The 114177-nt window shown below is 75.8% G+C and carries 108 protein-coding genes and 4 tRNA genes (1 of these 112 only partly in view); 54 read left to right on the forward strand and 58 right to left on the reverse strand.

The genetic code is table 11. The annotated features are described in order from the left end of the window. From BLS67_RS20240 to BLS67_RS20250, 3 genes are all read left to right on the forward strand, one after another. On the forward strand, window positions 1-633 hold a 633-nt coding region (locus BLS67_RS20240; protein ID WP_131801803.1), incomplete at its 5' end, for a DUF222 domain-containing protein. Window positions 634-653: 20 nt separating this feature from the next. Then, window positions 654-1676, forward strand: a complete 1023-nt coding sequence (locus tag BLS67_RS20245) for an HNH endonuclease signature motif containing protein (protein WP_131801804.1) — start codon at window positions 654-656, stop codon at window positions 1674-1676. 80 nt (window positions 1677-1756) lie between these two features. Then, window positions 1757-2233 carry a nucleoside deaminase gene (locus BLS67_RS20250; RefSeq protein ID WP_242654232.1) on the forward strand — a complete coding sequence of 159 codons (477 nt, stop codon included), beginning with the start codon at window positions 1757-1759 and terminating at the stop codon, window positions 2231-2233. Between the two features lie 17 nt (window positions 2234-2250). Here BLS67_RS20250 and hrpA read toward each other — a convergent pair whose 3' ends face one another. Beyond that, window positions 2251-6198 carry an ATP-dependent RNA helicase HrpA gene (gene hrpA / locus BLS67_RS20255; RefSeq protein ID WP_091249101.1) on the reverse strand — a complete coding sequence of 1316 codons (3948 nt, stop codon included), beginning with the start codon at window positions 6196-6198 and terminating at the stop codon, window positions 2251-2253. A gap of 170 nt (window positions 6199-6368) precedes the next feature. Between hrpA and BLS67_RS20260 the strand changes: the two genes are divergently transcribed. From BLS67_RS20260 to BLS67_RS20275, 4 genes are all read left to right on the forward strand, one after another. Further along, a complete protein-coding gene (locus BLS67_RS20260) occupies window positions 6369-6947 on the forward strand; it encodes a MarR family winged helix-turn-helix transcriptional regulator (protein ID WP_091249104.1) in 579 nt (192 codons plus the stop codon). Next, window positions 6944-8896: an MDR family MFS transporter gene (locus BLS67_RS20265; RefSeq protein ID WP_091249106.1), complete on the forward strand. Its 1953-nt coding sequence runs from the start codon at window positions 6944-6946 to the stop codon at window positions 8894-8896. Before BLS67_RS20260 ends, BLS67_RS20265 begins: the two co-directional genes overlap by 4 nt. Window positions 8897-9001: 105 nt before the next feature. Next, window positions 9002-9913 (forward strand): alpha/beta fold hydrolase, encoded by a 912-nt coding sequence (locus BLS67_RS20270; RefSeq protein WP_091249112.1) that lies wholly within the window; start codon window positions 9002-9004, stop codon window positions 9911-9913. Window positions 9914-10001: 88 nt separating this feature from the next. After that, window positions 10002-11792 carry an acyl-CoA dehydrogenase gene (locus tag BLS67_RS20275; RefSeq protein WP_091249115.1) on the forward strand — a complete coding sequence of 597 codons (1791 nt, stop codon included), beginning with the start codon at window positions 10002-10004 and terminating at the stop codon, window positions 11790-11792. Between the two features lies 1 nt (window position 11793). On the opposite strand, the gene BLS67_RS23930 is transcribed toward BLS67_RS20275, so the two are convergent. Beyond that, window positions 11794-11961: a hypothetical protein gene (locus BLS67_RS23930; RefSeq protein ID WP_207500761.1), complete on the reverse strand. Its 168-nt coding sequence runs from the start codon at window positions 11959-11961 to the stop codon at window positions 11794-11796. Window positions 11962-12158: 197 nt separating this feature from the next. Here BLS67_RS23930 and BLS67_RS20285 point away from each other — a divergent pair, with 197 nt between their 5' ends. Next, on the forward strand, window positions 12159-13628 hold the full coding sequence (locus BLS67_RS20285; RefSeq protein ID WP_242654233.1) for an MFS transporter: 1470 nt from the start codon (window positions 12159-12161) through the stop codon (window positions 13626-13628). Window positions 13629-13634: 6 nt separating this feature from the next. Here the strand turns inward: BLS67_RS20285 and BLS67_RS20290 are convergent, their stop codons facing one another. Continuing rightward, window positions 13635-13985: a winged helix-turn-helix transcriptional regulator gene (locus BLS67_RS20290; RefSeq protein ID WP_091249126.1), complete on the reverse strand. Its 351-nt coding sequence runs from the start codon at window positions 13983-13985 to the stop codon at window positions 13635-13637. A 79-nt stretch (window positions 13986-14064) separates the two neighbouring features. On the opposite strand from BLS67_RS20290, the gene BLS67_RS20295 reads away from it, so the two are divergent. Beyond that, window positions 14065-14718 carry an FMN-dependent NADH-azoreductase gene (locus BLS67_RS20295; RefSeq protein WP_091249129.1) on the forward strand — a complete coding sequence of 218 codons (654 nt, stop codon included), beginning with the start codon at window positions 14065-14067 and terminating at the stop codon, window positions 14716-14718. A gap of 2 nt (window positions 14719-14720) precedes the next feature. On the opposite strand, the gene BLS67_RS20300 is transcribed toward BLS67_RS20295, so the two are convergent. Next, window positions 14721-15464 carry an enoyl-CoA hydratase/isomerase family protein gene (locus tag BLS67_RS20300; protein WP_091249131.1) on the reverse strand — a complete coding sequence of 248 codons (744 nt, stop codon included), beginning with the start codon at window positions 15462-15464 and terminating at the stop codon, window positions 14721-14723. 103 nt (window positions 15465-15567) lie between these two features. On the opposite strand from BLS67_RS20300, the gene BLS67_RS20305 reads away from it, so the two are divergent. Both BLS67_RS20305 and BLS67_RS20310 read left to right on the forward strand, forming a co-directional pair. Next, window positions 15568-16257: an IclR family transcriptional regulator gene (locus BLS67_RS20305; protein WP_091249133.1), complete on the forward strand. Its 690-nt coding sequence runs from the start codon at window positions 15568-15570 to the stop codon at window positions 16255-16257. Between the two features lie 13 nt (window positions 16258-16270). Continuing rightward, a complete protein-coding gene (locus tag BLS67_RS20310; protein ID WP_091249137.1) occupies window positions 16271-16495 on the forward strand; it encodes a hypothetical protein in 225 nt (74 codons plus the stop codon). Here the strand turns inward: BLS67_RS20310 and BLS67_RS20315 are convergent. From BLS67_RS20315 to BLS67_RS20335, 5 genes are read right to left on the reverse strand one after another with little or no spacing between them, the layout of a single operon-like run. After that, window positions 16428-17609, reverse strand: coding sequence for an FAD-dependent oxidoreductase (locus tag BLS67_RS20315; protein ID WP_091249142.1), 1182 nt, complete (start codon window positions 17607-17609; stop codon window positions 16428-16430). The two genes, BLS67_RS20310 and BLS67_RS20315, sit on opposite strands and share 68 nt — an antisense overlap. Next, a complete protein-coding gene (locus BLS67_RS20320) occupies window positions 17606-17830 on the reverse strand; it encodes a helix-turn-helix domain-containing protein (RefSeq protein WP_091249145.1) in 225 nt (74 codons plus the stop codon). The genes BLS67_RS20315 and BLS67_RS20320 overlap by 4 nt, the downstream gene beginning before the upstream one ends. Continuing rightward, a complete protein-coding gene (locus BLS67_RS20325) occupies window positions 17830-18309 on the reverse strand; it encodes a DUF2975 domain-containing protein (RefSeq protein ID WP_091249149.1) in 480 nt (159 codons plus the stop codon). The genes BLS67_RS20320 and BLS67_RS20325 overlap by 1 nt, the downstream gene beginning before the upstream one ends. Window positions 18310-18359: 50 nt before the next feature. Further along, window positions 18360-19037: a response regulator gene (locus tag BLS67_RS20330; protein ID WP_341350151.1), complete on the reverse strand. Its 678-nt coding sequence runs from the start codon at window positions 19035-19037 to the stop codon at window positions 18360-18362. 14 nt (window positions 19038-19051) lie between these two features. Next, on the reverse strand, window positions 19052-20266 hold the full coding sequence (locus BLS67_RS20335) for a sensor histidine kinase (protein WP_109504771.1): 1215 nt from the start codon (window positions 20264-20266) through the stop codon (window positions 19052-19054). 129 nt (window positions 20267-20395) lie between these two features. Here BLS67_RS20335 and BLS67_RS20340 point away from each other — a divergent pair, with 129 nt between their 5' ends. Further along, window positions 20396-20959: a M15 family metallopeptidase gene (locus tag BLS67_RS20340; protein WP_091249156.1), complete on the forward strand. Its 564-nt coding sequence runs from the start codon at window positions 20396-20398 to the stop codon at window positions 20957-20959. Here BLS67_RS20340 and BLS67_RS20345 read toward each other — a convergent pair whose 3' ends face one another. Continuing rightward, a complete protein-coding gene (locus tag BLS67_RS20345; protein WP_091249159.1) occupies window positions 20960-21736 on the reverse strand; it encodes a GGDEF domain-containing protein in 777 nt (258 codons plus the stop codon). Between the two features lie 61 nt (window positions 21737-21797). Beyond that, window positions 21798-21870 (reverse strand) — tRNA-Lys (locus BLS67_RS20350). 181 nt (window positions 21871-22051) lie between these two features. Here BLS67_RS20350 and BLS67_RS20355 point away from each other — a divergent pair. From BLS67_RS20355 to BLS67_RS20370, 4 genes are all read left to right on the forward strand, one after another. Beyond that, entirely contained in the window at window positions 22052-23209 is a 1158-nt protein-coding gene (locus tag BLS67_RS20355; RefSeq protein WP_091249162.1) for a glycosyltransferase family 2 protein, read from the forward strand. Between the two features lie 141 nt (window positions 23210-23350). Beyond that, entirely contained in the window at window positions 23351-23878 is a 528-nt protein-coding gene (locus BLS67_RS20360; protein ID WP_109504772.1) for a GtrA family protein, read from the forward strand. Between the two features lie 22 nt (window positions 23879-23900). Continuing rightward, window positions 23901-25427, forward strand: coding sequence for a metallophosphoesterase family protein (locus BLS67_RS20365; RefSeq protein ID WP_242654234.1), 1527 nt, complete (start codon window positions 23901-23903; stop codon window positions 25425-25427). Window positions 25428-25445: 18 nt separating this feature from the next. Continuing rightward, window positions 25446-25763 (forward strand): hypothetical protein, encoded by a 318-nt coding sequence (locus BLS67_RS20370; RefSeq protein ID WP_091249166.1) that lies wholly within the window; start codon window positions 25446-25448, stop codon window positions 25761-25763. A 35-nt stretch (window positions 25764-25798) separates the two neighbouring features. Here the strand turns inward: BLS67_RS20370 and BLS67_RS23540 are convergent, their stop codons facing one another. Together BLS67_RS23540 and BLS67_RS20380 are read right to left on the reverse strand one after the other, a co-directional pair. Beyond that, window positions 25799-26404, reverse strand: a complete 606-nt coding sequence (locus BLS67_RS23540) for an AMIN-like domain-containing (lipo)protein (RefSeq protein WP_091249169.1) — start codon at window positions 26402-26404, stop codon at window positions 25799-25801. A gap of 85 nt (window positions 26405-26489) precedes the next feature. Continuing rightward, a complete protein-coding gene (locus BLS67_RS20380; protein ID WP_131801805.1) occupies window positions 26490-27143 on the reverse strand; it encodes an AMIN-like domain-containing (lipo)protein in 654 nt (217 codons plus the stop codon). A gap of 145 nt (window positions 27144-27288) precedes the next feature. Between BLS67_RS20380 and BLS67_RS20385 the strand changes: the two genes are divergently transcribed. The 12 genes from BLS67_RS20385 to BLS67_RS20440 all read left to right on the forward strand — a co-directional run bounded on the left by BLS67_RS20385 (window position 27289) and on the right by BLS67_RS20440 (window position 34385). Next, entirely contained in the window at window positions 27289-27873 is a 585-nt protein-coding gene (locus tag BLS67_RS20385) for a hemerythrin domain-containing protein (RefSeq protein WP_091249176.1), read from the forward strand. 83 nt (window positions 27874-27956) lie between these two features. Next, window positions 27957-28029, forward strand: a tRNA-Glu gene (locus tag BLS67_RS20390). A 30-nt stretch (window positions 28030-28059) separates the two neighbouring features. Beyond that, window positions 28060-28133: transfer RNA gene (locus BLS67_RS20395), tRNA-Asp, on the forward strand. A 42-nt stretch (window positions 28134-28175) separates the two neighbouring features. Further along, a tRNA-Phe gene (locus BLS67_RS20400) sits at window positions 28176-28249 on the forward strand. 100 nt (window positions 28250-28349) lie between these two features. Further along, window positions 28350-28616, forward strand: coding sequence for a hypothetical protein (locus BLS67_RS20405; RefSeq protein ID WP_091249179.1), 267 nt, complete (start codon window positions 28350-28352; stop codon window positions 28614-28616). Beyond that, on the forward strand, window positions 28613-29533 hold the full coding sequence (locus BLS67_RS20410; RefSeq protein ID WP_091249182.1) for an FAD:protein FMN transferase: 921 nt from the start codon (window positions 28613-28615) through the stop codon (window positions 29531-29533). The genes BLS67_RS20405 and BLS67_RS20410 overlap by 4 nt, the downstream gene beginning before the upstream one ends. Beyond that, window positions 29530-30162, forward strand: a complete 633-nt coding sequence (locus BLS67_RS20415) for a ferric reductase-like transmembrane domain-containing protein (protein ID WP_207500763.1) — start codon at window positions 29530-29532, stop codon at window positions 30160-30162. The genes BLS67_RS20410 and BLS67_RS20415 overlap by 4 nt, the downstream gene beginning before the upstream one ends. 5 nt (window positions 30163-30167) lie before the next feature. Continuing rightward, window positions 30168-31367 (forward strand): NADH-ubiquinone oxidoreductase-F iron-sulfur binding region domain-containing protein, encoded by a 1200-nt coding sequence (locus tag BLS67_RS20420; protein WP_091249188.1) that lies wholly within the window; start codon window positions 30168-30170, stop codon window positions 31365-31367. A 14-nt stretch (window positions 31368-31381) separates the two neighbouring features. Further along, a complete protein-coding gene (locus BLS67_RS25015; protein WP_423221515.1) occupies window positions 31382-31645 on the forward strand; it encodes a ferredoxin in 264 nt (87 codons plus the stop codon). 5 nt (window positions 31646-31650) lie between these two features. Next, window positions 31651-32400: a response regulator transcription factor gene (locus BLS67_RS20430; protein WP_091249435.1), complete on the forward strand. Its 750-nt coding sequence runs from the start codon at window positions 31651-31653 to the stop codon at window positions 32398-32400. Window positions 32401-32408: 8 nt separating this feature from the next. Continuing rightward, entirely contained in the window at window positions 32409-33962 is a 1554-nt protein-coding gene (locus BLS67_RS20435; RefSeq protein WP_091249192.1) for a sensor histidine kinase, read from the forward strand. 42 nt (window positions 33963-34004) lie between these two features. Then, entirely contained in the window at window positions 34005-34385 is a 381-nt protein-coding gene (locus BLS67_RS20440; protein ID WP_242654235.1) for an STAS domain-containing protein, read from the forward strand. Window positions 34386-34398: 13 nt separating this feature from the next. Here the strand turns inward: BLS67_RS20440 and BLS67_RS20445 are convergent, their stop codons facing one another. Further along, window positions 34399-35112: a GGDEF domain-containing protein gene (locus BLS67_RS20445; RefSeq protein WP_091249195.1), complete on the reverse strand. Its 714-nt coding sequence runs from the start codon at window positions 35110-35112 to the stop codon at window positions 34399-34401. Then, the gene (locus BLS67_RS20450) at window positions 35109-36266 is read right to left on the reverse strand and encodes an FIST signal transduction protein (protein WP_091249441.1); all 1158 of its coding nucleotides are present in this window, start codon (window positions 36264-36266) and stop codon (window positions 35109-35111) included. Before BLS67_RS20450 ends, BLS67_RS20445 begins: the two co-directional genes overlap by 4 nt. A gap of 142 nt (window positions 36267-36408) precedes the next feature. Between BLS67_RS20450 and BLS67_RS24830 the strand changes: the two genes are divergently transcribed. Continuing rightward, window positions 36409-38385: a mannosyltransferase YkcB-related protein gene (locus BLS67_RS24830; RefSeq protein WP_091249198.1), complete on the forward strand. Its 1977-nt coding sequence runs from the start codon at window positions 36409-36411 to the stop codon at window positions 38383-38385. Here the strand turns inward: BLS67_RS24830 and BLS67_RS20460 are convergent. Continuing rightward, window positions 38358-39539 carry an epoxide hydrolase family protein gene (locus tag BLS67_RS20460; RefSeq protein ID WP_091249200.1) on the reverse strand — a complete coding sequence of 394 codons (1182 nt, stop codon included), beginning with the start codon at window positions 39537-39539 and terminating at the stop codon, window positions 38358-38360. The genes BLS67_RS24830 and BLS67_RS20460 overlap by 28 nt on opposite strands. A gap of 78 nt (window positions 39540-39617) precedes the next feature. Here BLS67_RS20460 and BLS67_RS20465 point away from each other — a divergent pair, with 78 nt between their 5' ends. The 3 genes from BLS67_RS20465 (at window position 39618) to BLS67_RS20475 (ending at window position 42982) form a co-directional block, all read left to right on the forward strand. Beyond that, window positions 39618-40190, forward strand: a complete 573-nt coding sequence (locus BLS67_RS20465; protein ID WP_207500765.1) for a TetR/AcrR family transcriptional regulator — start codon at window positions 39618-39620, stop codon at window positions 40188-40190. Window positions 40191-40299: 109 nt separating this feature from the next. After that, window positions 40300-41799: an HNH endonuclease signature motif containing protein gene (locus tag BLS67_RS20470; protein ID WP_091249206.1), complete on the forward strand. Its 1500-nt coding sequence runs from the start codon at window positions 40300-40302 to the stop codon at window positions 41797-41799. A gap of 214 nt (window positions 41800-42013) precedes the next feature. After that, window positions 42014-42982: a GNAT family N-acetyltransferase gene (locus BLS67_RS20475; RefSeq protein WP_165617675.1), complete on the forward strand. Its 969-nt coding sequence runs from the start codon at window positions 42014-42016 to the stop codon at window positions 42980-42982. Between the two features lie 62 nt (window positions 42983-43044). Here BLS67_RS20475 and BLS67_RS20480 read toward each other — a convergent pair whose 3' ends face one another. Genes BLS67_RS20480 through BLS67_RS20505 form a run of 6 tightly spaced genes read right to left on the reverse strand, consistent with a single transcriptional unit; the run spans window position 43045 to window position 49233 of the window. Next, on the reverse strand, window positions 43045-44379 hold the full coding sequence (locus tag BLS67_RS20480) for a glycosyltransferase (protein WP_091249212.1): 1335 nt from the start codon (window positions 44377-44379) through the stop codon (window positions 43045-43047). After that, window positions 44379-45287 carry a glycosyltransferase family protein gene (locus BLS67_RS20485; RefSeq protein WP_091249215.1) on the reverse strand — a complete coding sequence of 303 codons (909 nt, stop codon included), beginning with the start codon at window positions 45285-45287 and terminating at the stop codon, window positions 44379-44381. Before BLS67_RS20485 ends, BLS67_RS20480 begins: the two co-directional genes overlap by 1 nt. Beyond that, window positions 45284-46300 carry a glycosyltransferase family 4 protein gene (locus BLS67_RS20490; protein WP_242654236.1) on the reverse strand — a complete coding sequence of 339 codons (1017 nt, stop codon included), beginning with the start codon at window positions 46298-46300 and terminating at the stop codon, window positions 45284-45286. The genes BLS67_RS20485 and BLS67_RS20490 overlap by 4 nt, the downstream gene beginning before the upstream one ends. Next, a complete protein-coding gene (locus tag BLS67_RS20495; RefSeq protein ID WP_091249220.1) occupies window positions 46297-47088 on the reverse strand; it encodes a glycosyltransferase family 2 protein in 792 nt (263 codons plus the stop codon). Before BLS67_RS20495 ends, BLS67_RS20490 begins: the two co-directional genes overlap by 4 nt. Next, entirely contained in the window at window positions 47085-48056 is a 972-nt protein-coding gene (locus BLS67_RS20500; protein WP_091249224.1) for a glycosyltransferase, read from the reverse strand. Before BLS67_RS20500 ends, BLS67_RS20495 begins: the two co-directional genes overlap by 4 nt. A 10-nt stretch (window positions 48057-48066) precedes the next feature. Then, complete coding sequence (locus BLS67_RS20505) at window positions 48067-49233, reverse strand: glycosyltransferase family 4 protein (RefSeq protein WP_207500766.1); 1167 nt, start codon at window positions 49231-49233, stop codon at window positions 48067-48069. A 409-nt stretch (window positions 49234-49642) separates the two neighbouring features. Between BLS67_RS20505 and BLS67_RS20515 the strand changes: the two genes are divergently transcribed. Further along, on the forward strand, window positions 49643-51328 hold the full coding sequence (locus BLS67_RS20515; protein ID WP_165617676.1) for a hypothetical protein: 1686 nt from the start codon (window positions 49643-49645) through the stop codon (window positions 51326-51328). On the opposite strand, the gene pcaC is transcribed toward BLS67_RS20515, so the two are convergent. From pcaC to pcaH, 5 genes are read right to left on the reverse strand one after another with little or no spacing between them, the layout of a single operon-like run. Further along, window positions 51325-51723: a 4-carboxymuconolactone decarboxylase gene (pcaC, locus tag BLS67_RS20520; protein WP_091249237.1), complete on the reverse strand. Its 399-nt coding sequence runs from the start codon at window positions 51721-51723 to the stop codon at window positions 51325-51327. The genes BLS67_RS20515 and pcaC overlap by 4 nt on opposite strands. Continuing rightward, window positions 51720-52493 (reverse strand): 3-oxoadipate enol-lactonase, encoded by a 774-nt coding sequence (gene pcaD / locus BLS67_RS20525; protein WP_091249240.1) that lies wholly within the window; start codon window positions 52491-52493, stop codon window positions 51720-51722. The genes pcaC and pcaD overlap by 4 nt, the downstream gene beginning before the upstream one ends. An 8-nt stretch (window positions 52494-52501) precedes the next feature. Continuing rightward, window positions 52502-53845, reverse strand: coding sequence for a 3-carboxy-cis,cis-muconate cycloisomerase (gene pcaB / locus BLS67_RS20530; protein ID WP_091249243.1), 1344 nt, complete (start codon window positions 53843-53845; stop codon window positions 52502-52504). A 25-nt stretch (window positions 53846-53870) separates the two neighbouring features. Beyond that, window positions 53871-54527, reverse strand: coding sequence for a protocatechuate 3,4-dioxygenase subunit alpha (pcaG, locus tag BLS67_RS20535; protein ID WP_242654237.1), 657 nt, complete (start codon window positions 54525-54527; stop codon window positions 53871-53873). After that, window positions 54524-55264 carry a protocatechuate 3,4-dioxygenase subunit beta gene (pcaH, locus tag BLS67_RS20540; RefSeq protein WP_091249245.1) on the reverse strand — a complete coding sequence of 247 codons (741 nt, stop codon included), beginning with the start codon at window positions 55262-55264 and terminating at the stop codon, window positions 54524-54526. The genes pcaG and pcaH overlap by 4 nt, the downstream gene beginning before the upstream one ends. An 84-nt stretch (window positions 55265-55348) precedes the next feature. On the opposite strand from pcaH, the gene BLS67_RS20545 reads away from it, so the two are divergent. Both BLS67_RS20545 and BLS67_RS20550 read left to right on the forward strand, forming a co-directional pair. After that, a complete protein-coding gene (locus BLS67_RS20545) occupies window positions 55349-56134 on the forward strand; it encodes an IclR family transcriptional regulator (RefSeq protein WP_091249248.1) in 786 nt (261 codons plus the stop codon). Window positions 56135-56184: 50 nt separating this feature from the next. Beyond that, window positions 56185-57357, forward strand: a complete 1173-nt coding sequence (locus tag BLS67_RS20550; RefSeq protein ID WP_091249252.1) for a 4-hydroxybenzoate 3-monooxygenase — start codon at window positions 56185-56187, stop codon at window positions 57355-57357. A gap of 1 nt (window position 57358) precedes the next feature. On the opposite strand, the gene BLS67_RS20555 is transcribed toward BLS67_RS20550, so the two are convergent. Further along, window positions 57359-58414: an ABC-2 transporter permease gene (locus BLS67_RS20555; protein ID WP_091249255.1), complete on the reverse strand. Its 1056-nt coding sequence runs from the start codon at window positions 58412-58414 to the stop codon at window positions 57359-57361. A gap of 233 nt (window positions 58415-58647) precedes the next feature. On the opposite strand from BLS67_RS20555, the gene BLS67_RS20560 reads away from it, so the two are divergent. Beyond that, window positions 58648-58872, forward strand: a complete 225-nt coding sequence (locus tag BLS67_RS20560; RefSeq protein WP_091249258.1) for a hypothetical protein — start codon at window positions 58648-58650, stop codon at window positions 58870-58872. Between the two features lie 12 nt (window positions 58873-58884). On the opposite strand, the gene BLS67_RS20565 is transcribed toward BLS67_RS20560, so the two are convergent. Beyond that, window positions 58885-59961 carry a hypothetical protein gene (locus tag BLS67_RS20565; RefSeq protein WP_091249261.1) on the reverse strand — a complete coding sequence of 359 codons (1077 nt, stop codon included), beginning with the start codon at window positions 59959-59961 and terminating at the stop codon, window positions 58885-58887. 58 nt (window positions 59962-60019) lie between these two features. On the opposite strand from BLS67_RS20565, the gene BLS67_RS20570 reads away from it, so the two are divergent. The 4 genes from BLS67_RS20570 to BLS67_RS20585 are packed head-to-tail and all read left to right on the forward strand — an operon-like array spanning window position 60020 to window position 62512. After that, on the forward strand, window positions 60020-60655 hold the full coding sequence (locus BLS67_RS20570; RefSeq protein WP_091249264.1) for a hypothetical protein: 636 nt from the start codon (window positions 60020-60022) through the stop codon (window positions 60653-60655). Further along, window positions 60652-61224, forward strand: a complete 573-nt coding sequence (locus tag BLS67_RS20575) for a hypothetical protein (protein WP_091249272.1) — start codon at window positions 60652-60654, stop codon at window positions 61222-61224. The genes BLS67_RS20570 and BLS67_RS20575 overlap by 4 nt, the downstream gene beginning before the upstream one ends. Then, entirely contained in the window at window positions 61221-61877 is a 657-nt protein-coding gene (locus tag BLS67_RS20580; RefSeq protein ID WP_091249275.1) for a hypothetical protein, read from the forward strand. Before BLS67_RS20575 ends, BLS67_RS20580 begins: the two co-directional genes overlap by 4 nt. Next, entirely contained in the window at window positions 61874-62512 is a 639-nt protein-coding gene (locus BLS67_RS20585; protein ID WP_091249280.1) for a hypothetical protein, read from the forward strand. The genes BLS67_RS20580 and BLS67_RS20585 overlap by 4 nt, the downstream gene beginning before the upstream one ends. A gap of 71 nt (window positions 62513-62583) precedes the next feature. Here the strand turns inward: BLS67_RS20585 and BLS67_RS20590 are convergent, their stop codons facing one another. Genes BLS67_RS20590 through BLS67_RS20600 form a run of 3 tightly spaced genes read right to left on the reverse strand, consistent with a single transcriptional unit; the run spans window position 62584 to window position 72963 of the window. Then, entirely contained in the window at window positions 62584-72165 is a 9582-nt protein-coding gene (locus tag BLS67_RS20590; protein WP_091249284.1) for a WXG100-like domain-containing protein, read from the reverse strand. 56 nt (window positions 72166-72221) lie between these two features. Beyond that, window positions 72222-72557 (reverse strand): hypothetical protein, encoded by a 336-nt coding sequence (locus BLS67_RS20595; RefSeq protein WP_091249287.1) that lies wholly within the window; start codon window positions 72555-72557, stop codon window positions 72222-72224. A 1-nt stretch (window position 72558) separates the two neighbouring features. Next, window positions 72559-72963 (reverse strand): YbaB/EbfC family nucleoid-associated protein, encoded by a 405-nt coding sequence (locus BLS67_RS20600; protein ID WP_207500767.1) that lies wholly within the window; start codon window positions 72961-72963, stop codon window positions 72559-72561. 110 nt (window positions 72964-73073) lie between these two features. Between BLS67_RS20600 and BLS67_RS20605 the strand changes: the two genes are divergently transcribed. Further along, window positions 73074-74366, forward strand: coding sequence for a S8 family serine peptidase (locus tag BLS67_RS20605; RefSeq protein ID WP_131801806.1), 1293 nt, complete (start codon window positions 73074-73076; stop codon window positions 74364-74366). Window positions 74367-74432: 66 nt separating this feature from the next. On the opposite strand, the gene BLS67_RS20610 is transcribed toward BLS67_RS20605, so the two are convergent. The 5 genes from BLS67_RS20610 to BLS67_RS24225 form a co-directional block, all read right to left on the reverse strand. Next, on the reverse strand, window positions 74433-74732 hold the full coding sequence (locus tag BLS67_RS20610; RefSeq protein WP_091249295.1) for a WXG100 family type VII secretion target: 300 nt from the start codon (window positions 74730-74732) through the stop codon (window positions 74433-74435). Window positions 74733-74746: 14 nt separating this feature from the next. Beyond that, window positions 74747-75088, reverse strand: a complete 342-nt coding sequence (locus BLS67_RS20615) for a WXG100 family type VII secretion target (RefSeq protein WP_091249298.1) — start codon at window positions 75086-75088, stop codon at window positions 74747-74749. A gap of 141 nt (window positions 75089-75229) precedes the next feature. Further along, a complete protein-coding gene (eccB, locus tag BLS67_RS20620; RefSeq protein ID WP_091249302.1) occupies window positions 75230-76666 on the reverse strand; it encodes a type VII secretion protein EccB in 1437 nt (478 codons plus the stop codon). Between the two features lie 7 nt (window positions 76667-76673). Next, entirely contained in the window at window positions 76674-78068 is a 1395-nt protein-coding gene (eccD, locus tag BLS67_RS20625; protein WP_207500768.1) for a type VII secretion integral membrane protein EccD, read from the reverse strand. After that, window positions 78065-78523, reverse strand: coding sequence for a hypothetical protein (locus tag BLS67_RS24225; protein WP_207500770.1), 459 nt, complete (start codon window positions 78521-78523; stop codon window positions 78065-78067). Before BLS67_RS24225 ends, eccD begins: the two co-directional genes overlap by 4 nt. 23 nt (window positions 78524-78546) lie before the next feature. On the opposite strand from BLS67_RS24225, the gene eccCa reads away from it, so the two are divergent. The 5 genes from eccCa (at window position 78547) to BLS67_RS20645 (ending at window position 87779) form a co-directional block, all read left to right on the forward strand. Beyond that, window positions 78547-82599, forward strand: coding sequence for a type VII secretion protein EccCa (eccCa, locus tag BLS67_RS20630; RefSeq protein ID WP_242654238.1), 4053 nt, complete (start codon window positions 78547-78549; stop codon window positions 82597-82599). Window positions 82600-82695: 96 nt separating this feature from the next. Further along, the gene (locus BLS67_RS20635) at window positions 82696-83637 is read left to right on the forward strand and encodes a hypothetical protein (protein ID WP_091249307.1); all 942 of its coding nucleotides are present in this window, start codon (window positions 82696-82698) and stop codon (window positions 83635-83637) included. Window positions 83638-83668: 31 nt separating this feature from the next. Further along, entirely contained in the window at window positions 83669-85570 is a 1902-nt protein-coding gene (locus tag BLS67_RS24835) for a hypothetical protein (RefSeq protein WP_109504773.1), read from the forward strand. Beyond that, complete coding sequence (locus BLS67_RS20640) at window positions 85567-87075, forward strand: type VII secretion protein EccE (RefSeq protein WP_109504774.1); 1509 nt, start codon at window positions 85567-85569, stop codon at window positions 87073-87075. The genes BLS67_RS24835 and BLS67_RS20640 overlap by 4 nt, the downstream gene beginning before the upstream one ends. After that, window positions 87072-87779 (forward strand): hypothetical protein, encoded by a 708-nt coding sequence (locus BLS67_RS20645; protein ID WP_091249310.1) that lies wholly within the window; start codon window positions 87072-87074, stop codon window positions 87777-87779. Before BLS67_RS20640 ends, BLS67_RS20645 begins: the two co-directional genes overlap by 4 nt. A gap of 6 nt (window positions 87780-87785) precedes the next feature. Here the strand turns inward: BLS67_RS20645 and BLS67_RS20650 are convergent, their stop codons facing one another. Together BLS67_RS20650 and BLS67_RS20655 are read right to left on the reverse strand one after the other, a co-directional pair. Beyond that, window positions 87786-88169, reverse strand: coding sequence for a hypothetical protein (locus BLS67_RS20650; RefSeq protein WP_131801807.1), 384 nt, complete (start codon window positions 88167-88169; stop codon window positions 87786-87788). After that, a complete protein-coding gene (locus tag BLS67_RS20655) occupies window positions 88166-89008 on the reverse strand; it encodes an SseB family protein (protein WP_091249316.1) in 843 nt (280 codons plus the stop codon). Before BLS67_RS20655 ends, BLS67_RS20650 begins: the two co-directional genes overlap by 4 nt. A 39-nt stretch (window positions 89009-89047) precedes the next feature. Between BLS67_RS20655 and BLS67_RS20660 the strand changes: the two genes are divergently transcribed. Beyond that, window positions 89048-90760 (forward strand): right-handed parallel beta-helix repeat-containing protein, encoded by a 1713-nt coding sequence (locus BLS67_RS20660; RefSeq protein ID WP_091249321.1) that lies wholly within the window; start codon window positions 89048-89050, stop codon window positions 90758-90760. Here BLS67_RS20660 and BLS67_RS20665 read toward each other — a convergent pair. From BLS67_RS20665 to BLS67_RS20690, 6 genes are read right to left on the reverse strand one after another with little or no spacing between them, the layout of a single operon-like run. Next, window positions 90750-91694: a MinD/ParA family ATP-binding protein gene (locus tag BLS67_RS20665; RefSeq protein WP_131801808.1), complete on the reverse strand. Its 945-nt coding sequence runs from the start codon at window positions 91692-91694 to the stop codon at window positions 90750-90752. The genes BLS67_RS20660 and BLS67_RS20665 overlap by 11 nt on opposite strands. 55 nt (window positions 91695-91749) lie before the next feature. Beyond that, complete coding sequence (locus tag BLS67_RS20670; RefSeq protein ID WP_091249325.1) at window positions 91750-93351, reverse strand: GMC family oxidoreductase N-terminal domain-containing protein; 1602 nt, start codon at window positions 93349-93351, stop codon at window positions 91750-91752. After that, window positions 93348-93857: a hypothetical protein gene (locus BLS67_RS20675; protein WP_091249328.1), complete on the reverse strand. Its 510-nt coding sequence runs from the start codon at window positions 93855-93857 to the stop codon at window positions 93348-93350. The genes BLS67_RS20670 and BLS67_RS20675 overlap by 4 nt, the downstream gene beginning before the upstream one ends. After that, on the reverse strand, window positions 93854-95164 hold the full coding sequence (locus BLS67_RS20680; protein ID WP_091249331.1) for a class I adenylate-forming enzyme family protein: 1311 nt from the start codon (window positions 95162-95164) through the stop codon (window positions 93854-93856). Before BLS67_RS20680 ends, BLS67_RS20675 begins: the two co-directional genes overlap by 4 nt. Window positions 95165-95189: 25 nt before the next feature. Then, entirely contained in the window at window positions 95190-95408 is a 219-nt protein-coding gene (locus BLS67_RS20685; RefSeq protein ID WP_091249334.1) for a hypothetical protein, read from the reverse strand. Between the two features lie 33 nt (window positions 95409-95441). Continuing rightward, a complete protein-coding gene (locus BLS67_RS20690) occupies window positions 95442-96311 on the reverse strand; it encodes an MBL fold metallo-hydrolase (RefSeq protein WP_091249337.1) in 870 nt (289 codons plus the stop codon). A 106-nt stretch (window positions 96312-96417) separates the two neighbouring features. Between BLS67_RS20690 and BLS67_RS23935 the strand changes: the two genes are divergently transcribed. Then, entirely contained in the window at window positions 96418-96939 is a 522-nt protein-coding gene (locus BLS67_RS23935) for a hypothetical protein (RefSeq protein ID WP_165617677.1), read from the forward strand. A 34-nt stretch (window positions 96940-96973) separates the two neighbouring features. Next, the gene (locus BLS67_RS20695; RefSeq protein WP_131801809.1) at window positions 96974-97474 is read left to right on the forward strand and encodes a hypothetical protein; all 501 of its coding nucleotides are present in this window, start codon (window positions 96974-96976) and stop codon (window positions 97472-97474) included. Window positions 97475-97493: 19 nt separating this feature from the next. Here the strand turns inward: BLS67_RS20695 and BLS67_RS20700 are convergent, their stop codons facing one another. The 5 genes from BLS67_RS20700 to BLS67_RS20720 all read right to left on the reverse strand — a co-directional run bounded on the left by BLS67_RS20700 (window position 97494) and on the right by BLS67_RS20720 (window position 102546). Then, window positions 97494-98753, reverse strand: a complete 1260-nt coding sequence (locus tag BLS67_RS20700) for a M23 family metallopeptidase (RefSeq protein ID WP_091249343.1) — start codon at window positions 98751-98753, stop codon at window positions 97494-97496. A 168-nt stretch (window positions 98754-98921) separates the two neighbouring features. Next, a complete protein-coding gene (locus BLS67_RS20705; protein WP_091249346.1) occupies window positions 98922-99716 on the reverse strand; it encodes an ATP-binding cassette domain-containing protein in 795 nt (264 codons plus the stop codon). Then, entirely contained in the window at window positions 99713-100756 is a 1044-nt protein-coding gene (locus BLS67_RS20710; protein ID WP_091249349.1) for an ABC transporter permease, read from the reverse strand. The genes BLS67_RS20705 and BLS67_RS20710 overlap by 4 nt, the downstream gene beginning before the upstream one ends. Continuing rightward, entirely contained in the window at window positions 100753-101724 is a 972-nt protein-coding gene (locus tag BLS67_RS20715) for a substrate-binding domain-containing protein (RefSeq protein WP_091249352.1), read from the reverse strand. Before BLS67_RS20715 ends, BLS67_RS20710 begins: the two co-directional genes overlap by 4 nt. Before the next feature lie 63 nt (window positions 101725-101787). Continuing rightward, the gene (locus BLS67_RS20720; RefSeq protein WP_207500772.1) at window positions 101788-102546 is read right to left on the reverse strand and encodes a GntR family transcriptional regulator; all 759 of its coding nucleotides are present in this window, start codon (window positions 102544-102546) and stop codon (window positions 101788-101790) included. 64 nt (window positions 102547-102610) lie between these two features. On the opposite strand from BLS67_RS20720, the gene BLS67_RS20725 reads away from it, so the two are divergent. Continuing rightward, window positions 102611-103681, forward strand: coding sequence for a Glu/Leu/Phe/Val family dehydrogenase (locus tag BLS67_RS20725; protein ID WP_091249355.1), 1071 nt, complete (start codon window positions 102611-102613; stop codon window positions 103679-103681). Window positions 103682-103864: 183 nt separating this feature from the next. Beyond that, window positions 103865-104080 carry a DUF3073 domain-containing protein gene (locus BLS67_RS20730; RefSeq protein ID WP_091249358.1) on the forward strand — a complete coding sequence of 72 codons (216 nt, stop codon included), beginning with the start codon at window positions 103865-103867 and terminating at the stop codon, window positions 104078-104080. An 87-nt stretch (window positions 104081-104167) separates the two neighbouring features. Here the strand turns inward: BLS67_RS20730 and purM are convergent, their stop codons facing one another. From purM to BLS67_RS20750, 4 genes are read right to left on the reverse strand one after another with little or no spacing between them, the layout of a single operon-like run. Next, window positions 104168-105226 (reverse strand): phosphoribosylformylglycinamidine cyclo-ligase, encoded by a 1059-nt coding sequence (gene purM, locus BLS67_RS20735; RefSeq protein ID WP_091249361.1) that lies wholly within the window; start codon window positions 105224-105226, stop codon window positions 104168-104170. Continuing rightward, window positions 105223-106803: an amidophosphoribosyltransferase gene (gene purF, locus BLS67_RS20740; protein ID WP_091249460.1), complete on the reverse strand. Its 1581-nt coding sequence runs from the start codon at window positions 106801-106803 to the stop codon at window positions 105223-105225. Before purF ends, purM begins: the two co-directional genes overlap by 4 nt. Window positions 106804-106860: 57 nt before the next feature. After that, the gene (locus tag BLS67_RS20745) at window positions 106861-107469 is read right to left on the reverse strand and encodes an MBL fold metallo-hydrolase (protein WP_091249364.1); all 609 of its coding nucleotides are present in this window, start codon (window positions 107467-107469) and stop codon (window positions 106861-106863) included. Next, window positions 107469-108554 carry an S-(hydroxymethyl)mycothiol dehydrogenase gene (locus BLS67_RS20750; protein WP_091249368.1) on the reverse strand — a complete coding sequence of 362 codons (1086 nt, stop codon included), beginning with the start codon at window positions 108552-108554 and terminating at the stop codon, window positions 107469-107471. Before BLS67_RS20750 ends, BLS67_RS20745 begins: the two co-directional genes overlap by 1 nt. A 164-nt stretch (window positions 108555-108718) precedes the next feature. Here BLS67_RS20750 and BLS67_RS20755 point away from each other — a divergent pair, with 164 nt between their 5' ends. Together BLS67_RS20755 and BLS67_RS24840 are read left to right on the forward strand one after the other, a co-directional pair. Next, window positions 108719-110122 (forward strand): OFA family MFS transporter, encoded by a 1404-nt coding sequence (locus BLS67_RS20755; protein ID WP_091249371.1) that lies wholly within the window; start codon window positions 108719-108721, stop codon window positions 110120-110122. After that, the gene (locus tag BLS67_RS24840) at window positions 110119-110247 is read left to right on the forward strand and encodes an MFS transporter small subunit (protein ID WP_278247152.1); all 129 of its coding nucleotides are present in this window, start codon (window positions 110119-110121) and stop codon (window positions 110245-110247) included. The genes BLS67_RS20755 and BLS67_RS24840 overlap by 4 nt, the downstream gene beginning before the upstream one ends. A 57-nt stretch (window positions 110248-110304) precedes the next feature. Here BLS67_RS24840 and BLS67_RS20760 read toward each other — a convergent pair whose 3' ends face one another. From BLS67_RS20760 to purS, 4 genes are read right to left on the reverse strand one after another with little or no spacing between them, the layout of a single operon-like run. Next, window positions 110305-110703: a sterol carrier family protein gene (locus BLS67_RS20760; RefSeq protein WP_091249375.1), complete on the reverse strand. Its 399-nt coding sequence runs from the start codon at window positions 110701-110703 to the stop codon at window positions 110305-110307. Beyond that, window positions 110703-112973, reverse strand: a complete 2271-nt coding sequence (gene purL / locus BLS67_RS20765; RefSeq protein ID WP_091249380.1) for a phosphoribosylformylglycinamidine synthase subunit PurL — start codon at window positions 112971-112973, stop codon at window positions 110703-110705. Before purL ends, BLS67_RS20760 begins: the two co-directional genes overlap by 1 nt. Next, window positions 112970-113641, reverse strand: coding sequence for a phosphoribosylformylglycinamidine synthase subunit PurQ (gene purQ / locus BLS67_RS20770; RefSeq protein WP_242654242.1), 672 nt, complete (start codon window positions 113639-113641; stop codon window positions 112970-112972). The genes purL and purQ overlap by 4 nt, the downstream gene beginning before the upstream one ends. 2 nt (window positions 113642-113643) lie before the next feature. Next, window positions 113644-113883: a phosphoribosylformylglycinamidine synthase subunit PurS gene (purS, locus tag BLS67_RS20775; protein ID WP_091249466.1), complete on the reverse strand. Its 240-nt coding sequence runs from the start codon at window positions 113881-113883 to the stop codon at window positions 113644-113646. A 139-nt stretch (window positions 113884-114022) separates the two neighbouring features. Between purS and BLS67_RS20780 the strand changes: the two genes are divergently transcribed. Then, window positions 114023-114177, forward strand: the start of a protein-coding gene (locus BLS67_RS20780; RefSeq protein WP_091249384.1) for a PilZ domain-containing protein. Its footprint extends 514 nt past the window's final position; the window shows 155 of its 669 coding nt (coding positions 1-155); its start codon is at window positions 114023-114025; its stop codon lies off the right edge, out of view.

Here is a 114177-nt window from a genome sequence, read left to right on the forward strand (position 1 = left end):
CTGGAGGGCGTCGAGCTGGATGCCGAGCTCGCCTCGGTGCACCGGCAGATGTCCGCGCTGGCCGCGTACCGGGCGGGGTTGATCGAGCGCAAGGCCACCCTCGGTGCTCGACAGCCGTTGCCGTTCGCCCCCGGTGCCCGCACCGACACCCGCCCGGACGCCGATGTCGATGACCCGTCGCTGCAGGCGGCCGATGACTTCCTGCCCGACGAGGTGGCGGTCCTGCTGAACATGTCCGTGGCCTCCGCCCGCTACCTCGTGGACGACGACCTGGCGCTGGTGCGGCAGTTCCCGGTGGTGTGGCACGCGTTGGCCGACGGGCGCATCGACGAGGCCCGGGCGAAGGTGGTCGTGAAGGCCCTGCGCTACCAGGCCGCGACCTGGGGCGGGCCGGTCGACGACGCGGTGATCGATGCGATCGCCGCCCAGGCGGTGGGATGGGCAGCGGCCGGGTGCCCACCCACCACGCTGAAGGAGCGGATCGACGCCGCGCTGATCGCGGCCGATCCCGAGGCTGCGGATCGGCGGAAGGCGCTGCGCAAGCGGGAGGCCGGCGTCAGGGTGCAGGGCACCGGCGACGGCCTCGCCGACCTCCGGGCCACGAACCTGGAGGCCGCCGACGCCAGCTGGTGAAGGCCCAGCTGGGTGCGTTCGTGCGCAAGCTGAAGGCCGACGGGGACACCCGCCCGTCCGGGGAGATCGAGACCGAGCTGGTGGTCACGTTGCTGACCCGGCCGTGGGAGCAGCTGGACCCGGCGATCGCGCACCTGACCATCAACGCCGACCTGGCCGACCTGCTGGTGCCCGACCTCAGCGGCCTCATCGCCCACGCCGAGGCCCGCAGCGCATCCGCCGGGGCCGGGGACGACGACGGGACCAAGACCGAAGCCGATACCGACGACGAGGCTGAGGCCAGCGCCGATGCTCTGGCCGAGACCGCGGTCGAGGCTGCCGGGGATGTCGCAGCCGAGGGCGCGGTCGCCGCCGACACCTCCGAGCTCAGGCGCCCTGAGGCGTCAGCAGCGAGGACCGGTCCGCCCGATGGCGGGACCGGTCTGCCCGCCGGCGGGGTGGTGGCCGCCTGGGGTGCGCAGGTGGGGCACGTGGATGGGTTGCCGGTCACCCCGGCCGCTGTCAGGTCCCTGCTGACCTGGATCGACGCGCTGGGGCTCACCCACCCCGACGGCGGTGAGCTGGCGTTCACCATCACCGGCCAGCACGGCCGGCTGCTGGCCGTGGCCACCCCCGAGGAACTGGCCGCCGCTGCCAAGGCCGGGCGCGGGATCGGGCCACCACCGGCCACACCCGGCTACACCCCGACCGCCGCGCAGTACCGGTACCTGCGCGCCCGCGACCGGCACTGCCGGTTCCCCGGCTGCCGGCAGGTCGCCCGGGCCTGCGACGCCGACCACGTCGTTCCCTACGACCACCACAAGCCCAGCGCAGGCGGGCCCACCTGCGTCCGCAACCTGGCCATGCTCTGCCGCCGACACCACCGGCTCAAGACCCACTCCCCCGGTTGGTGGTTCGCCGTGGGCGCCGACGGCACCCTGCGCGTCACCACCCCGGGCGGCACCACCCGCACGACCAGGCCACCGGCCATGGGCGAGGTCCTCGACCTCGAGACCGAACCACCACCGTCCTCCGACCCCGCCGACGACCCACCACCGTTCTGAGCAGCCGGGCGGCGCCGGGCGGCACCGTCCGCCGACGTCCTGGGACCGGGAGCGACCGGCGCATGCCTAGGCTCGCGACCGTGATCGACTCCGACCACCTCCCGCTGCTCCGGCAGGCCGTCGCGCTCGCCGCCTCTGCCCGCGCGGCCGGCAACCACCCCTTCGGCGCCCTGCTGGCCGACGCGTCCGGGCAGGTGCTGCTGACCGCGGAGAACACCGTGGTCACCGACCGGGACGTCACCGGGCACGCCGAGACCAACCTGGTCCGACTGGCGTCCGCGCGGTACGGCGCCGTCGAGCTGGCCGACCTGGTGCTGGTCGCCAGCACCGAGCCGTGTCCCATGTGCGCCGGGGCGATCTTCTGGGCGGGCATCGGGACCGTCGTCTACGCGCTGTCCGAGGAGGGCCTGTACGGCATCACCGGCGACGAGCCCGGTGACGACGCGCTGCTGCTGCCGTGCCGCGAGGTGTTCGCCCGCGGCCGACGTCCTGTCACCGTGCACGGCCCCTACGACCTGCCCGAGGCCGTCGAGGTGCACGCCGGCTTCTGGAGCTGAGCACGCCGGCCCCGGGCTCAGCCCAGGGCGTCGACCGCCTTGTGGATGCGCTGCTCGCTGATCGAGCGGGGGGTGCCGACGGACGGCGCGAACAGGCTCACCCGCAGCTCCTCGACCATCCACCGGATCCGGGCCACCGGGTCGTCGGGGCCGCCCACCGAGGGCACCCGGGTGGCCAGCTGGCGGTGCTCCTCGGTGACCGCCTCCACCTGCTCCTGCCAGAGGGCGTCGCGTCCGGCGGCGGCCGGGAGCTTCTCCAGCCGCACCGCCATCGCCGCGAGGTACCGGACGGCGTCGCGCAACCGCCGGAACCCGAGGGTGGCCACGAAGCCGCGGTGCAGCAGGCCGGTCATCTGCGCCCGCAGGTCGGCCACCGCCGAGGCCGGCACCCCGCGCCCAGGCGCGGCACCGATCGCGATCGCGGTCTCGCGCGCCTGGGTGAGCACGGCCTCGACGCGGCGCACGGCCTCGGCGGTCAGCGTGTGCAGCTGGGTCCGCGAGGCCTCGACCAGCCCGGCGAAGGCCTCGGCCGTGCGCGGCGGCCCGCCGTGCAGCGCGATCAGCTCGTCGGCCGCGGCGTCGACGCAGTCGGCCACCAGCGCGGGGATCTCGCCGTCGGGGTTGAACTGCAGCGCCAACCGGGTGCGCGGCTGCAGCGACTTCACGACCTTCGCCGCGGGTGACCCGACGGCGAGCAGCAGCAGCCGGCGGGCACCCAGCCAGGTCAGCCGCGAGGCCTCGGCCGCGGTCGGCACCACCCGCACCCCGGCCGTCGGGCCCTCGTCCACCAGCGCCGGGTACGCCGTCACCAGGTGGCCCTGCCGGTCGACCTGCACGGTCTCGGGGAGCGTGCCGAGCGTCCAGGACGTGAGACCGGTCCGTGAGACGTCGGCCGACGCGCGCGCCAACGACCTCCGCGACTCCCCCGCCACCTGGGCCCGCAGTGCGTCCAGGTCCTTGCCGCTGGCCAGCGGCCGGTCCCGGTCGTCGAGCACCCGGAACGTGGCCCGCAGGTGGTCGGGCACCGACGACGGCACCCACGCGTCGTGCGGGATCAGCACGGCCACCGCCCGGCGGACCTCGCGCTCGAGGGCGGGCAGCAGCGGCTCGGTGGGGTCGATGTGCGGCAGCACCTCGCGCACCCGGTCGGGGATCGGCACCAGACCGCGGCGCACCTGCTTGGGCAACCCGCGCAGCAACGCCGTCACCAGCTCCTCGCGCTGCCCGGGCACGGTCCACGCCAACGAGGCACCCGAGGTCTGCGCGGCCACGGTGTCCAGCACGCCGAGGGGGACGTCGACGGTCACGCCGTCGTCCTCGGCACCGGGGTCGAAGGCGTACGAGAGCGGCAGCACCAGGCCCTGCGTCAGGTGCACCTCGTCGGGGAAGTCGCCGGCCGCGACCTGCTCGGCGACGCCCGCGTCGGTGACCATCGCCGGGGTGAAGTCGAGCAGGTGCGGGTGCTGGCGGCGGGCCTGCTTCCACCAGGTGTCGAAGTGCCGGGCGCTGACCACCTCGGCGCCGACCCGGGCGTCGTAGAGCTCGAAGACCGCCTCGTCGTCGACCCGCAGGTCGCGCCGGCGGGCACGCTCCTCGAGCTCGGCGACCTGGGCCAGCACCTGCTGGTTGTGCGCCCAGAACCGGTGGTTGGTCTGCCACTCCCCCTGCACCAGGGCGTGCCGGATGAACAGCTCGCGGCTGACCACCGGGTCGATCGAGCCGTACTGCACCCGGCGGCCGACGACCAGCGGGATGCCGTAGAGCGTGACCCGCTCGGTGGCGACCACCGAGCCGCGCTTGGCGTCCCACCGGGGCTCGGAGTACTGCCGCTTGACCAGGTGGTCGGCCAGCTTCTCGATCGTCTCGGGGTCGACGCGGGCGACCGTGCGGGCGAACAGCCGGCTGGTCTCGACCAGCTCGCCGGCGACCACCCAGCGCGGCGGCTTGCGGGTGAGCACCGAGCCGGGCGCGATGACGAACTTCGCGCCCCGGGCACCCAGGTACTCCCGCGAGCCGCGGCGCTTGTCCCCCGGAGAGGCGTCCTTGCCGAGGTCCTGCTGCAGCCCGACCTGGGAGAGCAGCCCGGCCAGCAGCGCGGCGTGCACCCCGCGCTCGTCGGGTTCGGCGGCCAGCTCGCCGCGCCCGTCCTGCAGGGTCATGCCGAGCCGGCGGGCGGTGCCGCGCAGCTGGCCGTGCAGGTCCTGCCACTCGCGGATGCGCAGCCAGTGCAGGTACTCGCGCTTGACGGTGCGCCGGAACTGGTTGCCCGACAGCTCGGCCTGCTTCTCGCCCAGATAGCGCCACAGGTTGAGCAGCGAGGTGAAGTCGGAGTCCTCGGCGGCGAACCGGGCGTGCAGCTGGTCGGCGGCGGCCTGCGCGTCGGCCGGCCGCTCGCGGACGTCCTGCACGGTGAGCCCGGCGGCGATGACCAGCACCTCCTCGAGCACCCCGCGCCGGTCGGCCTCCACGACCATGCGGGCCAGCCGGGGGTCCAGCGGCAGCGCGGCCAGCGCCCGGCCGGTCTCGGTGAGCCGGCCGTCGGCCAGCGCGCCCAGCTCGTCGAGCAGCGCGTACCCGTCGGCCACCGCGCGGCGGTCCGGCGGGTCGAGGAACGGGAAGTCCTCCACGGCGCCGAGCCCGAGGGAGGCCATCTGCAGCAGCACCGAGGCCAGCGACGTCCGCAGGATCTCGGGGTCGGTGAACTCCGGCCGGCCCGCGAAGTCCTCCTCCGAGTAGAGCCGGATGGCGATGCCGTCCGAGGTGCGCCCGCACCGGCCCGAGCGCTGCCGGGCCGAGGCCTGGCTGATCGCCTCGATCGGCAGCCGCTGCACCTTCGTGCGCGCCGAGTACCGGCTGATCCGCGCGGTGCCCGGGTCGACGACGTAGCGGATGCCCGGCACGGTCAACGACGTCTCGGCGACGTTGGTGGCCAGCACGATCCGGCGACCGGTGTGCGGCTGGAAGACCTTGTGCTGGTCGGCCGCCGACAGCCGCGAGAAGAGCGGCAGGATCTCGGTGCTGCCCAGCGCCGCCTCGCCGAGGGCGTCGGCGGTGTCGCGGATGTCGCGCTCGCCGGCCAGGAACACCAGGACGTCGCCGGGACCCTCGGCCACCAGCTCGCGGCAGGCGTCGACGATCGCCGTCGTCTGGTCGCGGTCGGGGTCGGCCTCGGCGTCGTCGGGGTCGACGACCGGCCGGTACCGCACCTCGACCGGGAACGTGCGCCCGCTGACCTCGACCACCGGCGCGTCGCCGAAGTGCTTCGCGATGCGCTCGACGTCGATGGTCGCCGAGGTGATCACGACCTTGAGGTCGGGACGCCGGGGCAGCAGCTGGGCCAGGTAGCCGAGCAGGAAGTCGATGTTCAGCGACCGCTCGTGCGCCTCGTCGACGACGATCGTGTCGTACTGGCGCAGCAGCCGGTCGCGCTGCACCTCGGCCAGCAGCACGCCGTCGGTCATGAGCTTGACCAGGCTGGTGTCGCTGACCTGGTCGGTGAACCGCACCTTGTAGCCGACCACCTCGCCGAGCGAGGAGCCGAGCTCCTCGGCGATGCGCTCGGCGACGGTGCGGGCGGCGATGCGGCGCGGCTGGGTGTGCCCGATGCGCCCGCGCACGCCGCGCCCGAGCTCGAGCAGGATCTTCGGCAGCTGGGTGGTCTTGCCCGACCCGGTCTCGCCGGCGACCACGACCACCTGGGCGTCGCGGATCGCCGCGGCGATGTCCTCGCGCCGGCCGCTGACCGGCAGCTGCTCGGGGTAGGTCACCACGGGGACGGCGGCCGCGCGAGCAGCGACGCGGGCCTCGGCCCGGACGACGTCGGCGGCGAGCTGCTCGTGCTTGCGGGCCCGGGCCGCCGGGTCGCGCACACCGCGCAGCTGGTCCAGCCGGCGGCGGAGGCGGTGCTCGTCCTCGAGGGTCAGCGCGGGCAGCCGGGACCGCAGTTCGTCGGTCTCGGTGCTCACACGTCCCAGTTTCCCACCCCACCGCCACCCGGTTGCCGGTGCAGCGCGCAACCAGTTGCGCACATCACAGGAACATGCACCCTGCAACTGATTGCATGTACCGCACAACGAGTTGTACCGTCCAACCGTTCCGCCGCCGCGGGGCCGTTCCACCCAGCTCCGGAGTCCGCATGACCGATTCCCTCCTCGCCCCGGGCGAGGTCGACCACCCGGCCACGAGCCGGCGCGGCGACGTCCACGACGTCTCCGACCAGGTGTCCCGCCTGATGCGGGTCGTGCACGCGCTGAAGAACGCGATCACCGCCGGCGGCGACCAGTCCCGCGAGCGGGCCGCCCACGTCCTGCTCTTCCCGCTGGTCCGGCTCGGCCCCCAGCGGCAGAGCGCACTGGCCGAGCTGGTGCACGCCGACCCGTCCACGATCAGCCGGCACGTCGCGGTGCTGGTCGAGGCCGGCCTCGTGCGGCGGGTCGCCGACGCCCACGACGGCCGGGCCAGCCAGCTGGTCGTCACCGCGGCCGGCGAGTCGGTCGTCGTGACCATGCACCGCGAGCGCGAAGCCCTGTTCGACTCCGTGACCGCCGACTGGTCCGACGACGAGCTGACCACGTTCGGCGCCCTGCTCAGCCGGTTCGTCGACGACCTCACCGAGGCCATCCCGGCCGTCGCCGACGCGGCCCGCCTCCCCCAGAACCCTGCTGCCGCCGCCGGCGACCAGTGGACCCGACCCACCCCCGAGAAGGACCGATGACCCAGACCACCGACCGCGCATCCGCGTCGGCCGACAAGCGGGACGCCCGCGCGGCAGCCGCCGCGCCGGACGCCTCCGGGGCCTTCACCCACCGGCAGATCATGACCATCCTGGTCGGCCTGCTGCTGGGCATGTTCCTGGCGGCGCTGGACCAGACCGTCGTCTCCACCGCCATCCGCACGATCGCCGACGACCTGCAGGGCTACGACCTGCAGGCCTGGGCGACCACCGCGTTCCTCATCACCTCGACGATCGCCACGCCGCTCTACGGCAAGCTCAGCGACATGTACGGCCGCCGGCCGTTCTTCCTCTTCGCGATCAGCGTCTTCGTCGTCGGGTCGTTCCTCTGCGGCATCTCGACCTCGATGTACGAGCTCGCCGCGTTCCGCGCCCTGCAGGGCATCGGCGCCGGTGGCCTGATGTCCCTGGCGCTGACGATCATCGCCGACATCGTGCCGCCGCGGCAGCGGGCCAAGTACCAGGGCTACTTCATGGCCGTCTTCGGCACCTCCTCGGTGCTGGGCCCGGTCATCGGCGGCTTCCTCGCCGGCCAGGACTCCATCCTGGGCCTGGACGGCTGGCGCTGGATCTTCTGGGTCAACGTGCCGCTGGGCGCCCTCGCGCTGGGCGTGGTCTTCAAGAACCTGCACCTGCCGCACCGCAGCAACAAGCACAAGATCGACTGGCCGGGCGCGCTGGGCCTGATCGTGTTCCTCGTGCCGCTGCTGATCGTCGCCGAGCAGGGCCGCACCTGGGGCTGGACCGACCCGAAGTCGCTCATCGCCTACGTCGTGGGCGCCCTGGGCTTCGTGTGGTTCTTCCTCGCCGAGCGCTCCTACGGCGACGACGCCCTGCTGCCCATCCGCATGTTCAAGAACCGCACGTTCACCATCAGCGCCCTGTCCAGCATCGTGCTCGGCGCCGGCATGTTCGGCGGCATCCTGCTGCTGCCCCAGTACCTGCAGATCGTGCACGGCTCCAGCCCGACCGTGGCCGGCCTGCAGATGATCCCGCTGGTCGGCGGCATCATGCTCGGGTCGATCTCCGCCGGCCAGATCATCGCCCGCACCGGCAAGTACCGGCTGTTCCCGATGGTCGGCGTCGTGCTCATGGTCATCGCGCTGGTCAGCCTGTCGTTCATCGTCGACGCCGACACCTCGGTGTGGTCGCTGGTGCCCTTCATGGTGCTGCTGGGCCTGGGCCTGGGCTGGAACTTCCAGCCGATCATCCTGGCCGTGCAGAACGCCGTCAGCCCCCGCGAGATCGGCGTGGCCACCTCCTCGGTGACCTTCTTCCGCCAGATGGGCGGCACCCTGGGCACCGCGGCGTTCCTGTCGGTGCTGTTCTCCGCCCTGGGCGACAAGGTGCCCGCCGCCTACGCCGCCGCCAGCGGTACCCAGGCGTTCCAGGCCGCGGCCGCCGCGAACCCCGACCAGGCCGCCCAGCTCCAGGGTGCCGGCACCAACCTGGCCGACACGTCGATCTTCCAGCGCATCGACGCGACGCTGGCGGCCCCGTTCAAGGACGGGTTCTCCAGCTCGATCGACCTGGTGTTCCTGATCGCCGCGGGCGTCGTCGCCCTGGGCTTCTTCGTCCTGGTCTTCCTGCCCCAGCTCGAGCTGCGCACCACCTCGGGCATGCAGGGCCAGCAGGAGGGCGCCGGCGAGGCCGCCACCCGGTCGGCGAACGCCGCCGGCGCCGCGGCACCGACCTCGGCCGCCGCCACGGCGGCTCCGTCCCAGGACGGCGCCCCCGCGGTCGACACCCCGGCGAGCAGCACCTCGACGACCGACACCGGTCGGCACGCCGTGGTGACCGACCAGCCCGTGGGCCGGCACGAGGACGTCGCGGCGCCCGAGCACGGCAAGCACGAGGGGGACGACGACACCCCGACCGGCCTGGCCAGCATCCCGGCCGACCACCTGCCGAGCGGCCGCCCGAAGGACTGAAGAAGGACCTCGTCCGAGGCCCCGACCGCATCCTGCGGCCGGGGCCTCGCCCGTTCCGGGAGGAGGCGGGTGGCGGCGCGGAGAGGGCGGTGGCAGCGTCGGGGGATGGGCGATCCGTTGTTCCCCTCCTTCGACGTCGTCGACCGGCACGTCGAGCACCCGCACGGGGGCACGCTCGTGCACGCCGTCACCGGGGGCGAGGGGCCACCGCTCCTGCTCCTGCACGGGTACCCGCAGACGCACGTGATGTGGTCGACGATCGCGCCCGAGCTGGCCCGCGACCACACGGTGGTGATCCCCGACCTGCGTGGCTACGGCGACTCCGGCAAGCCCGCGGACGGCGAGGGGCACGCCGGGCACTCCTTCCGCGCGATGGCCGCCGACGTCGCGGCCCTCATGCGGGAGCTGGGCCACGAGCGGTACGCCGTCGTCGGCCACGACCGGGGCGCCCGGGTCACCCACCGGCTGGCGCTGGACCACGCCGCCGCGGTCACCCGCGCCGCCGTCCTCGACGTCCTGCCGACGACCCACGTCTACGCGCACGTCGACCGGCGGCTGGCCACCGCCTACTACCACTGGTTCCTCTACCTGCAGCCCGAGCCGGTGCCCGAGAACCTCCTCGCCGGCGACCCGGTCGGCTACCTGCACAGCCTGCTCGGCGGGTGGGGCAGCGCGGCGCTGGACGCCTACTCCCCCGCGCAGCTGGCCGAGTACGAGCGCTGCTTCGCCGACCCGGCCACCCGGCACGCGATGCTCGAGGACTACCGCGCCGGTGCGTCGATCGACCTCGAGCACGACGAAGCCGACGCCGCGGCCGGCCGGCGGGTCACCTGCCCGCTGCTGGTGCTGTGGGGGGCGAAGGGGGTCGTCGGCACCGGGCCGGACGACGTCCTGGCGGTCTGGCGCGAGCGGGCCGACCGCGACGACCTGGTCACCGGCCAGGCCCTGGACACCGGCCACTTCCTGGTCGACGAGCGCCCGGGCGAGACCCTCGCCGCCCTCCGCGCCTTCCTCTGACACCCGGCGATCCCGGAAACCGCGGTTCCCGGGATCCGGTCGCACCCCACCCGATCCCGGGAACCGCGGTTTCTGGGATCGTGGTGAGGTGGCTGCCTCCCTGATCCTGTCCCGTCGCGACCTGGACTTCCTGCTGCACGAGTGGCTGCAGGTCGAGCAGCTGACGAAGCGGGAGCGGTTCGCCGGGCACGACCGGGAGACCTTCGACGCGGTGGTCGACCTGGCTGCCGAGATCGCGACCGAGCACTTCGCACCGCACAACCGCAAGGCCGACGAGAACGAGCCGCACGTCGTCGACGGCAAGGTCGTGCTCATCCCCGAGGTCGCCGCGGCGCTCAAGGTGTTCGGCGAGGCCGGGCTGGCCGCGGGCACGCTGCCCGAGGAGCTCGGCGGCATGCAGCTGCCCCAGGTGGTCAGCAAGGCCGCCACCGCCTGGTTCCAGGCCGCCAACGTGGGCAGCTCGGCCTACCCGTTCCTGACGATGGCCAACGCCCACCTGCTGCTCGCCCACGGCAGCCCGGAGCAGATCGAGACCTACGTGCGCCCGATGGCCGAGGGCCGCTGGTTCGGCACGATGGCGCTGAGCGAGCCGCAGGCCGGCTCCAGCCTCGCCGACATCACCACCAGGGCCGAGCACCAGGACGACGGCAGCTTCCGGCTGACCGGCACCAAGATGTGGATCTCGGGCGGCGACCACGAGCTCAGCGAGAACATCGTCCACCTCGTGCTGGCCAAGGTCCCGGGCGGTCCGGCCGGGGTGAAGGGCATCTCGCTGTTCGTCGTCCCGAAGTTCCTGCCCGAGGGCGACGGCGTCGGCGAGCGCAACGACGTCGTGCTGGCCGGGCTCAACCACAAGATGGGCTACCGCGGGACGACGAACACCCTGCTCAACTTCGGCGAGGGCGTGCACACCCCGGGTGGCGCGCCGGGCGCGGTGGGCTGGCTGGTGGGCGAGGAGAACCGCGGGCTGGCCGCGATGTTCCACATGATGAACGAGGCACGGGTGGGCGTCGGCCTGGGCGCGACCGCGCTGGGCTACACCGGCTACCTGCACGCGCTGGACTACGCGAGGACCCGCACGCAGGGACGACCCCCGGCCGGCAAGGACCCGTCGGCACCCCCGGTCCCGATCATCGAGCACAGCGACGTCCGGCGGATGCTGCTGGCCGCGAAGAGCTACGTCGAGGGCGGCCTGGCGCTCGGGCTGTACTGCGCGAAGCTGGTCGACGAGGAGGAGACCGCGGAGACGGAGGACGAGCGCGCCCGGGCGCACACGCTGCTCGAGGTGCTCACCCCGATCGCGAAGAGCTGGCCCTCGCAGTGGGGGCTGGTGGCCAACGACCTGGCGATCCAGGTGCACGGCGGCTACGGCTACACCCGCGACTTCCCGGTCGAGCAGTTCTACCGGGACAACCGGCTGAACCCGATCCACGAGGGCACGGTCGGCATCCAGGGCCTGGACCTGCTGGGCCGCAAGGTCGTGGCCGGGGGCGGCGAGGGCCTGCGGGTGCTCGCCGAGACGATCACGGCGACGACGGCCCGGGCCGCGGGCACCGAGTGGGCCGAGTTCGCCGCCGAGGTCGACGCGGCCGTGACCCGGGTGGGCGAGGTGACGGCGACGCTGTGGTCGGCCGGTGACCCCGACGTCACGCTGGCCAACGCGACGGTCTACCTGGAGGCGGTCGGCCACGTCGTCGTGGCCTGGCTCTGGCTGGAGCAGGTGCTGGCCGCGGGTGACGCGGCCGGGGACTTCTACGCCGGCAAGCGGGCGGCGGCCCGGTACTTCCAGCGGTACGAGCTGCCCCGCACAGGCCCGCAGCTGGACCTGCTGGCCAGCCTGGACCAGACCACGCTGGACGCGCAGCCGGGGTGGTTCTGAGCTAGGCGGAGACGGGCGCCGAGGCCGACTCGGCGGCGTGCCGGGCGCGCGGCGCGGTGGCCGTGCGCTTCTCGGCCTCGTAGCGGGAGGTCGAGTGGGTGCCCATGGCGATCACCACTCCGGTCAGCAGCAGGAACCCCACGAGGGTCACGAGCGGCCACAACACCATCAGGTCTGTCTCCCCATCCTCTCGGGCCACCGCCGGGGTCTCCGGCAGCACGTCCGCGATGACATCTGCCCGCATCTTCGGCAGCCCAACCCCCGTCCTGGGCAGAACCGAGGTGAACAATGGGTAACGCTGCTCACGATCCGGTCGATCGTGGTCTGATTCGGGGGTCCGCCCGCCGATCCACCCCTGGAGGACCCGTGCGCACCCGCACCCCCGCGGCCGGGCTGCTGGTGCTCACCCTGGCGCTCGCGGTCACCACGCTGTCGTTGCTGCAGTCCCTCGTCGTCCCCATGCTGCCGGTCATCGCCGAGCAGCTCGGCGTCGGCGCCGGTGCGGCCGGGTGGGTGCTGACGGCCAACCTGCTCGCCGCTGCCGTGCTCACCCCGGTCATCGGCCGGCTGGGCGACACCCTGGGCGAGCGCCGGGTGGTGCTCGGCGTCCTGGTGGTGATCAGCATCGGCACGCTGCTCGCGGTGCTGACCACCTCGCTGCCGCTGCTGCTGGTGGCCCGGGTGCTGCAGGGCGCCTCGTACGGGCTGTTCCCGCTGTCGATCTCGATCCTGCGGCGCGAGCTGCCCGCGGCGCGGCTGACCGTGGCGATGTCGATCGTGTCCAGCACGCTGGCCGTCGGCGGCGTGATCGGGCTGGTCGTCACCGGTCTGCTCACCTCGGACGGCGGCAACTACCACCGGCCGTTCTGGCTGGGCCTCGGCATCTCCCTGGTCGCGCTCGCGCTGGCCGCCTGGGCGCTGCCCGACCGGCCGGCCAGCGCCTCCGGCGGTGTCGACTGGTGGGGGGCCGTCGTCCTGGGCGTCGGCCTGGTGCTGCTCCTGCTGCCGCTCTCCCAGGGCCACACCTGGGGCTGGGGCTCCCCGGCCACGGTCGGCTGCCTGGTCGGCGCGGTCCTCGTGCTGGCCGGCTGGGTGGTGCTGCAGCGCCGGCGCACCCACCCGCTGGTCCGCCCGCAGCTGCTCACCGACCGCCGCATGCTGGTGCCCAACATCGCCGGGCTGATGACCGGGTTCGGGCTGTTCGCCTCGTTCCTGGCCGTCACCCAGTTCGTGCAGGTGCCCGCGGCCGCCGGCTACGGGTTCGGCGCCAGCACGCTCGAGGCCGCGGTGGTCTACCTGCTGCCCGGCGGCGTGGCGGGGATCGTGCTGGCCCCCTTCGCCGGCCAGGTGGTGGCCCGCATCGGCGGGCAGACCACGCTGCTGATCGGCGCGGCCTCCGGCCTGCTCGGGTTCACGCTGTTCGCGCTGGCCCGCAGCACCCCGTGGGTGGTCGTGCTGGTGGGTCTGCTCACCCAGCTGGCGGTCACCGTCGCGTTCGCGGCGCTGCCCGCCCTCGTCGTGCAGGCGGTGGAGCCCGCCGAGACCGGGGTCGCCAACGGGGTCAACTCGATCACCCGGTCGGTGGGCAGCGCCCTGGCCAGCGCGCTGATCATCACCGTGGTCGCCGGGTCGGCCGACGCCACCGGCCTGCCCAGCAGCGGGTCGTTCACCGTCGTGGCGGTGCTCGGCGGCGGCAGCGCGCTGGTCACCGCCGCCGCCGCGCTCTGGGGCCGCGCCGGCGAACGGCGCGCCGGGCGCCGGCCCGACGAGCTGGCCGACGTCGAGAAGGCGACCGCCTGCGCCGGGGAGTGGTCCCCGGTCTCCGGGATCCGCTGAGCCGGCTCAGCCCGCCGAGGGGCAGCGCGGAGCCAGGTTCTCCTGCGCCCACCCGGCCAGCTGGTCCAGCACCGGGGTCAGCGACGTGCCCGAGGCGGTGAGCGCGTAGGTCACGCCCACCGGGGGGCCGGCATCGACCGTGCGCAGCACCAGCCCGGCCGCCGCCAGCTCGGACAACCGGTCGGACAGCACCGAGTCGCTGATCCCCGCCACGGCCCGGCGCAGCTCGCTGAAGGTGGCCGGCCCGCCGCTGAGCACGCCCAGCACCATGCCGTTCCAGCGCTTGCCCAGGAACCCGAACGCCTGCGCCAGGGCGGCGTCGCACGCGCGGGGCTCGTGCCGGACGTCGTCGACCACGGCAGCAGCGTACCCGTGCTAGCTTCTCCGGCGTCGCTCTGTTTTTCCTAGCGACCCCTACGAACCTAGCGAGGTAGCCATGTCCCTGTTCCGCCTGGACGCCAGCATCCGCACCGAGGGCTCCGCCAGCCGCGCCGTCGCCGACATCGTCGAGGCGGAGTGGCGGGCCGGGAACGCCGACGCCCCGGTCACCCGTCGGCACGTGGGCACCGAGCCGCTGCCGGCCACCGCCTGGGCCGCCGCGGTGAACGGTTCCTACGTCGCCGCCGACCAGCGCACCCCCGAGCAGGCCGAGGCGGTCGCCCTGGCCGCCACCCTGACCGACGAGCTGGCCGACGCCGAGGCACTGCTGCTGGCCGTCCCGCTCTATAACTTCGGCGTCTCCCAGCACGTGAAGAACTGGGTCGACCTGGTCATCACCGACCCGCGCATGGCTCCCGGCCAGCCGCCGCTGCTGGCCGGCAAGCCCGCCGTCCTGGTCACCGTGCACGGCGGCAACTACAGCGCCGGGACCCCGCGCGAGGACTGGGACCACGCCACCGGCTGGCTGCGCCGCATCCTGGCCGACGTCTGGCAGCTCGACCTGACCGTGGTCACCCGCGAGTTCACCCTGGTCGGGGTCAACCCGGCGCTGGACGAGTTCACCGAGATGGCCGCGGACCTGAAGGCCTCGGCCGAGCAGGAGGCCGCCGAGCACGGCCGTCGGCTCAGCTCGGCGCGCCAGCCCGCCTGAGGTCAGTCCCGGTCGGCGGACCGGCGCATCGACCACATCTGCGCCGGCCGCTCGAACTGGGTGGCGATCTCCCAGCTGACGTGCGGCGGGCCGGTCTCCTTGCGGAAGTTGGCGACGGCGACGCGGGCCAGCTCAGGATCGGCCGCCACACGGGCGGCCAGCTCGCGGGCGCGGGGCTCGACGTCGTCGGTGGGCAGCGCCGCCCACGCCAACCCCAGCTCGGCGGCCCGGGCACCGCTGACCTCCTCGCCGAACAGCGCCATCGCCGCGGCGGCCTCGCGGCCGATCAGCCGGGACAGGATGACGAAGTGCCCGCCGCCGGGGTGCAGGCCGCGCTTGAGGAACCCGCAGATCAGCCGGGCGTCGTCGGCCACCACCCGCAGGTCGGCGGCCAGCAGCATGTTCATGCCGGCACCCACCGCCGAGCCGCGGACGGCGGCGACGGTGGGGACCGTGACCTGGCCCAGCCGGTAGAACGAGTCGTAGATGGCGCCCATGCCGTCCCAGGCGGCCGCCGCGGCGGGGTCCTGGCCGGCGTCGAGCAGGGTCTGCACGTCGCCGCCGGCGCAGAAGCTCCTGCCCACCGCGGTGAGCACCAGGGCGCCGACGTCCGACCGGCCGTCGACCTCCTCCAGCACGCCGATGAACTCCGCGGCCATGGCCGGGGTCAGCGCGTTGCGCCGGTCGGGGGCGTTCAGGGTGACGACGGCGACGCCGCCGTCCACCTCGAGCAGGACCTCGGGCATCGGGCTCCTCCGGGTAGGGCCGGCTCGTGGTCTGGTCACCGCCGGCTCGCCGATGAGACCACGCGAGGTCCCACGGGGCCCCACCAGGTGGTTCGATCCCCCCATGCCGGAGGGGAGCGACGGGGTACCGGCGTCCCAGACGCTGGACCGCGGCATCCGGGTGCTCGAGCACCTGGCCGCCACCCGCGAACCCCAGTCGATCGCGACGGTGGCCGCCGCGGTCGGCGTCCACCGGTCCATCGCCTACCGCCTGCTGCGCACGCTGGAGGCCCACCGGCTGGTCGAGCGCGACGCCGAGGGCAGCTACGGCGTGGGCCTGGGCGTGGTCGGGCTGTCCCGCTCGGTGCGGCGGACGCTGCAGGCCGCGGCCACCCCCGAGCTGGCCCGGCTCGTGCAGCAGCTGGGCATGACCGCGTTCCTCGTGGTGCGCGACGGCGACGAGGCCGTGACGGTGAACGCCGTGGAGCCCCGCGACTCCCCCGCCCACGTGGCCTTCCGCCCCGGCAACCGGCACCCGGTGCACCTGGGGGCCACGGGCCTGGCCCTGCTCATCCCGGAGGAGCCCGACGCGGCGGACCGGTCGGTGCTCGTGGACGCCCGCGCACGCGGATGGGTCTCCTCGCTCGGCGAGGTCATCCCGGGCATGCGGTCGGTGGCCGCCCCTGTCCGGCGGCCCGACGGCTCGACCGCCGGCGCCCTCGCGGTGATCTTCGTGGACCAGGCCGTCGACGACGCCGTGATCGGCCCGGTGCTCGTGGCCGCCGCCGACCGCGTGTCGGCGGCGCTGGGCTGACTACCGTGCAGCCATGACCGAGCCCGCCCCCGACCCGGCCCCCGACGAGACCCCCGAGCCGCAGAAGACCCCCGTCTGGTGGACGGCGGTCCCGGTGCTGGTCGGCGCCTACGCGGTGTACGGCCTGGCGCAGGGCGACACCGGCTCGATCTGGCCGTGGGGCGACCTGGTCATCCTGGCCGTCGCGCTGGTGCTGCTGGGGGTCGTGCTGGCCCCCCGGCTGCGCGGACGCCGCTGACCCGGTCGGGGAACGAGCGGTCGCCGAACAGCACCGCCCGGGCCGCGGCCCGGCCCGGTGGGGTGGCCAGCAGCGGGAACGCGGCGTCCACCAGCCGCGGCGACCGGACGGCGGCCAGCCCCCGGCGCAGCAGCAGCCGGCCGCGGAACCGCGCGCGCAGCTCGGCCCCGTCGTAGCCGGCCAGCGCGGCCGCCGACCCCGTGCGCAGCGCCGCGTCGAGCACCTGCGCGGCCAGCGCGGCCTGCCGCAGGCACGGGTCCAGGCCGCCGGCGGTCAGCGGTGAGACCGCACCGGAGGCGTCGCCGACCAGCAACCCCTCGGGGCTGCTGATCCGCCGCAGCAGCCCGCCGACCGGGATCGGCCCGCCCCGGTGCTCGGCGTCGGCCGGGACGGCGTGCGCGAGCCCCGGCGCGGTGGCGGTGAACCGGCGCAGCGCCGCCCGCAGGCCCTCGGGGTAGCGGTCGGGGTAGCCGGCGACGCCGACGTGCACGTGCCGGCCGTCGTCCACCACCCAGGCCAGGTAGCCGGGGGCGAGCACCGGGTCGAGCACGCAGTGGAAGGCCGGGGGCCGGTCGTGGGCGGGGACGGCGAACACCGCCTCGGCGCCCACCAGCAGCTCCCGGTTGCGGTCCAGGCCCAGCTCGGCGGCCACCCGTGAGCGGGCACCGTCGGCCCCGACGAGGAAGCGGGCCCGCACCCGCCGCTCGCCCTCCGGGCCGCTCTCCGGGCCGCTCAGCCGCCAGCCGCCGGCGTCCCGGCCGAGGAACCGGGTGCCCAGCGCGATGCGCACACCGGCCTCGACCGCGTCGGCGGCGGCCGCCAGGTAGAGCCCACCCATGTCGCCGACCCGGTACTCGTCGCGCGGGCTGTCGAGGGTCACCGACCGGCGGAGCCCCGGCGGGTGCAGGACCACCCGCCGGATCGGCGGCCCCAGGTGCTCCGGCGGGAGCGGGAAGTCCTCGAGGGTCTTCGCCACGAAGATGCCGGTGGTGCGCACCGCGCCGTCGAGCCGGCGGCGGCGGTCGACGAGGAGGACGTCGTGCCCGCGGCGGGCCAGGTCGGTGGCCAGGTGCAGGCCGGCCAGGCCGGCACCGACCACCAGGACGTCGGTCATCCCGGCACCTGTGCGTCCTCGTCGACCCACTGCAGGAGGTCGCCGGGCTGGCACTCGAGCACCCGGCAGATGGCCTCCAGGGTGCTGAACCGCACGGCCTTGGCCCGCCCGTTCTTGAGGACGGCGACGTTGGCCGGGGTGAGCCCGACCTTCTCCGCGAACTCCCCCACACCCATCCGCCGCTGCGCGAGCAGCACGTCGATGCGCACGACGATCGGCATCAGATGACCTGCTCGAGGTCGCTGCGCAGGGTGGTGGCCTGGCGCAGCAGCGAGCGCAGCACCAGCACGACCAGCTCGACGACGACGATGCCGACCAGGACCAGGAACAGCAGCAGCGGCAGTCCGGGGTCCTGCGCGGCGAGGCCCACCAGCCCGACCCCGACGGCGAACACGACGCCCCCGGCGGCCGTGGCCCGCACGACGAGGTCGACCCACGGCAGCGCGTCGGTGGTGAAGATCCGGTCGCGCTCGACCATGCCCAGCAGCTTCCAGGTGGCGACGAGGACCACCTCGAACCCCAGGAGGGTGAGGACGGCGACCCCGGTCAGCGGCCAGCGCAGCCAGGCCAGCTCGGCGTCCTCCCGGGCCATGGCCGCGAACTGCCCGGGGAAGGAGGAGGTCTGCAGCAGCAGCACCAGCGCGAACAGGACGACCAGGAAGACCCGGAGCAGCGGGACGACCCCGACACGGCGTGACATGCATCGATCATCGATAGCAATCTATCGATTGTCAATGGGCAGCGCCGGGGTCAGGCCAGTCCGTGCTGGTGGGCGAAGACGACGACCTGCACCCGGTCGCGCAGCCCGAGCTTGCGCAGCACCGCCCCGACGTGGGTCTTGACCGTCGACTCCGACAGGTAGGCCTGACCGGCGATCTCGGCGTTGGACAGCCCCCGGGCGACGGCGGCGAACACCTCGCGCTCCTTGTCGGTCAGCTCGCCGAAGGCCGCGGGCACCGGCTCGCGCGCCGGTGCCCGGCTGTCCAGCAGGGTGGCCAGGTCGCGCGGGGCCAGCACGGCGTTGCCGGCGTGCACGGTGCGGATCGCGTCGCGCAGCTGCACCGGGGTCGTGTCCTTGAGCAGGAACCCGCTGGCCCCGTGCCGGATCGCCGCCGCCGCCCGGTCGTCGAGGTCGAAGGTGGTCAGCACGACCACCCGGACCGGACGGGCGCGGGCGGCCACCGCCTCCGGCGCCAGGATCCGGCGGGTCGCCTCGACGCCGTCCAGGTCGGGCATCCGCAGGTCCATGAGCACGACGTCGGGCGCCAGCTCGTCGACCGCCCGCACCGCCTCGTGGCCGTCGCCGGCGACCCCGACGACGTGCATGCCCTCCTGCGCGTCGACGATCACCCGCACCCCGGCGCGGAACAGCTCCTGGTCGTCGACGAGCAGCACCCGGATGTCCTCGCTCGCCATGTCCTCGGTCACGGGAGGATCCTGCGTCACCGGCGGACCGGCAGCCGCGCGGTCACCGCGAACCGGTCGGCGCCGGGCTGCACGTCCAGCCGGCCGCCCACCGACGCCAACCGGTCCCGCATGCCGGCCAACCCGCGGCCGCCGGGGGTGGGCGCGGCACCGTCGCTGCCGTTGTCCACGCGGATGCGCAGCTCGTCGTCCCACGACCGCTGGACCAGCACCGGGGCGTCCCGCCGGCCGTGCCGCAGCGCGTTGGTGACCATCTCCTGCAGCACCCGGTAGGCCACCTGGGCCAGCTCGGGCGGCAACGGCTGCGGGCGGCCGGTCTGCTCGTCGACGACCTCCCGCCCGCTGCGCCGGATGCCCTCGACCAGGTCGTCGAGGTCGGCCAGGACGGCGACGGGGACGGCGGCGGGGGCGGTGTCGTCCGAGCGGGTGACCTGCAGCACCGCGCGGACGTCCTGCAGGGAGGTGCGCGCCGACGTCGCGATCACGGCGAGGGTCTGCTTCAGCCGCGCCGGGTCGTCGTCCGGGAGGTACTGGCCGGACTCCGCCTGCGCCAGGATCACCGCCAGCGAGTGCCCGACGACGTCGTGGACGTCCGCGGCCAGCCGGGCCTGGTCGCTGCGCAGCCGGGCCACCTCGGCGCTCTCCTGCTCGCGGGCCTCCGCGGCCAGCTGCTGCTCCTGCGACCTGCGGGCCCGGGCCAGGAACCGCACCGCGAGCCCGGCCAGCCACGGCAGCGCCAGCGTGCCCAGCCCCAGGAGGACGACGCCGACCTGGATCGTCGTGCTGCTGGAGGTGAGCGGGGCCAGCGCCTCGCGGAAGCTGCCCCCGCTGGCCGGGAACCAGCCGTCGCGCAGCAGCAGCAGGCCCACGAGCACCCCGAGCGGCAGCGAGACCCCGGCGACCACGACCGTCACCGGGCGCCCCCAGCGAGCCGCGCCGAAGGCGACCAGCGCGAGGGCGACCTGGGTGACCAGCGGCGGCACGTAGGTGACGACCTGCAGGGCGCAGGTCAGCCAGGCCAGCCCGATCCCCAGCGCCGGCAGCCGCCGCCAGGTCGCCACGGCCGCGGTCGTGCCCACCACCACCCACGCCAGCGCCGAGGTCCGGCCCTCGAGCAGCTGCGCCGTGCGGACGGCGTCCACCAGTCCGAACCCGGCGACGAGCAGCGCGGGCAGGACGTCGACGACCCACCCGCGCCGACCGGGGGGCGGGGTCTGCGGCGGCGGGTGCACCCCCGCAGCATCGCGCGCCGTCGTCCTCCTCGGCATCCCCCCGAGGTACCGGTCCCGCGGTACCGGCGGCCCGCTCCCGGCACCACGGGTGGAGGTGGAGCGGGTGCCCGACGGTCGAGCGTGCTCGCCATGACTCGCACCCGCGTCCCCGCCCTGCTGATCGGCTGCCTCGTGCTGGCCGCGTGCGCCACGACCGCCGTGGCTGCGCGGACGCCCTCACCGACCCTGACGACCACGGAGGGCACCGTGCTCGGCCCCGCCGACGGGTACCTGCCCGACGGCGAGGGGCTCTCGCCCTTCGACACCGCCGAGCCGGCCGTCGGCAACCTGGAGCGGGCCCTGCTCGACGCCCTGCAGGACGCCACGACCGCCGCCCGGGACGACGGGGTGACCGTGCAGGTGACCAGCGGGTGGCGCAGCGCCGCGCTGCAGCAGGCGCTGTTCGACCAGGCCGTAGCCGAGCACGGCAGCGTCGAGGAGGCCCGCCGCTTCGTGCTCACCCCCGAGCTCTCCCAGCACGTCACCGGCCGGGCGGTCGACGTCGCGCCCTACGACGCGATGGACTGGCTCAGCCGGTTCGGCTCGGACTACGGGCTCTGCCGCACGTACGCCAACGAGGCCTGGCACTTCGAGCTGGTGACCTCCCGCGGCGGCGAGTGCCCCGAGGAGCTCACCGATGCCACCGCCGGCTGATCAGACGGTGCGCACGGCTCGTTTGCGCTCGTACATCCCGCCGTCGACCACGGCCAGCGCCTGGTCCACCGTCTGGCCGGCGGTCAGCGTGGTGATGCCGACCGAGGCGGAGGTCTGCACGCTGTCCTCGTCGGGCAGCAGCACCTCCAGGTGGGCGAGCCGGTCGCGGAGCCGGCCGGCCACCGCCTCGCTGCCCGGCGGCAGGAGGACGACGAACTCGTCACCGCCCAGGCGACCCACCACGCCGCCGCCGAGCTCGACGCCGTCCTCGACGACCGACACCACCGCCTGCAGGACGACGTCGCCCGCGGCGTGCCCGAACGTGTCGTTGACGGCCTTGAAGTCGTCCAGGTCGAGCAGCACGAGGACGCAGCCGTCGGTCGCGGTGCCCTCGACCGCCTCGAAGAACCCGCGCCGGTTGGCGACCTCGGTTGGCGGGTCGACCCGGGCCTGCCGCTCCAGCTCGTCCTGCAGGTGGGTGCGCCGCCGGACCTCGTCGGCCAGGCGGGCGTTGGCCTCGGCCAGCCGGGTGTGCAGGCGCAGCCAGGGGATCGCGGTGATCGGGGCGAGGACCAGCGGCATCAGCACCGGTGCGCCGTGCGCGACCAGCCGCACCGGCAGCGCGTCGAAGGTCAGCCCGAACGCCCAGTAGACGAGGTGCGTGATCACCACCACGGAGCCCGCGGTCGCGGCCGCGGTGAACCGCACGACCGACTGGAGCGCGGACGGCGGCGGCACGTCGTCCGCACGGGTGGCGTCGGGGCCGGCCGTGGTCACGGGAAGATGATCGACTGCCCCCTGCCCGCGGTGCACACCGCCTGCGGCCGGCCACGCCCGGTGGGCCCCGTGGGGATCGAACCCACAACCCGCGGATTAAAAGTCCGCTGCTCTGCCAGTTGAGCTAGAGGCCCCGTGGCCCGTCGGCCACCGTCGGAGCCTACGGGCCCTCGCCGGTGGGGAGCGGCCCGTGACCGTCCGGGGACCCGGTCACCCGTTCAGGGCCGGGGCGGCACCGAACGAGGGATGCCGCGACCACGCAGCGTCACCTAGCGTCGAGCGCGTCCCGGTGCACCTGCAGGAAGCGAGCCCGCCATGACCGGCAAGGACCAGGTCGTCACGACCCGGCCGCTCGTCCGCGGCAGCGTCCTGCCCCGGCGTGCCGGCCGTCGTCCCCTGCGGATCCGGTTCGGCCGGCGTCCGCCGGCCCGGGTGACCCCGCAGCCGGGCTCGCGACTGCTGGTGCTGGTGCCGGCGCACGACGCCGAGGCCACCGTCGCGCGCACCCTGGCCTCGCTGCGGGCCCAGACCCGCCGACCCGACCGGGTGGTGCTGCTCGCCGACGACTGCACCGACGCCACCGAGGATCTGGCCCGGCGGTTCCCCGAGGTCACCGTCATGCGCACCGTCGAGAACACCGGCGGCCGTGCGGGCGCCCTCGGCCAGGGTTGGCGACGCTGGCGGGCCGGCCACGACCTGGTCGCCGTCGTCGACGCCGACACCGTGCTGGCCCCCGACTGCCTCGACCAGCTCACCGCCGACCTGGCCGCCGCGCCCTCCCCCGGCGTGGTCACGGTGCGCTTCGGGGTCGACCAGGGCCTGGGCTCCGACGCCGTCGCACGCCTGCTGGTGCGCCGGCACCGGGCCGAGACCACCGCCTGGACCACCAGCGCGCTGCAGGGCGACCGGTCCGCCTACGCGCTCGGCGGCCAGGTGGCCCTGCACCGCGCCGGCAGCCTCCGCGAGCTGGCGGGCGAGCACGGCACGCCCTGGACCGGCACCGACGACCAGCTGGTCCGGGCCCTCCGCCGCACCGGTCACCACACCGCGAGCTCACCGGGGGCGCGGGTCCACACCGGCCCGGTGCTCACCCTCCGCTCGCTCGCCGCCCGCCGCCTGGCCTCGGACGAGAACACCGCCCGGGCGCTGCGCACCCGTTTCCGGCGCGGCGCCGCGGCGGGGCTGCTCCGCCCCCAGCTCGCCCTGCTCGGCGGCCTCGCGGTCCGGCTCGTGGTGCTCGGCGCGCTGGCCGGCGTCGTCCCCCTCGCGCCGTGGTCCTGGGCCCTCCCGCTGCTGGCCGCCTCGGTGGTCGGCACCGTCCGGGCGCTGCGCACCCCGCACCGCACCGCGGCCGACGTGCTGGCCGGCCTGCTGGTGCTCCCCGCCGAGCTGGACTTCTGGATGCGCCTGGGGTGCGCGGCCACGGCCTGGGTGCGGGCGCTGCGCCGACCGGCCCGACGGTCCGGCCCCTGACCACCGCGGGACCAAACGTCCGTTGCCCGTGACAACCATCACGGACGGCGAGCAGGCCATCGGGAATGCACAGGGCGAACACTGGTGATCGAGTAGGAAGTTCCTCGAAGCAACCATCTGCGCGCACCGCCTGGAGACACCGTGACCTGCCCGAGCCTGCTCCGCCGCCACCCCGCGGTGGAGGTCGTCTCCGAGGCGGCCGAGGATCTCCGCGCGCAGTCCGAGCACCGCGCGGCCCACCTCCTGCAGCGGCTGCGCGACGGCGACCAGGGCGGGGCCCAGTTCGTCCGCTTCGCCTTCGTCGGGGCGATCTCCAGCGTGCTCTACGCCGTCCTGTTCGTGGCCTTCGACGGCATCGGCGACCAGCCGGCCAACATCGTCGGGGCGATCGCCTCCACCCTGCTGGCCAACGAGCTGCACCGCCGGCTCACCTTCCACGCCGGCGACCGCGTCGGGTGGTTCACCGCGCAGTGGGAGGGCGGCGGTCTCGCCGTCGTCGGCCTGGTGGCCACCTCGGTGGCCCTGGCCGGGCTCGACCAGGTCGTCGTCGACGCCTCGTGGCAGGTGCAGGTGCTGCTCATCGGTGCCGTGACCGGGGCGATCGGCGCCTGCCGGTTCGTCGCCCTGCGGGCCTGGGTCTTCACCTCCCGCGCGCTGCAGCGCAGCTGACGCCCCCACTACCGTTCTCCGGGTGACCGACCCGACGCCCGCGCCGGACGAGCTCCCCGAACCCGCCCGCACCGGTCTGCGCACCACCGTCCGCTGGCTGCAGCGGGTCGTCGTCGCCGTGGTCGGTGCCGCCCTCGGCGTCCTCCTGCTGGGCCGGGTCGACGCACCGATCGGGCCCTTCGACGCCACCGTCGCGTTCACCCCGGCCGTCGGCGGCGGGGCCGAGCTGGAGATCCCGCCGCTGGGCGCGCTGTCGGTCGACGCCTACGACGGCCCGCTGCGGCTGGACGTGCAGCTGCGCCGGGTCGACCAGCTGCGGGCCCAGGCCCTGGCCACCGACCCCGGCCAGCTCGACGGCGTCGTGGACCGGGTCAGCGCCGACCTGCGCGACGCCGTCACCGAGCTGGCCTGGCGCACCGCGGCCGCCGGGCTCGGCGGGGCGGCGCTGTTCTCCCTGGTCGCCCTCCGCCGCAGGCGGGAGCCGCTGATCGCCGTCGGGCTGTCGACCGCGCTGCTGGCCGGCACCGCCGGGCTGGGGGCGGCGACCTGGCGGCCCGAGGCGCTGAGCCAGCCCACCTACACCGGGCTGCTGGTCAACGCGAACAGCCTGATCGGCAGCGCGCAGGACATCGTCGCCCGCTACGACGCCTACCGGGCCTCGCTCGAGGACCTGGTGGCCAACGTCAGCACGCTCTACTCCGCGGTGTCGACGCTGCCCGACCCCACCGGGACCGGGGACGGCGTGACCCTGCTGCACGTCTCCGACATCCACCTCAACCCGGCCGGCGCCGACCTGATCGGCCAGGTGGTGACCCAGTTCGACGTCGACGGCGTGCTGGACACCGGCGACGTCGTCGACTGGGGCAGCCCGGTCGAGAACCAGACGTTCGGCTGGATCGGCGACCTCGGGGTCCCCTACGTCTACATCCGCGGCAACCACGACTCCGCCGTCACCGCGGCCGCCGTCGCCGCCCAGCCGAATGCCGTCGTACTCGACGACACCGCGACGACGATCGACGGCATCGAGGTCGTCGGCGCGCCCGATCCCCGCTTCACCCCCGACAAGGACGCCACCGGCGGCACCCAGTCCCTCGAGGAGACCGGTCAGGAACTGGTCGACCACATCGGCACCCTCGACGACCCGCCGGCGATCGCGATGGTGCACGACCCCAAGCAGGCCCCGCCGCTGGACGGCGTCGTCGACCTGGTGCTGGCCGGGCACACCCACGAGCGCGACGTCTCGGTGCTCGACGACGGCACCCGGCTGATGGTCGAGGGATCCACCGGCGGCGCCGGGCTGCGCGGGCTGCAGGGCGAGGACCCCACCCCGCTGTCGTGCACCGTGCTCTACCTGGACCCCGCGGGCGAGCTGACCGCCTACGACGAGATCACCCTGGGCGGGCTGGGTCAATCCGAGGTGATGATCCAGCGCACCTACGTCGACCCCCTGCCCACGGGGGACGACGGCGGGGACGGCGGCGGGGACGACGGCGGCGGGGACGACGGCGACCAGCGACCCACCGAGGGTCCCGCGCTGCCGACCGGCTGACCCCTACGCTCCCGGGCCATGACGACCCTCCGCGCCGCCCGGTTCGCCGTCCCCCTGCTGGCCGCCGTGGCCGTGGCCGGTTGCTCGTTCACGTCGAACAACGTGAGCTGCTCGGGCAACGAGTGCACGGCCACCCTGACCGGCGAGGGCAGCGAGGCCTCGATCCTGGGCAACTCGCTGGTGTTCGCCGGGACCCAGGACGGTCGGGCCACCCTCTCCGTGGGCGACGCCGAGGTGTCGTGCGCCGCGGGCGAGAGCGTGACCGCCGGCCCGCTGTCCCTGACCTGCACCACCGTCGAGGACGACTCCGTGGAGCTGACCGCCTCGCTCGGCTGAGACGGGACGCGCACCGCGCGCGGTCCCGGGGAGGATCAGTCCTGGACGTCGACCACGATGCGGGTCGGGTCCGTCAGCGAGAACACCCGGAACGGACGCTCCGCGGTCAGGCCGACGTAGGCCAGCGCCTGGCCCTCGTACACGGAGGCGTAGAAGAGGCCGACCACCGGCCCGGTCTCGGCGGGGATGCCTCCCGTCGCGGCCTCGGCCACCCCGGGGTCCATGTAGGGGTTCGCGACCGGCCGGATGCTGACCTGGAGGAATGCCGAACCCGGGACGTCGAAGAGGGCGCCGTTGGCGTCATCGACCGGCGCGTCCACGTAGGTCACGTACCAGCCCGGGACGGTGGTGCCCGAGATGTCGAACACCACCCGGGCGAAGCCGTCCTGCGTCCCGGCTCGGATGCCGGTGACCACCGTCGGTCCCTCACCCAGGACCGCGTCCGCGGTGTCCAGCGCCGTGTCTGCCGGGAAGGGCGGGGCGTCGGTGGTCTCCTCGCTCACCACGGTGCTCGAGGTCGCCGTCGTCGTGGCCGGAGTAGCCGCCTCGGTCTGCGCGGCCCGCTCGCCGCAGCCTGCGACCAGCACCAGGGCGCAGACCGGGACGACGGCCAGGACGTGGGCGGGCCGGGGACGGCGCATGCACCACCCTGGCACCCGGGACGCCCCGGCGGAAGTGCACGACCAGCCGGGTGCGCGCCGGGGTGGTGGGGGTTCGGTGACCCGGTCAGTCCTGGACGTCGACCACGACGCGGGTGGGGTTGCTCAGCGCGTAGACCCGGAACGGGTGCGGGGCGTCCAGCCCGACGTAGGCCAGCGCCTGGCCCTCGAACACCCCGTCGTAGTAGACGCCCAGCACCGAGCCGCTCTGCACCGCCTGGTTGCCCGACGCGAGCTCGGCCACGCCCGGGGCCTCGTAGGGGTTCGTGACGCCCGTGAGGGTGATCCGCAGGTAGGCCGAGCCGGGCACCTCCAACGTCGTCCCGCTGCCCTCCTGGGTGGGCGTGTCGGTGTACGCGACGTCCCACCCGGGGGTCGCCGTGCCGGAGATGTCGAGGACCAGCCGGGTGAAGCCGTCCTGCTCCGCGACCCGCGCGGCGGTGACCACCGTCGGGCCGTCGCCGGCCACAGCGGGCGCGGAGTCCGGGGAGGTGTCCGCGGGGAAGGTGGCCGCACCGGTCGGGCCGTCGGTGCCGGTGGCCGCTCCGGACGGCGGCGCGGCCGTCGTGCTGGGGGCCGTCGACGGTGCGCTGGTCGTGGACGACGCGGCGGTGCCGGTCGACGACGTCTCGTCGGTGTCCCCGCCCCCGCACCCGGCGAGCAGCACCAGGGCGGACAGCGGAACGGCGGTCATGCCACGGGCCAGGGCGGAGCGGCGCATGGGAGCACCCTGGCAGCCCACGAGCCCGGACCGGGAGAGCGGCACGCGGACACCTCGCCCGGACAGGTGAGGCTGCCCTGCCGTTTGCACCCGGTGGGCGGCGGGGAGATCTCCGCGGTCCCGCCCATCACCTGGAAGGTCCCCCGTGCTCGACGTCACCGACCTGGTCCTCGAGGACCACCACACCATGCGCCGCCAGTTCGCCCTGCTCGACGACGTCTGGGACGACCCGCGCGCGCTCGGCCTGATCTGGAAGGGCCTGGCCCGCCTGCTCGACGTGCACGCCGCGTGCGAGGAGGAGGTGTTCTACCCCTACCTGCTCAAGTACGGCGACTCCGGCGACGACGACGCCACCGAGGGCGACGTCGTGGACGAGACCGACGACGCGATCGGCGACCACAACGAGATCCGCGACGCCGTGGCTGCCGCGGGCAAGGAGGAGCCGGGCACCGAGGCCTGGTGGACCGCGGTGCGCAAGGCCCGCGAGGAGAACGACGACCACCTGGCCGAGGAGGAGCACGACGCGCTGCCGGACTTCCGCCGCAACGCCTCGGTCGAGCTGCGGGCCGAGCTGGCGCTGCGCTGGCTGGACTGGCGCTACGCGCACGACTCCGGCGAGGGGATCACCTACGACAAGGACCCCGAGGAGTACATCGAGCAGTACCGCGCGGAGCCCGTCGCCGACCCGGTCGAGCACCCGGTCGCGGCCACCTCGGTGACCCGGGACTGAGCCCTCCACGGCGCGCCCCGGCCCCCCTCGTCACGGGGGCCGGGGCGGCCATGTATGGTTCCTCCTGCCTCCAGCGAGCACGAGCCCTCATCGTCTAGTGGTCCAGGACGCCGCCCTTTCAAGGCGGTAGCACGGGTTCGAACCCCGTTGGGGGCACGCACCACAGCAGCACAGCACCACCAGCAAGGCCCTGTAGCGCAGTTGGTTAGCGCGCCGCCCTGTCACGGCGGAGGTCGCGGGTTCGAGTCCCGTCAGGGTCGCCGACCGATGTCCACGGACCACGTCCGCGGATGCCGGCAGCGGGCCAGGTAGCTCAGTCGGTACGAGCGCTCGCCTGAAAAGCGAGAGGTCGGCGGTTCGACCCCGCCCCTGGCCACACACACTGCAGCTGCCGGTCCACAGGATCGGCACATCCTCCCCACCGGGTCCTCCCTGGCTCGGCGCGCACCGTCCTCCTCGTCACCCGAGGAGGACCCGTGGACCCGAACGACCCCCGCCGCGCCGGTACCCGCCGGCTGCGCCTGGCCACCGCCGCCGTCGCCGGCGGCGCCCTGGTCGCCACCGGTGCGCTGACCGTCGTCGTCGCGGCCGAGCACCCCGCGGCCGCCGCCGAGACCGGTGGCACGGCGAGCACCACCGGGACGTCGGGCAGCACGAGCGAGCGGGACCAGCACCCCGCTCGCCCCGGCGGCTTCGGCGGCTCCTCCGGCGGCGGCTCCCACGCGTCGAGCGGTGGGTCGTGACCGCCGTCCGCGACCGCCCGGTCGGCACCGCCGACTGGACCGCCTGGACCTGCCGGGTCCGGTTGGCGGTCACCGACCCCGATGCCCTGCCGGCGGCACGGGCGCTCCTCACCGCCGAGCTGGCCGCGGTCGACCTGGCCTGCAGCCGGTTCCGCGCCGACAGCGAGCTGTCGGGCCTGGCCACCGGCCGGTGGACCACGGTCAGCCCGGTGCTGGCCGAGGCCCTCGCCGTGGCCCTGCGCGCGGCCCGGCTCACCGACGGCGACGTCGACCCCACCGTGGGCGGCGCGATGGTCGCGCTGGGCTACGACCGGGACCTCGACTCCGTCGACCCCGGCACCGTGCCCCCGGTCCTCGCACCGGTGGCCGGCTGGACGACCGTCGAGCTGGACGGCGACCGCGTCCGGGTGCCCTGGGGGGTGCGGTTGGACCTCGGCGCCACCGCGAAGGCGTGGACCGCCGACCGGGCGGCCGCCGCGATCACCGCCGCCACCGGCAGCGGCGTCCTGGTCTCCATCGGCGGGGACGTCGCGGTGGCCGGACCAGCCCCCGAGGGCGGCTGGCGGGTGCGGGTGGAGGACGTCACCGGCGACCCCGACGGCCCGGCACCGGCCGGGTCGACCGTGGTCGCGCTGACCGACGGCGGCCTGGCCACCTCGGGCACCCGTGCCCGGCGCTGGCAGCGCGGCGGCGTCGAGGTGCACCACGTGCTCGACCCGCGCACCGGGCTGCCCGCCTCCCCCGCCTGGCGGACGGTCAGCGTCGCCGCCGGCAGCTGCACCGACGCCAACACGGTCAGCACCGCCGCCGTGGTCCGCGCCCACGCCGCGGTGCCGTGGCTCGAGGGCCTGGGGCTGCCGGCCCGGCTGGTCACCGACGCCGGCGACGTCCTGACCGTGGGTGGGTGGCCGTCGTGAGCGTGCTCTCGGACGGCGCCTTCCTCTGGTACCTCAACCGGGCCACCGGCCTGGTCTCGCTGCTGCTCATGACCCTGACGATCGTGCTGGGCGTGGTCGTGCGGCGGCAGGGCCGCCTGCCCGGGTTCGCCCGGTTCGGCGTCGTCGGCCTGCACCGCAACGTGTCGCTCGTGTCGGCGGTGCTGCTGGTCGTGCACGTGGTCAGCGCGGTCGTCGACGGCTACGTCAGCATCGGCTGGCTGGACACCGTGGTGCCCTTCGTCTCGGGGTACGAGACCTTCTGGGTGGGCCTGGGCACGCTCGCGATCGACCTGACCGCGCTGGTCGTGGTCACCAGCCTGCTGCGCGGCCGGCTGCCCGTCCGGGTCTGGCGCGGGGTCCACCTGACCTCCTACGCCCTGTGGCCGCTGGCCTTCGTGCACGGCCTGGGCGCGGGCACCGACCTGGGCTCGGGCTGGGTGCTCGCGGGGGCGGTCGGCTGCGCCGTCGCCGTCCTCGTCGCCTCGGCCGTGGCGCTCTCCGGTCGGCTGCGCACCCGACCGGCCGAGGACCGGGCCGCCGACGCCCTGGCCCTGGCCCGCACCTCCCTCGCCACCGGCCGCCCCGCGGCCGCCTTCCGGAACAGGTGACCGCCATGAGCGCCCCTCCCCTGACCCGTGGCCTGCTCGGCACCGGGGACCCCTCCCTCGCCGCGCACCTGGCTGCGCACGGTCCGCTCACCGCGGTCCCCGACCTGGCCGGGGTCGCGGCCGACCTCACCGGCCGGGGTGGTGCCGGCTTCCCCGCCGCCCGCAAGCTGCGTGCCGTCGCCGAGGCGGCCCGCGCTGCCGGGACGACGGCCGTGGTGGTCGGCAACGGCGGCGAGGGCGAGCCCGCGGCCGCCAAGGACGCCACCCTGCTGTCCCGCTCCCCCCACCTGGTGCTCGACGGCCTGCAGCTGGCCGCGGGGTACCTGGGGGCGGGCACGGTGGTGCTCGCCGCGGGGTCCGCCGCCCTGCCCGGGCTGGACCGGGCGCTGGCCGAGCGCGGTGACCGCGGCCGCGTGCGGCTGGTCGCACTGCCCGACCGGTTCCTGGCCGGGGAGGAGTCGGCGCTGGTCGCCGCGGTCGACGGCGGCCCGGCCCTGCCCCGCACGAAGGTGCCCCCGGTGCGCGAGCGCGGGGTCGGCGGCCGGCCGACGCTGGTGCAGAACGTCGAGACCCTCGCCCGGCTGGCGCTGCTGGCCCGGGGCGACGCCGCGGCGGGGCACACCCTGGTCACCCGGCACACCGCCGGGCCGCACGGCCGCGTCGTCGACGTCGCGGAGGTGCCGCTGCACGCACGGCTGGGCGACGTCCTGCCCCTGCACGGCGGCACCCAGGCCGTGCTGGTCGGCGGCTACCACGGCAGCTGGCTGCCCACGGCGGTCGCCGCCGAGGTGGCCCTGGACCGGGCCGGCCTCGCCTCCGTCGGCGCGGCCCTCGGCGCCGGCGTGCTCGCCGCCCTGCCCGGCGACCGGTGCGGGGTGCGCGAGACGGCGTCGGTGGTCGGCTACCTGGCCGAGCAGTCGGCGGGGCAGTGCGGCCCGTGCCTGAACGGGCTGCCCCGCATCGCCGCCGCGCTGGAGCTGCTGGCCCGGCCCGGCCCCCCGCGCCGCGGCCTGCTCGAGGACGTGCAGCGCTGGTCGGGCCTGGTCGTGGGCCGCGGCGCCTGCTCGCACCCCGACGGCAGCGTCCGGTTCGTGGCCAGCGCCCTGCGGGTCTTCGCGCCCGAGCTCTCGGCGCACGCCGCCGGCTGGTGCACCGCCGCGCCGTCCTCCGCGCCGTTCCTGCCGGTGCCGGGCGGTACCCGGTGAGCGAGCGGCTGCGGGTGGACCCGATCGCGTGCACCGGGCACGGCGCCTGCGCCGACCTGCTCCCCGAGGTGGTCCGGCTCGACGAGTGGGGATACCCGCTGCTCACGGCCGGGGAGCTGCCGGCGGGGCTGCACCGGCCGGCCCGCCGTGCGGTCGCCGCCTGCCCCGCGCGGGCCCTGCTCCTGGAGCGGGCGTCCACGCCTGGGCCCCGCACCGCGGCGCGACAGGCACTTCCTGGACAGCTCACAGGAAGCACGCAGGATCGGGGCCCACAGTGATGTCCATGACCGCGATCGACGCCCGCCCCGTCTCGAGCTCCCGGGCCCAGCTCACCCGCCCCGACGGCAGCGCGCTGCGGGTCCTCGTCGTCGACGACGAGCGCTCCATCTGCGAGCTGCTCTCCCTGGCCCTCCGCTACGAGGGCTGGGACGTCAAGACCGCCGCCGACGGCACCGAGGCCGTCAAGGTGTCGCGGGACTTCCGCCCCGACGCCGTCGTGCTCGATGTCATGCTGCCCGACATGGACGGCCTGGAGGTGCTCCGCCGGCTGCGCGCGGACTCCCCGCTGGTGCCGGTGGTCTTCCTGACAGCCAAGGACGCCGTCGAGGACCGCATCGCCGGGCTCACCGCCGGCGGCGACGACTACGTCACCAAGCCCTTCTCCCTCGAGGAGGTGGCCGCCCGGCTGCGCGGCCTGCTGCGCCGCACCTCCCGCGTGGTGGCCGACGACGGCCTGCTGGTCGTCGGCGACCTCACCCTGGACGAGGAGTCGCACGAGGTCACCCGCGGCGGTGACGACATCCGGCTGACCGCCACCGAGTTCGAGCTGCTGCGCTACCTGATGCGCAACCCCAAGCGGGTGCTCTCCAAGGCCCAGATCCTGGACCGCGTGTGGCAGTACGACTTCGGCGGCCAGGGCAACATCGTCGAGCTGTACATCTCCTACCTGCGCCGCAAGATCGACGCCGGTCGCACCCCGATGATCCACACGCTGCGGGGCGCCGGCTACGTGATCAAGCCGGCCGCCGTCTGACAGGACCCATGACCGGCCCCTCCGCGCCCGCACCGAGCACCGCCCCCCGTCGGCGGCTCTCGCTGCGGGCGCGGTTGCTGGTGGCCTTCCTGGTGCCCACCGTCGTCGTCCTCGCCCTGGTGGCCTTCGTGTCGACGACGGTGCTGCGGCACGAGCTGATGCGCCAGGTCGACGACCGCCTCGAGGGCGCCGGGTCGCGGACCGAGCAGTACGCCGGCGACCTGGACGACCGGCCGACCGAACCCGGCGGCAGCGGCCCCTCCGACCGCGGGTACCCGCCCGGGCAGGGCGAGGGCACCCTGGTGGCGAGCTTCGAGGGCGGGGTGTGCACGTACTCCGCCGTCATCCAGCGCTCCGGTTCGGAGCTCGCCCTGACGTCGGCCCAGACCGCCGCGCTGGACGGGGTGGCCGGCGACTGGTCGGCGACCACCGTGGACGTCGGCGGCGGGCTCGGCGAGTACCGCGTGGTCGGCGCGACCACCCCCGACGGCGACCTGGTCGTGACCGGGTTGCCGCTGGACAGCGTCGACGAGGCGGTGCACTCGCTGATCCTGGTCGAGGCCCTCGCCGGGCTGCTGGCCCTGCTGGCCGCCGCCGGCGCCGCGACCGTGGTCATCCGGCGGCAGCTGCGGCCGCTCGACCGGGTCGCGGCCACCGCCACCCGGGTGTCGGAGCTGGAGCTGTCCACCGGTGAGGTGCAGCTGGCCGAGCGGGTGCCGCCGGCCGACACCGACACCAGCACCGAGGTCGGCCAGGTCGCCACGGCGCTCAACCGGCTGCTGGACCACGTCGAGACCTCGCTGTCGGCCCGCCAGGCGTCCGAGACCCAGGTGCGGCAGTTCGTCGCCGACGCCAGCCACGAGCTGCGCACCCCGCTGGCCTCCATCCGCGGCTACGCCGAGCTGGTGCGCCGGCAGCACACCGACGTCGAGCCCGAGGTCGGGCACGCGCTGCGCCGGGTCGAGTCCGAGGCGGTGCGCATGTCGGTGCTGGTCGAGGACCTCCTGCTGCTGGCGCGGCTGGACGCCGGGCGCGACCTGGTGACCGAGGACGTCGACCTGGCCGCGCTGGTGGTCGACACCGTCTCCGACGCGCACGTGGCCGGCCCCGACCACCGCTGGCGGGTCGACCTGCCCGACGTCGGCGTCGTCGTCCCCGGTGACGGCGCCCGGCTGCACCAGGTCCTGGCGAACCTGCTGGCCAACGCCCGCACGCACACCCCCGAGGGCACCACGGCCACGGTGCGGCTGCGCAGCGAGGACGGCTGGGCCGTCGTCCAGGTCGTCGACGACGGCCCGGGCATCCCGCCGGCCCTGCTGGCGCACGTGTTCGAGCGGTTCGCCCGCGGCGACTCCTCGCGGTCCCGGCAGGCCGGGTCCACCGGGCTCGGGCTGGCCATCGTCAGCGCCGTCGTCGAGGCGCACGAGGGCACCGTCGCCGTCGCGAGCGAGCCCGGCCGGACCGTCTTCACCGTGCGGTTGCCGCACGCCACCGAGGTCGCGGTCGACCCGGACAGCGACCTCGAGGTGGACGCCGACGGCATGCTGGTCGACGAGCGCTGACCCCGCACGCTTGATCGTCGCCGCTGCGGGTAGGGGCTGCTGGTGACGAATCCCACCGATCCGCCGCCGACCGCCACCGAGTCCCCCGTCCCCGAGGTGGCGGTCGAGCGGACCAGCCACGGCACGGTCCGCGTGACCGTCACCGGCGAGTTCACCGCCGAGGCCCGGCGTCCGGTGATCCGGGCCGTCACGGACCTCCTCCTCGGCGAGGACCCGCCGACCCACCTGCTCCTGGACATGAAGCCGGTGACGTTCCTGAACTCGGCCGGGCTGTCGACCGTGGTGCAGCTGCACCGCATGCTCGAGGGCCGGGGCTCCGAGCTCGAGCTGCTGGTGGGCAGCACCGTCGTCGCCCGCCCGTTGCAGCTCTCGGGCCTGTGGCACCGCTTCCACGTGCGCGACGAGCGGGCGCCCGGCAGCTGAGCCGGCGGCACCCTCAGCCCGGCAGCAGCTCCGCCGGGCCGCCCAGGGTCCACCGGCCGCCGCCGGCGGCCTTGGCGCGGTACATCGCCTCGTCGGCACGGTGCAGCACGCCGTCGGCGGTGTCCCGCCCGGTCCCCGTCACCGCCACGCCCACGCTCGCCGTCACCCGGACCGCACCCGACGTCAGCTCGAAGGGCACGGCAACGGCCTCGACGACCCGGGCGGCCAGCGACGTCGCACCCGCCCGGTCGCCGCCGTCGGCGCCGACCACCACGAACTCGTCCCCGCCCAGCCGGCCCAGCACGTCGTCGGCGCGCAGGCAGGCGCGCACGCGGTGCCCGACCCGCACGAGCAGCTCGTCGCCGGCCGCGTGCCCCCGCCGGTCGTTGACCGCCTTGAACCCGTCCAGGTCGAAGAACAGCACGCTCACGCCCGGCCCGCCGTCCCGGGCGCGGGCGAGGGCCCGCTCCAGCCGGCCGACCAGCGCCGCCCGGTTGGGCAGCCCGGTCAGCGGGTCCTGGTGGGCCTGCCGGCGCAGCTCGTCGTGCAGCCCGCGCATCTCGCGCGAGGAGATGTCGATGGACCGCTCCAGCAGGTAGCGCTCGTCGTCGACCTCGGCGTAGGTGCGGGCGACCACCTCGAGGACGGCGGCCCACTGCTCGCGGTCCGGGAGGTCCGCGATGCCCAGCCGACGAAGCTGACGGGCGAGCAGCCGGTGCGCGGTCATGCCGCCGACCGGGGGCGCTCGCCGAACACGGTCACGGTCATCGTCTGGTTCTCCAGGTGGCAGGCCCCGCTGGGCAGGGTGGTGAGCTCGCCGTAGGAGTAGAAGCCGACGGCCGGGGTGCGCGGGCCCAACGCCTCGACCACCACCTCCAGCTCCTCCTCGGTGCGCTGGCCCAGGTACTGCCGTCGTCCCACGCAGGAGACCAGCAGGGCCAGGGAGTCACCGGCGTCGGCGTCCCGGCGGACCTGCTGCCCGGCGTCCTCGGCGCCGTCGACGAGGCGGTCGGTGGTGCTGCGCATGAGCTGGGCGGTCGCGCCCTGCGGGATCTCGCCGGCGTAGGTGATCGACCGGGTGTCGTGGTCGACGCCCAGGATGGTGCGGACCACCTCGCGGCCGGAGCCGTCGAGCAGCCGCACCCCCAGCGGGAACAGCAGGCCGGTCGCGGGCAGCCCGTCGGCCAGGTCGCCGAGGTACTCGCGGTACAGGTCGAGCACGGGGCGGCCGTCGAGCTCGTGGAGCACGGTGCCGGCGGAGCGGGTGACGAGCCGCTCGGGGCCCAGCGGCGACCAGCCGCCGCGGGAGGCGTGGCCGACCTCGAGGTCGGCGCCGAAGAGGCCGACCGCGGCGACCGCACCCGCGCGGGGCACGCCGTCGACCAGGACCCAGGTGCGGGCGAAGCGCGGGCCGTCGCCGGCCAGGCCGCCGGCCACGAGCGCGCCGGCCGGCACGGTCTCCGACACGCCCCGCCCGAGAGCGGAGCCGTTGACCGCGAGGCCGTCGCTGAGCACCAGGGCCAGCGCGAGGTCGGCGCCGGACTCGGCCAGGCGCTTGCCCAGCAGCCGGCCGACGTCGTCGGACCCGCGGCCCTCGACCGGGGTGGTCTCGACGACGACCCGGGTGGTGGCGAAGCGGACGACGGCCACGGCCAGGGTGTCGTCGGACAGCTCGGCCCCGAGCACCTCGCCCGCGGTCGAGCAGCCGGCCAGCGATGCCACCGGGTACGTGCGGCGGAGATCGGCCAGTCCCGCGTGGTCGGGTTCGTCCACCAGCGCGGACGGCCCGAAGACGAGGACGAGGGTGCGGGCGGAGTCCCAGCCGGGCAACGCGGCCGACCACCCGGCACCGCGGACCCACCGGCCCGTGAACACGTCCATCACCCGTCCGTCCCCGGGGGCGCACACCGCCCCTCGCCCGTCCTTTCGGCACCGACCAGGTCCTCCTTGACCGGCCCACCCGCACGGGGGAGGCACAGCGCGCACCGGGCCCGGTTCCAGGGAGGCCCCCGATCGTGGGCCGGTGACCACCGCACTCCTGGACCAGCCGACCTCCGTCCCGGCCGCGCGCCCGCCGCGCCCGCGGTGGGTCCGCCCGTCGACGGCCGGCCTGCTCGCCGGCACGGCCGTGCTGTACCTGTGGGGCCTGTCGGCGAACGGGTACGGCAACGACTTCTACGCCGCCGCCGTGCAGGCCGGGTCGCAGAGCTGGAAGGCGTTCTTCTTCGGCTCGCTGGACGCCGGCAACGCCATCACCGTCGACAAGACCCCGGCCTCGCTGTGGGTCATGGAGCTGTCGGTCCGGCTGTTCGGGCTGAACCCGTGGGCGCTGCTGGTCCCGCAGGCGCTCATGGGGGTGGGCACCGTCGCGCTGGTGGTGGCCGCGGTCCGCCGCACGACGGGGCGTCCCGGGGCGGCGCTGGTGGGCGGTGCGGTCATGGCGCTCACGCCGGTCGCCGTCCTCATGTTCCGGTACGACAACCCCGACGCCCTGCTGGTGCTGCTGCTGACCGCGGCCGGGTACGCGTTGGTGCGGGCGCTGCAGAGCCCCCGGGCGCTGCGCTGGATGGTGCTGGCCGGCGCCCTGGTCGGGGTCGCGTTCCTGGCCAAGATGCTGCAGGCGTTCCTGGTGCTGCCCGGGTTCGCGCTGGTGTACCTCGTGCTCGCCGAGGGCGCCCTCCGCCGCCGGTTCGGCCACCTGCTGGCCGCCGGGGCGGCGATGCTGGTCGCCGGCGGCTGGTGGGTCGCGGTGGTGCAGCTGTGGCCCGCGGACTCCCGGCCCTACGTGGGCGGGTCGACCGACGACTCGGTGCTGGAGCTGGCCCTGGGCTACAACGGCATCAGCCGGCTGTCCGGCGGCGAGGGCGGGCCGCAGACCGGCACACCCGGCCTGCTGCGGCTGGTCGGCGCCGACCTCGGCGGCCAGGTGGCCTGGTTCCTGCCGGCCGCGCTGGTCGCGCTCGTGGCCGGTCTGGTCTGGACGGCGCGACGCCCGCGCACCGACCCGGTGCGGGCCGGGCTGCTGGTGTGGGGCGGCTGGCTGCTGGTGACGGGGCTGGTGTTCAGCCTGATGGCGGGCACCTTCCACGGCTACTACACGGTGGCGCTGGCGCCGGCGATCGCCGCGCTGGTCGGCATCGGGGTGGCCCTGGTCGGGGACCGACCGCGCACGGGCCCGCCGGTGCTGGCGGCGACGGTGGCGCTCACGGCGGTGTGGTCCTTCGTCCTGCTCGGCCGCAGCGCCGAGTTCCTGCCGTGGCTGCGGTGGGTCGTGCTGGTCGGCGGGCTGCTGGCCGCGGCGGGCCTGCTCGTCGGCCGGTTCGGCGCCGGCCTGCGGCGCGGGGCGGTGGTGGTGGCGCTGCTCGCCGCGCTGGCCGGGCCCGCGGCCTACTCGGTGCAGACGGTCGCGACGGCGCACACCGGGTCGATCCCCACGGCCGGGCCGACGGTCAGCGGGGGGACCTCCGGGTTCGGCGGCGGGCGCGGTGGGGGCGGCGCGCCGTCCGGCGGGTTCCCGGGACGCCCGGACGGGGCCGACGGGGCGACACCGGGCGGCGGCGCGACCGGCCTTCCCGGCGGGACGGACGGCGGGACGGACGGCGACGCGGCCGGCGCTCCCGGAGGGGCGGCCGGCGGTGGGCAGGGCGGGTTCGGCGGCGGCAGCGCCTCCGAGCAGGTCGTGGCGCTGCTGCAGCAGGATGCCGGGTCCTACCGCTGGGCGGCCGCGACGGTCGGCTCCCAGACGTCGGCGGTCTACCAGCTGGTCAGCGGTGACCCGGTCATGGCCATCGGCGGGTTCACCGGCAGCGACCCGAGCCCGACGCTGGCCCAGTTCCAGGCCTACGTGGCCGCCGGCGACGTGCACTGGTTCATCGGCGCCGGGCAGGGCCGGGGCGGCGACGGCTCGGCGTCGGAGATCACGCAGTGGGTGGCGGCCACCTGCACGGCGCAGACCGTCGACGGCGTCACCGTCTACGACCTGACCGCGCCGGCGTCCTGAGCCGCGCGCGGCCGGCGGAGGCCCCGCAGGCCGGTGCGGATCTCCTCGACCAGGAAGCCGGGCTGTTCGAGGGCGGCGAAGTGGCCCCCGCGCGGAGCCTGCCCGTGGTGGACGAGGCCGGGGTAGGTGGCCTCGATCCAGCTGCGCGGCGGGAGCGGGATGTCGCGCGGGAACACGGTCACCGCCACGGGCAGGTCGAGCCGGGGCCCGGCCAGTCCGCCCGTCCCGTTCTCCCGGTAGATCCGGGCCGAGGACGCCCCGGTGTTGGTGAACCAGAACAGCGAGACCAGGTCCAGGATCGTGTCGAGGTCGACGGCGTCCTCGGCACGGCCGGCGTTGTCGGTCTTGGACTGGAACTTCTCGTAGATCCAGGCCGCCTGGCCGGCCGGGGAGTCGGCCAGGGCGAACCCGACGGTCTGCGGCTTGGTGGCCTGCAGGTGGTTGGACCCGCCGAGCTCGCCCGTGTAGTGCGCGAGGGTGTCCAGCGACCGGCGCTCCTCGGGCGACAGGACGTCGGGGGCCACCGCGGGGTAGACGTACTGCGTGCTCAGGTGGACCCCGAGCAGGCCCGCCGGTCGCGCTGCCCCGAGGGCGGTGGTGACCGCGGCGCCCCAGTCACCGCCGTGGGCCGCCCACTCCTGGTAGCCCAGTCGCCGCATCAGGGTGGCCCAGGCCCGGGCCGTGCGTGCCAGGTCCCACCCGGTCCGGGTCGGCTTGCCGGAGAACCCGAACCCGGGCAGGGACGGGACGACGACGTCGAAGGAGTCGGCGGGGTCCCCGCCGTGGGCCGTCGGGTCGGTCAGCGGGCCGACGAGCTGGAGGAAGTCGGCGACCGATCCTGGCCAGCCGTGCGTGAGCAGCAGGGGCAGCGCTCCCGGGTGGGGCGAGCGGACGTGCAGGAAGTGGACGTCGATCCCGTCGATCTCGGTGCGGAACTGGGGGTGGGCGTTCAGGTCCGCCTCGAACCGGCGCCAGTCGTACCCGTGCTGCCAGCGGTCGACGAGGGCACGCAGGGCGTCGCTGCGGACGCCCTGCGACCAGTCGTCGACGGTTTCGGGGTCCGGCCAACGGGTCCGGGCGAGCCGGTGCTGCAGGTCGTCGAGGTCGGCGTCCGGGATCTGGACGGTGAACGGGCGGACGGGGGCTGCAGTCATGGTCTTGTCTCCTCGGAGTCAGTTGCACACTGGTGTGCAATCTAGGCTCATTGCACACTGGTGTGCAAACATGACCGGGTGCCTTCGCCCCGGACGACCCGGACCCGGATCCTCGACGTCGCCCTCGACGTCCTCGGGCAGGACCCCGACGCCTCGATGGCGGACGTCGCGACCGCCGCCGGCGTCGTGCGCCGAACGGTCTACGGCCACTTCCCCTCCCGCACGGACCTCGTGCTGGCCCTCGCGGAGCAGGCCGCGACCGAGCTGCAGGGCATCCTCGCCGAGGTCGCCGCGGTGGACCGGGCTGCCGATGCGACCTGGGCCGACTTCGTGGCGCACATCTGGCCCGTCGCGCGCCGCTACCGGGTGCTGCTGGCCCTGCGGCGCAGCGAGCACGGGGCCGGGATCCACGCACTGCTGGCACCGGTGGACCAGGCCCTGGCCGACCTGGTCCGGCGAGGCCAGGACGACGGGACCCTCGGCCGCCACCTGCCGGCGCTCGTGCTGGGCCAGCTGGCCTACGCCACCGTGTTCACGGTCGCGGAGACCGCGCTGACCGACGACACGGTCACCGTCGCGTCGGCGACCACCACCAGCCTGCTCGTCCTGGGAGTCCCCACCGCCCGTGCGGAGGAGCTCGCCCGCGCGTGATCGGCTCCGTGCGGAGCGGTTCGAGGTCGCGCAGTTCCCGTCATCCTTGGCCGTTTGAGCTGCACTTTCACCTTGTCGACGCACACCAGGTCGGGTAGGATTCGATCAGGTGTTCGACTGGACGGAGGTGATCGGGGTGGGTGAGTACACGGCGCCGGCCACCCAGTCCGACACCTTCCCGGACACCGGCATGCTCAGCGCTGCCGCGGCGGCCTGGGCGGCGCTGGATGCCGAGGTCGCCGCGACCCGTGCGGCCGAGGAGCAGGCTGCGCCGAGGCGAGCGGAGACGGACCGGGCGGCTCGCACCGCGGAGCGGGAGGCTGCTCGTCAGCTGTCGATGACCCTCCCCGCCGACGTCGCCGCGGTGCTCGACGCCGCCCGGGGACTGGTCGATGCGCAGGTGCCCCTCGGTGCGCCGGCCGTCGTGGCACCGGCGCTGCTGGCCCGGGTGCGCGGGCTGGCGCAGCTGGCCAACGTCGTCGACACCGCCCTGGCCCACGCCGTGCGGGCCGCGGAGTGCGCGCAGGCGGCGGAGTTCGACGGGCACAAGACCATGCGGGCCTGGCTGCCCGGCCACCTGAACATCAGCCCGGCGACCGCGGCCCGGGTCGTGCGCGCGGGGCGCACCCTGGAGCAGTTGCCGCGCTGGGACGCCGCCGCGCGTGAGGGCCGGGTGACCCCCGACCAGACCGCCACCGTCGCCCGCGTCGCCACCCCCGCCCGACTCGCCACCGCCACCGAGTTGGGTGTCGACGTGCACGGCGAGGACGGCCTGGACGCCACCCTGCTGGGCTGTGCCACCGGGCAGACCCCCGATGCGCTGCCGGCGATGGTCAAGCGGGCCCTGGACTGGATCGACCCCGACGGCCCCGAACCCGACCCCACCAAGCAGCGCGAGTTCCACCTCTCTCCCTCCCCGAACGGGGGCGGGACCTTCCACGGCCGGCTCGACGCCGTGGGGTTCGAGAAGGTCTCCACCGCCCTCACCGCACACCAGCAAGCCGGCCGGTGCGCCGCCGACGACCGCACCCACGCCCAGCAGATGGGCGACGCGTTCGTGCAGCTCGCCGACAACGCCCTCGCCGCAGCCACCACCCCGATGCTGCGCAAGAACCACGCCCACATCGCCGCCACCATCGCAGCCGAGGACCTCCTCGACACCGAGACCGTGGCCGGCGCCGCGCGCCTGGGCTCCGGGCAGCAGGTCTCCAACGACATCGCCCGCCAGATCACCTGCGACTCGATCATCACCCGCGTCCTCCTCGGCCCCGACGGCATGCCGCTGAACATCGGCCGCGCCCAACGCCTGGTCCCCGCCCACATCCGCCGCGCCGCCGAGGCCCGCGACGGCGGCTGCGTGTTCACCGGCTGCTCGGCACCGACCTGGTGGTGCGACGCCCACCACGTCGCCGAGTGGATCGCCGACCACGGCGACACATCGGTCGAGAACACCGCCCTGCTCTGCGAACGCCACCACACCCACGTCCACCACGGCTACTCGATCCGCTGGGACCCCGACGAACGACGATGGCGCACCCACCGCGAGAACGGCACCGAGATCATCACCGGCTACCCGCCTGACGGCTCCGACCGCAGCTCGACCACGTAGCAACCGCTCAGGACGTCGCGACTGTGCCCGACGGCCACTGCCCGGTGGGCTCGCACCCAGGGGCAGCAGCCGAGCCCCGGGCGGTCCAGGCCCACCGCGGCGAGGCTCCATCGCTGGCCCGAGGATCGACGTCCGACCCAGGACGCCGACAATGCGGTTGACGCGTCGCGCGGCGCTGGCGACCCTCGGGGACCGCCGACCCGAGGAGCCGATGGTGACCCCCCGCTGGAGCCGACTGACCGACGCCGACACCCCGGCGTGGGCCGAGCTGACCGAGGTGCTCGCCCGGCACGACGGCACCGACGAGGTCTACGGGGCCGACGACCTCCGCGAGGAACTGCGGGAACACGGCTTCGACCCCGCGCAGGACTCGTGGGCCGTCCACGACGGCGACGCACTCGTGGCCTACGGACAGCTGCGCACCAGCACCGCGCCGACCGCGGAGGGCTGGGGGCGGGCGACCTTGGGGGGTGGTGTCCACCCACGCTGGCGCGGCCGCGGTGTCGGCACCGAGCTGCTCCGCAGGATGGAGACCCGTGCCCGCACCCTGCTCGCCGCACGCCACCCCGGGCGCACCCTGCAGCTGCGGGCCGACGGCGGCCCGGCGGGCAGCGACACCTCCGCCCTGCTGTCCCGGCACGGGTACCGGCCGGCGCGGTGGTTCGTCGACATGCAGCTCGACCTGCGCACCCAGACGCCCCCGCCGGTCGACGACCGCACCGAGGTGTTCACCCCCCACCTGGCCGAGGCCACCCGGCTGGCCCACAACGACGCCTTCGCCACGCACTGGGGCTCCACCGCCCAGAGCCCCGAGCAGTGGCGGGACTTCGTCGCCGCCCGCTCCACCCGCGCCGACGACTCCTTCGTCGTCCGCGACCACGACGGCACCGTGCTCGCCTACGCGCTGACGGCCGAGTGGGTCGACCGCGAGCTCTACGTGAGCCTGGTCGGCACCCGGCAGGGCGCCAGGGGGCAGGGGCTGGCCCGCGCGGTGCTGACCTCCGTCGTGGGGGCCGCTGCGCGGTCGGGTCGCTACGACGTCGTCGACCTCGGCGTCGACTCGGAGAACCCCGGCGGGGCGCACCAGCTCTACACGTCCGTCGGTTTCGCGCCGGTCCGCACCACGGCCGTGTTCGCGAAGGTCGAGCCACCGCCGTCGCCGGTCAGCCCGCCCGACCGGTGAGCTGGTGCGGGCGGGCCGCCGCCCACGTCGGTCCGGGCGCAGGCGGACCGGACGACAGGACGTCAGAGGCGGGGCAACCAGTGCCCCAGGTCGGGGTGCTCGCCCAGCGGCTCGGCGGGGACCTCGACCGCCGCCTCCCCGAACACGGTCGACATGTCGACACCCCACCGCGCGCAGCGACGCAGGGCACGGGTCGCCGCCACCTCCACCGGCACCCCGCCGACGGACCCGGTCACCCGGCCGACGCCGCCGGGCCGCACCCGCTCGACCAGGCCCGCCAGGCCGCCGCGGGTCCACAGCACTGGTCCCGAGAGCGTCACCTGCGTGCGGCAGCGGGCCAGCACCGCCGCGGCCGGCTCGCCGACGTGCACGCGGGGGTCGCCGTCCAGCAGGTCCGGGTCGACGCCCCAGACCTGCAGGTCCACCCCGGCCGCGAGGAGCGACCGGACGCCGAGCACCGTCGCGTCGTCGTCGGCACCCGGGGCCATCCGGACGACGACGTCGGGGTACCGCCACCAGCCGCCGACGCCGCGGGCCGCCGGGTCGGGCAGCAGCCGGGCCAACGCGCGGGTCTCGGCGTTCTTCTCCCGCCGGGCGGCCACCGGGTGGTCGCCGCGCAGCCCCCAGTCCGGGCCGTCATGCCAGGCGACCGCCCGCTCGCGGTGGGCCAGCACCGCTCCGGCGGTGAACAACCGGTGCGCCAGCTCCCAGTCCTCGCCGCCGTAGCCGCCGAAGGTCTCGTCGAACCCGCCGACCTCGTCGAACAGCGCCCGCGTCGTCCCCATCACCGCGCTGATCACGAACCGGTACGAGCGGTCGTCGGCCTCGAGCAGCGAACCCGCGTCGCGCAGCCACGCCGGCTCGGTGAGCTCCTCGGGCGCCGGGCCACCGGCGAACCAGTCACGCAGCCGGTCCGGGGTCCAACCGGTCAGGTCGGCGTGCCGGCGGCGGCCGGTGACCAGCGCGTCGGGCAGCAGCGCGGGCAGCGCGGACAGCTCCTCGACGTAGGTGGGCTCGGGCACGGTGTCGCCGTCGACGAACAGCAGGACGTCGCCGTCCGCGGCCCGGGCACCCAGGTTGCGCGCCGCGGCGGCGCGGAACCCCCGGTCCTCCTGCCGGACGACGACCACCCCGGCCGGCACCCGCGGGGGCTCCGGCGACCCGTCGTCGGCCACCACCACCTGCAGCCGGGTGGCCGGGTGCGTCTGCAGCGCCAGGCCGGCCAGCACCAGGTCCAGCTGGGCCTGCGCGCGGTAGTACGGCACCACCACGCTGACCGTGGGCGGCACGGCGGGCCGGGCGTCGGCGAGGGCCGACCAGTCGTTGCCGCGGACGAACCGACGTCCGGGCTCGCCGAGTGGCGTCCCAGGGTTCTCCAGCGGCCCGTCGGGAACCATCAGGCGCCACTCGGCGGGGAGACGGCGCGCCAGACGGCGCGGTAGGCGGCCACCGTGTCCGGCATCGACGGGCCGACCGGTGTGCCCGGGGGCAGCCAGGTGAGCGACGGTTCGGCGACGGCCCGGGCCAACGCCTCGGCCAGGTCGTCGTAGAGCCAGAGCGCACCGGGGCAGCGTTCGGCGACCTCGCGGGTGTAGCCGACGTCGGGCACCAGCGGACGGCGACCGGCGGCCAGCCACGAGCCGATGGACCCCGACGCCGAGACGTGCCGGTGCGGCGCCAGCGGCACCGACGCCGCCCGCAGCCGCGCCGGCAGCTCGTCGTCGGGGACGTACCCGGTGACGGTCAACGGGCCGAGCTGCGCCAGCTCGGACACCAGGTCGTCGTGGCCGTCGGAGGGCGTGCCCAGCGCGGTCAGCCCGACCCCCGGGGGCAGCGCGCGCAACGCCTCGTCGTGGCCCTTGCCGGGGTAGAGGAAGCCCAGCACCACGACCTGCCCGTCCGGCGGCGGCACCGGGCCCGGGGGCAGCTCGTGCACCGGCAGCGGCACCACGGCCGGGACCACCGCGGAGAAGGCCTGCAACCGGGCCGCCTCGTGGTGGCTGTTCACCACGACCGCGGCCGCGGCGTCGACCACGGCCGCGTAGGCCGCGGCCCGGCGACGCTGCAGCACCGACCCGTCGTCGGGCGGGACGTCGTGCAGGGTCACCACGACCGGCCGGCCCAGCTCGGCGACCCGGGCGGTGAACGCCGCGGCCGACTCCTCGGCGGTGCGGCCGAACAGCCGGTCGGTGTAGTGCACCTGCACCAGCTGCCCGCCCGTGGACCCGTCGGCCTCGGCCAGCTCGCGGGCGTACCGGGCGACGCCGTGCTCGGGCGGTCCGACCAGCAGGTGCTCGACGCTCACGCGCCCGCGCGGTCGGCGGCGACCCGGCCGTAGACGTGGTCGTGCACGCGGCGCAGCTGCGTGCGCTGCTCGGCCCGCCAGGCCGGGTCGGCCTTCGCCGGCCACGGACGGGTGACCGCGACGAGGACCGCCGAGGTGAGCGAGCCGGTGTCCAGCCCGCGCACCTCGTCGTTGCCGTAGAGGACGACGTCGTCCCACTGGTCGGCGTAGTGCCCGCAGGTCGGCGCCACCACCCGGGTGCCGACGTCCCGGCAGACCTCCAGCCAGCCCGAGTGGGTGCCGAACCGGTGCGGGAGCACCGACACGGCCAGGGTCTGCAGGTAGGTGGTCAGCTCGTCGTCGGTGAACCGGGGGTGCACGACCAGCTCGTACTCCCCCGCGTCGGCGCCCTTCACCAGACCGGGCGCCCGGAGCTCGAGGTCGACGTCGTCGTGCACGTCCACCCGCAGCCGGCCGCCGGCCGAGACGGCACCCGACGCGGCCGCCCGGACGACGTCCAGCGGGTCGAGCAGGTTCGGGCGCAGCGACTTCAGGTGCACGCCGACCAGCCGCGGCTCGCGACCGACGTCGGGGAGGGGGGTCACCAGGCCGGGGTGGGCGGCCACGATGCAGGAGCGGGAGAACCGCTCGGCGATCTCGTCGGCGGCGCCCTCGGTCAGCGTGAGCACCACCTCGGCCGCGCCCAGCAGGGCCGCCAGGTGCCGGTCGTGCCGCTCGCGGGTGGAGTGGTGCGGGTTGCGCAGGTCGTGGACGGTGACCACCAGCGCGACGTGGCTGCGGCGGACGGCCTCGGTCCAGGCCAGCATCTCGTCGGGGGTGAGCCCGTCGAAGCCGAAGTGCACGTGGACGATGTCGACCTCGTCGGCGTGCGCGGTCAGGTAGGCGGGGTCCAGCCAGGGGCTGGGCGCCCACGGGTCGTCCTCGGGCGGCGGCGGACCGACCCGCACGACCGACCGCGGCAGGACGGCGTCCAGGTAGGGGTGGGCGTAGGGGACGGTGGCGACCCGGATCACGCGGCCACCCACCCGTCGGCCGTGCGCCGGACCAGGCCGCGCTCGGCGAAGGCGTCCAGCCAGCCCTGCATGGGCCACCAGCCCCAGCGGTCGGCGAAGACCCGCCCGTTGACCAGCACGTCGTCCAGGTGCTCGACCGGGGGGCGGGAGACCGGGTGGTGCTGGTGGAAGGCCGCGGCCCCGCCCACCCAGCGCAGCGGGACGCCGGCGGCGTGCGCGGTCTCGGCGAAGTCGGTGTCCTCGCCGCCGTAGCCGGCGTAGGCCTCGCAGAACCCGCCCAGCCGGGTCCAGGTGGCCGCGGTCAGCGCGAACGACAGCGACCAGAACAGCCGGTGGTCCTCGGCCACGAGGACCTCGCCGTCGGCGGGCACGGGGCGCGCGGGGTGCGGGTCGGCGAGGGTGTGCAGGGTCGCCAGGTCGTAGCCGTCGGCCTGCGGCAGGTAGCTCACGGGGCCCGAGTCCACCACGTCGTCCTGGGCGGTGCCTGCGTAGCGGGCCACCAGCTCCGGCCCGGGGATGCAGTCGACGTCCAGGAACACCAGCAGCTGCGCGCCGGCCGCCAGCGCGGCCGCCGCGCCGGCGTTGCGGGCCGCGGCCAGCGGCAGCCGGGGACCGCCGGGGACGTCGAGCACCCGGGCGCGGGCACCGACGACACCGCGCACGGCGGGGTCGCCCATCGCCACGACCACGTGGTCGTCGGGAGCCTGCGTCTGCCGGGCCAGACCGGCAAGCTGCCGGGTGAGGTGGTCGTGCCGGCCGTGCACGACGGTGACGACCGCCGTCCTCACGTGCGGGCCACCGCGGCGATCTCGCGGGCCGCCCGCACCGCGGCGTCGCCGGGCGACCAGCGCGACCAGCCCTCGCCGCCCAGGGCCCGGGCCTGCTCGAGCAGCCGCGGCCAGGCCGAGGCGTCGGGCCAGCGGGGCAGGCCGACCGCGATGCCCGAGCGGTGCAGGGCGTCGGTGCTGCGGTGCTGCTCGCGGAACGGGCGCTCCTGCGCCACCACCACGGCCGGACGGCGGGCGGCGGCCACCTCGGCCAGCGCGTTCTGCCCGGCGTGGGTGACCACGACGTCGGCGGCCGACAGCACGGGCCACGGGTCGTCGGACCACTCCCCCGGCCCGCCGAGCACCGTCCAGGTCAGCCCGGGGGTGACGGCGCGCAGCGCGGCGACGTCGGCCTCGGTCACGACGTTGCCGCCGCTGCCGGCCAGCAGCACGGCGGTGCCGGGTGCGGGCTCGGCCGGGGTGCGGCCGTCGAACCGGGACACCGCGCCGACGTGCACCACCCGGTCGCCCAGGCGGGCCAGCCAGGGCGGGTCCAGGACGTCCTGCGGCCAGAAGGCGAGCACGCGGTCGGCGACGGTGTAGCCGGTGGTGTGCGGGGCGTCGGTGCGGTCGCCGGGCATCGCGGTGACCACCACCGGCACGCCCATCAGCCGGAGGAAGACGCTGACCTCGACCGACACGTCGACCACGACCGCCGCGGGCCGGGCCTCGTCGACCCACGCGGCGAGCCTGGCCATGCGCTCGCGCATGCCGTCGTGCCCGCGGGGCGCCCAGTGCAGCGCGCCACCCGCGGTGACCTCCTCGACGGGGTGCCCCGCGTCGTCGGCCAGCGGCACCCAGCCGGCGAACGGTGCGCCGGGGTCGGGCAGCGAGGACAGGCCGGTGACCGGGACGTCGAGCTGCACCGCCACGGCCGCCGCGCGGTGCAGGTGCCCGCGACCCTGGTGGTGCACGTACCAGCCGATCACCGGGCCTCCCTCACGCAGTAGCCACAGCCGGCGCCGCGAGCGCGTCGTAGAGCTGCTCGTAGCGGTCGACCATCGTCTCCACCGAGCAGTGTGCCCTCGCCCGGTCGCGGGCCGCAGCGCGCGACAGCTGCTCGGCCTGCGGGATGGCCTCGGCCAGCGCGCCGACGTCGCCGGCGGGCACCAGCCGTCCGCAGGCGGGCGTCACGATCTCGGGGATGCCGCCGCGGGCGAAGGCCACCACCGGCGTGCCGCAGGCCAGCGCCTCGGCGACGACGAGGCCGTAGGGCTCGTCCCAGCAGGGGGTCACCAGGGCCACCGACGCCCGGCCGACGGCCCGCGCGAGGTCCGGGTGGTCGAGGTGGCCCAGGTGCGTGACGCCGCGGCCCAGGAACGGGGCGATGGTGCGGTCGAAGTAGCCCTGGTCGACGACCGGGCCGGCGATCTGCAGCTCGCGGCCGGCGGCCAGCGCCGCCTGCACGGCCAGGTGGGTGCCCTTCTCGGGCACGATCCGCCCCGACCAGATGAGCGGGCCGCCGCCGGGCCCGGCCACCCAGCGGTCCAGGTCGACGCCGTTGGGCACCACGCCGACCTGCCGCCGGACGCCGGCCGCCGTGCGCCAGGTGGCCGCCGTGTGCTCGCTGACCGCGACCAGGTGCGCGGGGGTGGGCCCGGCGGTCTGCAGCGCGGACTCCAGCCACGGGGTCGGCGGGCAGTGCAGCGTCGAGACCATCGGCACGCGCAGGGCGGGTGCCATGGCCAGCGGCAGGTAGTGCAGCGCGTGGTTGTGCACCAGGTCGAAGTCGTGGGCCCGGGGCCCGGTCAGCTCGACCATGAGCGACAGGTAGGCGTGGTGGTCCTCGAGGAACACCTCGGGCGCCATGCTCACGTCGGCCCGGGCAGCCGGGCTCATCTCGAGCCGGCGCACCGCGAGCGGTTCGACGGGGAGGCCGGGGTCGGAGCCGGGGCCGGCGAAGAGGGTGACCTCGTGGCCGCGGGCGACCAGCGAGCGGGTGAGCTGCCAGACGTGCGACTCGAGCCCCCCGGCGAAGGGCTCGGCGATCGGGTAGCGGCTGGACGCGATGAGGGCGATCCGCAGGCGTCGTCCGGCATCGAGCTCGGCCCGCTCGGGCGGGGCGGAGGGGACGGCGTGCAGCCGCCCGCGGCGGGGGGACGGCACACCGTGGGTACCCGGGGTGCGACTGGGCGTAAGGGTGTTCTCGGGCACGGGCGAGCGGCACCTCCTGAGCGCGGGGCACCCCGGGCCGTGGGGCCTGGCGGGGTGGGGACAGTGGCCCCCGCCCCGCTTCATGAGGCGACGCACCGGTCGCCACGGCCTCCAGCCGGCGCCCGGGCCGCGTCGGGCCGAACTGCTCACGATCTTCACAGACCCCCCGCCCCCCCGCACCTCGACCGGGCCCCCCGTGGGCGAGGTCACCCCCCGTCCGCCCCTGCGTAACCGCCGTTTCCACCCGGGAGGCTTCACCGGACCGGGTGATCGGGCGGGCCGGACACCGGGTGCGTTGGATACCGTCCCGAGGGGCACAGCTCGGGGCGGAACTGCCTCGTTCCGGCGACGAGGAGGACACGTGACCGAGCGCGGCGACGGCGGGGCTCCCGCGGGCGGTCCGGGCGGCTGGCAGTCCTGGGGCGGCGCACCGGGCGGTGGGTGGCCCGGGCAGGCACAGCCGGGGCAGGCACAGCCGGCGCAGCCGCAGCAGCCACCCGGTCAGCCGGGCTGGCAGCAGCCGGGCCCCCAGCAGCAGAACCCGCAGCAGCCGTGGCCCCAGCAGCAGGGCCCCCAGCAGCAGAACCCCCAGCGGCCGTGGCCCGCGGCACCGGGCCAGCAGCCCCAGCAGCCGGCCCCGGCCGGGGCCTGGAACCCGGCGAGCGGTCCGGCGCCGTGGGCGGTCCAGCCCTCCCGCCGCAGCCGGCGGACGCCGCTGCTGGTCGGCGCCGCGGTGCTGGTGCTGCTGCTCGTGGCCGGTGGCCTGTTCTTCCTCCTCCGCGGTGACGACCTCACCTACGCCGGCCGCACCGTCGCCGACCCGCAGGGGGTGCTCGACGACGCCGGGTCGAAGCTGGCCGCCTACGCCGACGGCCGCGGCGGGGCCACCTCCGACGACACCGGCTGCTGGTTCGAGTACCGCAGCAAGGACACCTCCGACGTCGAGGACGCCGTGGTCTGCGGCCCGGTGCTCTTCGTCGACGGCGACCCGTCGGCGGCCTACGTCGACCTGCCGCTGACCCCGTCGACCGGCTCGGGCGACGTCACCTTCGAGGTGGGGTCCGAGCCCGAGGACCCCGAGCCGCACGCGCTGGACGACGTCGACCTGCTGGTCCGCCCCGACGGCCGGACGCCGCCCGCGGACGCCGGCGACCTCCAGGTGCCCGAACCGCCGCAGGCCGCCGCCGACTACTCCGCCGAGGGGCCCTTCGACGACGTCGACCTGACCACCCCCGACGGCCTCGCGACGCTGTCCGGTGCCGCTGCCCGGGTGACCGTCACCGGTGTCGGCCAGGCCGACCGGGTGGGCTCGGGCGACGACGCCGTGCGCCCGGCCGACGGCGAGGTGTTCCGGGTGTTCCGGTACTCCATCGGGTCCGGCGAGGGCTACGCCAACAGCGCGCCCACGCTGTCCTACGTCGTCGACGGCGGCGACCCGGTCGCGGTGGACCCGACCCTGGTCGTCCCGGGTGCCACGGTCGAGGGCTTGCTCTCGGCGCCGGCCGACGCCGACGTCCAGCTGGTCGTCCTCGACGACGGCGTGACCCAGACCCTCTCGCTGGTCGACGGGAGCCCGGGCGCGGACAACCTGCAGGTCACCACCCGCGAGAACCGGGACTCCGCCGCCCCGGGGAGCCAGTCGCTGCCCGGGTCGATCAGCCGGGACGGCGCCAGCGCGGACGCCACCTACACGCTGGACGTCAGCGCGGTCCGGATCGGCTGGTACACCGGCACCGACATCACGGCCACACCGCCTGCGCCCGACCGGGCGTTCCTGGTCATCCAGGACAACCTGGTGGCCGACAACGCCAGCTTCATCGCCGGCAAGCCGCCGTCGGCCCTCTACACGCTCACGCTGCCCGACGGCACCGTCGTCCCCGGGCAGAACCTGTCCCCGGACCCCGCCTTCGTCGCGACCGCGTTCGACGTCCCCGCCGACTTCACCACCGGCACCATCACCTTCGGCGGCACCGCCTCCCTCGCCGACGGCTCGGTGCTCACCTTCGGCGAGACCCGGACCTTCCCGGTCAGCATCCCGGCCGGCTAGCCCGCCCGGAGCTCGGCGAGGATCGGCCGGGCGACGGCGAGGGCGTGGTTGGCGGCGGGCACCCCGGCGTAGACGGCGGTGTGCAGGCACACCTCGGCGATCTCCTCGTCGGTGAGGCCGTTGTGCACCGCGGCCTTCACGTGCAGGGCGAACTCGTCCCAGTGCCGCAGCGACGCGGTGATCGCCAGGGTGAGCATCGAGCGGGTGCGCCGGTCCAGGCCGGGGCGCTGCCAGAGGTCGCCCCACGCCACCCGGGTGATGAAGTCCTGGAAGTCGGCGGTCAGCGGGGTCACCGCGGCGACCGCGCGGTCGACGTGGGCGTCGCCCAGCACCTCCCGCCGGGTGCGCATGCCCGCCGTGCGCCGCTCGTCGTCGGTGCTCGGGTGCTCGCTCATCGGTGTCCTCCCAGGTGGGCCAGAAGCGCGTCGGTCACGTGCCGGGGCTGCTCCAGGTTGGCGATGTGCGCGGCGGGGGCGACGGTCAGCAGCGCGGCGCCCCGGATGCCGGCGGCGATGGCCTCCTGGTGCTCCGGGGGCAGCGCCGGGTCGTCGGCCCCGCTGATCACCAGCGTGGGGGCGGTGATCGCGTCGAGCTGGTCGCGCAGGTCGAGCGCGCCCACGGCGGCGCAGCAGCTGGCGTAGCCCTCGTCGTCGCAGGCGGCGATCGTCCCGCGCATGCGGGTCACCAGCTCGGGGTTCGCCTCGGCGAAGGCCGGGGTGAACCAGCGGCCGACCACCGCCTCGGCCAGCGCGCCGGTGCCCTGCGTGCGCGCGGTGGCAGCGCGGTCGCGCCAGGCGTCGGGGTTGCCCGGGTGGGCCGAGCTGCACAGCACGGCCAGCCGGTCGACCCGCTCGGGGTTGCGCGCGGCCAGCCGGAGCCCGGTCATGCCCCCGATGGACAGCCCCACGACGTGCGCCCGGCCGATCCGCAGCCGGTCCAGCAGCGCCAGCACGTCGTCGGCCAGGTCGTCGACCGTCGAGTCGCCCTGCGGCGCCGGCGAGCAGCCGTGCCCGCGGGTGTCGTAGCGGACCACCCGGAACCGCTCGGTCAGCGCCGGCACCTGCGGCTCCCACATCTCGAGCGTCGCGCCCAGCGAGTTGGACAGCAGGACGACGGGGGCGCCCTCGGGGCCCTCCACCACGGCGTGCACGTCGATCGGGGGCACGGGTCTCCTCAGCTCGGGTCGCGCGGCCGGCGGGACTGCTCGGCCACGGTGTGCTCGGCGAGGGCGGCGTCCACCTGGGCACCGGCCTCGCCGACGTCGGGGGTGCTGGCGGCGACCAGCCGGCCGGCGTCCACGTCGGTGCGCTCGGCGACGACGTCGGCCAGCGCGCGGCCCTCGCGGGCAGCCTGCCGCACGGCGTCCGCGGCGGCGTCGTGGGCGGGCCCGCGCCCCAGGGAGCCGGTGAGCGCGTCGGCGAGGGCCCCGGCCAGCTGGGCGCCCCCGGCGGCCTCCACGACCGCGGCCGCACGCACGATGTCGAACTGCAGCCCACCCAGGCAGTCGGCCAACCAGGCCGCGGCGGACCCGACGGTGGCCAGCAGCGCCGAGAGGGTGGGCCACTCGGCGTGCCAGGCCCCGGCCGACCGCTCGTGCTCCTGCTCCATGGCGGCGAACAGCGTGCCGACCAGGCCCGGGGCGCGGCGGGCGCAGGCCCGGGCCGAGATCGCGGCCACCGGGTTGCGCTTGTGCGGCATCGCCGAGGACCCGCCGCGCCCCTCGCCGGACTCGGCGGCCTCGGCCACCTCGGTCTGGGCCAGCAGGACGACGTCCAGCGCGACCGTGGCCACCACACCGGCCGCGGCGCCCAGTGCCCCGGCGAGGTCGGCGACCGGCAGCCGCACGGTGAACCAGGGGACGGCGGTCGTGGTCAGCCCCAGCTCGTCGGCGAACGCCGCCCTGAGGTCGACCCCCGAGCCCGAGCTGGCGGCCAACGTGCCGACCGCCCCGCCGTACTGCACCGGCAACGACGCGTCGACGGCGGCCAGCCGGGCGCGGGCGCCGTCCAGTCCGCTCAGCCACGCGGCCGCGCGGAACCCGACGGTGGTGGGCAGCGCCTGCTGCAGGAGGGTGCGGCCCATCGCGACGTCGTCCCGGTGGTCGGCGGCCAGCCGGGCCGCGGCGTCGGCGGCCGTGGCGAGGTCGGCGTCGATCGCGGCGACGGCGCGGCGGGCCACGAGCACCAGGGCGGTGTCGACGACGTCCTGGCTGGTCGCACCCACGTGCACCGCGGCGGCGGCGTGCGGGCCGACCGCCTCGGTGAGCACCCGCACCAGCGGCGGCACCGGGTTGCCGGCGTCGGCCGCCCGGGCGACCACGGCAGCGACGTCCAGGGCCTCGGGCTGCGCGGCGACCCGGGTGACCTCGGCCGCCGCCGTGTCGGAGACCAGCCCGCAGCGGGCGGCCGCCCGGGCCAGCGCGGCCTCGGCGTCGAGCATGGCCCGCAGCCAGGCGACGTCCGAGACCGCGGCGGCGGCACCCCCGCGCGCGAACGTGCCGTCCCAGAGTCCCGTCACGCGCCCATCCTGCCGCGCTCGTCCCTCACAGCGCGAAGAAGACGGTCTCGGCGTCGCCCTGCAGGTGGATGTCCAGCCGGTAGCCGTCCTCGGTCGGCGCGGCCACCAGGGTGGCCCGCTGGTCCGGGGTGAGCCCGCGCAGCACCGGGTCGCCGGCGTGGTCGTCGTCGGCGAAGTAGATGCGCGTGACGACCCGGTCCAGCAGGCCGCGCGCGAACACGGAGACGTCGACGTGGGGGGCCTGCAGGCCCCCGTCGCCGTCGGGCACCGGGCCGGGCTTGAGGGTGCGGACGGCGTACTCCCCGCCCGGCGTGGCGGACCGGGCGAAGCCGCGGAAGCCCGGGGTGGACGACGAGCCGCGCGGGTCGTCGGGGTGGGCGAAGCGGCCGTCGGGGTCGGCCTGCCAGGTCTCGACCACCGCGTCGGGGACGACGTCGCCGTTGCCGTCGACCACCGTGCCGCGCAGCCAGATCTCCCCCGCCGTGCCGGGGGCCACCGCGTCGGGGCCGTCCGGCCAGGTCAGGCCGATCGCGAGGTACGGGCCGACCGTCGCGCTCGGGGTGGTGTGCAGGGCCGGCGGCTCGTCGAGGAACCCGCTGCCGCGCCGCGGGGTGCCCGGGCGGCGGTCGTTGGTCTCGTCGGCACCGGTCACCAGCGGGCTGTCGTGCTCGAACGCGCTCACGCGACATCTCCGTCGTCGTCGGTCTCGAACGGGGTCTGCCCGGTGCCGCGCAGCACGATGTCCCACCGGTAGGCCAGCGCCCAGTCCGGCTGGGTGCGGGACAGGTCGAACCCGGCGATCGCCCGGTCACGCGCGGTGGGCGGGATGGCGTTGAAGATCGGGTCCTGGCCGAATAGCGGGTCGCCCGGGAAGTACATCTGGGTGACCAGGCGCTGGGTGAATGCGGTGCCGAACAGCGAGAAGTGGATGTGCGCCGGCCGCCAGGCGTTGTGGTGGTTGCCCCACGGGTACGCACCGGGCTTGATCGTTGTGAACTCGTAGCGCCCCAGCGCGTCGGTGACCACCCGGCCCAGGCCGTCGAAGTGCGGGTCCAGCGGCGCCGGCCAGTTGTCGACGACGTGCCGGTAGCGGCCCGCGGCGTTGGCCTGCCAGATCTCCAGCAGGGCGCCCGGCACCGGGCGCCCGCCGCTGTCCAGCACGCGGCCGAACACGATGATCCGCTGGCCCTGGGCCTCGCCGCCGGCGCGCAGCGTGAGGTCGCCGTCGCCGGGGGCCAGCCGGTCCTCGCCGAGCACGGGCCCGGTGATCTCGGTCAGCCGGTGCGGGAGGTCGACGGGGGTGCGCAGCGGTGCGCGCAGGCCGGTCGAGCGGTAGCCGTCGAAGGCGACGGGGGTCCGCTGGCCGGCGTCCTCCCGGAGGTAGCTGGGCAGCACCAGCCTCGATGTGGTCCCGGTCATGCCGGCGAACGTACGACCTGCGCCACACCTCTGGCACGCTGTGCATCCCGCTGGGCGGAAGGATGCCGACGAGGAGGGGACACGGTGGCCGGAGGTGCCGCGACGACCGGGCGGTCGGTGACCTCGCGCGCCCTGGGGGTCCTCGACGCCTTCGACGCCGACCACCCGAGGCTGACCCTGTCCGAGATCGCCGGGCGCACGGGCACCCCGCTGACCACCGCGCACCGCCTGCTCGCCGAGCTCGCCGACTGGGGGGCGCTGGTCCGGCGTCCCGACGGCCGGTACGAGGTCGGCCGCAAGCTCTGGGACCTCGGGCTGCTGGCCCCCGTGCAGGCCGAGCTGCGCCAGGTGGCCAGCCCCTTCCTGCTCGACGTGCACACCGCGACCCGCGACACCGTGCACCTGGCCGTCCGCGACGGGCTGGCCGCCCTCTACGTCGACCGGGTGTCGGGCCGGGAGTCGGTGCCCGTGGTCAGCCAGGTCGGCAGCCGGTTGCCGCTGCACGCGGTGGGGGTGGGCAAGGTCCTGCTGGCCGCCGCGCCGGACGACGTCGTCGAGCAGGTGCTGCGCTCCCCCACACGGGCCACCCGGCACACGGTGGTCGACCCGGCCCGGCTGGCCCGCGAGCTCACCGAGACCCGGCGCACCGGGTGGGCCCGCACGTCGGAGGAGATGTCCCTGGGGGCCGCCTCGGTCGCCGTCCCCGTCACGGTGGTGCTGCGCGGCGGGCGCACGGTGGTCGCCGCGGCGCTGGGCATCGTCGTCCCCACGCACCGCGCCGAGCGCGACCTCCCCCGCCTGGTCCCCGTCCTGGAGGTCGCCGCCCGCGGCATCGGCCGCGAACTGGCCCGCACCCCCGACTTCCGCTGACCGGGAGCCGGGCCTCGCGGTCCGCCTGTACCCGTGGTCACACTCCAGTCGTGCGTACTCAGGTGGGGATCATCGGGGCCGGGCCGGCCGGGCTGCTGCTGTCGCGGATGCTCGCGGTGCAGGGCATCGAGTCCGTCGTGCTGGAGAACCGCTCGCGCGACTACGTCGAGGCGCGGATCCGGGCCGGCATCCTCGAGCAGCACACCGTCGACACCCTGCGCGAGGTCGGCATGGGCGCCCGGCTGGACCGCGAGGGCCTCGAGCACGACGGCATCTACCTGCAGTACCCGGGCACCCGGCACAAGCTGGACTTCCCCGAGCTGTGCGGGCGCAACGTGTGGATCTACGGCCAGTCCGAGGTGGTCAAGGACCTGATCGCCGCCCAGCTGGACGACGGCCCGCCGCTGCTGTTCGAGGTCTCCGACGTCCAGCCGCGCGACGTGGACACCGACTCGCCCTCGATCGCGTTCACCGACGCCGACGGCGTGGCCCAGGTGCTGGAGTGCGACGTCGTCGCCGGCACCGACGGGTTCCACGGCGTCTCGCGGCCCATCGTCACCGCCGCCACCGACGGTCAGCTGTGGGAGCGCACCTACCCCTTCGCCTGGTTGGGCATCCTGGCCGACGTCGCGCCCAGCACCGACGACCTGATCTACGCCTGGCACCCCGACGGCTTCGCGATGCACTCGATGCGCTCGCCGTCGGTGTCGCGCCTCTACATCCAGGTCGACCCGACCGAGAAGATCGAGGACTGGTCCGACGACCGGATCTGGGAGGCGCTGGCCACCCGCATGGCGCTGCCGGGCTGGGAGCTGCAGACCGGGCCCGTGACCGAGAAGTCGATCCTGCCGATGCGCTCGTTCGTGTCCTCCCCCATGCGGCACGGCCGGTTGTTCCTGGCCGGGGACGCCGCGCACATCGTGCCGCCGACCGGCGCCAAGGGCCTGAACCTCGCCGTCGCCGACGTGACGCTGCTGGCCCGGGCCCTGGTGCGGTTGCTGGCCGAGAAGGAGACCGACCTGGCCGACGCCTACTCGGACAAGGCGCTGGCCCGGGTCTGGCGGTGCACCCACTTCTCCTGGTGGATGACGTCGATGCTGCACACCCACGGCGACGACTTCGACGCCCAGCTGCAGCTCTCGCAGCTGCAGCGGGTGTGCACCTCGGAGGCCGCGGCCCGCGAGCTGGCCGAGATGTACACCGGCCTGCCCGTCGCGCTGTAGCTCAGACCCGGACGTCGACCGTCTCGACCGGGTCGGGCTCGGGGTCGGCGGTCGCCCCCCGCCCGGAACCGACCAGCGTCGCCACCACGCCGACGACCGCGTAGGCCGCGAGCACCCAGCACGCCTGGGCCACCCCGGCGCCGTCGAAGTAGACGATGCCGCGCACCGCGCCGGTACCCGCGCCCGGCGGCAGCCAGGGGCCGATGGCCGACCAGAACGGCGGCAGCAGGGGCGCGGGATAGGCGCCGCCGGCGCTCGGGTTGCCCAGGACGACGAAGAGCACGATGGCCAGCCCGATGCCGACCAGCCCGGTCCACACCTGCAGCGCCGTCGTGAACGCGCCGACCGCGAACACCAGCAGCGCGCCGAACGCGGCGAGGGCGAGCAGGTGGCCGTCGAGGGCGCCGAGCACGGGGCCGGCGATGAGCGCACCGCCCAGGCCACTGACCAGCGCGTAGACCGCCAGCGCGCCGAGCCGGGTGGCGCCGCGGCCGCGGGTCGGCGGCCGCGAGCCCGCGCTGACGCCGATGATCGAGGCGGCGAGGTAGCCGCCGACCACCCAGCCGACGGCCAGGTAGAACGCCGAGAGGCCGCGGGCGTCGCCGTCCCCGGCCGGGATCGCGTCGGTGGTGGTGAGCGTGCGCTGCTGCGCGCCCTCGACCTGGGTCAGCACCTGCTCCAGCGCGCCGCTCACCGCCCCGCCCTCCGCGCCGGCGACCAGCAGGGTGTCCGCGGTGCCGGTGCCCGGGAGGAACACCCCGTCGACCTCGCGGTCGGCCAGCGCCTGCCGCGCGGCGTCCTCGTCGTCGTAGGCGGTGGCGTCCAGCGGCGCGCCCCCGAGCTGGTCCAGCTGGCGCACCACCGAGTCCGTGGCGTCACCCGGGGCGACCACCGCGAGCGGGATGCTGCGCGGGACCGGGGAGTGGAAGGCGCCGACGTAGCTGAGCACGAAGCCCAGCTGCAGCAGCAGGACCCCGACCACCAGGACGGCGGCCCGGCGGGTCACCCCCGGCAGCAGTTCCCGGCGGGGCGCCTCGTGCAGGCCGTGCTGGCTCATCGTCCACTCCTCGATACCAATGCGTATCCGATACCGACCAGTATGCTCGCGGTGGGTGGTGGGGCAAGCCCGGACGACGTGACGGTCCGCACGTGACCCGGCGGTCCGCTGCCCGCCGGGCGGTGACCGTGGGACGGGTGTGACCAGGATTGGCACACTCTCCGCAGCCGGATGGTGATGTTCGGTGACATCTGTCGGGGCGACGGACCGGTCGGTCACCTAGCGTCGACCCCATGATGTCGACGCTCGTGATCATCGGTGGTGTGCTCCTGGCACTGGTCGGGCTGCTCGCGCTGATCGTCAAGCTGAGCGCCCGCCCCGCAGAGCGCCGGGGCTCGACGACGGCCTCGCGCTCGACCCAGCGCACCCCGGGCTGGGTGGTCGACACCGGGCAGAAGCACCCCGACGCGTGGGACCCGCTGTCCCAGACCAGCACCCAGATCCGCGCCACCCGCTGAGGCCGGGGGGGGTCAGCCCGCGCTGCGCCGCGCCTGCTCCTGCCGGGCACCGGCCAGCCGGGCCCGGGCGACCTGGAGGTCCTGCTCGACGGCAGACCGGTCCCAGCTCTCGGGCAGCGGGCTCATCACCCGACCGTGCCGGCGCAGCAGCGGCACCCGGGTGCGGCCGGCCGGCACCAGCGCCAGCAGCTGCTCCCCCGCGTGCACCCCGGCGGCGGCCGCGAACGCGTAGCGCTCCAGCTCCGGCCGGCCCAGCCCGACCGGGTCGGCGGCGGTGGCGTCCGCGGCGACCCAGGTGAGGTAGAGCCAGTCCGCCCCGCCCATGCCGGTCCGCGCACCGGCGGCGGCCCGGTGGGCCACGGTCGGCACCGGCTGCCCGCAGGTGGGGCAGTGCCACGACAGCTGCCACCCCTCCCCGGTGTCGTCCGCGACCGGCTGCAGCAGGTGCGGCACGAGCGGCGGGGTGGTCGGGCAGAGCAGGACCTGCCGGCCCGGGTGCTGACGGGCCGCGCACAGCAGCTGGGCCTCCAGCTCGTCGGCCACCGCCGTGCCGTGCCGCAGCGCCACCCGGCGCGGCCACGCCCGCGCCGAGGGCAGCTGCAGCGGCAACCAGGGCAGCCACAGGTAGACCAGCACCACGTAGGGCAGCACGGCCGTCCACGGCGCGGGCCGGTCGTCGCCCAGCAGCATCGCGACCAGGGCTGCGGTGTAGACCACCGCGCCCACCAGGCCCAACCGGGCCAGGAAGAAGCCGTCGGCGAAGGCACCGGTGTGCACCACCCGCTTGAGCCCCCGCCAGGCCAGCGCCGCCGCCAGGAACGGCACCCCCACGACCGGCACCAGGAACACCGCGCGGAAGAACAGCCACAGGTCGCTGCCCAGCAGCTGGTACCCGAGCAGGACGGCGAGGGCCAGCAGCGCCACCGGGACCACCGCGAGCAGCGCCGCCGCCGCGAGCACCGGGGCCGGGGGGCGCAGGTGCCGCACCCCGGCCAGCACCACGCCCACCGGCGGCCCGAACCCGCGGGGCGGCCCCGCACCCTGGACCGCCTTGGCCGACTCCATCAGCGGGGGCAACGGCGCGGACACGGCCCGAGACTCCCACGCCCGGGCACGGTGCCGCACCGCCGGCGATAGGGTCGCGTCGATGTCCGCTCCCGGTGTCACCCCGCCGCCCGCGGCCGACCTGCTGCTGCCGATCGGCCACTCCCTCGGGCTGGGCGACCTGGGGGCCGTCGAGGTCCGGCTCGGTGCCGCGGTCGAGGAGCTGCCCCTCGAGGAGTTCTCGCTGTGGGCACTCGCGCACGGCGACCCCGACGGCGGCGACCGACCGTGGGGCGCCGACCAGGTCCTCGCCGCCGCTGCCCGGGCCGGCCTGGCCGACGCCGCGGAGCACCTCTCCGCCCTCGAGCAGCGTGGCCTGCTCGTGCGGGCGACCCCCGGTGCGGCCTCGGCGCGGGCCCTGGCCGACCGGGTGCGGCTGCTGCCGCTCGCGATCGGCCTGGGCAACACCCGGGTGCAGCCGCAGGTGTACCGCATGGGCCGGTCCGACGAGCTGCTCGCGGTCGGCAGCTCCACCACCTACGACCTGTTCACCTGGGCGCACATGGAGACCAGCCTGTGGCGGGCCTGCGTCGCCTCCGCCGCCGTCGCGTCGCGAGCCGGGGCGTCCGACCCCGGCCTGGTCGACCCCGACGAGCTGCTCACCGGCCTGCTGTCGACGCTGCACCCGCTGCTGGTCACCGGCGCCGTGTGCCTGGACACCTGGGGGGTCGCCGCGTGACGCTGCTGCTGCGGGTGGGCCACGCCCTCGGCCCCTTCCACCCCGCCCCGGGCGAGTTCGCCCGGCACCACGTCGTCCGCGTCGGGTGGGAGACGCCCAAGCTGGTCGGGGAGGTCGAGCGGAGCGCGTGGGAGCGCGCGCTGGGCCGGCCCGACCCCGGCACCGACCCCGCCGTCCTCGACGCCCTGGTCGCCCGCGGGCTGGTCGCCCGGGTGGCCGACTCCCGCGAGGCCCGGTTGGCCTTCGCCCGCACCCACCGGGTGCAGCCCCTGGGCGCGGGCACGCTCCCGACCGACGACGGCGGCCGCGTGCTGGGCACCTGGTCCCGGCCGGGGGCAGACGCCGACCCGGAGGCCTTCGACATCTGGGCCTGGGCGCACCTGTTCCCCACGCTCGAGGCCGCGGCGGCAGGGCTGGCCGGGGCGTCCTCGATCGCCGCCGGCGGTCCGCAGCCACCGACCGGCGACGCCGTGCTGGACCGGTTGCTGGAGCGGTTGCCCGAGCTGATGGCCGCCGAGCTCCTCTACCTGGACCTTCCCCGCGACGCCGTCGACGAGCCACGGCCGTGAGCGGGCCGCTCGTCGTCCCGCTGGGCCGCCAGCTCGCCGTCCTCGACCTGTCCCCCGTCGGCGCGCTCGACCCCCGCGGCGCGCGCGGCTTCGTGCAGGTCGACGGCGGGCCGGTGGAGCTGTCCGGGGCCGCCGCGCACGTCTGGCTGGCCTGCCACGGGCACGCCGCCGACCCCGCGCCGCACGGCTGGGGGCAGGACGACGCGACCGCGCTCGCCCGGCGCTGGGGGCTCGGGCCCGACGACATCGCCGCCGGCTGGGACGAGGTGCGGGCCGCCGGGGTGGTCACCGACCTGGTCGACGACGCCGACGGACGCCGCGCCTGGGCGCGGGCGCACACCCTGCACCCCCTCGTCCCCGCCCTGGGCGAGCTGCCCGACCGGCCCGCCGTGCACCAGGTGGGGCTCCCCGGCCAGCCCCGGGTCGAGCTGTCCCGGGTGCTGCGCGACGTCTGGGCGTGGGGTCCGCTGTTCACCGACCTCTGGACCGGGGTCCGCTGGCACGCCGAGGGCCACCGGGCCGCCGGCGTCGACGAGCCCCGCGTCGCCGACCCCGACCTGCTGCTCGCCGACCTGGTCGCATCGCTCCGGCCGCTGCTGCGGGCGAACGCCGCCTACGTCGACCGCGCGGTCGACGGGGGCGGTGCCCGGTGACCACCGGTCCGGTGCTGCCGGTCGGGTTCCGGCTCGGGGCGGAGACCGTGCCCGACCCGGTCGCCGGGTCGGTGCGGCTGGGCTGGCGGCGGCTCGGGCTGGACGCCGCCCAGGCCACGACCTGGGACCTCGCGCACGGCCTGCTCGACGACGACCCGGCCCGCAGCGGCGAGCTGCTGATCGAGCGCGCGGCGGCCGCCGGGGTGCCCGACCCGGCCGCGGTGGTGGCCGCCCTGGTCGAGCGGTCCCTGCTGGTGCAGGTGCCGCCTGCGGGCCCGGCCCTCCTCGCGACGGCCGCGGGCCTGCGGGCCCGGCCGCTGCTGCTCGGTCTGGGCGTGGGCGAGGACGGCACGACCAGCGTCCTCGGGCTGCCCGGGTGGCCGGTCCTCGAGCTGCCGCCGCCGGTGGTGACCCGGTGGGAGGACACCGCGGTGTCGCCCGACCTGCGCACGGCGGCCGAGCTGGCCGTGCTGCGGGCCTGGGACCTCGCCCACCCCGACGCCACGGACCCCGACGCCGCCCCCACCCCCACCGACGACCAGGTGCTCGCCGAGCTGTCCGGCATCGTCGCGGACCTCTCCGCGCTGATCACCCGGCACTGCGGCTACCTCGACCTCGCCGACCCCGGCGCCTGACCCGGCGCACCGGCCCCGCCGGTGGTCAGCCCGTGGTCAGCTCGGTGGTCAGCCGGGTGGACGGTCCGTGGTCAGCCGGTGGTCCGCACGGGACGCAGCCGGCCCAGCAGGTCGGCCACCGGACGCAGCCGCAGCGCCGCCGTCGCCGCCCCGGCCTCGGCCGGCGGGAGCTGCCGGGGCCCACGACCCGGCACCAGCTGCGGACCCGGGCCGCCCAGGGTGACCGGCAGCTCGCTGAGCACGGGCTCGCGGCCCCCCCGCTCGCCCAGCACGACGGCGTGCTCCAGCCGCCCGACCGGGGGGCGCAGCGCACCCAGCGCCTGGGCGGCGGCCTGCAGCACCGCCGCGGGCACGCCCCACCAGAAGCTCGACCCCGGGACGTCGGAGAGCACCAGGACCGGACGCTGGCCCGGCCCCGGGTCGACCCAGCGGACCAGGAGATCCACCTGCGACCCACCGGGGGCCACCACGGTGACGACGGCGGCCGTGGTGCGACCGGTGCCGCCGGGCCAGTCGTCCACGTCGACCAGCGGCGCCACCGCCGCCTGCGGCGCGGGCGCGGGGACCGGCCCGGCGGACGGCGGGACGGGCGACGGCGGCGGCGCGTAGGGCAGCGGCGGCCGCCCGACCGGAGGGGCCGCCGCGGGCGGAGCCGCGGGGGCAGGGGCCGGGCTCGGGGCGGGGCTCGGGGCGGGGGCCTGGCTCGGGGCGGGGGCCTGGGCGGGTGGCGCGCAGGCGCACGGACCGCCGGGCGGGCAGTCGCAGGCCTCCTCCGGCCACCACCCGGTCGCGTTGGCCACGGTGCGCACCCACCGCCACAGCTGCTCGTCGTGCCCGACGGCCGCCGCCGAGCCCACCAGGGCCCCGCTGATGGACGCCAGCGCGGTCGGGAGCGCCGTGCGGCGCCGAGCGGCCTCCGGTCCCGGGTCGAGGAGCCCGAGCCGGCGGGCGTCGGCGAGCACGGCACCGACCCGCTCGGCCCGCGCATCGGGAGCCGTCCCGCGCAGCTCCTCGGCCCGGCGGGCCAGCAGCGCCAGCTCCCGGGCGTCGGTGACCGCCGAGGGGTCGGGGGTCGTCGCCGGGCCGGGGGGCGTGGACCGGGCCAGGGCGCTCCCGGCCGAGGCCACCAGCGCCGCCGCCCGGTCGAGCACCAGCTGCAGCAACCGCGGACGCCGGGACCGCGTGACCGCGTCGTCCAGCCGCCCCCGGGCCGCGGCCAGGTCGGCCCGCGCGTCGGCGAGCTCGGCCTGCGCCCGCGCCTGCGCCTCGTCCAGGGCCCCCTGCTGCGCAGCCCGCGCGATCCCCGTCCACCGGGTGCGCCGCGCCTCGACCACCGCGGTGCGCGCCGCCTCCCGGTCGGCACCCGACCGGCGGGCGACGGTGTCGCCCACGACGGCCACCAGGGACGCCACGGCGGCCAGCCCCGCGGCGGCGGCGCCCCCGACCACCGGCAGCACGGGGGCCGCCAGCGCGTGCCAGGTCGCCGGCAGCACCAGGACCAGCGGCGTCACGTCGGTGGTCACGGCGACCAGCCCGACGGCCCCGCCGGCCACCAGCACGGCCGGCCCGGCGGCGCGCCGCAGGGCGGTCACGAAGCTGGCCCGTCCGGCCGCCGGGGTGGCGGTGCTGGTCGAGGTGCTGGCCGGGAGCTCGGCCCCGACGGTGGCAGCGGGGGTGGGTGCCGGTGGTGCCGTGGGTACGGTCCGCGGCTGCCGACGGCCGGTCGCGGCCGGGCGCCGGGCCGCGGCCGCCACCCGGGCGGCCCGGCTGCGGTTCTCGGCCTGCTGCTCGGCCAGCGCCGCGGTCGCGGCCGAGCGCGCCGCCGTGCGCTCGGCGTCGGCGGCGGCGAGCTCGGCGGTGGCCGCGCCCGACCAGAGGGTGCTGGGCCGTTTGCCGCGCTCCTTGTCCACCGCCGCGGCCCGCTCCCCGACCGAGGCGGACACCGCCAGCGCGACCGCGCCGAGGGCGAACCCGACCGCGGGCACCACCCCGACGGTCGCGGCGCCGAGGACGGCCGCGGTGACCGAGGGCACCACGGCGGCGGCCAGCCCCTTCGTCACCGCCCACCCGGGGCCGGGGACCGCGCTCGGGAGCTCGTCGAGGCCGGCGAGGCGCAGCTGCAGGGCGGGGTCCAGCGCGGCCCGCCGGTGGGACCAGCCCTCGGTGTCGGTGTCGCCCGGTGCATCCAGACCCAGGCCGGCGGCGAGGTCCCGGGCCCGGGCCACGGCGGCGGTGCGCGCCCGGCCGCGCGCGGCGTCCGCGGCGTCGAGCGCCCGGGTCAGGTCGGCGATCCCGGCGCGGTCGGCGGCGGTCAGCGTCCCGGGCTCCAGCGGGTCGGTGCGGACCCCGGGCACGAGCTGGTCGACCCGGGCACCCTCGGTGGGTGCGGCATCCACGGCGCCGGTCTGCTCACCGGTCAGCTCGGCGGCGAGGTCGACGGGGAGGACGGGGCGTCCGCCGGCTGCGGCATCGGCGAGCAGCGCGTCCAGGCGCCCGGCGATCCGCTCGGCCCGCCGGGTCCGCTCCTCGAGCTCGGCGTCCAGGGCCCTCCCCGCCGCCGACCGGGCCGCGCCCTCGGCCGCGGCACGCGCCCGGCGCCGCGCGTCCTCCAGGTCGGTGCGCCGGCCCTCGAGTCCTGCCCGGTGCCGGGCCTGGGCGTGCTCGACGGCGGTGAGGAGACCGGCCGCGACCAGGCCGCCGACGAGCGTGCCGATCGTCGTCGCCGAGACGGCCACCCACCCCGCGGCGCCTGCCACGAGGAGACCCACGCCGGCCACGCCCACGTTGGCCAGGGGACCGGCGAAGGTCCGCCGGGCCCAGGCCCGCCGGGACGGCGTGGCGTCGTCCCCGACCGGGCGGGGGACGGCCAGCTGCTCGGCACGGCCCGACCCGCCCGGCGTCCGGTCCCGGCGTCCCGCCGTGGCCGCGGGCGTGATGCCGGCCAACCGCTGCTGCAGGACCGCGCGCAGGCCGGGCCGGGCCACCGCACCGGCCCGCTCGCCGATCTCGGCCAGGGCCTCCAGCGAGGACAGGGTCCCGTCGCGGTCCACGGCCACGCGGTGCAGGGCGTCGGCGACCGCCTGGTCGTGGACGGCCACGGCGTCGCCGGGCAGCCCCCGCCGGACGTCGGCGGCTGCCCGGAGCAGCTCGGCCAGCCGGGCGTGCTGCCGGTCGGCCCGCGCCGCCACCGCGTGGCCCACCAGCGCTGCGCCGGCGGTGATGCCGGCGGTGACCGCCCGCCCGGGGTCGCCGCCGGCCAGGCCGACGGCCGCCGCCGCGCCGCCGGCCGCCGCCGCCGCGACGACGCCACCGGTCAACACCTTCCAGACGGCCGCGCCGGTGGTCGGCAGTCCGCTGGGCAGCACGCCGGGGTCGGCGACGAGGCCGAGGACGGCGACCGCCGTGCGGGCCTCCGCCGGCAGCCGGGAGGCGACCTCCTCGAGGTCCGGGGAGCCGCCGGTCCACGTGCCGTCGGCGGCCAGGCGGCCCTCGGCCAGCCCGAGCAGCGGCAGCAGCTCGGCCGCGACGGCGGCCGCCCGCCGCCGGACCCGGGGCCGCGGCGAGGTGGCCTGCTCGGCCAGCCGCACGAGGTCGCCGACGACCTCGGGGGTCAGCTCGGGGGTCAGCTCCGGGGTCAGGCCGGGCCGCGCTCCTGGCGCTCCTCGGTCACCTCGTCCTCCTGCACCGACGTCGTGAACACCGCCGGTTCGCGCTGCGTCAGGCCCAGGCTCTCCGCCTCGGCCTGGCTGTGGCCCAGGTAGCCCAGGTGCACCTGCCCCTCGCTCCGGCCCAGCACCTGGAACCGCAGACCCCGCCAGGTCGCCGTCGTCATCAACCGCCAGACCCTGACCTCCGTCAGCGGGACCTCCCGTTCGTACCCCCGGCCCGGGTTGCGGGGGGCGAACCCCTCCTCCTGCTCGGTGCTCAGCAGCACCGCCGTCTCCCTCGACCGCACCCCGCCCTTGTAGGTCCCGCCCCGCCAGGTCAGGTAGAGCCCGTCCGGCAGGGGCGTGTCCGGATCCAGCATGGGTTCCTCCAGGTGTGGTCGGGTCGGGTCCGGTCCGGGGGGGCGCCGTGTCGCCGCTGGCGGCCCAGGCGGCGGCCTCCGCCGTCGGGAACCACTCGCCGCTCGGCACGCGGGGGTCGGCGTCGGGGTCCAGGACGAAGACGCCGAGCAGCGTCTCGCCGCCCTGCGGGTCCAGGGCCCAGATCTCGGCCCGGTCGGGCAGGGCCTGCTGCTCGGTGGCCTCGAACTCCGGTACCGGGTCGACCGGGTTCTGCGTGAACCCGGTGCCGGTGAACGGGGGGTCGTACCCGACGTCGCCGTCCATCCGCTCGCCGTAGGGCGTGCGGTACCCGGCCGGACCGGGGGCGGCGAACCGGAGCACGGCGATGGACCCGTCCGACGGGAGGTAGGGGACCCGCCCCTCCCGCTCGACGTAGTCGTCGTCCCGGTAGTCCAGGCGGAGGGCACCCTGCGCGTCGGCCGGTCGTACGAGACCGAGGACGTCGACGGCGCGCGCGATGAACCCCTTCACCGTGGCGTGCGAGAAGACGGTGCCGACCCTGGTGCCGGTCAGGTAGTTGCGCAGCGCCTCCGGGGTGATCGCCTTCTGCAGCACCGCTCCCCGGTCGATGCGCACCGCGTCCCGGACCGCGTGGATGGCGGTCTTCTGCTGGTCGGTCAACGCGACGTCCGCCCCGCTGCCGGCCGCGGCCGCGAACTCGGCCTCCGTCATGCCGTCGGGGAGGGCGCCGTCCAGGTGGGTGCGCCAGTCCCCGGCCGGGTCGATGCTGCCCCGGGCGAAGGACGGCCGGACCGACGAGCCGTCGGCGAGGTGGACCCTGCCGTCCGGTCCGGCGTTCCTCGATCCCGCGCCGCCGGGTGGAGCTCCACCGTCGTCGGCAGTGCTCGTCGTCCCGGGCGCGTCCTCGGTCAGGCCTCGGGCCACCCCGGGTCGCCCGGGAGCGGGGTCCCCTTCATCACGTCGTCCGTCGCGTACATCTCCGCCGCGCCGGCCTCCGTCATCGTCCCCGGGCGGCTGTCCACCGTCCTGGTCACGCGTCCCCAGGGCGTCGTCCCCGGCAGACGGGTCGGACGAGGAGGTGCCCGAGGTCAGGGGGCCGTCAGCAGGGCGGTCAGCATCGGCTCGTCCGGCAGCGTCTGGCCGAACCGGGTCGCCGCCGTCTCGGCCTCCGCGCGGTCGACCTCCCGGGTCCTCGACGTCCCCTCCGCCTGGTCGACCACCGCCCTCGCCTGGGCTCGACCGGTCGCCTCCTCCCAGGTCCTCCGCTTGTGGCTGAACATCACCACGCCCGGCACCGGACCCTCGCTGATCAGCACGTTGACCGGGGTGCCCGTCTCCTCGTCCTGCAGCACCTCGTACCGCCACCGGTGCTCCGCCACGATCGCCTCCCATCCGTCCGGTCACCCGGGCGATCCGTTCCGCCGCCCGGGGGTCAACCCCCGCCGCCACCAGGTCGTCGACGACACGGGTGCCGTCGGGCAGTGCGGCCAGGTACTCCGCCACCATGGACCGGGACCCGGCGTCGGTGTGCCACATGTCCTCAGGTCGACTGGTCCGGGGCTCGCCGAAGGACTCGACCCCGTCGGGCAGCACGCTGTCGGCCCCGGAGGCCATGACCGCACCGAGCATGCGCGCCGTGGCGTGCATGCGGTCGGTCGCCGACACCTGCGGCAGCCGGGCGATCTCGTAGTCGCGGTGGGTCGCCTCGCCCACCGCAGCACTGGCGTGGGTCGGGAACTGCAGCTCGACGAGGTGTCCCTCGGGGCTGCGCAGCGGGATGTTGAGCCCCACGAAGCTGTTGCCCGCCAGCCAGTTGTTCTTCGTCTCCACGACCGAGTAGCGCTGTCGGACGAGTGCGTCGACCACGGCGGTCACGCGCGCGCCGTACCCCTCGGGCGAGCTGACGACCGAGAACCGGACGAGGTCCTTGGCCCGGTCGAGGAACTGCTCGAGGCTGGTCACCGTGCCGTCGTCCAGGGCACCGTCGAACTTGCGGGCGACCGACTCGGGGCCCTTCACCCGGTACTGCTCCTTGTGCAGCGAGGCGTCGCCGTCCAGCTCGTCGACGACGGCGTGCAGGTCCGCGCTGACCCGGGCGGCGACCTCGCGCGCCCGCTCGAGCCGGGCGTCGAGGAGCGCTCGGTCGGCCGGCGTCAGGTCGGCCAGCGCCTGGTCCGCCGCGGCGTCGGCGGCGTCCAGCGCGGCCTGCACCGGGTCCTGGGGCCCGGCGTCCCCGGACTCGGGTGCGCCTAGCTCTGGATCGCTCCCCCCGTCGGCCAGCTCCCCTCGCGCAGCTGGCGCAGCACCACCTTCCCGGCCACCGTCCCCCGGTCCCTCGGGTCCCCGTCCCCCCTCGACGGGGCCTCCGGGTCGGCGGGGTCGACCGTCACCGTCCACGGCAGGTCGTCCTGGTCGGTCCCCCACCGGTAGGTCACCTCGGACGGCGTCCGGGTCTCCAACCGGTAGCGCAGCAGCAGAGCCATGGCGGCCACTCCAGGTGTCGGTGTTCTCGTAGGTGGGCTCGCGTCGCCCGGCGTGCCAGTCGTGCTCGGCCTGCGCGTGCGCGTGCGCCTCCGGGTAGGTGGCCTCGGGGTGCGCGGCCATGTACGCGGCCTCGGTCAGCTCGTGGAGCAGCAGCTCGACGTCGCGCGGGTCCGCCTCGCCGGTCAACCGGATCCATGCCTCGGCCATGTCCGGGTTGGCGTCGAAGCGGCCCATCACGTGGGCGCCGGGCATCAGGTCGCCGTCGTCGTCGTAGACCCCGAGCCGGTGCTCCTCGTGGAAGACGTGGTCCTTGACCCGGGACACCTCGTCCGGGGTGAAGCCCGTGCGGCCGTCGCTGCGCGGCATCCCGGCGGTCGACCGCACGATGTCCGCGACGTCGTGGCCGTCGGCCCGGATCGTGTCGTAGGTGCTCTCCGCCCAGGCCTCGGCGCGCACGTCGGACCGCGGCCGGACCGCCCCACCGGCCTGGGCCGGGTCCGCCCCCTGGTCGCCCGACGTGGTGTCGTCGCCGTGGGGGCCGGTACCGCTGCGGTCCACCGCCGCCCGGTGGATCGCATCGAGAGCCTGGACGACGTCGGCCCGGGTCAGCGGGTCCGCGCCGGTGGCCGCGCGCTCGGCCGCCACGGCCGCGGCCAGCGCGTCGATCTGCCGGTCCACCCGGGCGGCCCGGGCGGCATCCCGGCGGCTCTCGGCGCGGGTCGTCGCGGCAGGGGTGGTCGCGGCAGGGGTCGTCGCGGCGGCCGCTCCGGCCGCATCGGCGGAGGAGGCGTCCCCGGTGCTCGGGTCGGCACCGGTGCTCGGGTCGGCACCGCTGTCCGGGTCGGCCTCGCTGCCCGGCTGGGTGTCGGTGCCCGGTTCGGTGCCGCTGCCCGGCTCGGCGTCGGTGGTCGGGGAGCTGCCACCGGGCCTCGACCCGGTGTCCCCGGAGCCGGTCTGGCCGGTTCCGCCGGTGGGCGAGGTCGCGGCGGACGTCGGGGAGGACGTCGGCGAGGACGGGGCCGTGGACTGGCTCGTGGGCGCCACCGGTGCCGCGGCAGCCGGCGAGGACGTGCTCGACGGGTCCGTCGTCGAGGGGTCACCGGCCGGGCCGCCGGGATCCTGCTGCACCTCGGTACCGACGGCCGGCTGCTGGGCCGTGGCATCGGCGGCCGGACCTGCGATGTCGGTGCCGGGGGCCACCAGAGCCCCGCCGTCCGGCTGTGCTGCGGTCGAGGACGGTGCCGTCCCGGTCGTCGCCGGCGTGGTGCTGGTGCTCGACGGGTCGGTGCTCGACGGGTCGGTGGTGGTGCTCGACGGGTCGGCTGCCGACGGGGGCCCGGCCGGGCCACCGGGATCCTGCTCCACGGCGGTCGCCGCGGCCGGCTGCTGGGCGCCGGGGTCGGCTGCGGGAGCCGCGACGTCCGTGCCCGGGACCGCCGGGCTCCCGCCGTCCGGCTGCGCCGCGGTCGAGGGCGGCGCCGCGTCGGTGGACGGCGTCGCCGGGGTGCCGGTCCCGCCGGGGGGGCCCGACGACGCGTCGGTCCCGCCCGGCGTGGCGGCGACCGGCCCGGATCCACCGGGGTCCGTCGGGGCCGGGGTCGCGGCGACCGGGGAAGCATCCGCCGCCGCCGGGGAGGCCACCGCCGGTGAGGCCACCGCCGGTGAGGCCTCCGCCGGGGCCTCCGCAGCCGGGGCCTCCGCAGCGGGGGCCGGGGTGGCAGCGGGGGATGCCGTCGCGGGGGATGCGGGTGTCGGGGAGGCCGCGGTCGAGGAGGTGGCGGTCGGGGAGGTGGCGGTCGGGGAGGTGGCCGCGGTGGACCCGGAGGCCGCCGTCCTCCCGCCGCCCTGGTTCGCCCCCCCGGAACCGGAACCGGACCCGGAACCGCCCTGCACCGCACCGGACCCGCCACCCTGGCCGGCGGCGGCCGACCCCACGGCCGTGCTCGTCCCCCCGACCGCTCCGGACCCGGCGCCGGCCAGGCCCGGGGTGCCGGTGCCCTGGAGCGCGTTCTGGGCGGCCATGCCGGCCAGGGCGTTGACGTGCAGCGTGCTCAGCGTGGAGACCGGGTGGGCGGCGGCGCTGATCACCGAGGGGTTGAACGGGCTCACCGTGCCGTAGCGCCCGACCGCCCCCAGCGCCGAGCCGAGGAAGTCGTCCCCGCTCAGCGACGGGAAGCCCTGTCCGGTGGCGAGGCTGGCCACGATGCTGCCCCCCGGCGAGGCCAGCGTGTTCGTGGCCGCGGTCGACGCCAGGCCGGTGCCGGTCCGCGCCAGCCGGTTGCCGACCCCGGGGAGGTTCACGCCGCCGGCACCGCGGCCGACGCGGTTGATCCCGGTGCGGCCGATGATCGGGGCGATCGCGCCGGCCCCGATCAGCCCACCGGCGCCGCCGCCGATGCCGGCCGCGACCGTCGAGAGCACGTTCCAGTCGGTGCGGGTGCCCTGGGCGAACTGGATGCCCTGGCTGATCGCGTCGATCGCGACCTCCTCGAGCACCTCCTCGACCACCTCGTGGGCCAGGTGGCGGGCGACGTCGCGGACCGTCGTCCGGGCGACCGCGTTGGCCGCGCCGCGCGCCGCGGCCGCCGCGATGGCCCGCGTCGCCGCGGCCCGCCCGGCCGAGGAGACCAGCTTGGAGATCGCCTGGCTGACCACGGTGCGGGCGGTGGTCGCGATCGGCCCGAGGGTGGCGAGCGAGACCCCGCCCGCCCAGGCCATGATCAGGGCGATGAAGGCGGCCGCGACGGCGACGGCGACCGCGACGTTGATCGAGATCTTCGCGTACTGCAGCTCGGTGCCGAAGGACCGCGCCTGCATGCCCATCGCGGTCGCGTTCTGCATGTGCCCGACCAGGCCGAACTCGGGGGAGGCCAGCAGCTGCTGGGCGAGGTCCTGGAACGTCTCGGTGGCCGGGGCGTCCCAGCCCTGCATCAGCAGGGTGGCTGCGTTGGTCAGCTCCTCGGCGCCGGTGGACAGCGCCTCGGCGAGGCCGTCCCACTCCTCGGTGAGCTCCCAGACCGCCGACTCGCTGCCCTCGGGCCACTTCGAGCCCGCGAAGATCATCGACAGCAGGTCGTTCCACCAGCCGTCGGACCCGCCCAGCCAGGCGAACGGGCTGGTGACGTCGTCCGGGTGCTCCACCGTCACCTCCCTCCGAGTCCGTGCCTGCCGGGTGCGCCGAGGCCGGCGCGGAGGGGCTAGAGCCCGCTGTCGACCTGGACGGTGACGGCGGCGGCCTGCTCGTCGTCGGAGGCCAGCGAGGCGTCGACGGCCTGGTGGGCCTGCTGGCCCAACCGGGTGATGTGGTCGGTGGTGCCCGAGAGGGCGTCCAGCGAGGGGCCGGACCCCTTCGTGTAGACCGTCTCGAACTCGGGCCCTCCGCTGTCGGAGCCCCACGGCTTGGCCGACTCGGCCGACCGGATGGCCGCGACCCGGGCCTGCACCGCCGTGCTCAGGATCTGCGCCGAGGACTCCCAGGCCAGCAGCCCGCTCGCCGCCACCGGGGGGTCGATGTGCACCTCGTCGTGGGCCATCTCATCTCCTGCCGTGCATCTGGTCGGTCGTGATCCCGGTCAGGGCCTCGTCGTCGCCGGTGAGGGTGGCGCGCAGCTGGTCGGCGTCGGCCACGCCGGCGAAGGTCTGCACCACCTGCTCCTGGGCCGCGGCGGTGGCGCGGTGCACCGTCTCGGTGATGGTGTCGGCCAGCGTGCGCGAGTCGGGACGTCGGTAGATGCGGGGGTCGAGGTCGAGCCGGACGAGGTCACCGCGCGCACCGACGGTCACCGACACCAGGCCGTCGGAGGACGTCTCGGTCACCTGGACCGCCCGCGCCTGCCGGGCGAGCTCGGGGCCCTGCTCCATGAGCTGGTGCAGCTTGACCTGCAGGCCCTCGGAGTACTCGCGGAAGGCATCCAGGTCGGGGCGCTCGGGCGTGCTCACGGTCCACCCTCCCTCCCCGGCCGGCGATCGGCACCGACCACCGCACGATACTGACGGCCAGCACACCCCGCGACGGACAGTGGTCGCGGCCCAGCCGATCGGAGGACGAGGTGACCCTGCCCGGTCGGCTGCGCATCGCTGCTGCGGCACTCGTCGCGGCGACCGCGACAGTGGGCCTCGGCGGGCCGGCACGGGCTGCGCAGGTGTGCGCCCAGCCCCCGGCCCCCGACTCCCCGCAGGCGGCGGTGCCGTGGGCCCAGCAGGCCTGGGACCCGGCCGGGCAGGTGTGGCCGTTCTCGACCGGCTCGGGGGTGACCGTCGCCGTCCTCGACACCGGGGTGCAGACGTCGAACCCCCAGCTGTCCGGGCGGGTGACCGCCGGGGTCGACCTGGTGGCGTCGGGCACCGCCGACGTGGACTGCGTGCCGCACGGCAGCGGGCTGGCCGGGATCGTGGTGGCCGGGCAGCAGGCGGGCACCGGTCTCCGCGGGCTGGCCCCGGATGCCCAGGTCCTGCCCGTGCAGGTCGTCGACCGGGCGGTCACCGAGCCGACCGGCACCCCGGCCGACCCCGGCCTGGTCGCCGCCGGCATCGGCACCGCGGTGGCCGGCGGGGCGCAGGTCGTGCTCGTGGGCCCCGTCGGGTACACCGACGACCCACGCCTCGCGGCGGCCGTGCAGCAGGCGCTGGACGCCGGTGTGGTGGTGGTGGCCGGGGTCGGCGACGGCCACGACGCGGAGCGCGACGGCGAGGGGCCCACCGCCGGCTCGGCGACCCCCTACCCGGCCGCCTACCCCGGGGTGCTGGGCGTGGCGGCCGTCGGCACCGACGGCCTGCGCACGGACACCTCGCAGGTCGGGGACTACGTCGACCTCGCCGCGCCCGGTGCCGACGTCGTGTCCACCGGCACCACGAGCCAGCAGGTGTACCAGGGCACGGCCTTCGCCGCGGCGTTCGTCGCGGCCACCGCGGCCCTGGTGGTCGCCGAGCCGGGGCTGGTGCCGGCCGGTGCCGACCGGCCGGCCGCGGTGCAGGCCCGGCTGCAGGCCACCGCGTTGCCGGCGCCCGCCGCGAGCGGGTACGGCGCCGGGCTGCTGTCGCCAGGTCGGGCCGTGACCGAGGACCTGGCGTCGTCGCCGCCCCGGCAGGACGCCGGCTACCAGCCGCCCCCGACCGACGCCGCGGCCGCCGCGGCCGAGGTCGCCGCGGCGGACGCCGCCGACCGCTCCGCGTGGTGGGCGCTGGCCGCCGGCGCCGTCGTGCTGGTCTCCGTGCTGGCCGGCACCCTGCTGCGGCGGGCCCGCGGGCGGCGGTGGCGCACCGGCCGGGCCGCACCTCCCCCGCGCGAGGCCGAGCCCGAGGGCTTCATCCCCGCCAGCGCGCTGTTCGACCCGCCCCGCTGACCCCGAGGACGCGACGGGCCGCCCCGGGGAGTACCCGGAGCGGCCCGTCGATGCCGGTGGTGCAGGTCAGGCGCTGACCACGCCGACGTTGGTCTGCTCGGTGCCCTGCGACGTGTCGGCCGCGGAGTTCAGCCCGTTCACGAAGGCCTGGAGGGCCTCCTTGATGCGGGTCGAGGCGCCGGTCCACTGCTCCTGACGGGCCCGGTAGGCCTCCTGGGCGTCGCTGTCCCAGGTGCCGATCAGGTTGTTGATCTGGGTGTTCAGGTCGGCGAGCTGGGAGTCCATCGTCGCGACGGTGCTGCTCACCATCGACGCGGCCTCCTGCTGCTGACCCCAGTTGACCCGGTACTGGTCGCCACCACTCATGTCTGCTCTCCTCCTCAGACGCCGGTCAGGCCGGCGGTGATGCCGGTCGTCTGGCTGTTGACGGTGTTCATCTGCGACTGCTGCTGCTCGTCGGAGCTGGTGTAGTTGGCCGCCGCGGTGTTCACGTCGGTGCTGATGCCCAGCAGCGCCTGGTTCAGCTTCTTGGTCTCCTCGGAGACCGTCTGCGTGGTGGTGGTGAACGCGGTGCCACCGCGGCCCAGCCAGGTCGACTGCAGCGTGCTGAGGTTGTTCATGAGGCTGCTGATCGCGGCGGTGAGGCTCTGCGAGACCTCTTCGGCCCGGCCGGCGAACTGCGCCATGACCGCCGCATCGGTGGTTGTCTGCTGTCCTGCCATGCCGTTCTCCTCGTCTGCGAATGGGTGCTCGGTCGACGTCCCGGCGCCGCCCGGGGGCACCGCCGATCACGGAACCTACCGGTCCGCCCGCGATGCCGCCGAACGGTGCGCCCCACCTGTGGACGACGGAACCCCCGCCGATCAGGCCGCAGCGCGCGCCGCGGCCTCGGACAACGCGGGGCCCGGGGCGATCCGGGCGACCAGCTGCTCGGGCAGCGGGACGGCTGCCGCGGCGTCGTAGCCGAGGTCGGCCGCCTCCACCGGCGAGGGCACCGGGTACGCCCGCCCCTCGTCCGTGACCAGGAACAACGCCCCCGACGACGCCTCGGCCGAGGCCCGCGCCGACACCAGGGCACCGCGGCCCGGGGGGACCACCACGAGGTCGGCCAGCGCCGTGCCCGTGCTCGTGGCACCGGGCCCGAGCACACCGCCGGCGAGGTCGACCCGGGCGCCGACCCGGACGTCGTCCGGGTCGCCGCCGTCGGCGAACCCCGCGCACAGCGTCTCGTCGGAACCGGCCACCTGCGCGGGGGTGGGCAGCACCGCGGGCGGGTCGGCGGGGTCGGCCTCGGGCAGCTCGACGCTGTCGACCCCGGTCACGTCGACGGCCGACAGCTCGAGCGGGGTGGGCTCGCCGCCGCCGTAGGCCTGCTGCGCGGTGGACGGGTCGGCCAGCAGGATCCGCGCCTGCACCTCGGTGATCTCGACGACCCGGTCGAGGTCGACCTGGTACCACTGCGCGCTGTCGCCACCACCGTCGCCACCGCCGACCCGGCCCACCTGGCCGACCAGCGCCCCGGGCACCGCGGTGGAGGGGACGCCGCGGCCGGCCACCGGCTCGGGCTGCAGCGGCTGACCGGCCGGCAGCCCCGACAGCCAGGCGGAGCCCACCTCGACCTGCGGGACGTCGCGCAGCGAGAGGGCCAGCAGCACGGCGTCCTCGTCGACCACGAGGTGGTGCCGGCCGCGCCAGACCAGCTGCAGCTCGCCCGTGCCGCGGTCGCGGACCAGCAGCACGTCGTCGCCCAGGGAGCGCCCGCCCCCGGCCCCGCCGCCGACCAGCAGCGCGGTCAGCGGGACCGACTCCCCGCTGGCCGCGCTGACCGGCGCCGAGCACAGCGTCCACGGGTCGGTGAGCAGGTCGTCGGCGGCCGGCAGGGCGTCGGGGGCGCCGTCGATGCCCAGCCGGGGCCCCCGGAGCACGCCGTCGAGCGAGGCCGAGGACACCGACACCACCTCGGTGGACCGGGTCAGCAGGGCCGCCGAGGCGAAGTTCGCGACCTGGTGCAACCGCATCGTGCCGTCGTCGTCGGGCAGGTAGACGAACCGGGTGCCGGTCTCCTCCTCGACCACGACCGCCCCCGCGGTCTGCCAGGTGCTGTTGCCCCCGGGGTTGATCACGCCGATGACGCCGACGACGGCCAGCACCAGGACCGCGACCATCACGCTGCCGAAGGCGGCCCCGCCCATGCGGCGCACCGGCGACTGCAGCGGGTCGCTCTCGCGCAGCACGAGTCCGGCCACCACCCGCTGGGTGAGGAACTGGTAGCTCTGGAAGAGGTCCCGACGGCTGGCCACGACGTGCTCAGCCGTAGAGACCGCGGACGTAGCCGTACAGCCCGGCGACCAGGCAGGCCACGGGCACCACGGCCAGCACGACCAGCACGTCGAGCACGTCGGCGACCCGGCCCAGGTACGGGCTGGGGGCTCGGTCCTGGAACCGGAGCAGGGCGACCAGGGCGGCCAGGGCGAGGACGACGAGCGCCGGCACCAGGTAGCGCAGCTGCTGCGCCGCGTCGAGGGCGAGCGCCGCCAGCACCAGCAGCACGACCCCGCCCAGGCCGGTGGCCACGAGCGGGAGGCGGTGCCGCGACGCCGGGAACAGCCGGGACCGCAGCAACCCGCCGACGGCGACCAGGGCGACGAGGACCAGGCCCGCGCGCCCGCCGTCGGCCACCAGCACGACCCCCGCGGCCAGGGCGGCGACGGCGAACCCGGCGAGCAGCCCGGTCAGCAGCTCGTCGGCCCTCCGCACCCGGGCCGCCACCCGCGAGCGCGGCACCTGCGGCCCGTCGGCCAGGAGGTCCTCGGTGGTGGACGGCAGCAGCGGCATGGGCACCTTGCCGAGCCGGACCGAGAGGATCGGCAGGGCCGGCACCAGCACGACGGTCAGCGCGGCCACCAGCGCCGCGGCGGACAGGGCGTCGACCGCGTCGGTGAGCGCGGCGGCCGCGGCGACGGCGCCCAGCAGACCCAGCGCCGCACCCGCGACCGGCCCCTCGGCGGACACCGAGACCGCGGCCAGCACGACCAGCGACACCGCCACCAGCGCCAGCGCGCCGGCCAGCCACTGCCAGGGCCCCAGCGTGGCCAGCGGCTGCGCGCCGAGGCCCACCACCAGGGCCCCGCCGGCCGCGGTCAGCTGGGCGACCGTGCCGAACGGGACGGCCGCGCCGGCGTCGCCCACCGCCCGGGCGAGCAGCACGGCCGCCACCAGGGCCACCACGGCCAGGCCCAGCAGCACCCCGCCGGCCCGGCCCCAGTCCTCCGGCCCGGTGCCGGCCGTGACCAGGGCGGCCAGCACGAGCCCGACGACACCGGTCGCGATGCCGGCCCGCCGGGTGGCGGCGCTGCCCCAGCTGCGGCTGCGGTCGCGGGCGCTGCGGGCGATGGCGTCGACGACGTCGTCGTAGTCCAGCTCGGGCCACTGCTCGCGGCTGGGCACCAGGTGCAGCACGTCGCCGTCGCGGACCTCCTGGGCCGCCAGCGAGCGGTCGGGCTCGACCGACGAGCCGTCGGGCCGGCGCAGCACCCAGCCGCCCTGCTCCTGGCCCAGGTCGGCGAGCTCGTCGCCGGCGTGCCGGAGCAGCATCGGCAGCAGCTCGGCGACGGCCACGCCGTCGGGCAGCGCGACGTCGACCCGCCGCGTGGGGGCGGCGACGGTGACCCGCGCCAGCCCCTGGCCGACCGACCGGGTCACGACGCGGGTTCGACGAAGACGTCGACCCCGTCGGGGCCGGCCGACAGGGTCGCGGTGACCGTTCGGGTGCCGTCGGAGGCCGTGTACAGCAGCTCGTTCTCGACGTCGGTGGTGTAGCCCAGGGCCGGGAGCGCCTCGCGGTAGAAGTCGATGCCCTGCTCCTTGTCGATGCCGTCGATCTCGACCTTCCACTTCCCGTCCTGGACGGTGGGCTCGCCCGGGGTGAGCCCCGGGGGCACCGGGATCGTGCCGCCGCCGAACTCGTCGGGGACGGCGATCGTGTCGTAGTCGGCGGTGGCCGTGCCCGACGAGCCCGACGAGCCCACGGCCGAGGAGGACGCGGCGGGCGGCGAGGCCGGGGCCCCGTCCGCGTCGTCGGAACCGCCGCACCCGGCCAGCAGGAGGGCCGACGAGGCGACGGCGAGCAGTGCTCCGGTACGGCGGCGGTGGCTCAACGGGTCTCCTGGGCTCGGGGCGGGTGACGTGGTCCGGGCGGCCCATACGATACGGCCGGGCCTCCCCACCGCCGGGGCAGCCGGGCGAGGAGGGCCGAGACCTGAGCACCGTCGTCGTCCGTCGCCGTCCGCGGCGGGACGCCCCCGAGCTGCCGGCCGGCGAGATCGTGCTCGACCCGCCGCCCGAGCTGCCCGCCGAGGCCGGCCGCAAGTGGTCGCAGATGCTGATGGTGCTGCCCATGCTGGCCGGCGCCGGCGCGATGGCGCTGCTGTTCACCAGCGGCCGCGGCGGCCCGCTCGGCTACGTCGCCGGTGGCCTGTTCGGCGTCTCCGCCCTCGGCATGGTCGCGATGGGCTTCCTCAACGGCGGCGGGCCGGGCAAGAAGGAGATGGCCGGACGGCGGCGGTCCTACCTGCGCCACCTGTCCCTGCAGCGGCGCTCGGCCCAGCGCGCGGCCGACCAGCAGCGGCGGGCGATGCTCTACCGGCACCCCGACCCCGACCAGCTGTGGACCACCGCCGCCAGCCACCGGCTGTGGGAGCGGCGCGCCGACCACGCCGACTTCGGCGTGGTGCGCATCGGGCTGGGCCCGCAGGCGCTGGCCACCCCGGTGGTGCCGCCGCAGACCGGGCCGCTGGACGAGCTCGAGCCGCTGTCGGCCGGGGCGCTGCGCCGGTTCGTGCTCACCTGGTCGGCCGTGCCCGACCTGCCGGTCTCCATGGCCCTCAACGGGTTCGGCCGGGTGCACGTGCTGGGGCCGGTGGAGCAGCAGCGCGCGCTGGCCCGGGCGGTGGTCGCCCAGCTCACCACCCACCACAGCCCGGACGACGTCCTGGTCGCCGTGTGCTCCGGCACCGACCGCCGCGACGCCTGGGAGTACGCGAAGTGGCTGCCGCACGCCCAGCACCCCGAGCGCTCCGACGCCCTGGGCCGGGTGCGGCTCATCGCCCCCACGCTGCCGGCGCTGGAGGCCCAGCTGGACGACCTGGTCGCCGCTCGTCCGCGGTTCAACCCGAGCGGACCGGTCACGACCGTCGGCGGCCCCCACGTGCTGGTCGTGCTGGACGGCGGCGAGACCGCCGGCTCGGACCACCTGGCCAGCGAGGGCGGGGTCGAGGGCGTCACGGTGCTGGACCTGTCCACCCCGCCGTCCCGGCTGCTGGACCGCGGCACGCTGGTGCTGGAGGTCACCGCCGACGGCCGGCTGACCAGCCGCACCACCGACGGCGAGGTCGAGCTCGGCCGGGCCGACGGCCTCTCCCCCGCCGCCGCCGAGTCGCTGGCCCGCCAGCTCGCCCCGCTGCGGCTGTCCGCGGGCGCCGTCGGCGAGAAGGCGATGACCGCCACCACCGACCTGGCCGACCTGCTGGGCATCGGCGACCCCTTCGCCTTCGACGTCTCCAGCGGCTGGGCCCCGCGGCCCAACCGCGACCAGCTGCGGGTGCCGATCGGCGTGGGTGCCGACGGCGCCCCGCTGGAGCTGGACCTCAAGGAGAGCGCCCAGGACGGCGTCGGGCCGCACGGGCTGCTCGTCGGCGCCACCGGGTCGGGCAAGTCGGAGCTGCTGCGCACCCTCGTCCTCGCTCTGGCCTGCACGCACGACTCCGAGACGCTGAACTTCGTGCTCAGCGACTTCAAGGGCGGGGCCACGTTCACCCGGCTGGACCGGCTGCCGCACACCTCGGCGGTCATCACCAACCTGGCCGACGAGCTCCCGCTGGTCGACCGCATGACCGACGCCATCAACGGCGAGCTGGTCCGGCGGCAGGAGCTGCTCCGCTCGGCCGGCAACTACGCCTCGCTGCGCGACTACGAGCGGGCCCGGCTCTCGGGCGTCCCGCTGGCTCCCCTGCCCAGCCTGCTCATCGTCTGCGACGAGTTCAGCGAGCTGCTCAGCGCCAAGCCCGACTTCATCGACATGTTCGTGCAGATCGGCCGGGTGGGCCGGTCGCTGGGCGTGCACCTGCTGCTGGCCTCGCAGCGCCTGGAGGAGGGTCGGCTGCGCGGCCTGGACACCCACCTGTCCTACCGCATCGCCCTGCGCACCAACTCGGCGATGGAGAGCCGCGTGGTGCTGTCGGCACCCGACGCCTTCGAGCTGCCCCGCGCGCCCGGGTTCGGCTACGTCAAGTTCGGCACCGACCCGCTCGAGCGCTTCCGCGCCGCCTACGTGTCGGGCACCTACCGCCGGGCGTCGGCGGCCCCCGACCTCGGGCCGTCGTCCGGCCCGGCGGTGCTGGCCTACGAGTCCTCCTACGTCGCGCCGGCCCTGCCGGTGCCCGGCGAGGACGACACCGCCGGCGCCGCCGACGTCCCCGACCCCACCGAGGTCGACACCCTGGGCGAGAGCCTGCTCGACGTCCTGGTCGACCGGCTCGAGGGCCAGGGCACCCCGGCGCACCAGGTGTGGCTGCCGCCGCTGCAGGAGCCGCCCACCCTCGACCAGCTGCTGCCGCCGCTGGTGTCCGACCCGGTCCGCGGTCTGACCGTCGACAACCCCGACCTGACGGGCACCCTGCGGGCGCACGTCGGCGTGGTCGACCGCCCCGCCGAGCAGCGCCGCGACCCGCTGGTGGTCGACCTGACCACCAGCGGTGGCCACGCCGTGGTCGTCGGCGGCCCGCAGAGCGGCAAGAGCACGCTGCTGCGGTCGATGGTCACCTCGCTGGCGCTCACCCACACCCCGCGCGAGGTGCAGTTCTACTGCTTCGACTTCGGCGGCGGCGGGCTCGGCGCGCTGCGCGGGCTCCCGCACGTGGGCGCGGTCGCCGGTCGCAACGACGTCGCCGTCGTCCGGCGCACCATCGCCGAGCTGCGCGGCCTGCTGGCCACCCGCGAGGCCCGGTTCGCCCGGCTGGGCACCGAGAGCATCACGGCCTACCGGCGGTCGCTGCGGGCCGGTCGGGTGCCCGACGACCCGTTCGGCGACGTCCTGCTCGTGGTCGACGGGTGGTCCACCATCCGCGGCGAGTTCGAGGACCTCGAGCCGCTGGTCACCGACCTGGCCACGCGGGGGCCCTCCTACGGCCTGCACGTGGTGGCCGCCGCGTCGCGGTGGCTGGACCTGCGGCCCGCCGTCCGCGACCTGTTCGGCACCCGCCTGGAGCTCCGCCTGGGCGACACCTCCGACTCGATGATCGACCGCCGCACGGCGACCAACGTGCCCACCGGCACCCCCGGCCGGGGCCTCGAGCCGGGCAAGGCGCACATCCTCACCGCGCTGCCCCGCATCGACGGCGAGCAGACCGCCGACGACCTCGCCGCCGGCCAGGCCGACCTGGTCGAGCGGGTCGCCGAGGCCTGGACCGGTGCTGCCGCCCCCGCGGTCCGGCTGCTGCCCGACCACGTCCTGCACGAGGAGCTGCTGGCCGACCCGAACCGCGGGTTCGCCGTCGGCATCTCCGAGGACGACCTGTCCACCGTGCACCTGGACCTCTCCGGTGACCCGCACCTGGTGGTCTTCGGCGACGCCGAGTCGGGCAAGAGCGCGTTCCTGCGGTCGTTCGCGCGCCGGATCGGCGAGCAGTGCACCCCGCAGGAGGCCCGGATCGTCGCGCTGGACTACCGGCGCAGCCTGCTGGGCGCGATCAGCCCCGAGCACCTGCTGGCCTACGGCACGTCCGGCCCCACGGCCACCACGATGATCGAGGAGATCACCGGGGTCATGCGCAGCCGGCTGCCCGGCCCCGACGTGACCACCGAGCAGCTGCGCAACCGGAGCTGGTGGACCGGCCCCGAGCTGTACCTGCTGGTCGACGACTACGACCTGGTGGCCGGCGGCGCCCCCAACCCGTTGGCGCCGTTGCTGGAGTTCCTCGCGCAGGGGCGCGACGTCGGCCTGCACCTGGTCCTCACGCGCCGCAGCGGCGGCGCCGGGCGCGCCCTCTTCGAGCCTGTGCTGCAGCGGCTGCGCGAGCTGGCCAGCCCCGGCATCGTGCTGTCGGGCAGCCGCGAGGAGGGCGCCCTCGTGGGTGCCGTGCGGCCCGGCCCCCAGCCGCCGGGCCGCGGCTGGCTGGTCACCCGGCGCGGGGGCACGCAGCTGGTCCAGCTGGCCTGGGCCGAGCCGACCGCCTGATCCCCGGGGGCCCGGCGCCGGGTGGCGGGACCGCGCCGTCCCGTTAGCATGGCTGACCGACGCCGCCGCCCGGCGCGGCCGACGCGAGGAGGGCACGTGGCCGAAGGCACCGACGTCACCCTGGACTCCGTCCGCGAGTTCGCCACGGCGATGGGCACCGAGGGCCTCGAGGTGCTGAGCGACGCATCGGCCCACATCGGTCCGATCTCGGCGGCCTCGGTGGGCCTCAGCGGGGTCACCGGTGCCGGGTCCGCCCAGGCGCACTACGCCCAGCTGGCCCAGTCGCTGACGATGTTCCTCGTCGACACCGGCAACAACGCCCAGGCGCTGCGCAACGTGGCCACCCTGGTCGCCTGGAACTACCAGCACGGCGACACCAGCCAGCAGGCGCAGATGAACAGCGTCAACTCAGCGCTGAACCCCGCCCCGGGCACCGAGACCATCCTGAGCGAGCAGGCCGCGCAGCAGGCCGCGGCCGCGGCCGAACAGCGCCGCCTGGCCATCCTGGCCCGCCGCACCGGCGAGGACCTCACCCCCGCGGGCACGCCCTACGTGACCGCCAGCGGGGTCACCCTCACCGGCCCCCAGGCCGACGCCGCGCGCGCCGCGGCCGCCGCCAACGCGCAGAACCAGCCGGCCACCGGCGCGGGGCCGGCCGGCCTCACCACCGCCCAGCGCATGGCCCTGGTCCGCTCCACGATCGAGAACCACCAGGAGGAGGTCCGGCAGGCCAGCGCCACCCGCCAGGTCACCGGCTACGACGACTACGGCAACCCGGTCTACGGGTACGTCGCGCCCGACAGCTACCAGCAGTCCAGCGGCGCCGGCGAGGAGAACACCAGCACCGCCGCCGAGTACGAGGAGGCCCAGGAGTGGGCCGCCCAGGAGCGGGACGACGGGTACCACGCGACGGTGACCGTCGGGCAGGACGGCGAGGTCCACCGCGAGACCGATCGGCCGCCGGCGGCGTACAACGACTACACGTCGTCCACGGGGACGACCTACACGCCGTACTCCTCGCCGAGCGTGGGCGGCTGATGTCCACCGGCTCCGCCACGGGGTCCTGACCGTGGTCCTGGACGGCGGCGGTGGGGGCGGCGCTGCGTACTACGACGTCGACGACGTCGAGGCCGGCACCGAGCGCAACTTCAACACCCTCGACGTGACGAGCATGTACCAGTTCGTCATGATGGAGAACCCGGGGTCGTTGACCGCGGCGGCCGACGGCTGGTCGTCCACGGCCGGGGTGCTGCGGGGCCAGGCCGCACTGCTGCGGCAGAAGGGCACCACCCTGGCCGAGGGGTGGACCTCCGAGGCCGCGGAGGTGTTCCAGGGGCGCATCACCGAGTCCGCGCAGAGCCTGGACAGCTGGGCCCGGCTGGCCGACGGCGCCAGTGCCGAGCTGACCGACCTGGCCGCGGTGGTCACCACGGCCATGAACGACATGCAGCGGATGTTCAACGACTACAGCAACGCCGTGGCCGCGGCCGAGCGCGAGGACAACGCCGGCCTCGACGCGAAGGACTTCGGGGAGTTCTTCACCGGTACCAACCGGGTCACCGAGAAGGCCCAGGAGCACGCCGAGAAGATCCGCCGCGAGGTCATCGAACCGCTGGCCACCGCCTACTCCCACGCCTCGGGCGGGCTGCGGCCCTACGGCACGGTCTTCCAGGGCCCCGTCGACGCCCCGACGGTGACGCCCGAGCAGATCGCCGCCCTCGCCGGCCTCGAGCCCCCGCCCACGCCCGGCGGCGGCCCCGCACCGGCCCCCGCACCCGGCCGCGGACCGGCCCCCGCGCCCGCCCCCACCGCCGGCCCGACGGCACCGCCCACCACCGCCCCGCCGCCGGCCACCCCGCCGACCGCCACCCCGACGACGGCCGCACCCACGGCCGCACCGACGGCGCCCGCCGTGCCGCCGGCAGCCGTCGCCAGCGTCGCCCCCGCGCCGCCCGCACCGCTGGCACCACCCGGCACCGGCCCCTCGGCCCCGCCGGGCGCACCCGTCTCCGCGTTCGCACCTCCGCCCGCGGTGCCCCCGGGTGCCGCCGGGTCCGTGGGTGGTGCCCGCCCGGGCGCACCGGCCGTCCCTCCCTCCACCCGCGGTGCCGGTGGCGGCCTGCCCGGCGCACCCACCGCGGCGCCGGGCTCGCCCGCCCAGCTCGCCGGACGCGGTGCCGGGCCGGCCGCACCGCCGTCGGCGGGCGCGGGCAGCGGCGGCGCTCCCCAGCTCCCCGGCCGCGGTGGCCCGACCTCCGCCTCGGGTGCCCGGCCGTCGTCCCCGCCGACCCTGGGTGGGCGCCGCACCGGTGCACCAGGCAGCCCCGGCGAGGCCGGGACGCCTCCTGGGCGTGCCGCGCAGCCACCGGGTGCGCCCGGCGGCCGGGCCGGCGCGCCGGGCCGTCCGTCCTCCCCGTTCGCCCCGCCCCGCGCGCCCGGCGCCGAGGGGCTGGCCGGTCGCCCCTCCGGGCCCGGGGGCACCCCTGCCCGGCCGGCCGCGGGGCCCGAGGGGCGCAGCACCCGATCGCCGGGCGTGCCGGAGAGCCTGCAGGGCTCCCGGGGCCCGTCGGCGCCGACGACCCCGCCGGGGGCCGGCGGCCGCGCCGGCGGCCGTGGGCCCGGCACCCCGCCGTCCACCCGCGGGTTGTCCGGTCGTCGCACCGCCGGGGCGGCGGGCAGCCCCGAGACGCCGTCGTCCACCCGGTCCGCGCTGCGCCGCGGGCTGGAGGGCCGCGGTCTCCCCGAGCCGGGGTCCCGCACGGCCGCACCCCGGTCGGGCGGACCGGGCCAGGGCGCCCCCCGCCCGCCGACGCGCACCCGGCGCCGCGAGGAGGAGCAGGAGACGCGCGCGCCCGAGACGGTGGGCGACGCCGAGCTCTTCGACGTCGAGGACGCCGGCACGGGCGTCGTCCAGCGGCCCGCGGAGCGGCAGGTCGGGCCCTCGGGTCCGGCCCTGGGCCGGCAGGGGTGACCCCGCCCGAGCACCCGCCGACCGGCCCGCGCGCCGCGGCCGCCCGCCCCGCCCCGCTGCCCCCGCCGCCGGCCTCGGCCGCCTACGCCGAGCGCCCCCTGGCCGTGCCCGCCGCTGCACCCGCGCACGCCGCACCCGGTGCGCCCGCACCCGCCGCCGACGCCGGGTGGGCCGGCACCGCGGCCGCCGGGCAGGACCTCGCCGGTCGCGGGGCCACCTCCGCCCGGGCGACCGTGGGTGGGCTGGCCACCGCTGCCCCCGACGCCGCCGTCCGCGCGGCAGCCGCCGCGCAGGCCCGGGCCAGGGCCGCCGCCGAGCGCGAGGACGGCGCTCCGCTCGCCGCCGCCGGTGCTGCCCGTCGCCGCCCCACCCCCGGTGACCCCCGGCCGCGGCGCCGGACGCGACCGGGCGGCCTGCGTCCGGGGCAGGTGGTCGCGGTCGAGGTGGCGCTCGTCGCCGGGCTCGTCGCCCACCGCCAGCCGTGGCCGGTGCTGCTGCCCGTGGCGGTGGCCGTGGTCCTCGTGCTGGGTCTCGCCCTGGCGCGGTGGTCCGGGAGGTGGGCCTACCAGTGGGCCGGGCTCCGGCTCCGGCACGGCGTCGCGCGCCGCCGCCGGGAGCTGCCGGCCGACGCGACGCTCCCCGGGACCGCCGACGCGCTGCTCGACGCCGTCGTGCACGGCGGGTGGCTGGACCAGCTCGACCTGGACGGCGTGCCCGCCGCGCTGTGGGTGCACGAGGGCGGGCTGTCGGTCGCCGTCGAGGTCACCGCCACGGCCGACCGGCCCTACCTCACCCGGTCGACCGCGCTGCCCCCCATCACGTCGCTGCTGCCGGCGGCCGACGAGGGCGGCACCCGGTTCACCCTGCAGGTCCTGGAGCAGACCCACCCCGCCGGGCTCGGCGAGGGGCCGGCGGCGCTGTCCTACCGCGAGCTGACCGGTGGTGCCGTCCCGGCCGCGACCCGGTGCTGGGTGGCCCTGCAGGTGCTCCGAGGTTCCGACGACGAGACCGCGGACCTCCGCACCGACCTGACCAACGCCGCGCGTCGGGTGGTCCGCCGGTTGCGCAAGGCCGGCGTGCGGGCGGTCCCGCTGGCCCCCGAGGACGCCGTGACCGGGCTGCTCGGGCTGCTCGGCGACGCGCCGGCGCCCCCCGGCGCGGCGACGCGCGAGCGGTGGGCGAGCTGGTCGGCCGGGACCCACCGGTGCGTGACCGCCGCCCTGGACCTCCCCGCCGACCACGCGGACGACCTCCCCGCCGCGCTGGCCGAGCTGCGCGGGCGCGCCCGGGCGTCCGGGGTGACCACCATGCTGGCCGTGGCCGCCCGCCGGGGCGACGACGGCGTCGTCGACGTCCAGGTCACGCTGCGCGCGGCGCTGCCCGGCGGCACCGACCTGCCGGCCGGGCTCACCGGACCGGTCGGTCGCGGCGTGCTGCGCCGGCTGGACGGTCAGCAGCGGTCCGGGGTGGCCGCCACCCTGCCGCTGGGCGGGTTCCTGCGGTGAGCGGCGAGCCCGGCGCCGTGCCGGTCCCGGCCCTGGAGGTGCTGCGCACCGGGGCGACCGCGGCCGCCGCCGTGCAGACCCTGGTCGGCGGCGGCGGTCTGGTCGTCGGGGTCGACGGCGCCGGCGCCCCGGTGGTGGTCACCCTCTTCCGGCCCGAGCCGACCGCGGCGGTCTGCCTCGGTGGGCTCGGCCTGGTGCAACGGCTGGTGCTGCGGGCGATGGCCCTGGGGGCCGCCGTCACGGTCGAGTCCGACCGGCCCTCGGCCTGGACGGCGCTGGTCGGGTTGGCCGGGGGCGACGGGCAGGTCGCCGTCGTCCCGCACGACCGGGGTCGGCTGGCACCCGCCGGCGACGAGCCACCCGGCACCCCGGGCCGACCGCGGTTGCTGGTGCTCGACGGCGACGCCGCGGCGACCGGCGACACCCGCCGGGCCGGGCGCTGGTCGGCGGTGCTGACCTGCGTGGACGGCACGCAGGAGTGGGGCCGCGCGGCGCTGGCCTCGGCCGACGTCGTCGTCTCGCGGCCGCTGTCCCGGACCGAGGCGCGGCAGCTCGGCCGCGTGCTGAACCTGGACGAGTCGGCGCTGCGGTCGACCGGCGACGACACCCTGCTGCTGGCGTCGCGGGCCGGGGTGGTGCAGGTCCGGCACACCGCGACCGGTGTCGAGCAGTGGCTGGTCGGGGCCTCGACCGGCCGCGGCTGAGCCCGCTCACACCTGCACGGGGGTCTGCTCCTCACGCACGCCGCGCACCTCGTCGGCGGGGACCCAGCGGTGGAGCACCCCGCGGTCGACGACGGTGAACCCCAGCTCGCGGGCCCGGCGGTCGTCGTCGCCGAGGGCCTGCAGCAGCAGCTCGCCGGCGCGCTCGCCGACCACCGCGCAGTCCACGCCCCGCCAGCTGCCGACCCGGCGCAGGTGCACCAGCACCTCGCAGCCGGCCAGGGGCAGCTCCCGCACCCACTCGTCGTCGGCCGGCCCCGGGACGAAGCCCGGGCGCTCGTGCGCCGAGAGCAGCCACACCCACCACCCGTCGGCGCGCAGCTCGGGGGCCGCGCGGTGCTCCTCGCCGTCGACCCGCGCCCGCCAGCTCACGCCGACCCCCGGGCCGGTGCCGGCACGACCAGCCGCCACCGACCGTGCAGGGCGTCGTAGCGGGCCCGCTGGGTCTCCGCGCCGTGCCGGTCCAGCTCGACCAGCGCGGCCCCGTGCGGCAGCGCGACCTGGTCGACGCGGTACTCGCGCACCGGGGTGGTGCGGCCCGGTCCCAGGCCCATCGTCGCCCGGGGCACTCGGTACAGCGCGGCACCCAGCGCCGGCCACCGCAGCAGGTGCACCGAGCCCTCGTCGGTGACCAGCGCGAGCTCCTCGTCGGACCGGCCGAGCGCGCGCAGCAGGACCGTCGGCGCACCCACGTGCTCGAGGTCGGCGGTGCGCTGCAGGTGCCCGGAGACCCGGGTGCCGGGTTCGCGCAGCAGCGGGTCGAGGCCGGCGAGGGGGACCAGCTGCTGCACCCACACCACCTGGTCCGGGGCGGCGGCCTGCTCGGCGTCCAGGTCGGGGGCCAGCAGCCGGGAGACGGTGCCCGGTTCCAGCAGCAGCGGGTAGGGGGTGCCGAGGTCGACGGCCAGGCCCCACCGGACGTCGGGCCAGTGCAGCACCAGCTCGACGAACGAGGCGACCTGCCAGGGCCCGTCCGGCCCGGCCGCCCCCATCGCGGCCGCCATCGCCGCGGGCGAGGTCCACACGGTCACCCAGTCGTGGCCCTCGTGGTGCACCACCGGCCACGGCGCGGAGCCGTCCGCGCTGGCCGGGACGGCGAGGTCGGCGCCGCGCAGCAGCGCCAGGCGGCCGGCGTCGTCCCCGGACTCCGCGGCGAAGGCCCACAGGTCGGCGAAGGGGACGTCGTCGGCCAGCGGCTGGTCGTCGTCCATCGCTGCCCACCCTAGGGCTCGGGTACCGTCGGCAGCCCCATGAGCCCTCGCCTGCAGGTGTCCGCGCACCGCCCCGGCAGCTACCCCACGCTCGCCGAGGCGCTCCTCGACGCCGCCGACGGCGACACCGTGGTGTTGGCGGCCGGTGACCACCCCGGCGAGCTCGACCTGCGCGGCCGGTCGCTGGTCCTGGAGGCCGACCCCGCCGCCGCGCCCGCGGTGGGCGAGGGCACCGCCGAGACCGCCGCCGAGGGCGCGGTCCGGCTGGTCGGCAGCGGGTACGAGGCCACCGTGCGGGTGCGCGGCGGCCGGCTCACCCTCCGCGGGCTGGTGCTGGTGGCCGGCGAGGGGCACGTCGTCGACGCCGCCGACGCCGAGCTGGTGCTCGAGGGCTGCCGGCTGGAGGCCACCGACGGGGCGGGGGTGCGCGCCACCGACCGCACCCGCCTGACGATGACCGGGTGCGCGGTGACCGGCGGGGCCCAGGGCCTCGTGGTCGAGGACGGCGGCGGCACCGTCGTCGGCACCACGATCACCGGGTCGGCCGACGACGGCGTCGTCCTCAGGCTGGGCGCCGACCCCGAGCTGCGGGACTGCGTGGTGTCCGGCAGCGGGGGCCGCGGGGTGTACCTCTACCAGTCCGCGCGGCCCACGCTGGTCTCCTGCGAGGTCACCGACAGCGGCAGCACGGGCATCGCGGTCGCCTCGGGCAGCACCGCGGTGCTGCAGCGCTGCGCGGTCCGCGGCACCGGCGGGGTGGGCATCGACTTCGCGGCCGGCACCGCCGGGCGGGTCGAGGGGTGCCGCACCGAGCGCACCGCCGAGCCCGGTGTGCAGGTCGACCCCGACGCCGACGTCACCGTGGTGCAGGCCACCCCGGCCGCCGCCGCGGGCGTCGGTGCTGCGGGGTCCGGGGGCGGCGACCCGGCGCGGGTCGAGGAGCTGCTGGCCGAGCTCGACGCGATGGTCGGGCTGGACGGGGTGAAGGCCGAGGTCCGCTCCACGATCGACGAGATCCAGGTCAACGAGTGGCGGCGCAGCGCCGGCCTCGCGGTTGGCGGCGCCAGCCACCACCTGGTGTTCGCCGGCGCGCCCGGCACCGGCAAGACGACCGTCGGACGCATCTACGGCCAGCTGCTGGCCGCCCTGGGGGCGCTGCCCGGCGGTCCGCTCAAGGAGGTCTCGCGGCGCGACCTGGTCGGGCAGTACATCGGGCACACCGCCGAGAAGACCGCCGCGGTGTTCGACGAGGCCGCCGGCGGCGTGGTGTTCCTGGACGAGGCGTACACGCTCACCCGGCAGGCCGGTGGGGGCGGCAACGACTTCGGCCAGGAGGCCGTCGACATGATCGTGAAGCTGATGGAGGACCGCCGCGACACCCTCGCGGTGATCGCCGCGGGCTACACCGCCGAGATGGTGCAGTTCCTCGAGGCCAACCCGGGCCTGGCCTCGCGGTTCGTCAAGACCGTCGAGTTCGCCAACTACGGCCCCGAGGAGCTGACGCTGATCATCACCCGCATGATCAGCGGCGGTGACTACCTGCTCGACGACGACGCGGGCCCGCTGCTGCAGGAGCACTTCGCCGGCATCCAGCGCGGCGCCGACTTCGGCAACGCCCGCGAGGCCCGCAAGCTGTTCGAGAAGCTGCGCAAGGTGCAGTCGCAGCGGCTGCGCCAGCTGGGCGAGCGGCCGACGGTGGCCCAGCTCCAGACCATCACCGCCGACGACGTCCGGGTGGCCGTCAGCTCGTAGCCAGCGAGGCCCCGAACGCCGAGGCGGCCAGGCGGACGGCGGCGGCCCGCGTGCGGTGGTCCAGCAGCTCCAGGCGCAGCTGGCTGCCGGCGGCCAGGTGCCGGTCGGCGGGCACCGTCAGGAAGTCGCCGGCCAGCCCGGCGAACCGACCGCGGGCCTGGCCGACGTCGACGGCCGCACCGTCGGCCGGGACGTTGGTGACGGCGACGATGCTGCGGTCGGCCAGGGCCTCGAACCCGCTCGTGCGCAGCCAGCGCAGCACGTTGTGCGCAGCCAGCATGCCGTCGACGCTGGGCGAGGTGGCCAGCACCAGGCTGTGGCAGCCGCTCACCACCCGGCGCATGAGCGGGGTGGCCAGACCGGCGCCGCAGTCGGTGACCATGACCGCGAAGTGCCGGAAGACGGCGTTCATGGCCTGGACGTAGACCTCCTCGGTGAGCGCCGCGCTCTGCTCGGGGTCGCGGCCGCTGGGCAGCACCCAGGCGCCGTCGGCCGAGCGGGCCAGCGCGCCGGCCAGGACCTCGAAGCGACCGGGGTCGCCGGCGCCGGCCAGCTCGTGCGCCGAGGCCTGCAGGGGGACGCCGGTGCGCAGCGCGAGCGACCCGAAGGTGGTGTCGGTGTCGAACAGCAGGACCGGGTCCGGCCGGGAGCGGGCGACCGTGCTGGCCAGCAGGACCGAGAGGGTGGTCTTGCCGACCCCGCCCTTGAGCGCGATGACGCCGATGCGCCGCGGCGAGGGCACCGGCGAGCCCAGGAACGCCGTCCAGCTCGCGAGGTCGGCGGCCGACGGGACCGGCTCGCCCTCGGCCAGCCCGCGGCCGAACAGCCGCCGCCGGGGGGCGGGACGGACGGCGTCGAGCCCGGCGACGGCGGGGTCGAGGTGGGGGGCTCCGTGCTGGCCGGAGTAGGGCATCGGGGGGTACGGCGAGCTCACGGTGCCAGCGACTCCTCGGACCTCATGCCGCACAAGATACGACGCCGCCGCGTCCTCAGCCGCCGGTCATCAGTTCTGCGGCGCGTTCCCCGATCGCCACGGCGGTGGCCGCCGGGCCGCGGGTGGGCACCGTGGGCAGCACCGAGGTGTCGGCCACCCGCAGGCCCTCGACCCCGCGCACCCGCAGCCGCTGGTCGACCACGGCGCCCGGGTCGTCGTCGGGTCCCATGCGCGCGCTGCCGGCGAGGTGGATCGCGGTGGCCAGGTGGGCCAGGTTCCAGCGGTCGAGGGCCGCGTCGTCGGCCAGGACGTCGTCGGGCAGGTCGGTGCGCCCCTGCACCAGCGACGCCATCCCACCGGCCCGCAGCAGGTCGGTGGCCAGCCGGACCGCCTGCCGCATGCGCGCGCGGTCGGACGCCGTCGACAGGTAGCGGTACTCGATCCTCGGTTGCACCGCGGGATCGGCGCTGGTCAGGCTCAGCAGCCCGCGGCTGTCCCCGGCCTGCAGGGCGACGCCGAGGTAGAGGTCGTCGCGGGTGCGGGCCTGCTGCCACACCTTCTGCAGGGACGTGCCGCGCAGGGCGCGCAGCGTCGCCGCCGGGCGGCGCAGCACCTCGGCCAGGCCGGAGAGCGCGTGCCCGTCGGAGCGGGACAGCATCACCTTCGAGAACGGCTTGAGCCACGGCATGACCTCGAGGTGGTCGGCCGTGTTCAGCGCCGTGGTCAGCGGCAGCATGCCGCGCGGCATCGGCGTCCGGCGGGTGGGCGCCCAGGTGACGTAGAGGTCGGGGTGGTCGGTGAAGTCCGCGCCCACGCCCGGCAGGTCGACCCGCACCTGCACGCCGACCGCCCGCAGCCGGTCCGCCGGCCCGATGCCCGAGAGCATCAGCAGGTGCGGGGTCCCCACCGCCCCGCAGCTCAGCACGACCTCCGCGGCCCGGTGCTCGGTGCCGTCGGCGCAGCGCACGCCCACCGCTCGCCCGTGCTCGACCAGCACCCGGACGACGGGGCTGCCGCCGCGGACGGCGAGCGCGGGGTGGTCGCGGCGGGGCGAGAGGTAGGCCATGGCGGTGTTCACCCGGAGGCCGTCCCGCACGTTCAGCGGCACCGGGCCCACCCCGGGCGAGGCGTCGGCGTTCTTGTCCGGCTCGGCGGGGAAGCCCAGCTCGAGGCAGGCGGCGGTGAACGCGTCGGTGATCGGGTGCGGGTCGGTGGTGCGGCTGACCGGCATCGGGCCCGTGGTGCCGTGCAGCGGGTCGGCCTCGCACCTGTCGAACGCCGGCCGGAGGGCGTCGGCGGACCACAGGTCGTTGCCGCGGGCGGCCCAGCCGTCGGCGTCCTCGCGGGTGGCCCGGACGAAGTAGGTGCCGTTGAGCGCGCTGGAGCCACCCACGACCCGCCCGCGCGGCACCGGCCAGCGCACGCCCTCGGTCAGCTCGCCGACGAGGTCCCAGTTCGCCGGGTGCCCGGGCACCGCGGCGCCCATGGTCGCGGCGTCCCGGATCGTGGCCGGGAAGTCCTCGGGACGACGGTGGTCGGCGCCGGCCTCGAGCAGCAGCACCGTGCGGCCGGCGTCCACCAGGCGCGCGGCCAGCGCGCTACCCGCCGACCCGGCCCCGACCACGAGGACGTCCGCGTCGACACCGGCGCCGGTCACCGCACCCCCTCCGGGGACACGAGGACGGCACCCTCGGCGACGTGTCCGGCGTCGTCGGGGTGGATCTGCAGACCCAGCACGGTGCCCTCGACGGTCTCCCGCCGGTGCAGGTCGACCCCCCGGACGCGCACCGCGGCACCGGACCCGACCACGGCCAGCACGTCCCCGGCGTCGACCACCCCCCGGCGCAGCAGGCCGGCCAGCACCGGACCCCGACCGGCGACCGTGCCGGCGAACTGCACCTCGTAGCGCACCGGCCCCGGCAGCACCCCGGTCGGCGCGGCGACGTCGGGCAATGGGTCGTCCACCCCCACCAGGACGGTGCCGGCCGGTACGGGGGCGTCCAGCAGCATCCGCGCCCCGTCGTCCTGGACCGCGCGGACCTGCACGCGGGCGCCGGTGTGGGCCACCACCAGCACGTCCCCGACCTCCGCCCGGCCCTCGCCGACCACCCACGGACCCCGGCCGGTCATGGCCAGGGACTCCCGCACGTCGAACCGGGTCACAGACCCAGCTGCCCGGGCAGGTCCAGCCGGCGGACCTTGCCGGTGGAGGTGCGCGGCAGCTCGTCGAGCCGGTGGGTCGACTTGGGCCGCTTGGCCGGGGCGAGCCGCTCCCGGGCCCAGGCGGCCAGCTCCGCGGGGGTCGGCGTCCCGACGTAGGCCGCGACCACCCGCTGACCCCAGTCGTCGTCGGGCACCCCGAACACCGCGGACTCCACCACGTCGGGGTGGGCGTCGAGCACCTCCTCGACCTCGGCGGGGTAGACGTTCACCCCGCCGGAGATGACCAGGTCCTCGCGGCGGCCGTCCAGCCAGACGGTGCCGTCGTCGTCCACCCGGCCCAGGTCGCCGACGGTCACCCGGTCGCCGTCCCACGCCGCCGCGGTCTTGTCGGGGGCCCGCCAGTACTCGAACCGGGCCCACCGCGGTACGGCGCACCACAGCTGGCCGCGGTCGTCGGTGGTCAGCGTGCGGCCGGGGCGGGCGCGGCCGACGCTGCCGGGGTGGGCCAGCCAGTCGTCGGTGGTGCAGACGGTGAACTGGACCTCGGTGGACCCGTAGAACTCGTGGACGGCGCCGTCCGGGAGAGCCGCGATGACCGCGCGCTTGACCGGCTCGGGGCACGGCGCGCCGGCGTGGGCGAGCACCCGGAAGCCGGACCAGTCGACGTCCTCGCGCAGCAGCCGTTGCAGGTGGGTGGGCACGCAGAAGGTCGTGGTGGGGCCCAGCTCGGTGATGACCCGGGCGGCCCGCGCTGCGTCGAAGGGGCCCGGGAGCAGCACCTCGCCGCCGGCCAGCAGGGTGTGGACCGCGAACCGCAGCGGTGCGGAGTGGTGCAGCGGCGAGAGCACCAGGTGCCGGTCGGCCGGGCCGAAGCCCCACAGGTCGATCTCCTCGCGGGCCAGCTCTTCCGCGTCCTCGTGGGTCAGGACGCCGGACCACACGCCCTTGCGCCGTCCGGTCGTGCCCGACGTGTAGTGCATGGGTCGGGCCAGCGGGAACGGCGCGAGGTCGGCATCGTGCTCCCCCAGCAGCTGACCGGGGTCGTCGCCGACGTCCAGTGCCGGGTCGGCGTCGGCCACCAGCTCGGCGCGTTCCCCGGTCGGCAGCGCCGGGTCGAGCACGACCGGGACGACGCCGGTGCGCAGCGCGCCGAGGACGACGGCCAGCAGCGCCGGGGACGCGCTCGCGGAGACCACGAGCCGCTCCCCCGCGCCGATGCCGCGGGCGGCCAACTCCCCGGCGACCCGTCGCTGGTCGACCTCGCTGTCGGCGGCCCGGACGACGGGCACCTCGGTGTGCGCGCTCATCAGCAGAGCGTGGCACGCCCCGGGCTCAGCGCCTCCCGTTGCGGCGGCTCCAGCTGCTCCAGGACACGTCCTGGTTGTACGGGTTCCCGAGGATCTCGGCGTCCCGCCGTCCCTCGCGCACCTGGTAGGAGATGTCCCCGGAGTGGGTCACGCCCGACCCCCGTCGCCGGACCGCCCGGTCCATGCGCCAGCTGATCGCCAGCAGGACGACGACGACCCCGACCACCGCTGCCCAGAAGACCATGGCCGAGTGTGGCACCCACCAGCCGGTCCGGGCTCACGCCAGCCGCCAGCTGTCGTCGGCGCCGCGCACCACCTGCCCGGTCGCCGACAGCTTCGCCAGCGTCGCGCGGGTCGACTGCTCCGCGGCCGGCCACACGGCCTGCGGCACCTCCGCGTACACGTGGGCCACCAGCTCGCGCACCGTGCGCGCCTCGGGCAGCAGCGCCTCGAGCAGCTGCCACTCCCGGTAGGCCCGGTGCGCCGTGTAGAAGTCCAGCACGGCCCCGACGTCCTCGGTCAGCTCCGGGCCGTGCCCGCAGTACAGCGACGAGGGTCCCAACCGGTGCACGCGCCGCAGCGAGTCCAGGTAGGCCAGGACGTCGCCCTCCGGGTGCGTCACCACCGACGTCCCGCGCCCGAGCACGTGGTCCCCCACCAGCACCGACCCCGACGCCGTGCGGAAGGCCAGGTGGTCCCGGGTGTGCCCGGGGGTGGCCACGACGTCCAGCGAGGTACCGGCCAGGGTGACGGTGTCGCCGTCGGCCAGCACCCGTCCCCCCGGACCGGCCACGTCGCCCGATCCCGCGGCCACCTGCACGCCGAACCGGGCCGCCCACGGCAGCGCCGCCTCGGCGTGGTCGCCGTGGTGGTGGGTCACCAGGACCGCGACCACCTCGGCGTCCCGCGCGGCCAGCACCTCGCGCACGGCGGCCAGGTGCGCGTCGTCGTCGGGACCGGGGTCGACGACGACGACCTGCCCGCTGCCCGGCGCCCCCACCAGGTAGGTGTTGGTGCCGTCCAGGGTCATCGGCGACGGGTTCGGGGCCAGCAGCCGGGTCACCAGCGGCTCGGGCTCGGCGATGCGGGGCAGCTCGCCGGGGGCCGGCAGCGACCAGCTGCGGCGGGGGTCGACCGGGGCGTCCACGCAGCGACGGTAGCCAGGTGGGGTCCACCCGGCCCGCCGTGCCCACCGGACACCCCGGGTGCAGCGGGTCCGTCGACGTCGCACAGCTGGTCCGTAGCCTGGCCGCATGCGTCTGACGACCCCCCTGAAGTCCGCCCTGTCCGCGGCCGCTGCGCTCGCCCTGCTCACCGCCTGCGGTGGTGGTTCGGACGACACCGCCCAGGCCTCCTCGTCCTCCTCGGCCTCGTCGTCCGCCAGCAGCTCGGCCGAGGAGACCTCGCAGGCCCCCGACGCCGAGGCCGCCGCCTTCTGCGCCGACGCCGAAGCCGCGTTCGCCGGGCTGAGCGACGTCAGCACCAGCACCGACCCCACCACCCTCCTCGACTCCTTCGCGCAGGCGTCCCAGCAGCTCAGCGCGGTCGAGCCGCCCGCCGAGATCGCGGACTCGTGGAACACGCTCACCGGCGCGCTGGCCGACGCCGTCACCAGCGTCCAGGGCGTGGACCTGACCACCCCCGAGGGCCAGCAGGCCTTCACCGAGGCCTTCTCCGTCCTCGAGACCACCGGCTCCTCGGCCCAGGCCGAGGTCGGCTCCTACCTCCACGCCAACTGCGACCTGCCCACCGGGTCCGCCGCCCCGACCAGCTGATCCGGAGACGACCACCGTGCGCATCACCACCCCCGTGAGGACCACCCTCTCCGCGGCTGCCGCCCTCGCCCTGCTCACCGCCTGCGGCGGCGGCTCGGACGACACCGCGGCCGCCTCGACCAGCGGGTCCTCCTCCGCGGCGGCCACCAGCTCCAGCGCCGCCCAGGACGACACCGACAGCGAGGCCCAGGCCTTCTGCTCCGAGGCGCAGGGCGCGTTCAGCGACCTGCAGTCCGCGACCACCAGCGCGGACCCCTCCGCCATCCCCGCGCTGTTCGCCGAGGCGTCCGCGAAGCTGGACACCATCCAGCCCCCGGCCGAGATCAGCGAGCCCTGGGGCGTGCTGACCGCGGCCCTGGACACCGCCGTGGCCAACGTGCAGGGCCTTGACCTGAACACCCCCGAGGGCCAGCAGGCCTTCGTCACCGAGTTCACCCAGCTCCAGAACACGGCCACCGACGCCCAGGCCGAGGTCGAGTCCTACGTGACCGCCAACTGCGACCTCCCCACCGAGAGCGCCGCGCCGACCAGCTAGTCGGCATCCGCCTGCGGCGTCAGCAGCCCCGGATGCTGACGCCGCGGGCGGACATCCACGGCACGGGGTCGACCGCGCCGCTGTACATCGCACCGCTGGGGTGCACCTCGAAGTGCAGGTGGGGCCCGGTCGACTGGCCCTCGTTGCCCACGTCGGCGATCTGCTCGCCGGCCTGCACCCGGTCACCGGCGGCCACGTAGTACCGGCTGACGTGGCCGTACACGGTCACCGCGCCGTCGGAGCCCAGGACGTAGACCGCCTGGCCGAAGCCGGTGGCCGCGCCGGCCCGCTGCACGGTGCCCGCGGTGGCGGCGTAGACCGGCGTGCCGATCGGGGCGGCGATGTCCACGCCGTTGTGCGAGGTGCCCCAGCGGGCACCGAAGCAGCTGCTGGTCCGACCGGCGGCCGGCAGCACGTAGCCCGCCTGGGCGGACGACGGCTGGCTGCGGGCGGTCGACGCGGCGGATGCCGCCGCGGCGGCGGCCGCCTGCTGCGCCTGGGCCGCGGCGGCCTCCTCGGCGGCCTTCTGGTGCAGCCACGCCTGGTAGGCGTCGCGAGCACCCTGCAGCGACAGCAGCTGCACCTGCGCGGCCTGCAGCTGGGCGTCGTAGTCGGCCTTCTCGGCGCTGACCGTGGCGAAGACCGACTGCTGGGCGGCCACCTGCGAGTCGGCCGTGCTCTTCGCGTCGGCCGCGGTCTGCTCGGCCGCGGACTGCTGGGCGAGGGCCTGCCGGGCGGCCGAGTCGGCGTTGGCCTGGGCGATCTGCGCCACCTGGAACTCGCCGAGGACGTCGACCTGGTTCTCGGCGACCCAGTCGAGCATCGCGGCGCGCTGGATCAGCTCGCCGGGCCCGGAGGCGTCCAGCAGCGCTGCCGTGCTGGTCAGCGTCGCGCCGTTCATGTAGCTGTCGCGCGAGAAGACGGAGATGCGGCCCTGCGCGGCGTCGACCTGCGCGGTGGCCGCGGCGAGCTCGGCGGCGGTCTGGTCGGCCGCGGCCTGCGCGACCGCCAGGGCCTCCTGGGCGGCCTCGTACGCGATGCCGGCCGACTCGGCCTGCACCTGGGCCTGCTCGAGCTGGGCCTGCGCGGCGGCGGCCAGCCCGGCGATCCGCCCGACCTCGGCGGCCGCGGCGTCCTGGGCCGCCTGGGCCGAGGAGATCTCGCCGTCGCTGGGGTTGCCCGGCGCGGGGGGTGCCGCGACGGCGGGACCGGCCCAGCCGACGACGACGGCAGCCGCCAGCACGGCGACGAGCGTGGTGCGCAGCGGGTGCTGCGACATGGTGGGGCTCCCTGGGGAAGAGGGACGGCGTTCGAGCCGGGAGGACTGTCCCACCCGCCCCACGAGTCACACGCGCAACACGCCGGGGCAGCCTGGACTGGTCCGTCACGACCCGTACGTGGCTGTCCCACTCCCATCGACACGGAACCGGACCAGCTTGAATCCCGGTCAGCCGATCAGGGGATCGCGCTCCAGCTCGTGCGCCAGCGCGTCCAGCTCGGCCCCGCCGGACATCAGGGTGACCAGCTCGTCCCGGCTGATCTGCGCCTTCTCGCGCTCGGCGATGCTCCGCCCGCGGCGCAGCACCAGGAACCGGTCACCCACCGGGTAGGCGTGGTGCGGGTTGTGGGTGATGAAGACGACCCCGAGCCCGCGCTCGCGTGCCGCGGCGATGTAGCGCAGCACGATCCCGGACTGGCGGACGCCGAGGGCGGCCGTGGGCTCGTCGAGGATCAGCACCCGGGCGCCGAAGTGCACCGCGCGCGCGATGGCCACGCACTGCCGCTCGCCGCCGGACAGCGTGCCGATCGGCTGGTCGACGTCCCGCAGGTCGATGCCCATGGCGGCCAGCTCGTCCTTCGTCGTCCGCTTCATGAGGTCGACGTCCAGCAGCCGGAAGGGCCCCTTCCGGGGCTCCGAGCCGAGGAAGAAGTTCCGCCACACGGGCATCAGGGGGACGACGGCGAGGTCCTGGAACACGGTCGCGATGCCCAGCGCGAGCGCGTCGCGCGGGCTGGACATGTGCTGCTCGACGCCGTCGACGGCGTAGGTGCCCTCGGAGTGCTCGTGCGCCCCGGCCAGGACCTTGATGAAGGTGGACTTGCCGGCGCCGTTGTCGCCCAGCACGCAGGTCACCTCACCGGCCCGCACGGTCGTGGTGATGCCGCGCAGCGCGACGACGGAGCCGTAGGTCTTGCCGAGGTCGGTGACCTCGATCAGCGGCGCGGTCCTCGACGTCGTCATCGCATGCGCTCCGCCCGGGTGCGGACCCAGTTGTTGACCAGCACCGCGGCCAGCAGCATCACGCCGAGGAAGGCGTAGAGCCAGTTGCTGTCCCAGCCGGCGTAGACCACGCCCTGCCGGGTCATGCCGTAGATCAGCGCGCCCAGCGCGGCACCCACGGCCGAGCCGTAGCCGCCGGTGAGCAGGCACCCGCCCACCACCGCGCAGATGATGTAGATGAACTCGTCGCCCACACCGGTCGAGCTCTGCACGGTCGAGGACTGGAAGAGGCTGATCATGCCGACCAGCCACCCCGCCGCCGCCGTGGTCATGAACAGCCCGATCTTCGTGCGGGCCACGGGCACACCGGTCGCGCGGGCGCTGGACTGCGCGCCGCCCACGGCGAACACCCAGTTGCCGGCCCGGGTGCGCAGCAGCACCAGGGTGGCGACCGCGGTGACCGCCAGGAACCAGAGCACCGACACCGAGATGCTGGCGCCCCCGATCGCGATCGTGCCGCCGAACACCGGCCGTACCGAGTCGAAGTTCGGCACCTTCGCGAACCCCTGGACGGCGACCTGCCCGTAGACCAGCTTGACCAGCGCGAGGTCCAGCCCTTGGAGCACGAAAAACGTGCCCAGCGTGACGATGAAGCTGGGCAGCCCGGTGCGTACGACGAGGACCCCGTTCAGGGCACCGACGGCCAGCGCGACCACCAGCGCCAGCAGCACCGCGACCCAGACGTTGAGCCCGAAGCCGGTGGTGGTCACCCCGACCAGCAGGCCGGTGGCCCCGGTCATGGCCCCGGCGGACAGGTCGAACTCGCCGCCGATCATCAGCATCGCCACGGCGACGGCCATGATCCCGAAGCGGGAGGCCGAGTTCAGCCAGGTGCCCACGCCCGAGGGGGTGAGGAACTGGTCGGCCACCACGGTGAAGAACAGCAGGATCGCCAGCGCGGCGACCGCCGCCCCGACCTCGGGACGCCGCAGGACCCGCGTGGTCCGGCCGGTCGGGACCAGCCGCTCGTCGGCGTCCCGGGGTGGGGCGGTGGTGGTCATCGGGTGCCGTTGGCGGCGTACTGCGCGACCTCGGCGACGTTGTCCTGGGTGATGAAGGCCGGACCGGAGTTGACCGGCAGGCCACCGCCGACGACGTTGCCGTTGGTCGCGTAGAGCTGGAGGAAGGAGACCGGCAGGTAGCCCTGCAGGTAGGGCTGCTGGTCCACGGCGAAGGTGATGTCCCCGGCGGAGATCGCGTCGGTGACGTCGGCCGAGACGTCGAAGGTGTCGATCTCGGCCGAGGTGCCGGCGTCGGCCTGGGCCGAGACGGCCGCGACCGCGACCTGGCCCTGCAGCGCGAGCACCACGCCGACGTCGGGGTCGGACTGCAGCTTGGACAGGATCGTGTCCTGCACCTGCGCGGTGTCGGTGCCGTCGACCTGCAGGTTCTCCACCGTGCCGCCGTAGGTCGACGCCACCGCCGAGCAGCGGTCCTCGAGGCCCACGTTGCCGGCCTCGTGGATGACGCAGAGCACCTTGCCGGTCTGCCCCTCGTCGTTCAGCCGGGAGCCGACCGCCTCGCCGGCGGTGGTCTCGTCCTGCCCGACGTGGGTGATCGCGCCGAACTCGGCGGACTCGCTCTGCCCGGAGTTGATGGTGATGACCGGGATGCCGGCGGCGACCGCGGCCTCGACGGAGTCGCGCAGCCCGTCGGGGTTGGCCATCGAGACCACGATGCCGTCGACGCCCTGGGAGACGGCGTTGTCGATCAGCTCGGCCTGCCGGGTCGGGTCGGGGTCGCTGTTGTAGTCGACGGTGACGCCGAGGTCCTCGCCCGCCTGGTCGGCGCCCGAGCGGACGACGTCCCAGAACGTGTCGCCGGGCGCGCCGTGGGTGATGACGGCGATGTCGAGGTCCGCCGAGGCCGAGTCGGTCGACGACGAGTCCTCCTGACCGGTGCCGCTGCAGCCGCTGAGGGCCAGAACACCGGCGACGGCGAGCACGCCGGCCGATCGGGTGATGCGCACGATGGTGCTTCTCCTTGCACGGGGAACAGGGCTTACCAGTGGATGAGTATGTATGCCCGATGCTCAGGGGGTCAGCAGGCTCATCTCGAAGCTGTACCGGCCGGCCACGTAGACGTGCCGCCCGAACTCCACCGGGGTGCCGTGCCGGTCGTAGGAGGTGCGCTCCATCGTGAGCAGGACGCCCCCCACCTCCTCGTCCAGCAGGTCGGCCTCGGGGGCGGTCGCGGTGCGCGCACCGATGACCTGCTTGGCCGAGTGCAGCACGATCCCCGAGGACCGGATGTGGGCGTAGAGCCCGGTGCGCTGCAGCTCGTCGATGCCCAGCTCGAGCAGGCCGACGCGGAGCCAGTTGGTCAGCCGGGCGATCGGCCGCCCCCCGGCCGACCGCAGCCGGACCACCGTCACCGCGTCGATCCCCTCGGGGATGGCCAGGGCCCGGGAGATCTCCGGGTCGACCGGCCCGACGTCCAGCGAGAGGACCCGGGTGACCGGGTCCTGGTCGGCGCGGCGCAGCTCGTCGAAGCTGCTGGTGGGCTCGGGCGCCGGCAGCACCAGCGGCTGGCCCACCCGGGTGCCCGCACCGCGGCGGCGGACGATCAGCCCCTTCTCGACCAGGTAGCGCATCGCCTGGCGCAGCGTGGGGCGGGACAGGCCGAGCGAGTCGGCCAGCGCGACCTCGTTGTCCAACCGGGTGCCCGGCGGCAGGCGGCCGGAGGCGATGCCCTGCTCCAGGTAGCGCGCGACCTGCCGGTAGAGCGGCACCGGGCTCGTGCGGTCCAGCTGCAACCCGGCCACGAGGTCGGGCGTGTCGTCCCCCTCCATCGCGTTCCTCCTCAGGACGACTCCCCTCAACCCTGGCACGTCGGCAGCTCGTAGTGTCGCGGACGTGGACGTCCTGGGTTCCGGTCACGAGCAAGTCGTCTTCTGCGCCGACCCGGAGTCCGGGCTGAGAGCGGTGATCGCGATCTACTCCACCGCCCTCGGCCCGGCCCTGGGCGGCACCCGCTTCTACCCCTACGCCTCGGAGGCCGACGCGGTCACCGACGCGCTCGCGCTGTCGAAGGCCATGGCCTACAAGAACAGCCTGGCCGGCCTCGACCTCGGCGGCGGCAAGGGCGTCATCATCGGCGACCCCAAGGTGCACAAGACCGAGGCGCTGCTGCGGGCCTACGGCCGGTTCGTGGAGTCCCTCGGCGGCCGGTACCTCACCGCCTGCGACGTCGGCACCTACAACGCCGACCTCGACGTCGTCGCCCGCGAGACCCGGTTCGCCCACGGCCGCTCCCTCGCCCACGGCGGCTGCGGCGACTCCTCGGTGCTCACCGCGTTCGGCGTCTTCCAGGGCATGCGGGCCGCGGCCCAGCACCGCTGGGGGTCGCCGTCGCTGGCCGGGCGCACGGTCGCCGTCGCCGGGGTCGGCAAGGTGGGCTCGTGGCTGGTCGACTCCCTGGTCGAGGACGGCGCCTCGGTGGTCGTCACCGACGTGGACGCCGCGGCCGTCGAGCGGGTGGTCGCGAAGCACCCGGGGGTGCGGTCGGTCGCCGGCACCGCCGAGCTGGTCCGCACGCCGCACGACGTCTACGCCCCCTGCGCCCTCGGCGGCGCCCTGGACGACGAGACCGTGGCCGTGCTGCCGGCGGAGGTCGTCTGCGGCGGTGCCAACAACCAGCTGGCCCACGAGGGCACCGCGCAGCTGCTGCTCGACCGCGGCATCCTCTACGCCCCGGACTACCTGGTGAACGCCGGCGGCGTCATCCAGGTCGAGGACGAGCGGCACGGGTTCTCCTTCGCCCGCGCCGAGGCGAAGGCCACCTCGATCCTCGACGTCGCCCTCCGGGTGTTCGCCGCGGCCGACGCCGCCGGGGTCTCCCCCGCGGTCGCCGCCGACCGGCTCGCCGAGGAGCGGATCCACGCCGTCGGCCGGTTGGCCACCATCCGGCTGCCCCGTCCGGGCTGAGATCCAGGTCACGCCACGCCGTCCTGACCAGCCCGTCCGGGGGACGCGCGGGGAGGTCGTGTGCCGAGGCCGGTTCCGTGACGTAAGCTCGCCCTCGGACACAATCACTCAGTCGGGGTCGCATCACGGGCCGTCCAAGCCCAGTGCTGGACGCCCGCCACTCCGCAACGAGGGGGTCGAGCCATGGGGCGCGGCCGAGCGAAGGCCAAGCAGACACGCGTGGCCCGTGAGCTCAAGTACAGCTCACCTTCCACCGACCTGACTGCTCTGCAGCGGGAACTCGGTGGTCAGCCGTCGACCTACACCGCTCCGGCGGTCAAGGACGACGACGAGGACGACGACATCGCCTCGAGGTGGATCGACGACGACGCGGACGACGACTGGGCAGCCAGTCGCTGATCCGCTGAGCCGTCGGGCACAGCTGCAGATCTGCACCACCGCACGACGGACACCGTCGTCCCCCGGGGCGACGGTGTCATCGTGCTGTCAGCGGTAGGAGCCGACCAGGCGGGCGGCGGGGGCTTCGTCGTCCGTGCGCTCGTCGATCGTGCCGGCCACCCAGGCGGGCACGCCGCGCTCGGTGAGCAGGGCGACCGTGCGGTCGGCGGCCTCGGGCGCGACGGCGGTGACCATGCCGACGCCGCAGTTGAACGCCCGCTCGGACTCCGCGCGCGGGACGCCATGCGACTCCATCAGCTGCACCGCGGCCGGCAGGGCCCAGGTGCTGCGGTCCAGCACCGCCTGCAGGCCCGCGGGGACGACGCGGCCGGAGTTCGCGGCCAGCCCGCCGCCGGTGATGTGCGCGAAGGCGTGCACCTGCTCGACGCCGAGCTCGGCCACCAGGGCCAGGCAGTCCAGGGCGTAGATGCGGGTGGGCTCGAGCAGCGTGGCGCCCAGCTCCCGGTCCAGCCCGGCGGGGGTGCTCAGCAGGTCCAGGCCAGCGCCGGCGACGACCTTCCGGACCAGCGAGTAGCCGTTGGAGTGGAAGCCCGAGGAGGCCATGGCGACGACGACGTCCCCGCTGCGCACCCGCTCGGGGCCCAGCACCGCGTCGGCCTCGACCACGCCCACGGCGGTGGCCGCCAGGTCGTACTCGTCGGCGCCCATGAGATCGCCGTGCTCGGCGGTCTCACCGCCCACCAGGGAGGCCCCGGCCAGCCGGCACCCGGTGGCGATGCCCGTGACGATCGCGGCGATCCGCTCCGGCACGACCTTGCCGCAGGCCACGTAGTCCTGCAGGAACAGCGGCTCGGCCCCGCAGGCGACCAGGTCGTCGACGCACATGGCGACCAGGTCGATGCCGACGGTGTCGTGCCGGTCCAGCTGCCGGGCCAGGGCGATCTTGGTGCCCACGCCGTCGGTGGAGGACGCCAGCAGCGGCTTCGAGTACTTGGTGGTGTCCAGCGCGAACAGCCCGGCGAAACCGCCGAGCCCGCCGACGACCTCCGGCCGGTTGGTCGCCTCGACCGCGCTCTTCATCAGCGTCACGGCCCGCTCGCCGGCGTCGATGTCGACGCCGGACTCCGCGTACGAGTAGACCGTCATGGACGGGTCAGGGCGTCGTCGGCGCCGCCGGCGGTGCTGGGGCTGCCGGCCTGCTGACCGGTCCAACCGCTGACCGCGCGGGCGGCCTCGCGGTCGACGTCGTCGATCACCGGCAGGGTGCGCCGGGTGATGCCCTCGAGCACGTGCTTGCCCAGCACCTCGGGCTCGCCCAGCGGGATCGGGTACTCACCGGTGAAGCAGGCCGAGCACAACCGGTTGGCCGGCTGCTCGGTGGCCGCGATCATGCCGGCCTCGCTCACGTAGCCCAGGGAGTCGGCGTTGATCGAGGCCCGCACGCCGTCGACGTCGAGGCCGTTGGCGACCAGCTCGGCGCGGGAGGCGAAGTCGATGCCGTAGAAGCAGGGCCACTTCACCGGCGGGGAGGCGATGCGCACGTGCACCTCGACGGCGCCGGCCTCGCGCAGCATGCGGATCAGGGCGCGCTGGGTGTTGCCGCGCACGATCGAGTCGTCGACCACGACCAGGCGCTTGCCGCGGATGACGTCGCGCAGCGGGTTGAGCTTGAGCCGGATGCCCAGCTGCCGGATGGTCTGGCTGGGCTGGATGAACGTGCGGCCGACGTAGGAGTTCTTGACCAGGCCCAGGCCGTAGGGGATGCCCGAGGCCTCCGCGTAGCCGACGGCGGCCGGCGTGCCCGACTCGGGCACCGGGATGACCAGGTCGGCCTCGATCGGGTGCTCGCGGGCCAACCGACGGCCGATCTCGACCCGGGCGGCGTGCACGCCGCGACCGGAGATCGTGGTGTCGGGGCGGGCCAGGTAGACGTACTCGAACACGCAGCCCTTGGGCTGGGCGGGGGCGAAGTGCTGGGAGCGCAGACCGTCCTCGTCGATGGCGATGAGCTCGCCGGGCTCGACCTCGCGCACGTAGGAGGCACCGACGATGTCCAGCGCCGCGGTCTCGCTGGCCACGACCCAGCCGCGCTCGAGCCGGCCCAGCACCAGCGGCCGCACGCCCTGGGCGTCGCGGGCGGCGTACAGCGTCGTCTCGTCCATGAAGGTGAAGCTGAACGCCCCGCGCAGGTGGGGCAGCACCTGCATGGCCGCGGCCTCGACCGAGAGGTCCTGCTTGGCCGCGATCAGCGCGGTGACGATGTCGGAGTCGGTGGTCGAGGAGAACGCGCCCGACACGCCCTCGTCGGCGGCCCGGCTGGCCAGCTCGGCGGTGTTCACCAGGTTGCCGTTGTGGCACAGCGCGATGCCGGTGCCCGACCCCGTGGTGCGGAACGTGGGCTGGGCGTTCTCCCAGGTGGAGGCACCGGTCGTGGAGTACCGGGTGTGGCCGACGGCGAGGAAGCCGCGCAGGCTGCTCAGCGTCGACTCGTCGAAGACCTGGCTCACCAGCCCGAGGTCCTTGTAGACCACCACCGAGGCACCGTCGGAGACCGCGATGCCCGCGGCCTCCTGACCCCGGTGCTGCAGGGCGTAGAGACCGAAGTAGGTCAGTTTCGCGACCTCCTCCCCCGGCGCCCAGACGCCGAAGACGCCGCAGGCGTCCTGGGGTCCGGCGTCCTGGGGGTCGAGGTCGTGCGTCAGCCGTCCATCACCGCGAGGCACGCGCACGAGGGTACCGGCGCCGACCGTCGACGCCAGCACCCCCGCACGACCACCCGCTCAGCGGATGTTGTCGATCTCGTCGGCGACGGTGGTGTCGTCGCCGTGACCGGTCCTGACGACCGTCTCGCCGGGCAGGGTCAGCAGCCGCTCCTGGATGGAGTTCAGGATGGTCGGCTTGTCGCTGTAGGAGCGCCCGGTGGCCCCGGGCCCGCCGCAGAACAGCGTGTCGCCGGTGAACACCGTGTCGAGCTCGGGGGCGTGCAGGCAGGTGCTGCCCGGCGAGTGGCCCGGGGTGTGCATCGCGGTGAGCTGGGTGCCGGCGACGTCGAAGGTGGTGCCCTCGACCAGGTCGTGGTCCGGGGCGGCGTCGGGGTGCACGACGTCCCAGAGCATGCGGTCGGCCGGCGGGAACCAGATCGGTGCACCGGTGGCCTCGCGCAGCGCCACGGCGGCGGTGATGTGGTCGTTGTGCCCGTGGGTCAGCACGATGGCGCCCAGCGTGCGCCCGCCGACGGCCTCGAGGATCGGTGCGGCGTCGTGCGGGGCGTCGATGACCACCACGGTCTCGTCGTCGCCGACCAGCCACACGTTGTTGTCGACGTCGAAGTCCTGGCCGTCGAGGCTGAACACGCCGCTGACCACGGTCTTGTCGATGCGGGCCGGCATCAGAACACCACGACCGAGCGCAGCACGTCGCCGTGGTGCATCTTCTCGAACGCCGCCTCGACGTCGCCGATGCCGATGGTCTCGGACACGAACGCGTCGAGGTCGAACCGGCCCTGCAGGTACAGGTCGATGAGCATCGGGAAGTCGCGGCTGGGCAGGCAGTCGCCGTACCAGGAGGACTTCAGCGCACCGCCCCGGCCGAAGACGTCGATCAGCGGCAGCGTGATCTCCATCGTCGGGTTGGGCACACCCACCAGCACGACGGTGCCGGCGAGGTCGCGGGCGTCGAAGGCCTGCTGGTAGACCGCCGGGTGCCCGACGGCGTCGATGGCGACGTCGACGCCGAACCCGCCGGTGAGCTCCTTGATCGCGGCGACCGCGTCGGTCTCCTTCGAGTTGACCGTGTGGGTGGCGCCCAGGCCCTTCGCCCACTCGAGCTTGCGGTCGTCGAGGTCGACGGCGATCACCTTCGAGGCGCCGGCCAGCTTGGCCCCGGCGATGGCGGCGTCGCCGACCCCGCCGCAGCCGAAGACGGCCACGGTGTCGCCGCGACCCACACCGCCGGTGTTGATCGCGGCACCCACGCCGGCCATGACGCCGCAGCCCAGCAGACCGGCCGCCTCCGGCTTCGCCGCGGGGTCGACCTTGGTGCACTGCCCGGAGTGGACCAGCGTCTTCTCGGCGAAGGCGCCGATGCCCAGCGCCGGCGACAGCTCGGTGCCGTCCTTCAGCGTCATCTTCTGGGCGGCGTTGTGGGTGCTGAAGCAGTACCAGGGCTTGCCCTTGGCGCAGGCCCGGCAGGTGCCGCAGACCGCGCGCCAGTTGAGGATCACGAAGTCACCCACGGCGACGTTCGTGACGCCCTCGCCGACCGCGGCGACCCGACCGGCGGCCTCGTGGCCGAGCAGGAACGGGAACTCGTCGTTGATCCCGCCCTCCCGGTAGTGCAGGTCGGTGTGGCAGACCCCGCAGGCCTGCACGTCGACGACCGCCTCACCCGGCCCCGGGTCGGGGACGATGATCGTCTCGAGACTGACGGGGGCTCCCTTGCTGAGGGCGACGACGCCCTGCACCTCGTACGGCATGCACCGGAGCTTATGGGTGGGTCCGGCAGCCGCGTCCAGGTGTCGATCCGGTCTCGTTCGCCGGGCGAAAGGTTGCACACCGCACTACCGTCGCCCCGGCATGGCCCGCGTCACACAGCGGGCGCCCAGCTCACCGGGGTCCCACCCCGGACAGGAGGACCTCCGTGGCCGTTCCCGGCTTCCTGGCCCGCGACCGGATCGTCGCGAAGCCGGGCTTCAACCGATGGCTGATCCCGCCCGCAGCCCTCGCCGTCCACCTCTGCATCGGCCAGGTCTACGCGACCAGCGTCTACAAGGCGGCCCTCGTGGCCGACTTCGACTCCTCGCTGACCGCCATCGGCGCCATCTTCTCCATCGCCATCGTGATGCTCGGGCTGTCGGCAGCCCTGTTCGGCACCTGGGTCGACCGCAACGGCCCCCGGGCCGCGATGTTCACCGCCGCCTGCTTCTGGTCCGTCGGGTTCCTGGTCGGCGCGGCCGGCATCGCGACGAACCAGCTGTGGCTGCTCTACCTGGGCTACGGCGTCCTGGGCGGCATCGGCCTGGGCATCGGCTACATCTCCCCGGTCTCCACCCTCATCAAGTGGTTCCCCGACCGTCCCGGCCTGGCCACCGGCATGGCGATCATGGGCTTCGGCGGTGGTGCGCTGATCGCGACCCCGCTCTCGCGCTCGCTGATGTCGCTCTACGACGACGGCTACGACGGCACCGCAGCCACCACGGCCAGCGGCACCGCCGTCGCGCTGCTGTTCGTCACGCTGGGCCTGGTCTACCTGGTCTTCATGATGTTCGGCGCCGCGATCATCCGGGTGCCCGCCGACGGCTGGCAGCCCGAGGGCTTCGACCCCTCGACGGTGAAGAGCAAGGCACTGGTCACCACCGACAGCGTCTCGGCGGCCAACGCGATCAAGACGCCGCAGTTCTGGCTGCTGTGGATCGTGCTGTTCTGCAACGTAACCGCCGGCATCGGCATCCTCGAGCAGGCCAGCCCGATGGTGCAGGACTTCTTCCGCGACGGTGAGACCTCCGCGGTCACCGTCGCCGCCGCCGGTGGCTTCGTCGGCCTGCTGTCGCTGTTCAACATGGCCGGCCGGTTCGTCTGGTCCTCGACCTCGGACGTCATCGGCCGCAAGGGCATCTACATGGTCTACCTCGGCGTGGGCCTGGTGCTGTACATCGCGCTGGCCACTGTCGGCAGCTCGGCCGTCTGGCTGTTCGTGCTGCTCGCCGCGCTGATCATCAGCTTCTACGGCGGCGGGTTCGCCACCATCCCGGCCTACCTGCGCGACCTGTTCGGCACCTTCCAGGTCGGCGCCATCCACGGCCGGCTGCTCACCGCCTGGGCCGCGGCGGGTGTCGCCGGCCCGTTGATCGTCAACGGCGTCCTGGACACCCAGGGCACCCCCGGTGAGCTGGTGGCCGGTGACTACCGGATCGCGCTGTTCATCATGGTCGGCCTGCTCGCCGTCGGGTTCGTCGCGAACCTGCTGGTCAAGCCGGTCGCCGACAAGTGGCACGAGCCGAAGGCCCAGACGACCCCCACCCCGGAACGGAGCGCCGCCCGATGAGCTCACCCGAGCGTTCGACCACCCCGCTGGCCCTGATCGTCGTCGCCTGGGCCCTGGTCGTGATCCCGCTGCTGTACGGGTTGGTGCAGACCATCCGCACCGCCAGCGCGCTGTTCACCGGCTGACCCCACCGCCACCCGACCCGCCCCGTCCACCCCTGCGGTGGGCGGGGCGTCGTCGTCTCAGGCCGGTGGGCCCGCCCGGAAGGGACGCAGCGGCAGCACGGCGGCCAGGTCGGCGCGGTTGCCGCTGGCGGCGACCTTGCCCTCGCCCAGCGCGGCGTCCCACATCTGCAGGCCGCAGACCAGCCGCAGCCACGTGGCGGCGTCGGTCTCGACGACGTTCGGCGGGGTGCCCCGGGTGTGCCGGGGCCCCTCGATGCACTGGACGGCGACGTAGGGGGGCACCCGCACCTCCACCGACCGGCCGGGTACCTGCTGGGCCAGCCAGCGCGCGGTGGTCTTCACCGCGGCCCCCAGCACCGCGCGGGCCGGCTTCTCGGCCTCCCCCCGCAGCCAGGGCAGCACCGGGCCCAGCACCTCGCGGAGCTGCTCGGCCGGGATCGGCGCCGTGCCGGCCATCAGCTGGTCGGGACCGCCCCGGTGGGTACCGCGCCGACGACGTCCTCGGGGTGGCCGAAGAGGTCGGGCAGGGTGCGGGTCCAGGCGGTGCGCAGCTCGGCCAACGGCAGCTCGACCAGGCCCTCGACCACCAGGGCGTCGCCGCCGGTCGTGCCCAGCTCGGTCACCGGGACGCCCGCCGCCTCGGCCGCCGCGCGCACGGCCGCGGGGTCGCCGGTGGTGACCACCGCGCGGGCCACGGTCTCGGCGAACAGCGCCGCGGTGGGCTCGCCCTCGACCGCCACCGTGGCGCCCACGCCGTACCGGAGCGCCGACTCGGTGAGCGCCTGGGCCAGGCCGCCGTCGCTCAGGTCGTGCGCGGAGGTGACCAGGCCGTCGGCCGCCAGCGCGGCCAGCAGACCCGCAAGCGCACGCTCGGCGGCGAGGTCCAGCTGCGGCGGCAGCCCGCCCAGGTGGCCGTGCACGACCGAGGCCCAGGCGGAGCCGCCGAACTCCGGACGGGTGTCGCCGAGCAGCAGCAGGGTCTCCCCCGCCGTCGCCCAGCCACCGCGCACGCGGGTGCGGACGTCGGCGTGCACGCCCAGCACCCCGATGACCGGCGTCGGGTTGATCGGGACGTCGCCGGTCTGGTTGTAGAGGCTCACGTTGCCGCCGGTGACCGGCAGGCCCAGCGCACGGCAGCCGTCGGCCAGCCCGCGCACCGCCTCGGCGAACTGCCACATGACCTCGGGCTCCTCGGGGGAGCCGAAGTTCAGGCAGTTGGTGACCGCCAGCGGCACCGCGCCGGAGACGGCGACGTTGCGGTAGGCCTCGGCCAGGTTCAGCTGGGCGCCGGTGTAGGGGTCCAGCCGGGCGAACCGGGCGTTGCCGTCCAGGGCCAGGGCGATGCCGCGGTTGCTGGTCTCGTCGATGCGCACCAGGCCGGCGTCCTCGGGCTGGGCCAGCACGGTGTTGCCCTGCACGTAGCGGTCGTACTGCTCGGTCACCCACGACTTGTCGCAGCCGTCGGGGCTGCCGACGACGGCCAGCCAGTCGGCGCGCAGGTCGGTCGAGGTGCTCGGGGGGAGGTCGGCCTGCAGCGCGTCGAGACCCACCGGGCGGTGGTAGGGGCGCTCGTAGACCGGGCCGTCGTGGGCCACCGTGCGCGGCGGGACGTCGACGATGCGCTCGCCGTGCCAGTCGATGAGCAGCCGCTCGCCGTCGGTGACCTCACCGATGACGGTGGCCAGGACGTCCCACTTCGCGCAGACGGCGAGGAACGCCTCGACCTTGGCCGGCTCGACGATCGCGCACATGCGCTCCTGCGACTCGCTCATCAGGATCTCGGCGGCGGTGAGCGTGGAGTCGCGCAGCGGCACGGTCTCGAGGTCGATGCGCATGCCGCCCGAGCCCGCGGCGGCCAGCTCGCTCGTCGCGCAGGACAGCCCGGCACCGCCGAGGTCCTGGATGCCGGTGACCAGGTCGGCGGCGAAGATCTCCAGGCACGCCTCGATGAGCAGCTTCTCGGTGAACGGGTCGCCGACCTGCACGCTGGGCCGCTTGGCCGGGCCGTCGGCGTCGAAGGTCTCGCTGGCCAGCACCGACACCCCGCCGATGCCGTCGCCGCCGGTGCGGGCACCGAACAGCACCACCTTGTTGCCCACGCCCTCGGCCTTGGCCAGCCGGACGTCCTCGTGCTTCATGACCCCGACGCACAGCGCGTTGACCAGCGGGTTGCCCAGGTAGCAGTCGTCGAAGAGGATCTCGCCGCCGATGTTGGGCAGACCCAGGCAGTTGCCGTAGCCGCCGACGCCGGCCACCACGCCGGGCAGCACCCGGGCGGTGTCGGGGGCGTCGGCGCGGCCGAAGCGCAGGGAGTCCATGACGGCGACCGGGCGGGCGCCCATGGTGAGGATGTCGCGCACGATGCCGCCCACGCCGGTGGCCGCGCCCTGGTAGGGCTCGACGTAGCTGGGGTGGTTGTGCGACTCGACCTTGAAGGTGACCGCGTAGCCGTCGCCGACGTCGACCACGCCGGCGTTCTCGCCCATGCCGACCAGCAGCGCGTCGGACTTCGGCAGGTCGCCGAACGTGCGCAGGTGCACCTTGGAGGACTTGTACGAGCAGTGCTCGCTCCACATGACCGAGTACATGGCCAGCTCGGCGGTGGTGGGCCGGCGGCCGAGGATCTCGCGGATGCGGGCGTACTCCTCGGCGCGCAGGCCCAGCTCGCGCCAGGGCTGCTCCTCGTCGGGGGTCTGCCCGGCGCGGGTGACGGTGTCGACGGTCATGCGGAGAGGGCTCCCTGGAGGACCGAGGTGAAGAAGCCGAGGCCGTCGACCGAGGGGCCGGTGAGCTCCTCGACGGCGTGCTCGGGGTGCGGCATGAGCCCGACGACCCGGCCGTCGGCGCTGGTCACGCCGGCGATGTCGCGCGAGCTGCCGTTGGGGTTGCCGCCGGCGTAGCGGACGACCACGCGCCCGTCGCCCTCGAGCCGGTCGAGGTCGGCGTCGGACCCGACGTACCGGCCCTCGCCGTTCTTCACCGGGACGACGATCGTCTGGCCCTGCGCGTAGGACGACGTCCACGCGGTGTCGGCGCGCTCGACCAGCAGCGCCTGGTCGCGGTTGCGGAAGTGCAGGTGGCTGTTGCGGGTCAGCGCGCCGGGCAGCAGCCCGGCCTCGCACAGCACCTGGAAGCCGTTGCAGATGCCCAGCACCGGCATGCCGGCCCGGGCCCGGTCGACCACCGCGCGCATCAGCGGCTGGCGGGCGGCGATGGCACCGGCCCGCAGGTAGTCGCCGTAGGAGAACCCACCGGGCAGCACCACGGCGTCGACCGCGGGCAGCTCGGCGTCGGCGTGCCACAGCGGCACGACCTCACCACCGGCCAGCCGGACCGCGCGGGCGGCGTCGACGTCGTCCAGCGAACCCGGGAAGGTGACGACCCCGATGCGCACCGTCAGCTCCCCGACAGGTGGAGCTCGACGTCCTCGATGACGGGGTTGGCCAGCAAGGTCTCGGCGATCTCGCGGAGCTCGGCCTCGTCGGGGGTGCCCTCGACGTCGAGGACGAAGTGCTTGCCCTGCCGGACGCCGGTCACCCCCGCGTGGCCCAGCCGGCCCAGGGCGCCGAGCACGGCCTGCCCCTGCGGGTCGGAGATCTCGGGCTTCAGGACGACGTCGACGACCACGCGAGGCACGCGGTGAGGGTACCGGGGGCCGGAGCCACCCCGGCACACGCGGGCGGGGTTCGACTCCAGCACCTGCACCGGCCTGCCGATAGCCCATCCGAGACCGCACCGTCGGGGTGCGGCGCAAGACACAGGCAGGAGCAGCCGGATGCCGGACTCCCTCACGCTGCACGCGACCCGTCCGGCGTCGGGCACGGTCGTCGACGTCGTGACCGGGGTCGGCAGCACGTCCGCCCGCAGCCTGGTCGACTCGAGCCTCGAGCAGGAACTGGTCCTCGAGGTCGGCAGCGACACCGCCGGTCG

This window comes from Klenkia soli (assembly GCF_900103975.1).
GTDB classification, from domain to species: Bacteria; Actinomycetota; Actinomycetes; order Mycobacteriales; family Geodermatophilaceae; genus Klenkia; species Klenkia soli.

Bases quoted from the DNA above. Each gene is read 5' to 3' on its own strand.
- BLS67_RS20325 (WP_091249149.1), bottom strand. From the start codon at position 18,309: ATGTCACGCCGTGTCGGGGTCGTCCCGCTGCTCCGGGTCTTCCTGGTC.
- BLS67_RS20555 (WP_091249255.1), bottom strand. From the start codon at position 58,414: ATGAGCCAGCACGGCCTGCACGAGGCGCCCCGCCGGGAACTGCTGCCG.
- BLS67_RS20315 (WP_091249142.1), bottom strand. From the start codon at position 17,609: ATGACCGACGTCCTGGTGGTCGGTGCCGGCCTGGCCGGCCTGCACCTG.
- BLS67_RS20685 (WP_091249334.1), bottom strand. From the start codon at position 95,408: ATGGTCTTCTGGGCAGCGGTGGTCGGGGTCGTCGTCGTCCTGCTGGCG.
- BLS67_RS20435 (WP_091249192.1), top strand. From the start codon at position 32,409: ATGACCGGCCCCTCCGCGCCCGCACCGAGCACCGCCCCCCGTCGGCGG.
- BLS67_RS20460 (WP_091249200.1), bottom strand. From the start codon at position 39,539: ATGACTGCAGCCCCCGTCCGCCCGTTCACCGTCCAGATCCCGGACGCC.
- BLS67_RS20700 (WP_091249343.1), bottom strand. From the start codon at position 98,753: ATGTCGCAGCACCCGCTGCGCACCACGCTCGTCGCCGTGCTGGCGGCT.
- BLS67_RS23935 (WP_165617677.1), top strand. From the start codon at position 96,418: ATGCGTCTGACGACCCCCCTGAAGTCCGCCCTGTCCGCGGCCGCTGCG.
- BLS67_RS20610 (WP_091249295.1), bottom strand. From the start codon at position 74,732: ATGAGTGGTGGCGACCAGTACCGGGTCAACTGGGGTCAGCAGCAGGAG.
- pcaH (WP_091249245.1), bottom strand. From the start codon at position 55,264: ATGACCGGGACCACATCGAGGCTGGTGCTGCCCAGCTACCTCCGGGAG.
- BLS67_RS20300 (WP_091249131.1), bottom strand. From the start codon at position 15,464: ATGCCCGAGGTCCTGCTCGAGGTGGACGGCGGCGTCGCCGTCGTCACC.
- BLS67_RS23930 (WP_207500761.1), bottom strand. From the start codon at position 11,961: ATGGTGTTGTGGCCGCTCGTGACCCTCGTGGGGTTCCTGCTGCTGACC.
- BLS67_RS20745 (WP_091249364.1), bottom strand. From the start codon at position 107,469: ATGCCGGCCCGCATCGACAAGACCGTGGTCAGCGGCGTGTTCAGCCTC.
- BLS67_RS20560 (WP_091249258.1), top strand. From the start codon at position 58,648: ATGATGTCGACGCTCGTGATCATCGGTGGTGTGCTCCTGGCACTGGTC.
- BLS67_RS20680 (WP_091249331.1), bottom strand. From the start codon at position 95,164: ATGAGCGCGCACACCGAGGTGCCCGTCGTCCGGGCCGCCGACAGCGAG.
- BLS67_RS20760 (WP_091249375.1), bottom strand. From the start codon at position 110,703: ATGGCCGGCACGGCGCCGATCCCGGCCGAGCAGCTCCGCGAGGTGCTG.
- BLS67_RS20295 (WP_091249129.1), top strand. From the start codon at position 14,065: ATGTCCCTGTTCCGCCTGGACGCCAGCATCCGCACCGAGGGCTCCGCC.
- BLS67_RS23540 (WP_091249169.1), bottom strand. From the start codon at position 26,404: ATGCGCCGTCCCCGGCCCGCCCACGTCCTGGCCGTCGTCCCGGTCTGC.
- BLS67_RS20310 (WP_091249137.1), top strand. From the start codon at position 16,271: ATGACCGAGCCCGCCCCCGACCCGGCCCCCGACGAGACCCCCGAGCCG.
- BLS67_RS20595 (WP_091249287.1), bottom strand. From the start codon at position 72,557: ATGGCCCACGACGAGGTGCACATCGACCCCCCGGTGGCGGCGAGCGGG.
- BLS67_RS20720 (WP_207500772.1), bottom strand. From the start codon at position 102,546: ATGGAGGGGGACGACACGCCCGACCTCGTGGCCGGGTTGCAGCTGGAC.
- purL (WP_091249380.1), bottom strand. From the start codon at position 112,973: ATGACCGTCGACACCGTCACCCGCGCCGGGCAGACCCCCGACGAGGAG.
- BLS67_RS20615 (WP_091249298.1), bottom strand. From the start codon at position 75,088: ATGGCAGGACAGCAGACAACCACCGATGCGGCGGTCATGGCGCAGTTC.
- pcaC (WP_091249237.1), bottom strand. From the start codon at position 51,723: ATGAGCGAGCACCCGAGCACCGACGACGAGCGGCGCACGGCGGGCATG.
- BLS67_RS20265 (WP_091249106.1), top strand. From the start codon at position 6,944: ATGACCCAGACCACCGACCGCGCATCCGCGTCGGCCGACAAGCGGGAC.
- BLS67_RS20480 (WP_091249212.1), bottom strand. From the start codon at position 44,379: ATGGTTCCCGACGGGCCGCTGGAGAACCCTGGGACGCCACTCGGCGAG.
- BLS67_RS20445 (WP_091249195.1), bottom strand. From the start codon at position 35,112: ATGACCGCGCACCGGCTGCTCGCCCGTCAGCTTCGTCGGCTGGGCATC.
- BLS67_RS20750 (WP_091249368.1), bottom strand. From the start codon at position 108,554: ATGCCGTACGAGGTGCAGGGCGTCGTCGCCCTCAGCAAGGGAGCCCCC.
- BLS67_RS20655 (WP_091249316.1), bottom strand. From the start codon at position 89,008: ATGGACGACGACCAGCCGCTGGCCGACGACGTCCCCTTCGCCGACCTG.
- BLS67_RS20380 (WP_131801805.1), bottom strand. From the start codon at position 27,143: ATGCGCCGCTCCGCCCTGGCCCGTGGCATGACCGCCGTTCCGCTGTCC.
- BLS67_RS20320 (WP_091249145.1), bottom strand. From the start codon at position 17,830: ATGCCGATCGTCGTGCGCATCGACGTGCTGCTCGCGCAGCGGCGGATG.
- purM (WP_091249361.1), bottom strand. From the start codon at position 105,226: ATGACGGTCTACTCGTACGCGGAGTCCGGCGTCGACATCGACGCCGGC.
- BLS67_RS20370 (WP_091249166.1), top strand. From the start codon at position 25,446: ATGACGACCCTCCGCGCCGCCCGGTTCGCCGTCCCCCTGCTGGCCGCC.
- BLS67_RS20260 (WP_091249104.1), top strand. From the start codon at position 6,369: ATGACCGATTCCCTCCTCGCCCCGGGCGAGGTCGACCACCCGGCCACG.
- BLS67_RS20270 (WP_091249112.1), top strand. From the start codon at position 9,002: ATGGGCGATCCGTTGTTCCCCTCCTTCGACGTCGTCGACCGGCACGTC.
- BLS67_RS20450 (WP_091249441.1), bottom strand. From the start codon at position 36,266: ATGGACGTGTTCACGGGCCGGTGGGTCCGCGGTGCCGGGTGGTCGGCC.
- BLS67_RS20420 (WP_091249188.1), top strand. From the start codon at position 30,168: ATGAGCGCCCCTCCCCTGACCCGTGGCCTGCTCGGCACCGGGGACCCC.
- BLS67_RS20730 (WP_091249358.1), top strand. From the start codon at position 103,865: ATGGGGCGCGGCCGAGCGAAGGCCAAGCAGACACGCGTGGCCCGTGAG.
- BLS67_RS20705 (WP_091249346.1), bottom strand. From the start codon at position 99,716: ATGACGACGTCGAGGACCGCGCCGCTGATCGAGGTCACCGACCTCGGC.
- BLS67_RS20340 (WP_091249156.1), top strand. From the start codon at position 20,396: ATGACTCGCACCCGCGTCCCCGCCCTGCTGATCGGCTGCCTCGTGCTG.
- BLS67_RS20355 (WP_091249162.1), top strand. From the start codon at position 22,052: ATGACCGGCAAGGACCAGGTCGTCACGACCCGGCCGCTCGTCCGCGGC.
- BLS67_RS24840 (WP_278247152.1), top strand. From the start codon at position 110,119: ATGAGCTCACCCGAGCGTTCGACCACCCCGCTGGCCCTGATCGTCGTC.
- BLS67_RS20430 (WP_091249435.1), top strand. From the start codon at position 31,651: ATGACCGCGATCGACGCCCGCCCCGTCTCGAGCTCCCGGGCCCAGCTC.
- BLS67_RS20305 (WP_091249133.1), top strand. From the start codon at position 15,568: ATGCCGGAGGGGAGCGACGGGGTACCGGCGTCCCAGACGCTGGACCGC.
- BLS67_RS20660 (WP_091249321.1), top strand. From the start codon at position 89,048: ATGAGCCCTCGCCTGCAGGTGTCCGCGCACCGCCCCGGCAGCTACCCC.
- BLS67_RS20570 (WP_091249264.1), top strand. From the start codon at position 60,020: ATGTCCGCTCCCGGTGTCACCCCGCCGCCCGCGGCCGACCTGCTGCTG.
- BLS67_RS20710 (WP_091249349.1), bottom strand. From the start codon at position 100,756: ATGACCACCACCGCCCCACCCCGGGACGCCGACGAGCGGCTGGTCCCG.